Source organism: Streptomyces sp. Ag82_O1-12, from assembly GCF_900182715.1.
Classification (GTDB): Bacteria; Actinomycetota; Actinomycetes; order Streptomycetales; family Streptomycetaceae; genus Streptomyces; species Streptomyces massasporeus.
Genome location: NZ_FXUW01000001.1, coordinates 2,848,497 through 2,963,839 on the forward strand (window position 1 = coordinate 2,848,497; position 115,343 = coordinate 2,963,839).

The 115,343-nt window shown below is 71.1% G+C and carries 99 protein-coding genes, 2 tRNA genes and 1 pseudogene (2 of these 102 cut by a window edge); 54 read left to right on the forward strand and 48 right to left on the reverse strand.

Annotated features, from left to right (window positions below; translation table 11 throughout):
* Positions 1–84: the beginning of a helix-turn-helix domain-containing protein gene (locus tag QOL88_RS13070; RefSeq protein ID WP_097216589.1), read on the reverse strand. The gene continues 147 nt to the left of window position 1, outside the view; the window shows 84 of its 231 coding nt (coding positions 1–84); the start codon lies at positions 82–84; its stop codon lies off the left edge, out of view.
* Positions 84–581, reverse strand: coding sequence for a DUF2975 domain-containing protein (locus tag QOL88_RS13075; protein WP_097216590.1), 498 nt, complete (start codon positions 579–581; stop codon positions 84–86). Before QOL88_RS13075 ends, QOL88_RS13070 begins: the two co-directional genes overlap by 1 nt.
* Positions 582–764: 183 nt before the next feature.
* Between QOL88_RS13075 and QOL88_RS13080 the strand changes: the two genes are divergently transcribed.
* Positions 765–1,454, forward strand: coding sequence for a GAF and ANTAR domain-containing protein (locus tag QOL88_RS13080; RefSeq protein WP_257027742.1), 690 nt, complete (start codon positions 765–767; stop codon positions 1,452–1,454).
* 254 nt (positions 1,455–1,708) lie between these two features.
* Here the strand turns inward: QOL88_RS13080 and QOL88_RS13085 are convergent, their stop codons facing one another.
* The 12 genes from QOL88_RS13085 to QOL88_RS13140 all read right to left on the reverse strand — a co-directional run bounded on the left by QOL88_RS13085 (position 1,709) and on the right by QOL88_RS13140 (position 17,802).
* Positions 1,709–3,673, reverse strand: coding sequence for a TIGR03960 family B12-binding radical SAM protein (locus QOL88_RS13085; RefSeq protein WP_097216591.1), 1,965 nt, complete (start codon positions 3,671–3,673; stop codon positions 1,709–1,711).
* An 87-nt stretch (positions 3,674–3,760) separates the two neighbouring features.
* Positions 3,761–5,266, reverse strand: a complete 1,506-nt coding sequence (locus QOL88_RS13090; RefSeq protein ID WP_097216592.1) for a CYTH and CHAD domain-containing protein — start codon at positions 5,264–5,266, stop codon at positions 3,761–3,763.
* Positions 5,267–5,329: 63 nt separating this feature from the next.
* Entirely contained in the window at positions 5,330–5,938 is a 609-nt protein-coding gene (locus tag QOL88_RS13095; protein ID WP_097216593.1) for a hypothetical protein, read from the reverse strand.
* 21 nt (positions 5,939–5,959) lie between these two features.
* On the reverse strand, positions 5,960–7,162 hold the full coding sequence (gene rodA, locus QOL88_RS13100) for a rod shape-determining protein RodA (RefSeq protein WP_097216594.1): 1,203 nt from the start codon (positions 7,160–7,162) through the stop codon (positions 5,960–5,962).
* On the reverse strand, positions 7,159–9,405 hold the full coding sequence (gene mrdA, locus QOL88_RS13105; protein ID WP_097216595.1) for a penicillin-binding protein 2: 2,247 nt from the start codon (positions 9,403–9,405) through the stop codon (positions 7,159–7,161). The genes rodA and mrdA overlap by 4 nt, the downstream gene beginning before the upstream one ends.
* Before the next feature lie 148 nt (positions 9,406–9,553).
* Positions 9,554–10,228, reverse strand: a complete 675-nt coding sequence (gene mreD / locus QOL88_RS13110; protein WP_097216596.1) for a rod shape-determining protein MreD — start codon at positions 10,226–10,228, stop codon at positions 9,554–9,556.
* Between the two features lie 13 nt (positions 10,229–10,241).
* A complete protein-coding gene (mreC, locus tag QOL88_RS13115; RefSeq protein WP_097216597.1) occupies positions 10,242–11,189 on the reverse strand; it encodes a rod shape-determining protein MreC in 948 nt (315 codons plus the stop codon).
* Positions 11,190–11,333: 144 nt separating this feature from the next.
* Positions 11,334–12,353 (reverse strand): rod shape-determining protein, encoded by a 1,020-nt coding sequence (locus QOL88_RS13120; RefSeq protein ID WP_004001297.1) that lies wholly within the window; start codon positions 12,351–12,353, stop codon positions 11,334–11,336.
* A 275-nt stretch (positions 12,354–12,628) separates the two neighbouring features.
* Positions 12,629–13,042 (reverse strand): nucleoside-diphosphate kinase, encoded by a 414-nt coding sequence (ndk, locus tag QOL88_RS13125; protein WP_030836243.1) that lies wholly within the window; start codon positions 13,040–13,042, stop codon positions 12,629–12,631.
* 65 nt (positions 13,043–13,107) lie between these two features.
* The gene (locus tag QOL88_RS13130; protein WP_097216598.1) at positions 13,108–13,464 is read right to left on the reverse strand and encodes a DUF4233 domain-containing protein; all 357 of its coding nucleotides are present in this window, start codon (positions 13,462–13,464) and stop codon (positions 13,108–13,110) included.
* A 5-nt stretch (positions 13,465–13,469) separates the two neighbouring features.
* Complete coding sequence (gene folC, locus QOL88_RS13135; RefSeq protein ID WP_097216599.1) at positions 13,470–14,993, reverse strand: bifunctional tetrahydrofolate synthase/dihydrofolate synthase; 1,524 nt, start codon at positions 14,991–14,993, stop codon at positions 13,470–13,472.
* A 184-nt stretch (positions 14,994–15,177) separates the two neighbouring features.
* A complete protein-coding gene (locus tag QOL88_RS13140) occupies positions 15,178–17,802 on the reverse strand; it encodes a valine--tRNA ligase (RefSeq protein WP_097216600.1) in 2,625 nt (874 codons plus the stop codon).
* A 137-nt stretch (positions 17,803–17,939) separates the two neighbouring features.
* Here QOL88_RS13140 and QOL88_RS13145 point away from each other — a divergent pair, with 137 nt between their 5' ends.
* Complete coding sequence (locus tag QOL88_RS13145) at positions 17,940–18,899, forward strand: hypothetical protein (RefSeq protein WP_097216601.1); 960 nt, start codon at positions 17,940–17,942, stop codon at positions 18,897–18,899.
* Positions 18,900–18,967: 68 nt separating this feature from the next.
* On the opposite strand, the gene clpX is transcribed toward QOL88_RS13145, so the two are convergent.
* From clpX to QOL88_RS13170, 5 genes are all read right to left on the reverse strand, one after another.
* Positions 18,968–20,257 (reverse strand): ATP-dependent Clp protease ATP-binding subunit ClpX, encoded by a 1,290-nt coding sequence (gene clpX / locus QOL88_RS13150; RefSeq protein WP_097216602.1) that lies wholly within the window; start codon positions 20,255–20,257, stop codon positions 18,968–18,970.
* Between the two features lie 181 nt (positions 20,258–20,438).
* Positions 20,439–21,146, reverse strand: coding sequence for an ATP-dependent Clp protease proteolytic subunit (locus tag QOL88_RS13155; protein ID WP_097216603.1), 708 nt, complete (start codon positions 21,144–21,146; stop codon positions 20,439–20,441).
* Between the two features lie 109 nt (positions 21,147–21,255).
* Positions 21,256–21,861: an ATP-dependent Clp protease proteolytic subunit gene (locus tag QOL88_RS13160; RefSeq protein WP_179879105.1), complete on the reverse strand. Its 606-nt coding sequence runs from the start codon at positions 21,859–21,861 to the stop codon at positions 21,256–21,258.
* Positions 21,862–22,229: 368 nt separating this feature from the next.
* On the reverse strand, positions 22,230–23,615 hold the full coding sequence (gene tig, locus QOL88_RS13165; protein WP_097216605.1) for a trigger factor: 1,386 nt from the start codon (positions 23,613–23,615) through the stop codon (positions 22,230–22,232).
* 193 nt (positions 23,616–23,808) lie between these two features.
* Positions 23,809–23,885, reverse strand: a tRNA-Pro gene (locus QOL88_RS13170).
* 153 nt (positions 23,886–24,038) lie between these two features.
* Here QOL88_RS13170 and QOL88_RS13175 point away from each other — a divergent pair.
* Together QOL88_RS13175 and QOL88_RS13180 are read left to right on the forward strand one after the other, a co-directional pair.
* Positions 24,039–24,112 (forward strand) — tRNA-Gly (locus tag QOL88_RS13175).
* A 76-nt stretch (positions 24,113–24,188) separates the two neighbouring features.
* Positions 24,189–24,647, forward strand: a complete 459-nt coding sequence (locus QOL88_RS13180; RefSeq protein ID WP_097216606.1) for an ASCH domain-containing protein — start codon at positions 24,189–24,191, stop codon at positions 24,645–24,647.
* 65 nt (positions 24,648–24,712) lie between these two features.
* On the opposite strand, the gene QOL88_RS13185 is transcribed toward QOL88_RS13180, so the two are convergent.
* Positions 24,713–24,958, reverse strand: coding sequence for a hypothetical protein (locus QOL88_RS13185; RefSeq protein WP_097216607.1), 246 nt, complete (start codon positions 24,956–24,958; stop codon positions 24,713–24,715).
* Positions 24,959–25,347: 389 nt separating this feature from the next.
* The gene (locus QOL88_RS13190) at positions 25,348–25,542 is read right to left on the reverse strand and encodes a hypothetical protein (RefSeq protein ID WP_031107160.1); all 195 of its coding nucleotides are present in this window, start codon (positions 25,540–25,542) and stop codon (positions 25,348–25,350) included.
* 624 nt (positions 25,543–26,166) lie between these two features.
* Between QOL88_RS13190 and QOL88_RS13195 the strand changes: the two genes are divergently transcribed.
* Positions 26,167–27,351, forward strand: coding sequence for an acyltransferase family protein (locus QOL88_RS13195; RefSeq protein ID WP_097216608.1), 1,185 nt, complete (start codon positions 26,167–26,169; stop codon positions 27,349–27,351).
* Positions 27,352–27,366: 15 nt separating this feature from the next.
* On the opposite strand, the gene QOL88_RS13200 is transcribed toward QOL88_RS13195, so the two are convergent.
* The 3 genes and pseudogenes from QOL88_RS13200 to QOL88_RS13210 all read right to left on the reverse strand — a co-directional run bounded on the left by QOL88_RS13200 (position 27,367) and on the right by QOL88_RS13210 (position 29,470).
* A complete protein-coding gene (locus QOL88_RS13200; protein ID WP_097222976.1) occupies positions 27,367–27,804 on the reverse strand; it encodes an HD domain-containing protein in 438 nt (145 codons plus the stop codon).
* A gap of 14 nt (positions 27,805–27,818) precedes the next feature.
* Positions 27,819–28,118, reverse strand: a pseudogene (locus tag QOL88_RS13205) (FtsX-like permease family protein); the annotation flags it as partial.
* Positions 28,119–28,291: 173 nt separating this feature from the next.
* Positions 28,292–29,470: a PP2C family protein-serine/threonine phosphatase gene (locus tag QOL88_RS13210; protein ID WP_097216609.1), complete on the reverse strand. Its 1,179-nt coding sequence runs from the start codon at positions 29,468–29,470 to the stop codon at positions 28,292–28,294.
* Between the two features lie 162 nt (positions 29,471–29,632).
* Between QOL88_RS13210 and QOL88_RS13215 the strand changes: the two genes are divergently transcribed.
* Positions 29,633–30,883 carry a GNAT family N-acetyltransferase gene (locus tag QOL88_RS13215; protein WP_097216610.1) on the forward strand — a complete coding sequence of 417 codons (1,251 nt, stop codon included), beginning with the start codon at positions 29,633–29,635 and terminating at the stop codon, positions 30,881–30,883.
* A 58-nt stretch (positions 30,884–30,941) separates the two neighbouring features.
* Here the strand turns inward: QOL88_RS13215 and QOL88_RS13220 are convergent, their stop codons facing one another.
* Together QOL88_RS13220 and QOL88_RS13225 are read right to left on the reverse strand one after the other, a co-directional pair.
* Entirely contained in the window at positions 30,942–31,751 is an 810-nt protein-coding gene (locus QOL88_RS13220) for an Fpg/Nei family DNA glycosylase (protein WP_097216611.1), read from the reverse strand.
* Between the two features lie 569 nt (positions 31,752–32,320).
* A complete protein-coding gene (locus QOL88_RS13225; RefSeq protein WP_097216612.1) occupies positions 32,321–32,806 on the reverse strand; it encodes a ribose-5-phosphate isomerase in 486 nt (161 codons plus the stop codon).
* A gap of 278 nt (positions 32,807–33,084) precedes the next feature.
* Between QOL88_RS13225 and QOL88_RS13230 the strand changes: the two genes are divergently transcribed.
* A complete protein-coding gene (locus tag QOL88_RS13230) occupies positions 33,085–34,575 on the forward strand; it encodes an amino acid permease (RefSeq protein ID WP_097216613.1) in 1,491 nt (496 codons plus the stop codon).
* Between the two features lie 94 nt (positions 34,576–34,669).
* On the opposite strand, the gene QOL88_RS13235 is transcribed toward QOL88_RS13230, so the two are convergent.
* The gene (locus QOL88_RS13235; protein ID WP_097216614.1) at positions 34,670–36,580 is read right to left on the reverse strand and encodes a serine/threonine-protein kinase; all 1,911 of its coding nucleotides are present in this window, start codon (positions 36,578–36,580) and stop codon (positions 34,670–34,672) included.
* A 196-nt stretch (positions 36,581–36,776) separates the two neighbouring features.
* Between QOL88_RS13235 and QOL88_RS13240 the strand changes: the two genes are divergently transcribed.
* Complete coding sequence (locus QOL88_RS13240; RefSeq protein WP_097216615.1) at positions 36,777–37,502, forward strand: hypothetical protein; 726 nt, start codon at positions 36,777–36,779, stop codon at positions 37,500–37,502.
* A gap of 84 nt (positions 37,503–37,586) precedes the next feature.
* On the opposite strand, the gene QOL88_RS13245 is transcribed toward QOL88_RS13240, so the two are convergent.
* A complete protein-coding gene (locus QOL88_RS13245; RefSeq protein WP_097216616.1) occupies positions 37,587–38,168 on the reverse strand; it encodes a biotin transporter BioY in 582 nt (193 codons plus the stop codon).
* A gap of 450 nt (positions 38,169–38,618) precedes the next feature.
* Here QOL88_RS13245 and QOL88_RS13250 point away from each other — a divergent pair, with 450 nt between their 5' ends.
* The 8 genes from QOL88_RS13250 (at position 38,619) to QOL88_RS13285 (ending at position 47,264) form a co-directional block, all read left to right on the forward strand.
* Complete coding sequence (locus tag QOL88_RS13250; RefSeq protein ID WP_097216617.1) at positions 38,619–39,818, forward strand: ROK family protein; 1,200 nt, start codon at positions 38,619–38,621, stop codon at positions 39,816–39,818.
* A 232-nt stretch (positions 39,819–40,050) separates the two neighbouring features.
* Complete coding sequence (locus QOL88_RS13255) at positions 40,051–41,109, forward strand: ABC transporter substrate-binding protein (RefSeq protein WP_097216618.1); 1,059 nt, start codon at positions 40,051–40,053, stop codon at positions 41,107–41,109.
* Positions 41,106–42,002 (forward strand): ABC transporter permease, encoded by an 897-nt coding sequence (locus QOL88_RS13260; protein WP_097216619.1) that lies wholly within the window; start codon positions 41,106–41,108, stop codon positions 42,000–42,002. Before QOL88_RS13255 ends, QOL88_RS13260 begins: the two co-directional genes overlap by 4 nt.
* Positions 41,978–42,712, forward strand: a complete 735-nt coding sequence (locus QOL88_RS13265) for an ABC transporter ATP-binding protein (protein WP_097216620.1) — start codon at positions 41,978–41,980, stop codon at positions 42,710–42,712. Before QOL88_RS13260 ends, QOL88_RS13265 begins: the two co-directional genes overlap by 25 nt.
* The gene (locus QOL88_RS13270; RefSeq protein ID WP_097216621.1) at positions 42,709–44,052 is read left to right on the forward strand and encodes an LLM class flavin-dependent oxidoreductase; all 1,344 of its coding nucleotides are present in this window, start codon (positions 42,709–42,711) and stop codon (positions 44,050–44,052) included. Before QOL88_RS13265 ends, QOL88_RS13270 begins: the two co-directional genes overlap by 4 nt.
* 32 nt (positions 44,053–44,084) lie before the next feature.
* Positions 44,085–44,978, forward strand: a complete 894-nt coding sequence (locus QOL88_RS13275; RefSeq protein ID WP_097216622.1) for a TauD/TfdA dioxygenase family protein — start codon at positions 44,085–44,087, stop codon at positions 44,976–44,978.
* Between the two features lie 121 nt (positions 44,979–45,099).
* Positions 45,100–46,482, forward strand: coding sequence for an amino acid permease (locus QOL88_RS13280; protein WP_097216623.1), 1,383 nt, complete (start codon positions 45,100–45,102; stop codon positions 46,480–46,482).
* A 134-nt stretch (positions 46,483–46,616) separates the two neighbouring features.
* On the forward strand, positions 46,617–47,264 hold the full coding sequence (locus tag QOL88_RS13285; protein WP_097216624.1) for a superoxide dismutase: 648 nt from the start codon (positions 46,617–46,619) through the stop codon (positions 47,262–47,264).
* A gap of 136 nt (positions 47,265–47,400) precedes the next feature.
* Here QOL88_RS13285 and QOL88_RS13290 read toward each other — a convergent pair whose 3' ends face one another.
* Both QOL88_RS13290 and QOL88_RS13295 read right to left on the reverse strand, forming a co-directional pair.
* Positions 47,401–48,024, reverse strand: a complete 624-nt coding sequence (locus tag QOL88_RS13290) for a histidine phosphatase family protein (protein ID WP_097216625.1) — start codon at positions 48,022–48,024, stop codon at positions 47,401–47,403.
* Positions 48,021–49,493, reverse strand: coding sequence for an FGGY-family carbohydrate kinase (locus QOL88_RS13295; RefSeq protein ID WP_097216626.1), 1,473 nt, complete (start codon positions 49,491–49,493; stop codon positions 48,021–48,023). The genes QOL88_RS13290 and QOL88_RS13295 overlap by 4 nt, the downstream gene beginning before the upstream one ends.
* Positions 49,494–49,649: 156 nt before the next feature.
* On the opposite strand from QOL88_RS13295, the gene QOL88_RS13300 reads away from it, so the two are divergent.
* From QOL88_RS13300 to QOL88_RS13345, 10 genes are all read left to right on the forward strand, one after another.
* On the forward strand, positions 49,650–51,071 hold the full coding sequence (locus QOL88_RS13300) for an ABC transporter substrate-binding protein (RefSeq protein WP_097216627.1): 1,422 nt from the start codon (positions 49,650–49,652) through the stop codon (positions 51,069–51,071).
* A gap of 4 nt (positions 51,072–51,075) precedes the next feature.
* Positions 51,076–51,960 carry a carbohydrate ABC transporter permease gene (locus QOL88_RS13305; RefSeq protein WP_097216628.1) on the forward strand — a complete coding sequence of 295 codons (885 nt, stop codon included), beginning with the start codon at positions 51,076–51,078 and terminating at the stop codon, positions 51,958–51,960.
* Positions 51,957–52,781 carry a carbohydrate ABC transporter permease gene (locus QOL88_RS13310; protein ID WP_097216629.1) on the forward strand — a complete coding sequence of 275 codons (825 nt, stop codon included), beginning with the start codon at positions 51,957–51,959 and terminating at the stop codon, positions 52,779–52,781. Before QOL88_RS13305 ends, QOL88_RS13310 begins: the two co-directional genes overlap by 4 nt.
* A gap of 5 nt (positions 52,782–52,786) precedes the next feature.
* Entirely contained in the window at positions 52,787–53,869 is a 1,083-nt protein-coding gene (locus QOL88_RS13315; protein ID WP_257027757.1) for an ABC transporter ATP-binding protein, read from the forward strand.
* Entirely contained in the window at positions 53,866–54,675 is an 810-nt protein-coding gene (locus QOL88_RS13320) for a DeoR/GlpR family DNA-binding transcription regulator (protein ID WP_097216631.1), read from the forward strand. The genes QOL88_RS13315 and QOL88_RS13320 overlap by 4 nt, the downstream gene beginning before the upstream one ends.
* Positions 54,676–54,792: 117 nt before the next feature.
* Complete coding sequence (locus QOL88_RS13325) at positions 54,793–55,878, forward strand: ABC transporter ATP-binding protein (protein WP_097216632.1); 1,086 nt, start codon at positions 54,793–54,795, stop codon at positions 55,876–55,878.
* Positions 55,875–56,906 (forward strand): 2-hydroxyacid dehydrogenase, encoded by a 1,032-nt coding sequence (locus QOL88_RS13330; RefSeq protein ID WP_097216633.1) that lies wholly within the window; start codon positions 55,875–55,877, stop codon positions 56,904–56,906. Before QOL88_RS13325 ends, QOL88_RS13330 begins: the two co-directional genes overlap by 4 nt.
* A 19-nt stretch (positions 56,907–56,925) precedes the next feature.
* The gene (locus tag QOL88_RS13335) at positions 56,926–58,350 is read left to right on the forward strand and encodes an FGGY-family carbohydrate kinase (RefSeq protein ID WP_097216634.1); all 1,425 of its coding nucleotides are present in this window, start codon (positions 56,926–56,928) and stop codon (positions 58,348–58,350) included.
* Between the two features lie 26 nt (positions 58,351–58,376).
* On the forward strand, positions 58,377–59,414 hold the full coding sequence (locus QOL88_RS13340; RefSeq protein WP_097216635.1) for a glycerophosphodiester phosphodiesterase family protein: 1,038 nt from the start codon (positions 58,377–58,379) through the stop codon (positions 59,412–59,414).
* On the forward strand, positions 59,414–59,635 hold the full coding sequence (locus QOL88_RS13345) for a hypothetical protein (protein ID WP_097216636.1): 222 nt from the start codon (positions 59,414–59,416) through the stop codon (positions 59,633–59,635). Before QOL88_RS13340 ends, QOL88_RS13345 begins: the two co-directional genes overlap by 1 nt.
* 3 nt (positions 59,636–59,638) lie before the next feature.
* Here QOL88_RS13345 and QOL88_RS13350 read toward each other — a convergent pair whose 3' ends face one another.
* The gene (locus QOL88_RS13350; protein ID WP_097216637.1) at positions 59,639–60,277 is read right to left on the reverse strand and encodes a mycothiol-dependent nitroreductase Rv2466c family protein; all 639 of its coding nucleotides are present in this window, start codon (positions 60,275–60,277) and stop codon (positions 59,639–59,641) included.
* 137 nt (positions 60,278–60,414) lie between these two features.
* Here QOL88_RS13350 and pepN (QOL88_RS13355) point away from each other — a divergent pair, with 137 nt between their 5' ends.
* Together pepN (QOL88_RS13355) and QOL88_RS13360 are read left to right on the forward strand one after the other, a co-directional pair.
* Positions 60,415–62,994, forward strand: a complete 2,580-nt coding sequence (gene pepN, locus QOL88_RS13355) for an aminopeptidase N (RefSeq protein ID WP_097216638.1) — start codon at positions 60,415–60,417, stop codon at positions 62,992–62,994.
* A gap of 196 nt (positions 62,995–63,190) precedes the next feature.
* Complete coding sequence (locus QOL88_RS13360) at positions 63,191–64,231, forward strand: hypothetical protein (RefSeq protein WP_097216639.1); 1,041 nt, start codon at positions 63,191–63,193, stop codon at positions 64,229–64,231.
* An 81-nt stretch (positions 64,232–64,312) separates the two neighbouring features.
* On the opposite strand, the gene QOL88_RS13365 is transcribed toward QOL88_RS13360, so the two are convergent.
* The 3 genes from QOL88_RS13365 to QOL88_RS13375 all read right to left on the reverse strand — a co-directional run bounded on the left by QOL88_RS13365 (position 64,313) and on the right by QOL88_RS13375 (position 68,026).
* Positions 64,313–65,461, reverse strand: coding sequence for a serine hydrolase domain-containing protein (locus QOL88_RS13365; protein WP_097216640.1), 1,149 nt, complete (start codon positions 65,459–65,461; stop codon positions 64,313–64,315).
* Positions 65,462–65,555: 94 nt separating this feature from the next.
* Positions 65,556–67,313: a TIGR03767 family metallophosphoesterase gene (locus QOL88_RS13370; RefSeq protein WP_097216641.1), complete on the reverse strand. Its 1,758-nt coding sequence runs from the start codon at positions 67,311–67,313 to the stop codon at positions 65,556–65,558.
* A 254-nt stretch (positions 67,314–67,567) separates the two neighbouring features.
* Entirely contained in the window at positions 67,568–68,026 is a 459-nt protein-coding gene (locus tag QOL88_RS13375; protein WP_257027759.1) for an NUDIX hydrolase, read from the reverse strand.
* Between the two features lie 225 nt (positions 68,027–68,251).
* Between QOL88_RS13375 and QOL88_RS13380 the strand changes: the two genes are divergently transcribed.
* Complete coding sequence (locus QOL88_RS13380) at positions 68,252–71,563, forward strand: S8 family serine peptidase (protein WP_097216643.1); 3,312 nt, start codon at positions 68,252–68,254, stop codon at positions 71,561–71,563.
* A 56-nt stretch (positions 71,564–71,619) separates the two neighbouring features.
* On the opposite strand, the gene QOL88_RS13385 is transcribed toward QOL88_RS13380, so the two are convergent.
* Entirely contained in the window at positions 71,620–72,495 is an 876-nt protein-coding gene (locus QOL88_RS13385) for a hypothetical protein (RefSeq protein WP_257027760.1), read from the reverse strand.
* A 1-nt stretch (position 72,496) separates the two neighbouring features.
* On the reverse strand, positions 72,497–73,054 hold the full coding sequence (locus QOL88_RS13390) for a sigma-70 family RNA polymerase sigma factor (RefSeq protein WP_097222978.1): 558 nt from the start codon (positions 73,052–73,054) through the stop codon (positions 72,497–72,499).
* A gap of 347 nt (positions 73,055–73,401) precedes the next feature.
* On the opposite strand from QOL88_RS13390, the gene QOL88_RS13395 reads away from it, so the two are divergent.
* Positions 73,402–74,418, forward strand: a complete 1,017-nt coding sequence (locus QOL88_RS13395) for an aspartate-semialdehyde dehydrogenase (RefSeq protein ID WP_031106413.1) — start codon at positions 73,402–73,404, stop codon at positions 74,416–74,418.
* 13 nt (positions 74,419–74,431) lie between these two features.
* Here the strand turns inward: QOL88_RS13395 and QOL88_RS13400 are convergent, their stop codons facing one another.
* The gene (locus QOL88_RS13400) at positions 74,432–74,914 is read right to left on the reverse strand and encodes a DUF1203 domain-containing protein (protein WP_097216644.1); all 483 of its coding nucleotides are present in this window, start codon (positions 74,912–74,914) and stop codon (positions 74,432–74,434) included.
* A gap of 241 nt (positions 74,915–75,155) precedes the next feature.
* Between QOL88_RS13400 and pepN (QOL88_RS13405) the strand changes: the two genes are divergently transcribed.
* Positions 75,156–77,738: an aminopeptidase N gene (gene pepN / locus QOL88_RS13405; RefSeq protein ID WP_097216645.1), complete on the forward strand. Its 2,583-nt coding sequence runs from the start codon at positions 75,156–75,158 to the stop codon at positions 77,736–77,738.
* 91 nt (positions 77,739–77,829) lie between these two features.
* Here the strand turns inward: pepN (QOL88_RS13405) and QOL88_RS13410 are convergent, their stop codons facing one another.
* On the reverse strand, positions 77,830–78,765 hold the full coding sequence (locus QOL88_RS13410; RefSeq protein ID WP_257027761.1) for an EamA family transporter: 936 nt from the start codon (positions 78,763–78,765) through the stop codon (positions 77,830–77,832).
* A 106-nt stretch (positions 78,766–78,871) separates the two neighbouring features.
* Here QOL88_RS13410 and QOL88_RS13415 point away from each other — a divergent pair, with 106 nt between their 5' ends.
* On the forward strand, positions 78,872–79,384 hold the full coding sequence (locus QOL88_RS13415; RefSeq protein WP_097216646.1) for a MarR family winged helix-turn-helix transcriptional regulator: 513 nt from the start codon (positions 78,872–78,874) through the stop codon (positions 79,382–79,384).
* A gap of 115 nt (positions 79,385–79,499) precedes the next feature.
* Here the strand turns inward: QOL88_RS13415 and QOL88_RS13420 are convergent, their stop codons facing one another.
* The 3 genes from QOL88_RS13420 to QOL88_RS13430 form a co-directional block, all read right to left on the reverse strand.
* Positions 79,500–79,787 carry a hypothetical protein gene (locus QOL88_RS13420; protein ID WP_097216647.1) on the reverse strand — a complete coding sequence of 96 codons (288 nt, stop codon included), beginning with the start codon at positions 79,785–79,787 and terminating at the stop codon, positions 79,500–79,502.
* Between the two features lie 63 nt (positions 79,788–79,850).
* Complete coding sequence (malQ, locus tag QOL88_RS13425; RefSeq protein WP_097216648.1) at positions 79,851–81,935, reverse strand: 4-alpha-glucanotransferase; 2,085 nt, start codon at positions 81,933–81,935, stop codon at positions 79,851–79,853.
* Positions 81,936–82,193, reverse strand: a complete 258-nt coding sequence (locus QOL88_RS13430; protein WP_097216649.1) for a hypothetical protein — start codon at positions 82,191–82,193, stop codon at positions 81,936–81,938.
* A 222-nt stretch (positions 82,194–82,415) separates the two neighbouring features.
* On the opposite strand from QOL88_RS13430, the gene QOL88_RS13435 reads away from it, so the two are divergent.
* The 4 genes from QOL88_RS13435 to QOL88_RS13450 all read left to right on the forward strand — a co-directional run bounded on the left by QOL88_RS13435 (position 82,416) and on the right by QOL88_RS13450 (position 87,916).
* A complete protein-coding gene (locus QOL88_RS13435; protein ID WP_097216650.1) occupies positions 82,416–85,271 on the forward strand; it encodes a glycoside hydrolase family 84 protein in 2,856 nt (951 codons plus the stop codon).
* A gap of 79 nt (positions 85,272–85,350) precedes the next feature.
* On the forward strand, positions 85,351–85,884 hold the full coding sequence (locus QOL88_RS13440; protein WP_097216651.1) for a PadR family transcriptional regulator: 534 nt from the start codon (positions 85,351–85,353) through the stop codon (positions 85,882–85,884).
* Positions 85,881–86,567: an ABC transporter ATP-binding protein gene (locus tag QOL88_RS13445; protein WP_097216652.1), complete on the forward strand. Its 687-nt coding sequence runs from the start codon at positions 85,881–85,883 to the stop codon at positions 86,565–86,567. Before QOL88_RS13440 ends, QOL88_RS13445 begins: the two co-directional genes overlap by 4 nt.
* Positions 86,564–87,916: an FtsX-like permease family protein gene (locus QOL88_RS13450; protein ID WP_097216653.1), complete on the forward strand. Its 1,353-nt coding sequence runs from the start codon at positions 86,564–86,566 to the stop codon at positions 87,914–87,916. The genes QOL88_RS13445 and QOL88_RS13450 overlap by 4 nt, the downstream gene beginning before the upstream one ends.
* A 208-nt stretch (positions 87,917–88,124) precedes the next feature.
* On the opposite strand, the gene QOL88_RS13455 is transcribed toward QOL88_RS13450, so the two are convergent.
* Positions 88,125–88,661: an HNH endonuclease gene (locus QOL88_RS13455; RefSeq protein ID WP_031110731.1), complete on the reverse strand. Its 537-nt coding sequence runs from the start codon at positions 88,659–88,661 to the stop codon at positions 88,125–88,127.
* Positions 88,662–88,980: 319 nt separating this feature from the next.
* Between QOL88_RS13455 and QOL88_RS13460 the strand changes: the two genes are divergently transcribed.
* The 14 genes from QOL88_RS13460 (at position 88,981) to QOL88_RS13525 (ending at position 108,068) form a co-directional block, all read left to right on the forward strand.
* Positions 88,981–90,075 carry a mechanosensitive ion channel family protein gene (locus tag QOL88_RS13460; RefSeq protein ID WP_257028056.1) on the forward strand — a complete coding sequence of 365 codons (1,095 nt, stop codon included), beginning with the start codon at positions 88,981–88,983 and terminating at the stop codon, positions 90,073–90,075.
* A gap of 259 nt (positions 90,076–90,334) precedes the next feature.
* A complete protein-coding gene (locus QOL88_RS13465) occupies positions 90,335–91,546 on the forward strand; it encodes an ROK family transcriptional regulator (RefSeq protein ID WP_097216655.1) in 1,212 nt (403 codons plus the stop codon).
* Between the two features lie 100 nt (positions 91,547–91,646).
* Entirely contained in the window at positions 91,647–92,984 is a 1,338-nt protein-coding gene (locus tag QOL88_RS13470) for an ABC transporter substrate-binding protein (protein WP_097216656.1), read from the forward strand.
* A gap of 3 nt (positions 92,985–92,987) precedes the next feature.
* Complete coding sequence (locus QOL88_RS13475; RefSeq protein ID WP_097216657.1) at positions 92,988–93,932, forward strand: carbohydrate ABC transporter permease; 945 nt, start codon at positions 92,988–92,990, stop codon at positions 93,930–93,932.
* Positions 93,929–94,822, forward strand: a complete 894-nt coding sequence (locus tag QOL88_RS13480) for a carbohydrate ABC transporter permease (RefSeq protein ID WP_097216658.1) — start codon at positions 93,929–93,931, stop codon at positions 94,820–94,822. The genes QOL88_RS13475 and QOL88_RS13480 overlap by 4 nt, the downstream gene beginning before the upstream one ends.
* Before the next feature lie 6 nt (positions 94,823–94,828).
* Complete coding sequence (locus QOL88_RS13485) at positions 94,829–96,094, forward strand: family 4 glycosyl hydrolase (protein WP_097216659.1); 1,266 nt, start codon at positions 94,829–94,831, stop codon at positions 96,092–96,094.
* Positions 96,085–97,056 carry an N-acetylglucosamine kinase gene (locus QOL88_RS13490; RefSeq protein WP_097216660.1) on the forward strand — a complete coding sequence of 324 codons (972 nt, stop codon included), beginning with the start codon at positions 96,085–96,087 and terminating at the stop codon, positions 97,054–97,056. Before QOL88_RS13485 ends, QOL88_RS13490 begins: the two co-directional genes overlap by 10 nt.
* A 217-nt stretch (positions 97,057–97,273) precedes the next feature.
* Positions 97,274–98,728 carry a GlnX family signal transduction membrane protein gene (locus QOL88_RS13495; RefSeq protein WP_097216661.1) on the forward strand — a complete coding sequence of 485 codons (1,455 nt, stop codon included), beginning with the start codon at positions 97,274–97,276 and terminating at the stop codon, positions 98,726–98,728.
* Positions 98,725–99,771: a glutamate ABC transporter substrate-binding protein gene (locus QOL88_RS13500; RefSeq protein ID WP_179878852.1), complete on the forward strand. Its 1,047-nt coding sequence runs from the start codon at positions 98,725–98,727 to the stop codon at positions 99,769–99,771. Before QOL88_RS13495 ends, QOL88_RS13500 begins: the two co-directional genes overlap by 4 nt.
* Before the next feature lie 79 nt (positions 99,772–99,850).
* Positions 99,851–101,185, forward strand: a complete 1,335-nt coding sequence (locus QOL88_RS13505; RefSeq protein WP_097216663.1) for a coiled-coil domain-containing protein — start codon at positions 99,851–99,853, stop codon at positions 101,183–101,185.
* 17 nt (positions 101,186–101,202) lie between these two features.
* A complete protein-coding gene (locus tag QOL88_RS13510; RefSeq protein ID WP_097222979.1) occupies positions 101,203–103,746 on the forward strand; it encodes a serine/threonine-protein kinase in 2,544 nt (847 codons plus the stop codon).
* 3 nt (positions 103,747–103,749) lie between these two features.
* Entirely contained in the window at positions 103,750–105,165 is a 1,416-nt protein-coding gene (locus tag QOL88_RS13515) for a PP2C family protein-serine/threonine phosphatase (RefSeq protein ID WP_097222980.1), read from the forward strand.
* A gap of 99 nt (positions 105,166–105,264) precedes the next feature.
* Positions 105,265–106,611 (forward strand): vWA domain-containing protein, encoded by a 1,347-nt coding sequence (locus tag QOL88_RS13520; protein ID WP_097216664.1) that lies wholly within the window; start codon positions 105,265–105,267, stop codon positions 106,609–106,611.
* Between the two features lie 32 nt (positions 106,612–106,643).
* Entirely contained in the window at positions 106,644–108,068 is a 1,425-nt protein-coding gene (locus QOL88_RS13525) for an FHA domain-containing protein (protein WP_097216665.1), read from the forward strand.
* A 21-nt stretch (positions 108,069–108,089) separates the two neighbouring features.
* Here the strand turns inward: QOL88_RS13525 and QOL88_RS13530 are convergent, their stop codons facing one another.
* Positions 108,090–109,073 carry a methyltransferase domain-containing protein gene (locus tag QOL88_RS13530; protein WP_097216666.1) on the reverse strand — a complete coding sequence of 328 codons (984 nt, stop codon included), beginning with the start codon at positions 109,071–109,073 and terminating at the stop codon, positions 108,090–108,092.
* Positions 109,074–109,152: 79 nt separating this feature from the next.
* On the opposite strand from QOL88_RS13530, the gene QOL88_RS13535 reads away from it, so the two are divergent.
* Positions 109,153–109,566, forward strand: coding sequence for a globin (locus QOL88_RS13535; RefSeq protein ID WP_097216667.1), 414 nt, complete (start codon positions 109,153–109,155; stop codon positions 109,564–109,566).
* An 18-nt stretch (positions 109,567–109,584) separates the two neighbouring features.
* Here the strand turns inward: QOL88_RS13535 and QOL88_RS13540 are convergent, their stop codons facing one another.
* The 4 genes from QOL88_RS13540 to QOL88_RS13555 all read right to left on the reverse strand — a co-directional run bounded on the left by QOL88_RS13540 (position 109,585) and on the right by QOL88_RS13555 (position 113,313).
* The gene (locus QOL88_RS13540; protein WP_097216668.1) at positions 109,585–110,253 is read right to left on the reverse strand and encodes a DUF8010 domain-containing protein; all 669 of its coding nucleotides are present in this window, start codon (positions 110,251–110,253) and stop codon (positions 109,585–109,587) included.
* Positions 110,250–110,663: an acyl-CoA thioesterase gene (locus QOL88_RS13545; protein ID WP_097216669.1), complete on the reverse strand. Its 414-nt coding sequence runs from the start codon at positions 110,661–110,663 to the stop codon at positions 110,250–110,252. Before QOL88_RS13545 ends, QOL88_RS13540 begins: the two co-directional genes overlap by 4 nt.
* Before the next feature lie 6 nt (positions 110,664–110,669).
* Positions 110,670–112,334 (reverse strand): energy-dependent translational throttle protein EttA, encoded by a 1,665-nt coding sequence (gene ettA / locus QOL88_RS13550; RefSeq protein ID WP_097216670.1) that lies wholly within the window; start codon positions 112,332–112,334, stop codon positions 110,670–110,672.
* 223 nt (positions 112,335–112,557) lie between these two features.
* On the reverse strand, positions 112,558–113,313 hold the full coding sequence (locus tag QOL88_RS13555) for a GntR family transcriptional regulator (protein WP_097216671.1): 756 nt from the start codon (positions 113,311–113,313) through the stop codon (positions 112,558–112,560).
* Between the two features lie 333 nt (positions 113,314–113,646).
* Here QOL88_RS13555 and QOL88_RS38840 point away from each other — a divergent pair, with 333 nt between their 5' ends.
* The 3 genes from QOL88_RS38840 (at position 113,647) to QOL88_RS13565 (ending at position 114,930) form a co-directional block, all read left to right on the forward strand.
* Positions 113,647–113,964 carry a hypothetical protein gene (locus QOL88_RS38840; protein WP_101927780.1) on the forward strand — a complete coding sequence of 106 codons (318 nt, stop codon included), beginning with the start codon at positions 113,647–113,649 and terminating at the stop codon, positions 113,962–113,964.
* The gene (locus QOL88_RS13560; protein WP_143668855.1) at positions 113,921–114,316 is read left to right on the forward strand and encodes a hypothetical protein; all 396 of its coding nucleotides are present in this window, start codon (positions 113,921–113,923) and stop codon (positions 114,314–114,316) included. The genes QOL88_RS38840 and QOL88_RS13560 overlap by 44 nt, the downstream gene beginning before the upstream one ends.
* Positions 114,317–114,438: 122 nt before the next feature.
* Positions 114,439–114,930, forward strand: a complete 492-nt coding sequence (locus tag QOL88_RS13565; RefSeq protein ID WP_097216673.1) for a hypothetical protein — start codon at positions 114,439–114,441, stop codon at positions 114,928–114,930.
* Between the two features lie 242 nt (positions 114,931–115,172).
* On the opposite strand, the gene QOL88_RS13570 is transcribed toward QOL88_RS13565, so the two are convergent.
* On the reverse strand, positions 115,173–115,343 hold the 3' portion of the coding sequence (locus QOL88_RS13570; protein WP_097216674.1) for a hypothetical protein. The gene runs 300 nt beyond the window's last position; the window shows 171 of its 471 coding nt (coding positions 301–471); its start codon lies beyond the right edge, outside the window; the stop codon is at positions 115,173–115,175.

Below are 115,343 nucleotides of genomic sequence, written 5' to 3' on the forward strand. Positions count from 1 at the left end.
GGTGATGCCGACCCGTTCCGCCAGTTCGCCCACGGACATCTTGCGTTTGGCCAGCATCACGTCGATGTCGACGGCGATCGGCATCAGATGACCTCTTCCAGCTCGGCCCGCATTCGGGCCGCCTCGATGTCGCGTGCGACGGCCTGCGCGAGCAGCATCCGCAGCACGAGCACGACCAGCGCGACGCCCAGCACGGCCATCACGACCCCGCACAGCAGAAGGACCACCCCGGGAGCCACGGCCTCGCCCGGCGCGAGCACGACCGCGAGCGCGAAGACCAGCAGGGCGGCCGCAACGAACGCGCCGATCACGATGTGCACGTAGCGGAAGGCAGCGGTGGAGAACACCGTCCCGCGACGCACCATCGTCACCAGCCGCCACACGCAGACCACGACGACCTGGGCCGTCACGATACCCAGGATCGTGATCACGAGGATCGGGGTGCGCAGATACGCGTACTCGGGCCTGAGCCCGTTCATGTCGACGGCCAGCAGCGGCACCATCACCGCCTGCACGAACAGCGACCCGGCGAGCAACACCACGAGCACCCCGCGCAACGCCGCCACCGCCAGCTTCCCCATCACCACTCCCTCGATCGAGCCACGATGGAAATCTATCGAGATTCGATAGGCTACGCAAGGAGTCCACCCCCCTCACTGCCCCGTCTTCCACGACGAGCACGGTGAGCGGCCCACCGGGGTGTCCCACCCGTGACACCGTGGCAGGAGGTATGCATGCCCGGCACCCGACCGAGGAGGACGGCAGTGGACTGGCGCGTATTCGCACGGGAGATGGCCTCCATGGCGCGTGACCTGCTCGCCCAGGACTCCGTCGGCACCACGCTCGAACACATCACCGGAGCGGCCACGCAGCACGTGGCAGGGTGCGACGCGGCCGGCATCCTCCTCCTGCACGGCAAGCGCGTGGAGACGCTCGCACCCACCCACGACCTGGTCGTCGAGAGCGACCAGCTCCAGGAGCGCCTCGCGGAGGGTCCCTGCTTCGACGCGGCCCGCACCAGCACCAGGGAGCGCGTGTTCCGCGTCTCCGACTTCACCACCGAGCAGCCCCGCTGGCCCGCCTACGCCGCGCGCGCCCGCGACCTGGGCGTGGGCAGCATGATGGGCTTCTTGCTCTACACCGACGACGAGGATCTCGGCGCGCTCAATCTGTACTCCCACCGGGCCGGGGCCTTCACGGACGACAGCGAGACCGCCGGCTGGCTGCTGGCCTCGCACGCGGCCGTGGCCTTCTCCAGCGCCCGCAGCCACGCCCAGATGGAGCAGGCCATGGCCACACGCCACCTCATCGGCGAGGCCATGGGCATCCTCATGGGCAGCCACCGCCTCACCGAGGAGCAGGCCTTCGACGTGCTGCGCCGCTACTCGCAGGCGAAGAACATCAAGCTCCGCGAGGTCGCCCGGCGGGTCTGCGAGGAGGGCCGCCTGACCTGACGGCTCCCCCAGCACACATTCTGAACTGGGGGAACCTGACCGAGTCGGCCCCCCAGGGGAGCGTCACCAACCCGGCCTGCTGAGCGGGTCCCCCACAGGACGGACCTCTCACCTACCGGGGTCCGACGGGTGGGGTGGCACCGCGCGACGACGTCATCGAGCGCCGACGCCACTGAGCCCCCTCCGGGTCGAAGGGGGCTCAGTGGTCACCGGAATGCTTCGGTCAGGCTCCGAGAAGGAGCGCCTCACTCATCTCAGTGCGCATGCCCGCTCGGCGCCGGTGCCGCGTTCTTGACCGTCAGGGGCAGCAGCTTCTTGCCCGTCGGGCCGATCTGGATGCTGGTGTCCATCTGCGGACACACCCCGCAATCGAAGCACGGTGTCCAGCGGCAGTCCTCGACCTCGGTCTCGTCGAGGGAGTCCTGCCAGTCCTCCCAGAGCCAGTCCTTGTCCAGCCCGGAGTCGAGGTGGTCCCAGGGGAGGACCTCCTCGTAGGTGCGCTCTCGGGTGGTGTACCAGTCGACGTCGACCCCGAACGGGACGAGGGCCTTGTCCGCGCAGGCCATCCAGCGGTCGTAGGAGAAGTGCTCGCGCCAGCCGTCGAAGCGGCCGCCGTCGTCGTAGACCGCGCGGATGACCGCGCCGATCCGGCGGTCGCCGCGGGAGAGGAGGCCCTCGACGATGCCGGGCTTGCCGTCGTGGTAGCGGAAACCGATGGAGCGGCCGTACTTCTTGTCGCCGCGGATCTTGTCCCGCAGCTTCTGCAGTCGGGCGTCGGTCTCCTCGGCGGAGAGCTGCGGGGCCCACTGGAAGGGCGTGTGCGGCTTGGGGACGAAGCCGCCGATCGAGACCGTGCAGCGGATGTCGTTGGAGCGGGAGACCTCGCGGCCCTTGGCGATGACCTTCGTCGCCATGTCGGCGATCTGCAGGACGTCGTCGTCGGTCTCGGTCGGCAGGCCGCACATGAAGTACAGCTTCACCTGGCGCCAGCCGTTGCCGTACGCCGTCGAGACCGTGCGGATCAGGTCCTCTTCCGAGACCATCTTGTTGATGACCTTGCGGATGCGTTCCGAGCCGCCCTCGGGGGCGAAGGTCAGGCCGGAGCGGCGGCCGTTCCTGGTGAGCTCGTTCGCCAGGTCGATGTTGAAGGCGTCCACGCGGGTGGAGGGGAGCGACAGGCCGATCTTGTCGTCCTCGTAGCGGTCGGCGAGGCCCTTGGCGATGTCGCCGATCTCCGTGTGGTCGGCGGAGGACAGGGACAGCAGGCCGACCTCCTCGAAGCCCGTCGCCTTCAGGCCCTGCTCGACCATGTCACCGATGCCCGTGATGGAGCGCTCGCGCACCGGGCGCGTGATCATGCCGGCCTGACAGAAGCGGCAGCCGCGGGTGCAGCCGCGGAAGATCTCCACCGACATGCGCTCGTGGACCGTCTCGGCCAGCGGAACCAGCGGCTGCTTGGGGTACGGCCACTCGTCGAGGTCCATGACGGTGTGCTTGGAGACCCGCCACGGGACCCCGCTGCGCTTCGGCACGACACGGGCGATCCGGCCGTCCGGCAGGTACTCGACGTCGTAGAAGCCGGGGACGTACACCCCGCCCGTGCGCGCCAGGCGGAAGAGGAGTTCCTCGCGGCCGCCGGGGCGGCCCTCGGCCTTCCAGGCGCGGACGATCGCGGTGATCTCCAGGACCGCCTGCTCGCCGTCGCCGATCACGGCGCAGTCGATGAAGTCGGCGATCGGCTCGGGGTTGAACGCCGCGTGGCCGCCGGCCAGGACGATCGGGTCGTCCAGACCGCGGTCCTTGGATTCCAGCGGGATGCCGGCCAGATCGAGCGCGGCGAGCATGTTCGTGTAGCCCAGCTCCGTGGAGAAGGACAGGCCGAACACGTCGAAGGCCTTCACGGGCCGGTGGCTGTCGACCGTGAACTGCGGGACGTGGTGCTCCCGCATGAGCTCCTCGAGGTCCGGCCACACGCTGTAGGTGCGCTCGGCGAGGACGCCCTGCTGCTCGTTGAGCACCTCGTAGAGGATCATGACGCCCTGGTTGGGCAGACCGACCTCGTAGGCGTCCGGGTACATGAGCGCCCAGCGGACGTCACAGGAGTCCCAGTCCTTGACCGTGGAGTTGAGCTCTCCGCCGACGTACTGGATCGGCTTCTGCACATGCGGGAGCAGAGCTTCGAGCTGCGGGAAGACCGACGCAGCGACTTCGGCAGGCATGTCGCGCACCTTCGTGAGCTGGACTGAACTGACAGGGGTGACCATCCAGACTAACGCGATCGCGGGGAGCCTCTGTACGCCGGAAGGTCACAGGGCCGCCGCACCGTCCTTGATTCCGTCCCAGAAGCCGGGCAGCTCGGCCTCCGCGCGCACCGCCCGCTGCTCCTCGCGCTCATGGAGGAGGCCGTAGGTGAAGGCGCTCTCCCCGGCCGCGTGGGCGACCGCGGACAGTTCGCGCAGGGCCTGCCGGGCCATGACGCTGTCCTGGTGCTCGCCGAGCAGGTTCTGCAGCGCTTTCATGGACTTGACCATGGTCTTGGCGGGCTTGCCGAGGACGGGGTGGGCCGCCTCCGCCGCGTAGCGGGTGCGCTTGGCCTTCTTGCGTGCCTCGTGCAGTGCGACGTCCCGGTCGGTGCCGGGCTCCAGGTCCGCCGCCTGCGCGATCAGCCGGGACACCTTGCGGAAGTCCTTGCCCACGGCCTTGGCGATCGGTTTGCGGGGCTTCTTGCCGGCCGCCTTCAGCAGGGGCGGGTCGGCGATCAGTGCGTCCAGGGTGTCGAGGAGGGCCAGGTAGCGGCGGGAGTCCAGGACGCCGAGGAGACGGCCGCGGGCCCCGCCGTGCTCGGCGCTGGACCAGGAGTGCAGGCGCTCGGTGACCGGGCCGCGGACCAGGCCGGCGGGCACCTCGTCGACGGCCGCGGTCAGCCGCTCGGTCAGCACCTCGCGGTCCCGGTCCCGGCCCAACTCGCCGGCGAGCCACTTCAGCTCGTCGGCGACGGGGTCGGTGACGGCCCGGTCGAGGATCGCGCCGAACGACTTGAAGGTGCTGCGCATCCGGCGGGTGGCCACGCGCATGCTGTGCACGGAGTCCTCGGTGTCCCGGCGGACGGCGGGGTCGAGTTCGACGATCGCGTCCCGCTGGGTGCGCACGTAGGCCAGCACATGGTCTCCGGCTGTCACCGGCCGCCGGACGTGCGGGGACTTGCGCCGCTTGCCCGGCGCCGTCTCCTCCAGGGCGCGGGCCAGCTTCGACGACGACGCCGACGGCCGTACGCCCGCCTTGCGCAGCCGCTTGTCCACCTTGTCGAGCAGGGCCGGGTCTCCGCCGTCGGCGAGTTCCACCTCGACCTCGGTCCACTGTGCTTCGCCGCCGCGTCCCGTGAGCCGCTCGGCGTGGACGGTGTCCACGCTCACCTCGGCGAGCAGCCGGCCGTCGGCGTCGAGGAGGTGGCGTACGTCGCGGGCGGAGCGCAACCGGACCACCGGGAGCAGCTCGCTGTCGCGGACGCGGGAGCGGACCAGCGCTGCGAGGTCGTCGGGGAGGGTGTCGGAGAGCGGGGCGTGGATCTCGTCACGGATGTCCGGCGCGATCGGGAACTTCAGGTGCCAGCCGGCGTCGGAGCCGCCGGTGCGTCGGCGCAGGGTGACCGAGGACGCGGCGAGGCGCTCGTCTCCGGTGTCGTAGTAGGTGGCGTCGAGGTGGGCCACGCCCTTGTCGACCACGGCGGCGATCCCGCCGGCGCCGGTCAGGTCGGGGAGGCCGCTCTCGTCGGATTCGTACTTGCGCTCGATCTCGCGTTTCGTCTCCGCCATGAACCAAATCTAGTGGCTGACCGGCCGGGAGAGCAGTGGTTCGCGCCCCGGGGAGGGGCGCTTTCAGGTCGTCAGCAGGGCCCGCATCTCCTCGCCGTCCGGGAAGGGCGCGTCCTTCACCGTCCGGGACACGAGGTACACGTGGGCGTCCTCGAACTGGTGGTACGACAGCGGCTCCGGGCCCTGTCCGACGATCAGCACGTTGTGCTCCAGGCGCCAGCTGACGTACCGGGTCTGGAACCTGGGCTGCCGGATGTCGTGGTCCGGCAGGCCCAGCCGCTCGGTGAACTGCCGCACCACGGCGGCGAAGTGGGCGTCGAACTCCGGCCGCCAGGCGCCCTCCTCGCTGGTCCAGCCGGGTATCGGGCCCCAGCAGTCCTCGTCGAGCAGACCGCCGTCGACGGAGTAGAGGTAGGCGAACGGCAGGTGGAGCGAGCCGTCGCCGTCGCAGGTGACGAAGTGGCCCTGCGGGGTGATGTGGGTGGCGTCGGGGACGTCGGGTGCGTCCTCGTACGCCGGTTCCCGCACCGCCTGCGACCAGTCGGGCCAGCCGGCTTCCCGCATCCGCGCCTCGACGGCGTCGTCGTCGGTCAGGTCCAGCTCCGCCAGTGCGAGGAGATGGCTCACCAGTTCCTCGGTCACCGGGCACAGGGCGACGTGCTCCCCGGACATTCCGCTCCCCCGTTCGGGCCGCTAGGCCGACATCGGCCGCTGCACCCGGATCGACTGCAACAACCCCACCGCTATCCACACGGCGAACATCGATGATCCTCCGTAGGACACGAAGGGTAGCGGCAGGCCCGTGACGGGCATGATGCCGAGTGTCATGCCGACGTTCTCGAACGTCTGGAAGGCGAACCAGGCGACGATGCCCGCGGCCACGATCGTGCCGTACAGGTCTGAGGTCTCCCGGGCGATGCGGCAGGCCCGCCACAGGAGGATGCCGAGGAGCACGATGATCAGGCCGCCGCCGAGGAAGCCCAGCTCCTCTCCCGCCACGGTGAAGACGAAGTCCGTCTGCTGTTCGGGCACGAACTGGCCGGTGGTCTGCGAGCCGTGGAAGAGGCCGGAGCCGGTCAGCCCGCCCGAACCGATGGCGATGCGGGCCTGGTTGGTGTTGTAGCCGACGCCGGCCGGGTCGAGCTCGGGGTTGGCGAAGGCCGCGAAGCGGTTGATCTGGTACTTGTCGAGGATTCCGATCTGCCAGACGGTGACCGCGCCCAGGGTGCCCGCGCCGAGCAGGCCGAACACCCACCGGTTGGACGCCCCGGAGGCCAGCAGCACGCCGAGCACGATGATGACCATCACCATGACCGACCCGAGGTCGGGCATCAGCATGACGATCAGCATCGGCACGGTGGCCAGGCCGAGCGCCTGCACGACCGTGCGGTGGTCGGGGTACTGCTTGTCGCCCGCGTCGACCCGGGCCGCCAGCAGCATCGCCATGCCGAGGATGATCGTGACCTTGACGAACTCCGAGGGCTGGAGCGAGAAGCCGCCGGGCAGCTTGATCCAGGAGTGGGCGCCGTTGATCGTGGAGCCGAGCGGGGTGAGTACCAGCAGGATCAGCATCAGCGAGAAGCCGTACAGGACCGGGACGGCCGTGCGCAGGGCGCGGTGGCCGAGCCAGATCGTGCCGGCCATCAGGACGAGGCCGATGCCGGTGTTCAGCAGGTGCCGGACGAGGAAGTAGTACGGGTCGCCCTGGTTGAGCTCCGTGCGGTTGCGGGTCGCCGAGTAGACCAGGAGCGTGCCGAGCAGCGACAGGGCCACCGCCGACAGCAGGATGGGCCAGTCGAGCCGCCGCGCCACCGAGTCACGGGCGAGCAGTCGGGTCCAGCCGGAGCGCTCGGGCCCGTAGCCGGAGACCTGGAAGCTGTTCACTCCGCCGGTCATGCTGGGCACCTCCGGCTTCCCCGGCGGCGCCGCCGCCTTCGGGTGTCACGGTTCTCGGGTGACGGCGGGGCCGACGTGACCGGCTGGAGCGGGTCCATCGGGGCGTTCGGGTCCTTCTTGTCGGCCTTCTGGTCCTTGGCCGGGTCCTTCGGGACCTTCGGGGAGGCGATGGTGCCGTCCGTCTTGACCTTCGGCAGGGCCTTCTGCGGGGTGGGCAGCAGCGCCTTCTTCGAGTCGATGGCGCCGTCCTCGGAGACGCCGTACAGCGCGTTGTAGATGTTGCGGACGGCGGGGCCCGAGGCGCCGGAACCCGTACCACCCTGGGAGATCGTCATGACGATCGAGTAGTCCTTGGTGTACGTGGCGAACCAGGAGGTCGTCTGCTTGCCGTAGACCTCCGCCGTACCCGTCTTGGCGTGCATCGGGATCTTGTCCTGCGGCCAGCCGCCGAACCTCCAGGCGGCCGTACCGCGGGTGGCGACTCCCGCGAGGGCTTCGTCTATCTCGTCGCGCGTCTTCTGCGTCATCGGCAGCTTGCCGTGCGACTCGGGCTTGATCGGCGTGACCGTCTTGCCGTCGGCGCTGATGACGGCCTTGCCCACGGAGGGGTTGTAAAGGGTGCCGCCGTTGGAGATGGCCGAGTAGATGGTGGCCATCTGGATGGGCGTGACGAGCGTGTCGCCCTGGCCGATGGAGTAGTTGACGGAGTCACCGGCGCGCATGCGGTTGCCTTCGAGGCAGTTCTCGTAGGCGATCTTCTCGGCGTAGCTGCCGCCCCGCTTGCCGGTGCGGCACCAGGCGTCCTTGTTGGCCTTCCAGTAGTTCAGCTTCCACTGGCGGTCGGGGACGCGGCCGGTGACCTCGTTGGGGAGGTCGATGCCGGTCTCCTTGCCGAGGCCGAACTGGTGGGCGGTCTTGTAGAACCAGTCGTGGGGCTTCTTCTTCGGCTTGGTGCCCCCGTCGCGCTTCCACTCCTCGTGGGAGAGGGCGTAGAAGACGGTGTCGCAGGACACCTCCAGGGCGCGGCCGAGGCTGATGGGGCCGTGGCTCTGGGACTCGAAGTTCTTGAAGACCTGGCCGCCGATCGAGTACGAGCTGGAGCAGTTGTAGGGGCCGTCGAAGGAGTACCCGGCGTTGACCGCGGCGGCCGTCGGGATGACCTTGAAGATGGAGCCGGGGGCCGACTGGCCCTGGATGGCGCGGTTGAGCAGCGGGTAGTTCGAGCTCTTGCCGGTGAGGCGTGTGTAGTCCTTGGCGGAGATGCCGCCCACCCAGGCGTTCGGGTCGTAGGTGGGGTTCGAGGCCATGGCGACGACGCGGCCGGTCTTTGCCTCCATCACCACGACGGCGCCGGAGTCGGCCTTGTAGTTGGTGCCGGTGTTGCGGTCGTGCTGCTTGCGGGCTTCCTTCATCGCCTCGTTCAGCTGGTACTCGGCGATGCGCTGGACCCGGGAGTCGATGCTGGTGACGAGATTGTCGCCGGGGTGGGCCGGGTCGGCCTCGGCCTGGCCGATGACCCGGCCGAGGTTGTCGACCTCGTAGCGGGTCACGCCGGCCTTGCCGCGCAGCGCCTTGTCGTACTGGCGCTCCAGGCCCGAGCGGCCGACCTGGTCGGAGCGCAGATACGGCGAGTTGGTGTTCTGCGCCTTCTTGATCTCCTCGTCGGTGACCGGGGAGAGGTAGCCGAGGACCTGGGCGGTGTTGGCCTTGCCCGGGCTCGGGTAGCGGCGCACGGCCTCCGGCTCGGCGGTGATGCCGGGGAAGTCCTCGGCGCGCTCGCGGATCTGCAGGGCCTGCTTGGCGGTGGCCTCGTCGGTGATGGGGATGGGCTGGTACGGCGAGCCGTTCCAGCAGGGCTGCGGCGTCTTGGCGTCGCACAGCCGGACCTTCATCTGGACGTCCTCGGGCGTCATGCCCAGGACCCCGGCGAGCTTGGTGAGGACTTCCTTGCCGTCGTCCTTCATCTTCAGCAGGTCGGTGCGGGAGGCGGAGACCACCAGCCGCGTCTCGTTGTCCGCGATCGCCACGCCCCGCGCGTCCAGGATCGAGCCGCGGACGGCCGGCTGGACGACCTGCTGGACGTGGTTGCCCGAGGCCTCCTTGGCGTAGGCGGCGCCCTCACGGATCTGGAGATACCACAGACGGCCGCCGAGGGTGAGCAGGAGGGAGAGGACGAGGACCTGGATGACGACGAGCCGGATCTGGACCCGTGAGTTCCTGCCGGTCTCGGGAATGTTGGTCACTGCGGCTGCCTCCCCCTCTCGGTGCGCGTACGGGTGTGCGGGTGCGACCGTGCGTCCGGGCACGGATGTGCGGATACGAGTGATGAACGACGGGCCCATGACCAGGCGTTCCTACTGGACCGACCCGTTCGGGTGAACTTCCCTGCGGTCACAGCCGCTTGACCCCCTTGATGCGCCCGGCGCGTGCCATGCGCGCCCGGGCCGCCTTCACCCGCAGCCCGTTGCGCTGGCTGCCGATCTTCAGTCCGGTGCCGCCGGAGAGCCAGCCCGAGGAGATGTCCGTGGCCTTCGCGGCGGCCGAGGTCGACTCGGCGAGCGGATCGTTGTCGGCGCGCCGGGCCAGGGCCATGATCCCCGGCACCACGAACGGGGCGAGCAGCAGGTCGTACAGGGCGGCCGTGAACAGCAGGCTGCCGAGGCCGACGTGGCGGGCGGCGGTGTCGCCGACGAGGGCGCCGACCCCGGCGTACAGCAGGGTGGAGCCGACCGCGGCGGCGACCACTACGACCATGGGGCCCGTCGCGGACTTGAGCCGGCCCGTCTCGGGTTTCACCAGGCCCGCGAGGTAGCCGATGACGCACAGCACGAGGGCGTAGCGCCCGGCGGCGTGGTCGGCGGGCGGGGCCAGGTCGGCGAGCAGGCCCGCGCCGAACCCGACGAGGGCACCGCCCACGTGCCCGTAGACCAGCGCGAGGCCGAGCACGGTGAGCAGCAGCAGGTCGGGCACGGCGCCCGGCAGATGGAGGCGGGCGAGGACGCTCACCTGGATCACCAGGGCGACGACGACCAGGGCGGAGGAGAGCAGGATCCGGTTGACGCGCATGGGGTGACAGCTCCTACTGCTCTTGCTGGTTCTGGCCGTCCACGGGTGCCTCGGCCGACGGCGTCACGGTCACCGTCACCGTCGGCCTGGGGGTCGGCTTGGGCTTGGGCGGGAGGACCGTGTCACGCGGGTCCTTCTTCGGGGCCTCGACGACGACGCCGACGACGTCGAGCTTGGTGAAGCCGACGTACGGCGTGACGTAGAGCGTGCGGGTCAGGCCGCCGCCGGAGGGGTCGACGCGGGAGACCACGCCGACGGGCACGCCGGGCACGAACGGCCGGTCGGCCTGCGAGCCGAAGGTGACCAGGCGGTCGCCCTTCTTCACCTCGGCCTTGCCGTTGAGGAGTTCGACGCGCAGCGGGCGGTCGCCCTGCCCGGAGGCGAAGCCGAGCTCGTCGCCGGACTCCATCCGGGTGCCGACCGTGAAGTCGGGGTCGCTGGCGAGCAGGACCGTGGCGGTGTTGGGGCCGACGGTGGTGACCCGGCCGACGAGCCCCTCCCCGTTCAGGACGGTCATGTCGCGCTTGATGCCGTCGTTGGCGCCGACGTCGACGGTGATGGTCCAGGAGAAGCCCTGCGCGGCTCCGATGGCGATGACCTCGGCGCCCTTGATGCCGTACTGGCCCTGGCCGGCGATCTTCAGCATCTTGTCGAGCTGCTTGAGGCGGCTGCGGCTGCGGTCGTCGCTGCCGAGTCGCGCCTTCAGGGCCGCGTTCTCCTTCTCCAGCGCGGCGAGCCGGTCGTGCCGTTCACCGGAGTCACGGATGGCGGAGACCGCGTTGCCGACCGGGTCGACCGCGGCCGAGACGCCGCTCTCGATCGGGCCGAAGACCGTCGCCGCGCCCTGCCGGGCACCGTCGACCGGCGAGTCCTCCCCGCCACGGATGTCCACCGTGATCAACGCGAACGCGATGGCGATCAGCAGCACCAGGAGCAGCCGGCTCTCTCGTGTGTCCCTCACGTGCGGCGGCCGTGCCCTTCCTCATAGGAATTCGGGAAGCCCCAGGGAAACCCGAGGGGCTGCTTTGTGGGAGCTTATGCAGATGTATCAACGATCCGCCGTACGAGAGGAGATCGTCCCGTACGGCGGAATCGAAGAGTTATGTCATCTGCGCGGCTGGGCGTCCAGCACCTGCTGGAGCGCCTCGAACTCCTCGACGCACTTTCCGGATCCGAGCGCCACGCTGTCCAGCGGGTCCTCGGCGATGTGGATCGGCATGCCGGTCTCCCGGCGCAGCCGCTCGTCGAGACCGCGCAGCAGCGCTCCGCCGCCGGTCAGAACGATTCCTCGGTCCATGATGTCGCCGGACAGCTCCGGCGGACACTTGTCGAGGGTCGTCTTGACGGCGTCGACGATCGCGTTGACCGGCTCCTCGATCGCCTTGCGGACTTCGGCGGCGGAGATGACGACGGTCTTCGGCAGCCCGGAGACGAGGTCCCGGCCGCGGATTTCGGTGTGCTCGTCGGAGTCGAGGTCGTACGCCGAACCGATCGTGATCTTGATCTGCTCGGCCGTGCGCTCACCCAGCAGGAGGGAGTACTCCTTCTTGATGTGCTGGATGATCGCGTTGTCCAGTTCGTCGCCCGCGACACGGATGGACTGGGCGGTGACGATGCCGCCGAGGGAGATGACCGCGACCTCCGTGGTGCCGCCGCCGATGTCGACCACCATGTTGCCCGTGGCCTCGTGGACCGGCAGGCCGGAACCGATGGCCGCGGCCATGGGCTCCTCGATGATGTGCACCTGGCGGGCGCCGGCCTGGGACGACGCCTCGATGACGGCGCGGCGCTCGACGCCCGTGATGCCCGAGGGCACACAGACGACGACCCGCGGACGAGCCAGATACCGCCGCTTGTGGATCTTCAGGATGAAGTAGCGGAGCATCCGCTCGGTGATCTCGAAGTCGGCGATCACGCCGTCCTTCAGCGGACGAACGGCAACGATGTTGCCGGGCGTGCGCCCGATCATCTTCTTCGCTTCGGCGCCGACCGCGAGGATGCCACCGGTGTTGGTGTTGATCGCGACGACGGACGGCTCGTTGAGTACGATCCCGCGACCCCTGACGTACACCAGCGTGTTGGCGGTCCCGAGGTCGACAGCCATGTCACGGCCGATGAACGACATTGAGTTCCCCATCAGGATTCGTCTGGCCTTCCCACTAGCTTTTGAGGGCTTTTCAGGTAGGCAAAGGTGGGTGCTGTGACGTGAAGGCTTCCATCGTAGACGCGCCTTCGCGAACACTGCGGGAGGGTCTCCGCCATTGTCAGCAGATGCCGTCCGCATTCGCTTCTGGAGACGGGCGTTTGGGGACCATCGTTCCCTCGATCGCCACGCATATGCCGCAAAGTCCGAGGGCTACGGCCCCCGGACCTGCCGTATGTGCTGGTGAGGTGCGGACGCTACGCCCGGCCGGGGAAGAAAATCTTCACCTCGCGCTCGGCGGACTCCTCGGAGTCGGAGGCGTGGATCAGGTTCTCCCGGACGATGACGCCGTAGTCGCCGCGGATGGAGCCGGGCGCCGCCGCGATCGGGTCGGTCGGGCCGGCGAGCGCGCGCACGCCCTCGATGACCCGCTCACCCTCGACGATCAGCGCCACGACCGGACCGGAGGCCATGAAGTCCACCAGCGGCTCGTAGAAGGGCTTGCCCTTGTGCTCGCCGTAGTGCTGCTCCAGCGTGTCCTGGTCCAGGGTGCGCAGCTCCAGCGCGGTGATCGTCCAGCCCGCCTTGCGCTCGATGCGGCTGATGATCTCGCCGGTCAGGCCGCGACGGACGGCGTCGGGCTTGAGGAGGACGAGGGTGCGCTGGCTCACTACGGGCTCCTTGTACGTAAAGGTTTAGCGGTGGGACGAGGTTACCCGGCGTGTCGGGGCGACTGTCACGCAGCGTCAGGTGTGGAGGAACTCGCCTGGGCGGCGAATCTCGCCTTCGCCTCGTCCACCTTCCGGCCGTAGTGCACCGACGCCCACCACAGGGCCGCGAAGATCGCCCCCAGGAAGTACATGGTCGGCACGATGAGCCCCGACGCGATGAGCGCGATCTGCAGCGCCCAGCCGAGAGCCACCCCGCCCGGGCGCGTCACCAGGCCGCACAGCACCAGACACAGGAACATCGCGATGCCGCTGACCGTCCACACCGTCGTCATGGACAGGTCGGGGTCCTTCATGGCGACCAGACCGGCGAACCCGATGACGAAGAACTCGCCGATCAGGGTCGAAGAACAGAGCGTGCGCACGGGACTCAGCCCCTCCCCAGGAGCAGTCGGGCCTCGCCGACGGTGATGACGGAACCGGTGACGAGCACACCGCCGCCGGAGAACTCGCCCTCCTCCTCGGCCAGCGTGATGGCCGCCTCCAGGGCGTCGGGCAGCCGCGGCTCGACCTGGACGCGCTCCTCGCCGAACACCTCCACGGCGATACCGGCGAGCTCGTCGGCGTCCATCGCGCGGTGGCTGGAGTTCTGCGTGACCACGACCTCGGCGAACACCGGCTCGAAGGCCTCCAGCAGCCCCCGGACGTTCTTGTCGCCGCTCGCGCCGACCACACCGATGAGGCGGCTGAACTGGAACGCCTCCCCGATCGCCTCGGCCGCGGCCCGGGCACCGGCCGGGTTGTGGGCGGCGTCCAGCACGACCGTCGGCGACCGGCGCACGACCTCCAGCCGGCCCGGCGAGGCGACGGCCGCGAACGCCTTGCGGACCGTGTCCAGGTCCAGCGCGTCGGCCCGCTGCGCGCCGACGCCGAAGAACGCCTCGACGGCGGCGAGCGCGACGGCCGCGTTGTGCGCCTGGTGCGCGCCGTGCAGCGGCAGATAGACCTCGGGGTATTCGCCGCCCAGTCCTCGCAGGGTCACGAGCTGGCCGCCGACGGCCACCTGCCGCTCGACGACGCCGAACTCCAGCCCCTCCCGGGCCACGGTCGCGTCCACCTCGACGGCCTTCTTCAGCAACACCTGCGCCGCGTCGACCGGCTGCTGCGCCATGATGACCGTCGCACCCTGCTTGATGATGCCGGCCTTCTCCGTGGCGATCTCGGCGTGCGTGGAGCCCAGCCGGTCGGTGTGGTCGAGGTCTATGGGCGTGACGACGGCGACGTCCCCGTCGATCACGTTCGTCGCGTCCCAGGAACCGCCCATGCCGACCTCGACCACGGCCACGTCGGCGGGGGCGTCGGCGAACGCCGCGTACGCCATGCCGGTGAGCACCTCGAAGAAGGACAGCCGGTACTCCTGGGAGGCGTCGACCATCTCCACGTACGGCTTGATGTCCTGGTACGTCTCGATGAACCGCTCGGGCGCGATGGGGGCGCCGTCGAGGCTGATGCGCTCGGTGATCGACTGCACGTGCGGCGAGGTGTAACGGCCGGTACGCAGCTCGAAGGCGCCGAGCAGGGCCTCGATCATGCGGGCCGTGGAGGTCTTGCCGTTCGTCCCCGTGATGTGGATCGACGGGTACGACCGCTGCGGCTCTCCCAGCACGTCCATCAGCGCGGCGATACGGCTGACGGAGGGCTCCAGCTTGGTCTCGCCCCACCGGGTGGCGAGTTCGGTCTCGACCTCGCGCAGGGCCTTGTCGACCTCGGGGTCGGCGGGGCGCGTGGGGATGTCGGCGTCCGGGGGGCCGCCCTGGGTGCGCAGGGTTCGGCTGCCGGCTTCGATGACCGCGAGGTCGGGGTCGCGGTCGGTTTCCTCCGCGATGATCTCGTCGAAGGGGTCGAGGGGGTCGGGCTGGTCGTCGGCGTTGTGGTCTGGAGGGAGCTCGCTCACGGGGCCCAGTCTACGGAGACCGACTGACATTGTTCGCGGTGGCTTGTGTCCCTGGGCGGCTGCGGGTCCGTGGGAGTCGCTCGCGCAGTTCCCCTCGCCCCTGAACAGCGGGTACGTGCCCCTGAGGCAGTCGTGAGGCCCCCGGGGCCGACAGCTCCGGGGGCCTCACACTCCGTACGAACCCTTATCCCTGCGGCAGGCGCTCCAGCTGGGCCTGGATGCGGGCGATGTCCTCCTCCGCCTTGGCGAGGCGGGTGCGGATCTTGTCGACGACGTGGTCGGGGGCCTTCGCCAGGAACGCCTCGTTGCCGAGCTTGCCGTTGGCCTGGGACTTCTCCTTCTCCGCCGCTGCGAGGTCCTTCGCCAGGCGCTTGCGCTCCGCCGCCACGTCGATCGTGCCGGACAGGTCGAGGGCGACCTCGGCGCCGGCGACCGGGAGGGTCGCCGTGGCCGTGAAGGCGTCGCCCTCCGGCTGGAGGCGGAGCAGCTGGCGGATGGCGGCCTCGTGAGGGGCCAGGACGGTGCCGGTCAGGTCCAGGCGGGCCGGGACCTTCTGGCCGTCCTTCAGGCCCTGGTCCTTGCGGAATCGGCGGACCTCCGTGATGACCCGCTGGACCAGCTCGATCTCCTGCTCGGCGGCCTTGTCACGGAACCCGGAGTCCTTGGGCCAGTCGCCGATGACCAGGGACTCGCCGCCGGTCAGGGTGGTCCACAGGGCGTCCGTGACGAACGGGATGACCGGGTGGAGCAGACGCAGCATCACGTCCAGGACCTCTCCGAGGACCCGCCCGGAGACCCTGGCCGGCTCGCCGCCCGCGAAGAACGTGGTCTTGGACAGCTCGACGTACCAGTCGAAGACCTCGTCCCACGCGAAGTGGTAGAGCGCGTCGGCGAGCTTGGCGAACTGGTAGTCGTCGTAGTACGCGTCGACCTGGGCGACCGTGGTGTTCAGGCGCGAGAGGATCCAGCGGTCCGCCGCAGACATCTCGGAGGCGTCCGGCAGCGGGCCCTCGATCGTGGCGCCGTTCATGAGGGCGAAGCGGGTGGCGTTCCAGATCTTGTTGGTGAAGTTCCGGGACGCCTTGACCCAGTCCTCGCCGATCGGCACGTCCGCGCCCGGGTTGGCGCCGTTGGCGAGGGTGAAGCGGACGGCGTCGGAACCGTAGGCGTCCATCCAGACCAGCGGGTCCACGGCGTTCGGGTTCGACTTCGACATCTTCTTGCCGAACTCGTCGCGGACCAGGCCGGTCAGCGCGATGGTGTGGAAGGGGGCCTCGCCGTCCATGGCGTAGAGGCCGAACATCATCATCCGGGCGACCCAGAAGAAGATGATGTCGTGGCCGGTGAGCAGGACGTCGGTCGGGTAGAACTTTTTGAGGTCCGGGGTCTTCTCCGGCCAGCCGAGCGTGGAGAACGGCCACAGGCCGGAGGAGAACCAGGTGTCCAGGACGTCGGAGTCCTGGGTCCAGCCCTCACCGGTGGGCGGCTCGTCGTCCGGACCGACGCAGACGACCTCGCCGTCCGGGCCGTACCAGATCGGGATGCGGTGGCCCCACCACAGCTGGCGCGAGATGCACCAGTCGTGCATGTTGTCGACCCAGTCGAAGTAGCGCTTCGACATGTCCTCGGGGTGGATCTTGACGCGGCCGTCGCGGACCGCGTCACCGGCCGCCTTGGCGAGCGGGCCGACCTTGACCCACCACTGCATGGAGAGGCGCGGCTCGACCGTGGTCTTGCAGCGCGAGCAGTGACCGACGGAGTGCATGTACGGGCGCTTCTCGGCGACGATGCGGCCCTGCTCCTTGAGGGCGCCGACCACGGCCGAGCGGGCCTCGAAGCGGTCCAGGCCGATGAAGGGGCCGTGAACCGTGATCACGCCGTGCTCGTCCATGATCGTCAGGGACGGCAGGTCGTGACGGCGGCCGATCTCGAAGTCGTTCGGGTCGTGCGCCGGGGTCACCTTGACCGCACCGGTGCCGAACTCGGGGTCGACATGGGCGTCGGCGACGACCGGGATGGTGCGGTCGGTCAGCGGGAGCTTGATCTGCCTGCCGATGAGGTGCCGGTACCGCTCGTCGTCGGGGTGGACGGCAACGGCCGTGTCACCGAGCATCGTCTCGGCACGCGTGGTCGCGACGACGAGGCTGTCCTCGCCCTCGCCGTAGCGGATGGAGACCAGCTCACCCGCGTCCTCCTGGTACTCCACCTCGATGTCCGAGATGGCCGTCAGACAGCGTGGGCACCAGTTGATAATGCGCTCGGCGCGGTAGATCAGCTCGTCGTCGTAGAGCCGCTTGAAGATGGTGAGGACGGCCTTGGAGAGGCCGTCGTCCATCGTGAAACGTTCACGGCTCCAGTCGACGCCGTCACCGAGGCGACGCATCTGGCCGAGGATCCGACCGCCGTACTCCTCCTTCCACTGCCAGACGCGCTCGACGAACTCCTCGCGCCCCAGGTCGTGTCGGGACTTACCCTCCTCGGCGAGCTGCTGCTCGACCTTGTTCTGCGTCGCGATACCGGCGTGGTCCATGCCGGGCAGCCACAGCGCCTCGTACCCCTGCATGCGCTTGCGGCGCGTGAGGGCGTCCATGAGGGTGTGCTGGAAGGCGTGCCCGAGGTGCAGGCTGCCCGTGACGTTCGGCGGCGGGATGACGATGGTGTAGGGCGGCTTGTCGCTCTTCTCGTCCGCCTCGAAGTAACCCCGCTCTACCCAGCGCTCGTACAGCGGCCCCTCTACGTCGGCCGGCGCGTACTGGGTCGGCAGGTCGGTGCTGGGCGCTGGTGGCTGCTGCTGAGCGTTCTCGGTCACGGGGGTCAGTTTAGAGGTGTCACCGACCGGTCCCGAAACGCGTTTCGTTTGTAACGGTGGGAGCCCCGATGCCAGGCACACGGCGGGTCTGCGCCAGGATGTCTGAACACATAAGCATCTGGAGGGGAACCCAGAACATGAGTTACAACCAGCCGGGCCCGTACGGCGGGCAGCCCCAGCAGCCCGGTCCGTACGGCCAGCCGGGCCCGTACGGCCAGCCGCCGCAGGCGCCCCAGCCCGGCTACGGATATCCCCAGCAGGCCCCTCCGCCCCAGCCCGGCTACGGCTACCCGCAGCAGCCCCCGCAGGGCGTCCCGCCCCAGCAGGCTCCTTACGGCCAGCAGCCCCCGTACGGCCAGCAGCCGCCCTACGGCCAGGCCCCCTACGGCGTGCCCCAGCCGCCCGCGCCGGGCGGCGGCAAGAAGAAGACCGGGCTCGTCATCGGCGCGGTCGCCGTCGTGGCGGCGATCGGCGTGGGCGCGTACTTCGTGATCGGCGGGGGCGGCGGCGCGGGTGCCCTGGAGGACGACGGGCCGCACAAGCTGACGACGCCGGCGAAGGTGCTCGGCGACTACAAGCGCACCACGAAGGACGGAGCGACCGCCGGCAGCGACTCGACGTCGGAGCTGGAGAAGAGCGGCGTCAAGAACGCCAAGTCCACGGCGGGCCTCTACAACACGCTGGACATGAGCGACTACGACCCCGACGATCCGTCCTCCTCGGCGAAGCTGGCGACGGCCAAGACCCTTTCGGTGGCCGGTGCCTACGGCGAGATCTCCGACCCGGAGGCGACGCTGGACCTGTTCTTCGCCAACTTCAAGACGTCGGTCGAGAAGGAGTCCGCCACCGGGTCGGGCAAGCCCGAACTGGTGGGTGAGCCCGAGGCGGCCGACCTCGACGGCGCGGTCATGAAGTGCCAGTCGCTCAAGGGCCAGGACCGGCTGAGCAAGAAGGAGAAGATCAACTGGTTCTGCGCGTGGGCCGACTACAGCACCATCGCCCTCGTGTCGCCGGGTGAGGTGGCGCAGGGCGTCACCAAGGACGTGGCGATCGACCTGACGACCAAGGTCCGCAAGGAGATCCGCGTCGCAGCCTGACGCCATCAACGACTAAGGCGCCCAGCAACAGTGCTGGGCGCCTTCGCGTGCACGCGTGCGGGGGGGGGCTAGGCCGTCTTCTGCTCGCCCGGCCCGCGTCCGTTGCGCGCGTCCCTCGGAATCAGCGTCGGGTTGACGTTCGACTGGACGACGTCCGCCGTGATGACGACCCGGGCCACGTCCTTGCGGGACGGGACCTCGTACATCACGCCCTGGAGGACTTCCTCCATGATGGCGCGCAGGCCTCGCGCGCCGGTCTGGCGGAGGATGGCCTGGTCGGCGATGGCCTCGAGGGCCTCGCGCTCGAAGTCCAGCTCCACGCCGTCGAGTTCGAAGAGGCGCTCGTACTGCTTGACGAGCGCGTTGCGCGGCTCGATGAGGATCTGCAGCAGGGCCTCGCGGTCGAGGTTGTGGACCGAGGTGATGACCGGGAGGCGGCCGATGAACTCGGGGATCATGCCGAACTTGACCAGGTCCTCCGGCATGACCTCCTGGAACTGGTCCTTGGACTCCATCTCGCGCTTGGAGCGGATCTGCGCGCCGAAGCCGATGCCCTTGGCGCCCGCCCGGGACTCGATGATCTTCTCGAGACCGGCGAAGGCACCGCCCACGATGAACAGCACGTTCGTCGTGTCGATCTGGATGAACTCCTGGTGGGGGTGCTTACGGCCGCCCTGCGGCGGAACCGAGGCGGTGGTGCCCTCCAGGATCTTCAGCAGGGCCTGCTGGACACCCTCGCCCGAGACGTCGCGCGTGATCGAGGGGTTTTCACTCTTCCTTGCGACCTTGTCGATCTCATCGATGTAGATGATCCCGGTCTCGGCCTTCTTGACGTCGTAGTCGGCCGCCTGGATCAGCTTGAGCAGGATGTTCTCGACGTCCTCGCCGACGTAGCCGGCCTCCGTGAGCGCCGTGGCGTCGGCGATCGCGAAGGGGACGTTCAGCATGCGCGCGAGGGTCTGCGCGAGGAGGGTCTTGCCGGAGCCCGTGGGGCCGAGGAGCAGGATGTTGGACTTCGCCAACTCGATGGCGTCGTCACGGCCGTTCGCCCCGCCGTTCTCGCCGGCCTGGACTCGCTTGTAGTGGTTGTACACCGCTACGGAGAGGGCCTTCTTGGCGGCCTCCTGGCCGACCACGTAGCCCTCGAGGAACTCGTAGATCTCGCGGGGCTTCGGGAGTTCCTCCCAGCGGACCTCGCTGGTCTCCGCCAGCTCTTCCTCGATGATCTCGTTGCAGAGGTCGATGCACTCGTCGCAGATGTACACACCGGGCCCTGCGATGAGCTTCTTGACCTGCTTCTGGCTCTTGCCGCAGAACGAGCACTTGAGCAGATCGCCGCCGTCACCGATGCGTGCCACGGTGTGCTTCCCCTTCGCCTGGGAGACTCCTGGACGTCTCCGTCCAGCGGACTCCTGGTGCTGCCTTATGTCCGACGGTACCTTGCCGGGCCCCCCGTTCGGGCCCCCCTTGGCGCGGTTCGCTTTGACGTGAACCGAGCCAAACCGTGCCAAGGGGCGGCAGACGTTACAGCCTCTCGCCTCAACGCAGGCTCGAGTTGTCCATCTTCCGGGTGCTGATGACCTGATCGATCAGGCCGTAGCTCAGCGCGTCCTCGGCCGTGAGGATCTTGTCGCGCTCGATGTCCTCGCGGATCTTCTCGACCGGCGTGGTGGAGTGCTTGGCCAGCATCTCCTCCAGCTGCGAGCGCATCCGGAGGATCTCGTTCGCGGCGATCTCCAGGTCGGAGACCTGACCGCGGCCGGTCTCGCTGTACGGCTGGTGGATCAGCACGCGCGCGTTCGGCAGGGCCATGCGCTTGCCCGGCGTACCGGCGGCCAGCAGGACGGCGGCGGCGGAGGCGGCCTGGCCCATGCAGACCGTCTGGATGTCCGGCTTCACGTACTGCATCGTGTCGTAGATCGCCGTGAGCGCCGTGAAGGAGCCGCCGGGGCTGTTGATGTAGACCGAGATGTCACGGTCGGGGTCCATCGACTCCAGGCACAGCAGCTGCGCCATGACGTCGTTGGCGGAGGCGTCGTCGATCTGGACGCCGAGGAAGATCACGCGCTCCTCGAAGAGCTTCGCGTACGGGTCGTACTCGCGGATGCCCTGGGAGGTGCGCTCGACGAAGCGCGGAATGATGTAGCGGGACTCGGCCTGCGGGCCGGTGTAGCGGCCCTGCGAGGCGCTCATGTCCTGCACGGCGTGCATGCGGTCGTAGATCCCACTGCCGGGGAACTGGTTCACGGTGTCTCCTGAAAAGGGCTGAGGCGGTCGGCTGGGGCTGTCTGGGGTCGCTGGGGCCCGGGAGGGCTCCGTGGGCCTCACGGGGCGCCACAGGCCCCGTGGGGACCGCTCAGGCCCCGGTGCCGCCGCCGCCCGGCATACCGGCGGCCGTCGTCATCACGTCGTCGATGAGGCCGTACTCCTTGGCCTCGAAGGCGTCGAACCAGCGGTCGCGGTCCGAGTCGCGGGTGATCTGCTCGATCGTCTGGCCGGTGTGCTGTGAGGTCAGCTCGGCCATGCGCTTCTTGGTGTGCAGCAGCCGCTCGGCGTGGATCTTGATGTCCGAGGCCGAACCGGCCAGGCCGGCGGAGGGCTGGTGGATCAGGATCTCGGCGTTCGGCAGCGCGAAGCGCTTGCCGGGGGTGCCGGCGCTGAGCAGGAACTGGCCCATCGAGGCCGCGAGGCCCATGGCGATGGTCACCACGTCGTTCTTGATGTACTGCATGGTGTCGTAGATCGCCATGCCGGCCGTGATCGAACCGCCGGGGCTGTTGATGTACAGGTAGATGTCCTTCTCCGGGTCGGAGGCAAGGAGCAGCAGCTGCGCGGTGATCTTGTTCGCGATGTCGTCGTCGACCGGCTGGCCGAGGAAGATGATCCGCTCGTTGAGCAGCCGGTTGTAGACCTGGTCACCGAGGCCACCACCGATGGAAGGGTCGCCGGCGGCTGAGGGCATCAGATTCGTCACGTATCCACCTGCTCGTCTTACGACGGCGCCGGGCCGTCTCACGTTTCCCTAGGGGCTAGGAGCCGTTCGGGGACTCCACTGCCCTCGTATTCATGGACCCTAACGCGCGGGTCCCTTCGGGGAATCCCGGAGATGGGAGTGTTCGCCGGGGGCGTAGCGCGGTGGGCTTCGCCGGGGCGCCGCGCGGTCTCGTCGTGGGTGGTGCGGAAATCGCCGGGCCGCGGGCGAGTGGGGGGCTTGTCGCGCAGTTCCCCGCGCCCCTGGAGTGCCCCTGGAGTGCGCTGCCTCCTGGATGACGAGAAGGCCCTGGGGCGTGCCCCAGGGCCTTCTCGTCACGGACTCACCGCTGCCGGGGCTCAGCCCTCGGTCTTCTCCTCGGCGGACTCGGCCGGGGTCTCCTCGGCGGAGGCCTCGGTGGTGCCCTCGTCCTCTTCGTCGTCGAGGTCGACGATCTCGCCGTTGGTGTCCTTGACCGTGGCCTTCTCGACCACGACGGCCAGGGCCTTGCCGCGGGCGACCTCGCCGACCAGGAGCGGAACCTGGCCGCCCTCGACGACCGCCTGGGCGAACTGGTCGGGGGACATGCCGGAGGAGGCCGCACGGCGCATGAGGTGCTCGGTGAGCTCCTCCTGGTTGACGTTCAGCTTCTCCTGCTTGACGAGCTCGTCGAGGACGAACTGCGTCTTGATGCCCTTGACTGCGGCTTCCTTGGTCTCGGCGTCGAACTCCTCCTCGCTCTTGCCCTGGATCTCCAGGTACTTCGCGAGGTCGATGCCCATCTGGCCGAGCTGGTGGTGCTCGAGGTTGTGCTTGCGGGTGTTGACCTCGTCCTCGAGCAGCTTCTCGGGGACCGGGACCTCGACCAGCTCGAGCAGCTTCTCCAGGACGCGCTCCTGGGCCTGCGTGGCCTGGTCGTACTGCTTCATGTTCTCGAGGCGCTTGCGGCTGTCCGCGCGGAGCTCCTCGATGGTGTCGAACTCGGAGGCGAGCTGCGCGAACTCGTCGTCCAGCTCGGGCAGTTCACGCTTGGCGACCTGGGTGACCTTGACGGTGACCTCGGCCTCCTTGCCGGCGGCGGAGCCGCCCTTGAGCTCGGAGGTGAAGGTGGCCTCGCCACCGGCCTCCACGCCCTTCACGGCGTCGTCGATGCCGTCCAGCAGCTCGCCGGAGCCGATGGTGTAGGAGACGCCGTCGGCGACCCCGTCCTCCAGGACCTCGCCGTCGACCTTGGCCTGCAGGTCGATCGTGATGACGTCGCCGTCCTCGGCGGCACGCTCGACCGGGGCGGTGGAGGCGAAGCGCTCGCGCAGCTCCTCGACGGCCTTGTCGACGTCCTCGTCGGTGACCTCGACCGCGTCGACCTCGACCTCGATGCCGGAGAAGTCCGGGATCTCGATGGAGGGGCGGATGTCGACCTCGGCGGTGAAGTTCAGCGTCTCGCCGTCCTTCAGCTCCGTGATGTCGACCTCGGGCTGGCCCAGCACGCTGAGCTCGGCCTCGTTGACCGCGTCGGTGTAGAACTTCGGAAGCGCGTCGTTGACCGCCTCCTCCAGCACCGCACCGCGGCCGAACCGCTGGTCGATGACACGGGCAGGGATCTTGCCCTTGCGGAAGCCCTTCACCGTGACCTGCTGGTTGATCTTCTTGTACGCCGCGTCGAGGCTGTCCTTGAGCTCCTCGAAGGGCACCTCGACAGTCAGCCGAACCCGGGTCGGGTTCAGGGTCTCCACGGCGCTCTTCACGGTTCGGTCTCCTTGTGGCTGACTTCTTGGTTTCTGCCGGGGCCAGAACGGCCCGGCGGATTTCGCCGCCCGGAGACTTCAGACGCTGAGACACACGGGCGTGCAGCTTGCATAGTAACGGCAGCGCCTACGCCGCCCAAAAGGCGATCACGTGAGTGATCGGATGGGCGATCACGCGAGATGATCGGGTGGCTGGTCGGGGTGGCGGGATTTGAACCCACGGCCTTCCGCTCCCAAAGCGGACGCGCTACCAAGCTGCGCCACACCCCGTCTGGTGCGAGACGTAGGGTACATGCCGGCCGGCGGTGTGGCCGCCGCATTTCCACAGGGTCCGCTCCGGCGGGAATGCGGTGTGCGACGGAGGGGGCCGACCCGCTACGATGCCTTCAGTGCCGCGGTCACCCGACCTGCGGCGCGTGCTGTGCGGGCGTAGCTCAATGGTAGAGCCCTAGTCTTCCAAACTAGCTACGCGGGTTCGATTCCCGTCGCCCGCTCCATACGCATCAGGGCCGGGCCGGAGAAAAATTCTCCGGCCCGGCCCTGATCGGTTCCGGGGTCGTTACGGTCGTCGGCATGATCTTTCACTCCTTCACGCCCGAGGACATCGCGTCGATGCCCCGGACCGAGTTCGCATTCCCCGGCTCACTGCGCGACCGGCTCGTCACGGCGATCCTCGGAGGTGCGAAGACCGCCACGACGGGACTCGTCGTCGACTACGAGCACGAGGGGGATCCGTTACCGGAAACCGGGGACCGTTCCGTGGTCGTCGACTCGGACGGGCGGCCGGTCGCGGTCATCGAGGTGACCGACGTCCGCGTCGTCCCGCTGGCCCAGGTCGATCTCGCGCACGTGGTGGACGAGGGCGAGGGGCACACCAGCGTGGCCGAGTGGCGCGAGGACCACGAGCGGTTCTGGCACAGCGAGGACATGCGCGCCGCCCTGGAGGACCCCGGCTTCACCGTGGACGACACGACCCCGGCGGTTCTGGAGCGCTTCCGCCTCGTCGCCGATCTCCGCCTCGCCGATCGTTGACCGACCCGCACGGTGCCGATCATTGACCGACCCGCACGGTGCCGATCATTGACCGACCCGCACGGTCACGCGGCCCTCCCCCGCTCTCGGAGGTCGCGTACGTCGACGGTGCAGGCGGAGCGGACGCCGTAGGGGATGTCCAGGGCGTCGCCGCTGGTGCGCGAGAAAGTGAGGACGCCCTCGGGCACGGACGTGGCGGTGCCCTCGGGATCGTCGGGGACGACCGCCATCTCGCCGCTGCCGGTCGGGCTCCGCCAGAGCTCCTTGCCGGTTCCGGCGGCCGGGGCGTAGACCGTGCGGCCGGACCCCATGCCGCTCGCGCCTTCGCGTGCTCGGCCCCGTAGCCGTAGCGGCGTCCGCCGTTGGTGCCGATGAGCGCGCCCTCGTCGCCGGAGGCGCCGTCGGAGGTGGACCGGGGCCGGACGGTCGTTGTAGCGGATCAGGGTGGCGGTGGTGGTGACGATCGCCATGAGTGCGGCCGCCACGGCGGCCGAGGCCATCAGGAGTGCGATGCGGGTCTGCGGCGGCTTCGGGTGCGCTCGACCCCGCAGGGCGTCCCGGCCGGGTCGCGTGGCGGCCAGGACTGTTCCGTCGGGGTTCCGTGGGGGCAGGGGCGCCGTTCCTCGTTCTGCCCGGCGTCCGCTTAGCCGGGCAGCCCGTGCGCCGTGCGCGGGGCTCGGCAGGGGCGCTCCCGGACCGGTCAGAAGCTGATGGAGTTGATGGTGTCCGCTATCGAGTTGAGGAACCGGTTGATGGACGGGGCCATGCCGGTCGAGGCGAGGAAGAAGCCGAAGAGGATCGCCACGATCGCCGGTCCTGCCTTGATGGATCCCCCTCTCAGCAACACCACCAGGATGATCGCCAACAGCAGCACCACAGACAGTGAAATGGCCACAACTGATCACACCCTCGGTCGGTCCGCTCTCCCGGCCCGGGGACGCGACCCCGCGCACCCCCGCCAGAACCATCGTGCCACCAACACGCCCCGGCTATGCGGCCGGTGACGCATCGACCACACGCGTGTCGCCGCCACGCGTGTGCCCCGACCGCGCGCGGGGACCCAACAGCGTGGAGTCGCACGACAATTCGACGGGCCACCCGCACAGGGAATTCGCCCGCATCGTTTCCGTCCCCACACAACGCGTTCGCAGTTAATTCGAATTGCTGCCACAAGCCCGGCAACAGCCCCGCGAACCAGGGGTCGAAGAGTGCCGAAGCGGACATTCCGCTGGAGTCGCCTGCTGGTCTTATGCGTCACTTAGTCCGGAAGTATCACGACAAGCAACGCCCCGTCGGTGTACACAATCCGCCATCGGGCGATGTGTTGGCCATCACGCCGACAGCGCCGTCAACTACCCGTAATCCGGGGTACCCGCAGCGAATAGCCAGGAATCACTTCCGGCGTTTTACGAATAGCTGCAGGGAACGCTAGGGTGCCTCAGATGTTCCACGCTGCCTCGTCCCCCGTACGCGCAGCGAGGTCCCGGATCGTCTCCCCGAGCTCCTGGTGGGAGGGTCTGTGACGAACTCGCTGCGACCGAACGGCGACCGCAGGGCGCCACTTCCCCCGGCACAGCCGCCGACGGACGGAGTGCCGAGCCCGCGCTCGCCGCAGAGCACGCAGAAGAAGCAGAACGGCAAGCAGCGCGACGCGTTCTTCGACAACGCGAAGTACCTCGCGATCGTGCTGGTGGCCATGGGCCACGCCTGGGAGCCGCTCAAGGGCGACAGCCGGATACTCGAGGCGGCGTACCAGGTCGTCTACGCGTTCCACATGCCGGCGTTCATCATCATCTCCGGCTACTTCTCGCGCAGTTTCGACATGCGGCCCGACCGGCTGAAGCGCCTGATCACCGGCGTCGCCGTGCCGTACATCATCTTCGAGACGGCCTATCCCCTGTTCAAGCGCGTCATCGACAACGACCCGCACCAGGAGATCAGCCTCCTCGACCCCTGGTACCTGACCTGGTTCCTGGTCGCGCTGTTCGTCTGGCGGCTGACCACCCCCATCTGGAACCTGGTGCGCTGGCCGCTGCCGCTCGCGCTGGGTCTCGCCATGCTGGCGACCGTCACCCCGGAGATCGGCGACGACCTGGACCTCCAGCGCGTCCTGCAGTTCCTGCCGTTCTTCGTGCTGGGCCTGGTCATGAAGCCCGAGCACTTCCACATGGTGCGCACGCGTGCCGTGCGGATCGCCTCCGTGCCCGTGTTCGCCGTCGCCCTGGCCTTCAGCTGGTGGGCGGTGCCGCGGATGAACACCGCGTGGTTCTACCACCGGGACGCCGCGCAGGAACTGGGCGCGCCCTGGTGGGCCGGGCCGGTCATGGTGCTCGCCATGTTCGGCTGCTCCCTGGTGCTGACCGCCTGCTTCTTCGCCTGGGTGCCGCGCCGCCACATGTGGTTCACCGCCCTCGGCGCCGGCACGCTCTACGGCTACCTGCTGCACGGCTTCCTGGTGAAGGCCGGCGACTACCAGGGCTGGTTCGAGGCGTCCTGGCTGCACCACCCGGCCGGTGAGATCCTCGTGACCGCCCTCGCGGCCGCCGTCGTGACGGTCCTGTGCACCAAGCCGGTGCAGCGCCTCTTCCGGTTCGCGATGGAGCCGAAGATGGCCTGGGCCTTCAAGCGGGACGCGGCCGAGCTGGCCCGCGAACGCCAGAGCGCCGAACGGCGCGAGCGCGAACGCGAGAAGGTCAACGCCTGACCCTCCGAGCGGGATTCATCCGACGAGACCGAGAAGTGCGCGCATCCGTGCGTACTTCTCGGTCAGTCGTTTCCGGGTCGCCTCGTCGAGGACCGCCAGCCGGGCCGGGTCCGCGTTGTGCGCCAGGTCCGACTCCTTCACCAGCAGCGCCCCGGGCGTGGCGAGGATCCGCGCCGCGTACGCCTCCGGCGGCTCCCCTGTCCGTTTGGTGACCGCGAGCACGATGTCCTTCGTACGGTTGCTCAAGCCGGCCCCGCGCAGCCACTCCGCGGAGAGGGCGTCGTCCTCGACCGCGTCGTGCAGCCAGGCCGCCGCGATCTGCTCGTCGTCGCCGCCCCGCGCCCGTACGCCCGCCGCCACGGCCCGCAGGTGTTCGGCGTAGGGCCGTCCCGCCTTGTCGGTCTGGCCGGCGTGTGCGGCGCGGGCGGTGGCTTCGACCTGGGCCAGGGTCATCCGGGATGTCTCGGTCACCGATCCAGTGTCTCCCCGCGCAGCGCCGCCCGGACCGGCAGGGTGGCCGCGGCCGTGCCGACGATCAGGATCGCGGCGGCGACCAGCAGGGCTTCCCAGCGGACCATGCGCAGGACCTGGCGGCGGGTGGAGCCGAGCAGGCGGAGCGTGCCGAGTTCGCCGCGGCGGTCCAGGCCCGTCATCACCAGGGCGTTGACGGCGACGACGGCCGCGAAGCCGCCGAGGACGGCCGCCATGACCGTGTTCGCCCAGGCGTTGAGCTCACGGTCGAGGGACTGGGCAGTGGTGTGGTCGGCGCGGCCGTAGCGCTTGCGGACGCCGTGCAGTTCCACGGCCCAGTCGCATGACATGTGTGTCCTTCCGGATCCGAGTCGTTCGCACCGATGCGCCGGGGTGTCTCGACCGTACGGAGCCGGAAGGTGGCCGGGCCAGGAGGACGACCGCCGAACCCACCTGGGGAAACCCCACCTCAGCGGTTCGCTGCGGCCGTCGGGCCCTCTCGGCAGATCAGCAGCAGGGCCCGGTCGTCGTTGACGTCCTTGGCCACGGCCTCGATGAGGTGCCAGGCGGCGCCGTGGAAGCCGCCGGCCACATAGCGGTCGGCCTCGCCGGTGAGGCGGTCGATGCCCTCGACGATGTCTCGTTCGGCGGTCTCCACCAGGCCGTCCGTGAACAGCATCAGCACGTCACCGGGCCGCAGTGAGCCCTTCACCGGGTCGAACTGGGCGCCGTCGTACACCCCGAGCAGCGGACCCTCGGCCGTCTTCTCCTCCCAGCGGCCGCTGCCGGCGCTGAGCTGGAGGCCAGGCGGGTGGCCCGCGGAGTAGAGCTCGTAGTCGCCGGAGTCCAGGTCGAGGACCAGGTGGATGGAAGTGGCGAAGCCCTCGTCCCAGTCCTGGCGGAGCAGGTAGCCGTTGGCGGCGGGGAGGAAGGCGTGCGGCGGGAGGGAGCCGAGCAGGCCGCCGAACGCGCCGGACAGCAGCAGGGCGCGGGAGCCCGCGTCCATGCCCTTGCCGGAGACGTCGGTGAGGACGACCTCGAGCGTACGGCCGCCGTTGGTGCGCGCCGCGACGACGAAGTCGCCCGAGAAGGACTGGCCGCCCGCCGGGCGCAGGGCCATCTCCCGGTGCCAGCCGCCCGGCAGGTCGGGCAGCTTGCTCTGCACCCGGATGCGTTCGCGCAGGTCGAAGAGCATGGTGCCGCCGCGCCGCCAGGGCACACCGACCCGGCTGCGGAACTGGGCCAGGAGCAGTCCGAAGAAGCCGCAGGCCGCGACCACGAGCACGACGCCCGGGGTGACCCTCGACGGGCCCTCCGTGTACGGGCCGAGCCGCACCGACTCCACGATCAGTGCCGTGGCCGCCGCCGCGTACAGGCCGAGCAGGCTCGCCGGGCGCAGCAGCAGGCCGCCCACGACGACGGGCAGGACCAGTGCGGCCGGTGAGAACCACACCGAGTTCGCCAGTGTCGCCGACGCGATCACGGGAACCATCAGGAGCAGACCGGCCAGGGCGATCCAGTCCGAGCCGTTGCCGCGGAAGTAGTCCACGGCGGCGCGGCGCACGCCGACGCGGACCCGGTGCCACTGCTTCTTCAACCGGGCCGTGAACGTCTCGGCTTCCGCACGCCGCTCTCGTCCTGATGCCATTAGTTCGGGACCCTATCCATCGGACCAGCCGCTTGGCACGGGAGGTCCCACTTGTCCCCCGTCCGAGGGCCGACTTCACAGTGAACTTCACAGCGCGCGGCCCTGCCGCCGCCCGGGAGAAATTCCCTCGCTCGTCCCGCATTGCCCTGGTAGGCATGGCTCATGGGAACTGACGCGAACGGTCTTTCGTCCGACTTGCGGGTCCTCCGGAAGGACGATTGGGACAAGTGGTACGACACCCTGATCCGGGGCTTCGGAGGGGTGCCGGAATCCGCCGAGGAGCGGGAGTTGTGGAACTCGCTGACCGAGTTCGACCGTTCGCTCGGTGTCTGGGACGGGGACGAGTGTGTGGGGACGGCCGGGGCGTTCAGCTTCCGGCTGACCGTGCCCGGTGGCGCGTCCCTGCCGGTGGCGGGGGTCACGATGGTCAGCGTGGCCGCCACGCATCGGCGGCGCGGCCTGCTGACGTCGATGATGCGGCGGCAGCTGGACGATGTCCGTGCCTGGGGTGAGCCGCTGGCCGTGCTCTGTGCGTCCGAGCCGGCGATCTACGGGCGGTTCGGATACGGCAACGCGACCCTGTCGTTGGCCGCCGAGATCGACACGACCCGGGTGGGACTGTCGGTGCCGGACGGTACGGATGACGTACGGGTGCGGTACGCGGCGCCGGCCGATGTGCTCGACGTGTGTGAGGCGGTGTACGCCCGGCTGGTTCAGGCACGGCCCGGGATGCTGGCCCGGCAGCCCGGCTGGGAGCGGCTCGGGGTGCTCGATCCGGCGAGCGAGCGGGAGGGGGCGTCGCCCCTGCAGTGCGTGCTCGCCGAGCGGGACGGGGAGACGGTGGGGTACGCGCGGTACCGCGTCAAGCCCGAGTGGGAGCTGTCCGGATCCAACGGCACGGTGATCGTTGAGGAGTCGGAGGGCCTGGACCCCGCGGCGGACGCGGCGTTGTGGCGGTTCCTGTTCGGGATCGACCTGACGTCGAAGGTCACCGTGCGGGGGCGCCCGGTGGACGACGCGTGGCAGTACCTGGTGACCGACCCGCGGCGGTGCCATCCGCGGGTGCGGGACGCGCTGTACGTGCGGCTGGTGGAGGTGGGGGCCGCGCTGGCGGCACGGACGTATCAGACGCCGGTGGATGTGGTGTTCGAGGTGAAGGACGCGTTCTGCCCCTGGAACGCCGGGCGTTGGCGGTTGAGCGGGGACGCGAAGGGGGCGTCGTGCGAGCGTACGGCGGATGCGGCGGATGTCGCCCTGTCCGTACGGGAATTGGGGGCGGCGTATCTCGGGGGCGTGTCGCTGGGCGCGCTGGGGGCGGCCGGGCGGGTGCGGGAGCTTCGGCCGGGGGCGCTGGCGGAGGCGTCGCTCGGGTTCGGGGTGGGTGTGCCGCCGTGGCTGCCGCACGGGTTCTGAGGCCCGGGCCTCTTTCGCGGGCGCCCGGGCCTTTTCAGGGGCGCCGGCGCCCGGGACTTCAGGGGCGTTGGCAGGCCGGGCACCAGAAGAGGTTGCGGGCGGCGAGATCGGCGGTGCGGATCTCGCCGCCGCAGATGTGGCAGGGCAGGTTGGCCCTGCGGTAGACGTACACCTCGCCGCCGTGGTCGTCCACGCGGGGCGGGCGGCCCATCGCCTCCGGCGTGTGCTCCGGACGGACGGTGTCGATGCGGTTGTTGCGGACGCCCTCGTGCATGAGGTCGACGAGGTCGGTCCAGATCGCGTGCCACTCGGTGGGGGTGATGTCCTTGCCGGCGCGGAACGGGTCGATGCGGTGCCGGAAGAGGACCTCCGCGCGGTAGACGTTTCCGACGCCGGCGATGACCTTCTGGTCCATGAGGAGGGCGGCGATCGTCGTACGGCTGCGGGTGATGCGGCGGTATGCGGCGTCCGGGTCGGCGTCGTCGCGGAGGGGGTCGGGGCCGAGGCGGTCGTGTATCGCCTGCTTCTCCGGGGGTGTGATGAGGGCGCAGGTCGTGGGGCCCCGGAGGTCCACGTAGGTGGTGTCGTTCGCTACGCGGAGGCGGACGGTGTCGGTGGGGGGCGGTTCGGGGGCCGGGCCGAAGGTGACCTTGCCGAAGAGGCCGAGGTGGATGTGGATCCAGTCGGTGTCGCGGAAGCCGAGGAAGAGGTGCTTGCCGTGGGCTTCGGTGTGGGTGAGTTCCGTGCCGGTGAGGAGGGCGGCGGCGGGTGTGAACTTGCCCTGCGGGCTGGTGGTGCGGGGTTTCGTGCCGAGGAAGGCGGCGGCGTAGTCCTGGGCGAGGCGGTGGATGGTGTGGCCTTCCGGCACGGGTGCTCCTGTGATCGTTGCCTTTGCCCTCCGGGCCGACGGGGGCTTCATGAGGCTGAGGCCTCGGGGCTCCGCCTCGGGTCCGGGTTTTGCCCGCCCGCCCGCCCGACACGGTCACTCACGGGGCTGAGGCCGCGGGGCTCCGCCCCGGACCCCGGGTCTTGCCCACCCGCCCGCCCGACACGGTCTCTGGAGAGGCTTCGGTCGAAAAGCCTCGGGGCTTCGCCCCGGGCCCCCAGCGGGGACTGCGTCCCATGCACCCCTCCGGGGCTTCGGTCGCCCTCGGCGCTCCAGGGCTTCTGGTCGCCCTCGGCCCTCCGGGGCTCTCGCCCTCGGCCCTTCGGGGCTCGTCTCGCCCTCTCCGCTTCGCCCGGCCCCACCGGCTCAGCCCGGCTCAGCCCAACCAGCGCCGACCAGCCAGCCCAGCCCGGCCAGCGCGGCCCAGCCAGCCCCGAGCAGCCAGCTCGGCCAAGCCAAGTCAGCCCCGACCAGCCAGCCCACCCCACCCCAGCCCAGCCCAGCCCACTGAGGCTCCAGGGCCGGAGTCCCTCGGGGAGCTGGGGCGGGGGCTACTGCTGCGGGTGGTGCGGCGGGATGGGGGGCAGGTCGCCGGTCGTTTCGTAGGACGCCAGCATGTCGATGCGGCGGATGTGACGTTCGTCACCGGAGAAGGGCGTGGCGAGGAACGTCTCCACGAACTTCGTCGCCTCGTCCTGCGAGTGCATGCGCGCGCCCACCGCGACGACGTTGGCGTTGTTGTGCTGGCGACCCAGGGACGCCGTCTCCTCGCTCCACGCGAGGGCCGCACGAACGCCCTTGACCTTGTTCGCGGCGATCTGCTCGCCGTTGCCCGAGCCGCCGATGACGACACCGAGGGCGTCGGGGTCCGCCGCCGTGCGCTCCGCCGCCCGGAGACAGAAGGGCGGGTAGTCGTCCTGGGCGTCGTAGATGTGCGGGCCGCAGTCGACGGGGTCGTGACCCGCCTCCTTCAGCCACTCGACGAGGTGGTTCTTGAGTTCGTAGCCGGCATGGTCCGAGCCGAGGTACACGCGCATGGGACGAGTGTGACACGGGCGTTTCGGGGAAGGCGCGCGGGGTGGCGCTCAGGAAAACCCCAGGCGAATGTGAGCCGCATTACTGAAGCTCAGGAAAACCTCAAGTAACAATCTGGATTCAAAGGTTCTCCTAATCGTTCGCCTCCGATTCACTGGACCGGCTCGTACACCGCTCGTACGGGTCCCCCGTACACCGGCAGGCCGCGAAACACCCCTTTCGTGCGGCTCGCTCGGTCCCTACGGAAGTACAGCTCCCCGGCGCAAAGGAAATCCGTTCCATGACCTCGCAGCCGACCATGAACAAGACCGGAAACGACCCCACAGGGCCCGGAGAACCCGGAGCCGAGGGCTCCGGGCTGCAGGCCGGGCTCAAGAACCGGCATCTTTCGATGATCGCCATCGGCGGTGTCATCGGCGCCGGACTCTTCGTGGGGTCCAGCTCCGGTATCGCCACCGCCGGGCCCGGCATCCTGTTGTCGTACGCCCTCGTCGGCACGCTCGTGGTGCTGGTGATGCGGATGCTCGGTGAGATGTCGGCCGCCAACCCGACCTCGGGTTCCTTCTCCGCGCACGCCGACCGGGCGCTGGGGTCCTGGGCCGGTTTCTCCATCGGCTGGCTGTACTGGTTCTTCTGGGTCGTCGTGCTGGCCGTCGAGGCGACCGCCGGTGCGGTGATCCTGGAGGGCTGGATGCCGGCCGTGCCGCAGTGGGGCTGGGCCCTGATCGTCATGCTGGTGCTGACCGCCACCAACCTGGTCTCCGTCGGCTCCTACGGCGAGTTCGAGTTCTGGTTCGCGGGCATCAAGGTCGTCGCCATCGCCGCGTTCATCATCGTCGGCGGGCTGGCCGTGTTCGGGGTGCTGCCGGGTGTGGACAGCGAGCAGGCCGGGCTGAGCAACCTCACCGAGCACGGCGGCTTCCTGCCGAACGGGGCCGGCGCCATCCTCACCGGTGTGCTGCTCGTCGTCTTCTCCTTCATGGGCAGCGAGATCGCGACCCTGGCCGCCGGTGAGTCGGAGAACCCGCGGCAGGCCGTCACCAAGGCCACCAACAGCATCATCTGGCGTGTCGCCGTCTTCTACCTCGGCTCGATCGCCGTCGTCGTGTGCCTGCTCCCCTGGGACAGCAAGTCCATCACCAAGGACGGCTCCTACGTCGCCGCGCTCGACTCCCTCGGCATCGCGCACGCCGGTCAGATCATGAACTTCATCGTGCTGACCTCGGTGCTGTCCTGTCTCAACTCCGGTCTGTACACCGCCTCCCGCATGGCCTTCTCCCTCGGCCAGCGCGGCGACGCGCCGAAGGCCTTCGCCCGCACGACCTCCAACGGCGTGCCGCGCACGGCGATCCTGGCCTCCGTCGCCTTCGGCTTCGTCGCGGTCTTCTTCAACTACAAGTTCCCGGACTCCGTCTTCCTCTTCCTCGTGAACTCCAGTGGCGCGGTCGCCCTGTTCGTGTGGCTGGTGATCTGCTTCTCCCAGCTGCGCATGCGGAAGATCATCAAGGCCGAGGCGCCCGAGAAGCTCGTCGTGAAGATGTGGCTGTACCCGTACCTGACCTGGGCGACTGCCGCGCTGATCGTGTTCATCCTCGGCTACATGCTCACCGACACCGAGCACGACGGGCGCCAGACCATTCTGCTGTCGCTGCTCGTCGCGGCCGTGGTGCTCGTCATCGCCTTCGTGAAGAAGGGGTTCCGCGGTGGGCGTCCGGCCGCCGACGCCCCGCAGGTCCAGGGTGAGGAGCACAGCGAGGTGTCGGCCGGCTGATCCTCCGGCCGCTCGCCGTTCGTCGTGAACGGGGGCCTGTGGTGCGTGCATCGCCACGCGCCGCAGGCCCCTTTTCCTTTGCCTCCCGCGATGCCTACAGCACGGTGAAACCGTCCTTGGCCTTCTCGTAGGTGGCGAGCGCCTCCTGCTCGATCTCCTTCTGGTACCACGTGTTGACCTGGTACGACTTGCCGGTCACGTTGAAGCCGAGCAGGCGGGCGTGCCAGTGGACGCCCTTCATCGTGAACGTGTACTCCCAGACCACCGCCGGGTGGCCGCGGAACGTCGTCTCCTCCAGGCGGATCTTGCGGTAGTCCTCGCCCTGCTGGGCGTTGCGCTCCGAGGTCTGCCAGGTCTCCAGCAGGTCGCCGCGGGCCAGGGAGGACTTGCCGACCAGCTCCTGGGACCCGTCCGGGGAGGTGTAGTGCACCTCCGCCCCCGTCTTCACGTCCCGCCGCCAGCCGTCGGGCGTCGCCCAGGCGAACCCGCCGGCCTCCCGGTGCGTGCCGGGCGGCAGGGTCTGCGGCCTGGTGGTGCCCTCGACGGTGGGCGAGGGGGTGGTGGCCCCGGTGGTGGCTCCGGTGGTGGCCGGCGCGGATACCGAGGAGCCCGCGCGCGGAGTGTCGTCCCCGCTCGGTGAGCCGGATGACGTCGCCAGCAGGATTCCCACGACCGTTCCGGCCGTGGCGAGGGTGGCCGCCGCGGCGGTGAGCACCGTACGGCGACGGAGGCGGGAGCGGGGCGTTGCCGAGGCGGGCGGCCCGGGGAGCTCGCCGGGCGGCATCGGCAGCGGTGCGGGGTGGGGGCGGCGCTCGGTCTCCGCCTGGGCGCGGGTGAGGGAGACGGGGCTTGGGGGGTGGGTGGTGCCGCCGGTCCGGCCTCCGGAAGGGGCCGCCACCGGCTGGGCCTTCGCCGCGTCGGCCTCCTTCGCCTCGTCGGCCTCCTTCGCCTCGTCGCCCTGCTTCGCCTCGTCGCCCTCCTTGGCATCCGGGGCAGGGCCCTGGACGGGGAAGGGTTGGCGAGGGTCCTGGGATGCCGGGGTGCAGGCGGGGGCCGGTGCCTCCTGCGGGGGTGCGGGGAGAGAGTTCCGCGACTGCGGCCCGGGGGCCGGTGGTCGGCCTCCGAGGGTTTCCAGGTCGGCGGCGACCGTGGGTGTCGGTGCCGGATACGCCACCGGCTCCAGTGCCGTTTCCAACGTCTCCAGGTTCGGGCGGGCCGACGGTTCCTTCGCCAGCAGGGACGTCAGGATGTCCCGCAACGGGCCCGACGCGGCCGGGAGTTCGGGCTCCTCGTACAGGACCGCGTGCAGGGTCGCCAGCGTGGTGTCGCGGGAGAACGGGGAGCGGCCGCCGAGGGCCGCGCACAGGGTCGCGCCGAGGGACCAGATGTCGGACGGCGGGCCCTGAGGGCGGCCGGAGATGCGCTCGGGGGCCATGTAGTCGGGCGAGCCGACCAGCATGCCGACCATCGTGAGCGCCTTGGCGTCCTGGATCGCGGCGATGCCGAAGTCGGTGAGGACGACGCGCCGTCCGTGACCGGAACCGTTGCCGTTGCCGCGTACGGATCCGGCCACGCCGTCCGCGTGTTCCACGAGCACGTTTCCGGGCTTGATGTCGCGGTGCAGTACGCCGCGTTCATGCACCTGCCGTAGCGCCGCGACCAGACCGAGTCCGATGCGGGCCGTCTCGCCGGGGCTCAGCGGGCCCGACTCCGCGAGGATCCGTTCGAGGGAGCGGCCCGACACCAACTCCATGACGATCCACAGGCGTTCGCCTTCGTCGACCACGTCGTAGACCCGGACGACGTTGGGATGGTCGATCCGGGCCGTGGCCCTGGCCTCGCGCAGGGTCCGTTCGCGGCGGGTCCTGCTGTCCTCCGCGTCGAGACCGTCGATCCGCATCTCCTTGACGGCGACCTGCCGGTCGAGTATTTCGTCGGCGGCTCGCCACACCCGCCCCATTCCCCCCTGGCCGATACTTTCGACCAACCGATATCGCCCCGTCACCAATATCCCTGGAACACCGCCACGGTTCGTATTCCCCGGCAATCCGCTGCACCCCCTCCACGACGCCGCGACCGACTCCAGTGAAACACAATGGTCACACTTCGCGCCGCACCAGGATAGTGGGGTGAAATCTTGTGGTACCTCTTTCAGTGCTGCGAATTCAGGCGCAGTCCAGGGGGACGCAAGGGGGACGAACATGAGTTCTCGTCGCACGACAGCGGTCGCCGGATCGCTGGTCATGGCATCTTTCTCGGCGGTGTTGATCCTTTCCGGCACGGCCGGGGCTGAGGATGAAGGACCCGCAAGCGGCAAGGGGGGAAAGGCGGTTGACACGGCGCCGGCCGGGGTGAGGCTCACCACGACGCTGCCCGGGAAGATCTCGGTCGACAACGGTTCCGAAAAGGCGGCGATTACCGCCACGGTGAAGAACGAGGGGAGCAAGGACAGCGGGAAGATCCGGCTGTTGGTCGTCGGTTTCGACGGGCTGGCCGTCAAGGGGGTCGAGGGGTGTTCGGCGATACCCGAGAAGGGACTTCCGGAGGGTTCGAACAGCGGATTCGCATGCCCGATCGACAATCTCGCGGCGGGTAAGTCGAAGTCGTACGCCGTCGACGCGACGTTCGACCTCGGCACGACCGGGAAGATCTGTCTGCCCGTGCAGACGAGCGACGGGAAGAAGACCTTCTGGCAGCAGGGCCCGGTGCCGTTCGGCACGAGCAACCCGTCGCCGGACGCCCCGGCCACGCCCCTGCTGCTCGGCACCGACAACGAGCCGGCGGGCCCGGGCGGCAAGGAACTGCCGAAGACCGGTCCGGCCCGTGCTCTGCTGCCGCTGGGCGCGGCCGGCGCGTCGCTGCTCGCGGCGGGCGTGGCCGGAATGTGGTGGTCGCAGCGGCGGCGGCCGGGGGCTCAGGAGGGCTGAATCGGTCCCCTGCCGCGTCTCGTACGCAAAGAGGCCCGCCGGGGCGGTACGCCCCCGTCGGGCCTCTCGGCAACGCCTGTGGTGTCAGCGCTTGTTCGCGAACTTCCAGGCCGTCGGCAGGGCGCCCATGGCCAGCGCGGCCTTCAGCGCGTCGCCGATGAGGAACGGCGTGAGGCCGGCCGCGATCGCGGCGGTGGCGGACATGTTGGTGGCGAGGGCCAGGTAGGGCACGCCGACGGCGTAGATGATCGCCTCGCCCACCAGCATCGTGCCGGCCGTGCGCAGCACCGAGCGGTCGGCGCCGCGGCGGGCCAGGGCGCCGACGACGGTGGAGGCGACGATCATGCCGAGGATGTAGCCGAAGGAGGGGGCGACGCCCGAGGTGCCCTGCGCGAACCACGGCACGCCCGCGATGCCCGCCACGGCGTACAGCGCGAGCGCCAGGAAGCCGCGGCCGGCGCCGAGGGAGGTGCCCACGAGCAGCGCGGCGAAGGTCTGGCCGGTCACCGGCACCGGGGAGCCCGGCACGGGCACGGAGATCTGGGCGGCGAGGCCGGTGAGCGCGGCGCCGCCGAGCACGAGGGCCGCGTCCCGGACTCGGGAGGCGGGGAGCAGGTCGGCGAGGACCTGTCCGGTGTGGGACGGTGTGGCGGCAGCGGTGCTCATCGGGACTCCGCGAGGGTGAGGGCCGGTCGGGACACCGTGACGCTATCCCAGCGCCCTCGCCCCGATCACCGTCAGCCGTCCACAAAGGCCGGGACCGGCCGTTGGTCGGCTTCACACAAAGGATGCGGGTTACAGCGAGTCAGGGGTGATGCCGGTCACGGTGATGGGGTGCCGTGCGACACGGGAGCGGGAGATCGGGCCTCTGTAGGTTTCCCCCAAAGGCACCGGGGCGGCCGTCTCGCCCGTCGGTCGCCGTCTGGGCAGTGCGGGGCCGTTTTGCTAGCGTCGCGAACATGGTTGCCCAGGCCCGGTACTTCTCGTCGCGTCGCTATGTCGACCTGCGACGCCAGGGCACGGCCACCTGTCGCCGCCCTCGGTGAGGCGGGGCGGAGGGATCCGGCCCGCCGATCGAGACGGCGCAGTGTCGGACCGGCCTCCAGGAAGATTCCCATGCCCCGTACCGCGGCTCCCCTTCTGACGTCCCCCATCCCCCGTGTCGCCGACAGCGACCGGCGCCGCACCAGCGCGAGCGTCGTCCTGCGGTCCGTGCTGGAGCACGGACCGGTCGCGCGCAGCACCATCGCCCGGCTGACCGGCCTGTCGCCGGCGTCGGTGACCGACTACTGCGCCCGGTTCAGCGAGTTGGGGCTGATCCGCGAGTCCGCCGTGCTGCGGCGGTCCAGGGGTGTGGGTCGGCCGCATCTGCCGGTCGACCTGGACGACACCCGGTTCGTGGTGGGCGGGGTGCATGTGGCGGTGCCGTACACCACGGTCGCGCTGCTGGACCTGCGCGGACGGGTGGTGGCCCGGGGCGAGTTGAAGCACGAGGGCACCGACCCCGCCCGGGTGCTGGCCCGGGCGGCCGACGCGCTGGGGGCGCTGCTCGCCGGTGTTCCCGGCAGCAGGGCGCTGGGGGTCGGGTTCGCGGCCGGAGGCTGGGTGGACCGGGACTCGGGCAGCGTTGTGGAGCATCCGTTGCTGGGCTGGCGCGAGGTGCCGGTGCGGGAGCTGCTCGGGGCGCGCACCGGCCTGCCGGTCCATGTGGACGGGCACGCGCGGGCGTTGGTGAACGCGGAGCGGTTGTTCGGGCGCGCGCGGGGCAGCGGCAGTGTGCTGCATCTGTTCGCGGGCAATGTGGTCGACGCGGCGTTCACCACCCATGACGAGGTGCACCACGGGCCGCGCTCCCAGGCGGGCGCGATCGCCCATCTGCCGGTGCCGGGCGGCACGGAGCCCTGCGACTGCGGCCGGGTGGGCTGCCTCCAGGTCGAGCTGAGCGAGCGGACCCTGTGCCGGCGGGCCCGTGAGGCGGGCGTCGTCGACGGGGTGAACCCGATGCACGTGGTCGGTGCGGCGGCGGCCGGTGACCCGGTCGCGGTGCGGCTGCTGCGGGAGCGGTCGCGTCGGGTGGGCCGTGCGGTCGGGCTGCTGCTCGATGTGCTCAACCCGGAGCGGGTGGTCGTGACGGAGATCGGGGCCATGCACCGGGAGGACTGCCTGTCGGCGCTGCGGGAAGAGATCGGGGCGGATCGCGCCGCGACCGTCTCGCCGATCAGTTTCCCGGATTCCGTGCTGGCGGTGGCCGGTGGTTCGGTGGCTCTCGACGTCCTCTACCGGGATCCGCTGGCCGCGTCACCTGAGGCTATTTAATTCAGAAACTCGGAATGTTGACAGGCCGGGCCGCTGACCAGGAACATCCTGTTCATGAGCCCGCTCACGAGCTGTCGCACTCTCTGTTGCTGACCCGTTGACGCGCCCCCGGCGCCCCTTCACGGAGCGCCTTCTCCTTCCTTTGTGACATTCGCGTGAATTTCCCTTGGCAGGTCTTTTCCTGCCCGGAATTCCGCTCGCTGTGCCGTCTTCCATACCCAGGGAGCCCTCCATGTCCTCGTCCTCCGTTTCCGGTCCAGACCGGCGCCTGTTCCTGACCTCACTGCTCGGCGTGACGGCCGCGGCGGCCGGACTGAGCGGCTGCGCCGACAGCAGCGCGGCGGCCGACGAGACGGCCTCCGACGCTCCCCTGGCCTCCAAGGTCCCCGCGGGGACGAGCCTGAAGATCTCCTCGTACCAGAACGCGCAGCAACTCCAGTTCAAGCTGGCCGGGTTCCGCGATCTGCCGTTCAAGGTGTCCAACTGGCTGAACATCGGCGCGGGCCCCGATGTCATCAACGCCTTCCGCGCGAAGTCCCTGGAGGTGGCCAACAACGCCGGGATTCCGCCGATCCAGGCGCACTACCAGGGCTTCGACGCGAAGATCGTCGCGATCAACATCACCCGCAAGCCCAACTACCTCTTCGCCACCAAGCCCGGCAGTGACATCCGCCGGGTCTCCGACTTCCGGGGCAAGCGGCTCGCCTTCTCCCAGGGCCAGGCACAGGGCGTCGTCCTGCTGCGGGCGCTGAAGAAGGCGGGGCTGAAGTACGACGACGTGGAGCTGGTGCCGCTGACCAGCAACCAGTTCCTCACCGCCCTGCAGTCCGGGCAGGTGGACATCGCCCCGCTCGCCAACACCCAGGCGCCCGCGTATCTGACGCAGTACAAGTCCGCCCGGACCATCACCACGGACGTGGTGGACCTGCTCAGCCTGCTGTGGGCGCCGGTGTCGGTGCTGAACGACCGGGCGAAGGCCGCCGCGGTCGCCGCGTACGTCCCGTACTGGGCGAAGAGCCAGGTGTGGACGTACGAGCACCCCGACGAGTGGAACGAGCAGTTCTACGTCGGGACGCAGAACCTGACCCTCGCGCAGGCGAAGGCGGTCACCGCGCTGGCCAACAAGCCGCTGTTCCCGCCGCGCTGGGACGAGGCGATCGCCTGGGAGCAGGAGACCGCCGATCTGCTCGCGGAAGGCGGTTTCGTGAAGAAGTTCGACGTCTCGGAGCTGTTCGACCACCGCTTCGAGTCCCTCGCGGCCCAGGCCGTGCCCGCGGAGTACCGGAGGTGACCGCCGTGACCACGACCACGCACACGACGACGAGCACGAGCACCACGAGCACGAGCACGAACACCGGCGCACCGCTCGCTCCCCTCGCCGAGGAGGAGACCCGCCAGGTGCGCAGGCGCCGGCGGCTGGCTCCCGGCAAGCGGCTGCCCGCCACCCGGCTGCTCGGGCCTGCCGCCGTCCTCGCGCTGTGGAGCGCCGCCTCCGCCGCCGGGCTGCTCGACCCGGGCGCCATCCCGGCTCCCTGGACGGTGCTGGAGACGGGCAGCCGGTTGTGGACGGCCGGCACGCTGCCGGACGACATCCTGACCTCGTTGCAGCGCGCGGCCACCGGCTTCTCGATCGGCCTGGTCGTGGGGATCCTGCTCGCCCTGGCGTCCGGGCTGACCCGGACCGGGGAGGCTCTGATCGACGGGACGGTCAACCTCAACCGGGCGATCCCCACCCTGGGTCTGATCCCGCTGTTCATCCTCTGGCTGGGCATCGGCGAGACCTTCAAGATCGCCATCATCGCGATCGTCGTCTACATCCCGATCTACCTCAACACGCATGCCGCGCTGTCCGGCATCGACAGCCGCTTCGTCGAACTCGCCGAGGTGCAGGGCCTGTCGAAGTTCCAGTTCATCCGCCAGGTCGTCGTCCCCGGCGCCCTGCCCGGCTTCTTCGTCGGCCTGCGGCTCGGAGTCACCGGCTCCTGGCTCGGTCTGGTGGTGCTGGAGCAGATCAACGCCACCAGCGGTCTCGGCTACATGATGTTCCAGGCTCAGAACTACGGCCAGACGGACGTCATCCTCGTCGGCCTGGTCGTCTACGGCATCTTCGGCCTGATCTCCGACAGCGCGGTCCGTATCGTCGAACGGAGGGTGCTGTCATGGCGCCGCACACTGAGCAGCTGACCCGTCCCGCCGTCCAACTGCGCGGCCTGACACGGTCGTTCGAGGGGCGCACGGTCCTCGACGGCATCGACCTCGATCTGCCCGCCGGGCAGCTGACGGCCCTCCTCGGGCACAGCGGCTCCGGCAAGTCCACCCTGCTGCGGGCGATCGCCGGACTCGACCACGGCGTCGCGGGCAGCGGGCAGCTCACCGCGCCCGAGCGGGTGTCGGTGGTCTTCCAGGACTCCCGGCTGCTGCCCTGGCGGCGGGTCCTCGACAACGTGCTGCTCGGCGCGGAGGGCAAGGACGCCGGCCGCCGGGGCCGCGCGGCCCTGGAGGAGGTGGGGCTGAAGGGCCGCGAGCGGGCCTGGCCGGGCGAGCTGTCCGGCGGGGAGGCCCAGCGCGCCGCCCTGGCCCGGTCCCTGGTCCGTGAGCCGGAACTGCTGCTGGCCGACGAGCCGTTCGGGGCGCTGGACGCGCTCACCCGGATCCGGATGCACGGCCTGCTGAGGGAGCTGTGGGAGCGGCACCGGCCGTCGGTGCTGCTGGTCACCCACGACGTGGACGAGGCGATCGTGCTCGCCGACCGGGTGCTCGTCCTGGAGAAGGGCCGCATCGGCCTCGACCTCACCATCGACCGCGCGCACCCGCGGTCGTACCGCGACCCCCTGCTCGGCGAGTACCGGGAGCGGCTGCTGGCCGCGCTCGGTGTCACGGAGGACCATCGATGACCCGCAGACAGCTGCACCTCAACGCGTTCCTGATGAACACCGGCCACCACGAGGCGTCGTGGCGGCTGCCGGAGAGCGACCCGTACGCGCATGTGGACCTGGCCCACTACGTACGGCTCGCCCGGATCGCCGAGCGCGGCACGTTCGACTCGCTGTTCCTCGCCGACGGCCCACAGCTGTGGAACAACCTCGCGCAGCGGCCCGCCGGGGCGCTGGAGCCGATCACGCTGCTGACCGCGCTGGCGACGGCGACCGAGCACATCGGCCTGATCGCCACGGCCTCCACCTCGTACAACTCGCCGTACAACCTGGCCCGCAAGTTCGCCACGCTGGACCACCTCAGCGGCGGCCGGGCGGGCTGGAACATCGTCACCACCGCCGGTGCCGAGGCCGCCCGGAACTTCGGTCTGGACGCCGAACCGGCGCACGCCGAGCGGTACGCGCGGGCCGCCGAGTTCCTCGACGTGGCGCTGAAGCTGTGGGACAGCTGGGAGGACGACACGATCGTCGCCGACAAGGCGGCGGGCGTGTGGGGCGACGACGCGAAGATCCACCCGCCCCGGCACCAGGGCCGGTACTTCAGCGTCGAGGGGGCGCTCAACGTGCCCCGCTCCCCCCAGGGTTACCCCCTGCTCGTGCAGGCCGGCTCCTCCGAGGACGGCAAGCGGTTCGCCGCGCGGTACGCGGAGGCCGTCTTCACCGCCCAGCAGACCATCGAGGACGCGCGGGCCTTCTACGCCGACCTCAAGGCCCGGACGGTCGCGGCCGGCCGGGACGCCGACCACATCAAGGTGCTGCCGGGCATCGTTCCGGTGATCGGCTCCACGGAGGCCGAGGCGCTGGCGAACGAGCGGGTCCTGGAGGACCACATCGTGCACACGCACGGGGTGGACCGCCTGGAGCGGCTGCTGCAACTGGCCCCGGGCACCCTGGAGCTGGACGGTCCGCTCCCCTCCGACCTGCCGCCGGAGAGCGCCGTCGAGGGCGCCAAGAGCCGCTACACGCTGATCGTCGAGCTGGCCCGGCGCGACCGGCTCACCGTGCGGCAGCTGATCGGGCGGCTCGGCGGCGGGCGCGGGCACCTCACCTTCGCCGGTACGCCCGAGCAGGTCGCCGACACCATCGGGCTGTGGTTCGAGTCGGGCGCCGCGGACGGCTTCAACATCATGCCCGCCGTCCTGCCGTCCGGCCTGGAGACCTTCGTCGACCACGTCGTCCCGATCCTGCGCGCCCGCGGGCTGCTCCGCACCGAGTACGGCGACGCCCGCCGGACCCTGCGGGAGCGCTACGGCCTGCCCCGGCCCGCCAACCAGCACGTCATCGCCCCCGCTCTCGTCTGACCCCTCTTCCGGTTCGCTGAAAGGAACCCGTCATGACCATCGAGATCCACAAGGTCACCGCGCACATCGGCGCCCGCGTCGAGGGCGTCGACCTCACCCGGCCCCTCGACCAGGAGACCTCCACCGCCCTGCGCGAGGCGCTCAACGCCCACAAGGCCCTGGTCTTCGACGCTGAGGGCCTGGACGACGCGGGCCAGCAGGCCTTCGTCCGCCACTTCGGGGACATCACCACCGCCCATCCGACGGTGTCCGCCGTCGACGGCGCCCCGAACGTGCTGCCCGTCGACAGCGAGGGCGGCCGGGCCGCCAACCACTGGCACACCGACGTCACCTTCGTACTGAACCCGCCGCAGGCCACCAGCCTGCGCAGCATCACCGTTCCGCCCTACGGCGGCGAGACGCTGATCGCCAGCTCGGCCGCCGCCTACCGCAACCTGCCGGAGTCGCTGCGCAGCCTCGCCGACACCCTGTGGGCCGAGCACACCAACGACTACGACTACGCCGTCCCCGAGGAGGACGTCGACGAGGAGCAGGCCGCCCGGCGCGCCCAGTTCACCTCGATCAGGTACCGCACGGTCCACCCCGTGGTGCGCGTCCACCCGCTGACCGGCGAGCGCGGGCTGTTCATCGGCGGCTTCGCGCAGCGGATCGTGGGCCTCTCGCCCGGCGAGTCCCGCAAGATCCTCGACCTGCTCCAGGCGTACGTCACCCGGCCGGAGAACGTCCTGCGCCACCGCTGGTCGCCGAATCAGCTCGTCCTGTTCGACAACCGCATCACCCAGCACTACGCCGTCGACAACTACGACGGCCGGCCCCGGCGCCTGCACCGGGTGACCGTGGCCGGGGACATCCCCGTGGGGATCGAGGGCAAGGAGAGCTACGTCATCGAGGGCGACGCCTCGCACTACTCACCGGTCGCCGCCTAGCCACACAGAGCGACGCGACTGTCCGGATGGTGGGATGCCTCTTCGTGTGAGCGGAGAGGCATCCGAGACTGGCGGCGTTTTTGCCCTCGTACGCCTCTCACGCATAGGACGAGTCGCGCCCATGCCCAGCAGCACCACCACGGGGACCCCGTCCAGCACGGACGACACCTCCCTGTCTCATGGCCTGAAGCAGCGCCACCTGTCGATGATCGCCCTCGGCGGGGTGATCGGAGCCGGTCTGTTCGTCGGCTCCGGCGCCGGTATCGCCGCGGCCGGCCCGTCCATCGTGGTCGCCTACGCCCTCTCCGGTGTCCTCGTGATGCTGGTGATGCGGATGCTCGGCGAGATGTCGGCCGCGTATCCGTCGTCGGGGTCGTTCTCGGCGCACGCGGAGCGGGCGATCGGCCCCTGGGCCGGATTCACCGCCGGCTGGTCCTTCTGGGTGCTGCTGTGCACGGCCGTCGGCCTGGAGGGCATCGGCGCCGCGAAGATCGTCAGCGGCTGGCTGCCGGGCACGCCGGAGTGGGCGTGGGTGGCGCTGTTCATGGTCGTCTTCTGCGGCACGAACCTCGCGGCCGTGAAGAACTTCGGCGAGTTCGAGTTCTGGTTCGCGGCGCTGAAGGTCGGCGCGATCACCCTGTTCCTGGTGCTCGGTGTCCTGGCGATCCTCGGGATCCTGCCCGGCACGGACTCCCCCGGCGCGAGCCACCTCACGGACTTCCTGCCGAACGGCGGCGAGGGCCTGGTCATCGGCCTGCTCGCGTCGGTCTTCGCGTACGGCGGCCTGGAGACGGTCACCATCGCGGCGGCCGAGTCGGAGAACCCGGTCAAGGGCGTCGCGACCGCGGTCCGCACGGCGATGTGGCGCATCGCGCTGTTCTACATCGGCTCGATGGCCGTCATCGTCACGCTGGTGCCGTGGGACTCCAAGGAGGTCGTGGAGAAGGGCCCGTACGTCGCCGCCCTCGACGAGCTCGGCATTCCGGGCGCCGGCCAGCTGATGAACGTGGTCGTCCTGGTCGCCCTGCTGTCCGCGATGAACGCCAACATCTACGGCGCCTCCCGCATCGCCTACTCCCTCGTCGACCGCGGCCAGGGCCCCAAGGGGCTGGGCCGGGTCTCGGGCGGGGTGCCGCGGATCGCCGTGCTGGCGTCCTCCGTCTTCGGGTTCCTGTGCGTGCTGCTGAGCTACTGGCGGCCCGACGACGTCTTCGCCTGGCTGCTGAACATGATCGGCGCGGTCATCCTGGCCGTCTGGATCTTCATCGCCGTCTCCCAGCTGCGCCTGCGCCGCCGCCTGGAGCGCGAGGCACCCGAGAAGCTGGCCGTGCGCATGTGGGCGTTCCCCTGGCTGACCTGGGTCGCCCTGGCCGGCATGGCCGCGGTCTTCGTCCTGATGGCCCGGGAGCCGGACACGCGGGTTCAGCTGTACTCGACGGGCGGGATGATCCTGGTCCTGGCGGCCGTCGGGTACGGGTGGCAGAGGGCCCGCGCCAAGCAGTAGGAGATCCACCGCCGAAGGCCCCCGCGACACGCGCGGGGGCCTTTTGCGTGCCCGGGCCACCCGTCGACCCCTTCCTGCTGCTAGCGTGCAGTTGCAAGCCTATTGCAATAAGAGGTCCGGAGGGGATCCCGCCCATGCCCGTCTACACGCTGCCTGAACTGCCCTACGACTACTCCGCGCTCGCCCCCGTGATCAGCCCCGAGATCATCGAGCTGCATCACGACAAGCACCACGCCGCCTATGTGAAGGGCGCCAACGACACGCTGGAGCAGCTTGCCGAGGCGCGGGACAAGGAGACGTGGGGGGCGGTCAACGGGCTGGAGAAGAACCTGGCCTTCCACCTGTCCGGGCACATCCTGCACAGCATCTACTGGCAGAACATGACCGGTCCGAAGGACGGTGGCGGTGAGCCGCTGGCCGCCGACGGTGTGGGGGAGCTCGCCGACGCCATCGTCGAGTCGTTCGGGTCGTTTGCCGGCTTCAAGGCCCAGCTGACCAAGGCCTCCGCGACCACGCAGGGTTCGGGCTGGGGCGTGCTCGCCCACGAGCCGCTGAGCGGGCGGCTGATCGTGGAGCAGGTCTACGACCACCAGGGCAACGTCGGCCAGGGCGCCACCCCGATCCTGGTCTTCGACGCCTGGGAGCACGCCTTCTACCTGCAGTACAAGAACCAGAAGGTCGACTTCATCGAGGCGATGTGGCAGGTCGTCAACTGGCAGGACGTGGCGCGCCGTTACGAGGCAGCCAGGTCCCGGACGGACGTGCTGCTGCTGGCGCCGTGACGACGGCCCGCCGCTGAGTCGTCCTGCCTCGTGATCGTCTTCTCAACCTTCACGCACGGCAGGCGGTAAGAGGAAGCCCCCCGCGAGGACGTGACTCGCGGGGGGCTTCTGAGATCTGGGTCATGTGCCCATGGTGCTACGGCACTTCGGCCTCGCACGGCACATTGAGTGAGAGGAGCGCGGCGGAACCGTCGGGGTTCATGCGCAGTTCGCTGATCGCCGCGTTCCGGAGCCGTGGGAGCACTCTGCGGTACTCGCCGACCGGGATCGACAGCAGGGTACACAGCACCAGGCGCAGCAGGGTGTTGTGGGCGACGACCAGGACGCGTTCGCCGGGGTGGGCGGCGGCGATGTCCCGCAGGGCTTTCACACCGCGGGCCGCCGCCGCCAGCGGGTCCTCGGCGCCGGGGAAGGAGTGCTCCACCGGGTCGGACCGGTAGGCCGCCGCCCACTCCGGGTCCTCGGTCTCGAACTCGGCGAGCGTACGGCCTTCGAGCACACCGAAGTCGCATTCGCGCAGGTGGGGTTCGCTCTGGGAAGTGAGGCCGAGGGCACGGCAGGCGGGCTCGGCGGTGGCGACGGCGCGGGACAGCGGGGACGTCCAGATCGCGTCGACGGGATGGGCGCCGGCCCACCGGCCGAGGGCCTCGGCCTGGCTGCGGCCGGTGTCGGTCAGGTCGATGTCGCTGATGCCGGCGTAGCGGTTCTCCGCGTGCCAGACGGTCTGTCCATGGCGGACCAGCAGGAGGGTCGTACTCATGTTGCGGAAGTATCCCGGCTCAGTCGGCTGTGTGCGTGCGCGGCGACCGGCGCGGGCAGCCAGCCGCGGTCCCGCAGGGCGTCGACCAGACGCGCGTACGGCTCGGCGAAGGCTGCCGTGCGGCCGGGGCGGGGTTCGACGACGGTCCGGACGCGGACCATGCGCTCGGCGACGTCCGCGAGCGCACCGGCCCGCGTCGCCCCGTACGCGGCGAGCGCCGCCATGCCCAGGGCCGCTTCGGTCTGCTCGGGGACGCGGGCCGGGCGGCCCAGGATGTCGGCGCGCAGCTGGTTCCAGTAGGGGCTGCGGGCGCCGCCGCCCGTGAAGGTGAGCGGGCCGTCGAGGGACGCGCCGAGGTGGTGCAGGTAGTCCAGGCACAGGCGTTCGGCGAAGCCGACTCCCTGGAGGAGCGCGGCCCACCGGTCGGCGTCCTCCACGGGGTCGCCCAGGATCAGCGGGGTCGCCTCCGGTGCCCGGAAGGGGAACCGCTCCCCCGGTGACACCAGCGGGTAGGCGACCGCACCAGACGGCTCGTACGCGGCCGCCCGCGCGTCCATGCCGGCCGGGTCGGCGTCGGGGAAGCGCGCCGAGAGCGCCCCGGCGCCGACGCTGGAGGCCCCGCCGGGCAGCCAGGTGCCGTCCGGGGCACGGTGGTTGTAGACCACGCCGGCGGGGTCGCGGACCGGGTCGCGGGCGGCGCCCTTCAGCACGAGCGTGGTGCCGAGCACGGAGTTCCAGGAGCCGGGCCGCAGCGCGCCCGACGCGATCTGGGCCGCACAGCCGTCGGTCATCCCGGCGAACACCGGTGTGCCGGCGGGGATGCCGGTGGCGTCGGCGGCGGCCGGGCCGACCTCGCCGAGGCGCGTCCCGGGGCGGACGACGTCCGGCAACAGGCCGTCGGGCACGCCCAGTCCGTCCAGGGCGGCCTGCGGCCAGCGGTCGCCGTCGAGGTCGTAGCCCGTCTTCAGGGCGTGGCTGGAATCGGCCGGGGGCGGCTGGCCCGTGAGGCGGGAGACGATCAGGTCGGGCTGGTGCGCCAGGCGCAGTGAGCCGCCGCCGTACTCCCCGAGCAGCCACAGCGCCTTCGGCAGCGCCCAGGTGTCCTGGACGGCGAGTCCCGCCTGCCGGGCCCGCGCGGCCTCAGCCTTGGCCCGCCCGTCGTCGTACATCAGCGCGGGGCTCACCGGACGGCCGGAGCCGTCGGTCAGCAGGACCGTGCCGGAGGTGCCGCACACCGCGAGTCCGCCGACCCGCAGCTGCGGGGGCGCGGAGCCGAGGGCCGCCCGGGACGCCGTGCACAGCGCCGCCCACCACCGCAGCGGGTCCTGCTCGTGCCGCACCCCGTCCCGCCGGCCGGTCAGCGGGGCCGAGCCGCTGCCGAGCACCGTGCCGTCGGCGGTGACGAGCAGCACGCGGACGCTCTGCGTGCCGAGGTCGATACCCAGCCAGCCCGCATCCTCGTCCACCATCCGGAACCTCCCGTGCCGTCGCAGCCGGATCTGTGAACTTCTCACTGTGCCCCGATATTTTCCCGTGCGCGAGGGATTGACGCCCAACTTCAGCCGTTCCACCCTCTGTTAACGAGTCGACCCGACGTGTTAACCAGGCTCCCCGCGGAGGTACGGATGGACACGCACGTGCACGACCGCCGGCGCTTCCTCGCCCTCGCCGCCGGGGCGGCGGCGGCCCCGTTACTCACGGCCTGCGGCGCCGGTTTCGGCGGGAACGACGACAAGAGCGACGGGTCCGCGGCGGACGACGTCACCGGTTCCTTCGACTGGAAGCGGGAGAAGGGCACCACCGTCAAGGCCCTGCTCAACAAGCACCCGTACACGGACGCCCTGATAGCCGACCTGAAGTCGTTCACCGAGAGGACCGGTATCAGGGTCGAGTACGACGTGTTCCCCGAGGACAACTACTTCGACAAGCTCACCGTGGACCTGTCCAGCGGGCGTGCCTCCTACGACGTCTTCATGCTCGGCGCGTACATGGTGTGGCAGTACGGGCCGCCGAACTGGCTGGAGGACCTCGGGCCCTGGATGCGCAACTCCTCGGCGACGGGCGCCGAATGGGACCAGGCGGACTTCTTCCCGAACCTGCTCCAGGCCGACCAGTGGTCCCTGAAGGCGGGCGCGCCGCTCGGGCAGGGCGGGCAGTACGCGCTGCCGTGGGGCTGGGAGACCAACGTCGTCGCCTACAACACCGAACTGTTCAGGAAGCTCGGTGTGAAGCCGGCCGAGACGTTCGACGAGCTGACCGAACTCGCCGGCACCATCAAGCGCAAGGCGCCGGGCGCCGGGTACGACGGGATGTACGGGATCGCCGTACGCGGGTCCAGGAGCTGGGCCACCATCCACCCGGGCTTCATGACGATGTACGCCCGCAACGGGCTGAAGGACTTCACGGTCGACGGCGGCAAGCTCACCCCCGCCATGAACAGCCCCGAGGCCGTCGCCTTCACCGAGGACTGGGCCCGCATGGTCAAGCGGGGCGGGCCGCCGTCCTGGACGTCGTACACCTGGTACCAGTGCTCCAGCGACCTGGGCGCGAAGAAGGCCGGCATGCTGTTCGACGCCGACACGGCCGCCTACTTCCAGGCGGTCAAGGGCGCGAGCCCCGCCTCCGGGAAGATCGCCTTCCACCCGGGGCCGAAGGGGCCCGGCGGGTCGCTGGCGACCAACATGTGGATCTGGTCGCTCGGCATGAACGCCAAGAGCAAGAAGAAGAGCGCCAGTTGGCTGTTCCTGCAGTGGGCGACCGGCAAGGAGCACCTGCGCAGGAGCGCGATCACCCACAACCACATCGATCCGGTGCGCAAGTCCGTCGCCGACGACGCCGCCTACAAGGACAAGATGCGGCACCTGCCGGGCTTCCTGGAGACCTTCGAGACGGTCGTCGACCAGACGAAGATCCAGTTCACCCCGCAGGCGCAGTTCTTCGACGCGACGACCAGCTGGGCGGCGGCCCTCCAGGAGATCTACGGCGGCAAGGGCGCGAAGTCGGTCCTGGACGGGCTGGCGGACGACCTCGCCGGCAAGGTGGGCTAGCGCGATGGGGTGGCGGCTCACCCTGCGCCCGTACCTCCTGATCGTCCCGGCACTGCTGCTGACCTGCGGGATCCTCTACCCCTTCGGGCTCGGGCTGTACTACACGCTGTTCGACTTCTCGGCGAGCAAACCGCAGCCGGACATGGTGCGGCTCGAGAACTACAGCACCGTCTTCACCCAGGAGGCGTTCTGGAACTCGGCGTGGGTGACGGTGCTGTACGCGGTCGGGGCGGCCCTCACCGAGACCGTGCTCGGCGTGGCCGTCGCCCTGCTCCTGTACCGCTCGTCCCTGCTGGGCCGGATCCTGGAGAAGATCCTGATCCTGCCGCTGATGATCGCCCCGGTGATCGCGGCGATCATCTGGAAGCTGATGCTCCAGCCGTCGGTCGGGGTGGTCAACCACCTGCTGAGGCCCTTCGGCCTGGGCGGGGTGCAGTGGACCGACACCCCGACGGGCGCGCTGCTGTCATCGATCGCCGTGGACGTCTGGGTCTACACCCCGTTCGTGGCGATCCTCGCCCTCGCCGGTCTGCGGTCGCTGCCCACCTCCCCGTTCGAGGCGGCGGCCGTGGACGGCGCGGGGTGGTGGTACACCTTCCGGCGCCTGACCCTGCCGATGCTGTGGCCGTACGTCCTGGTCGCGGTGATCTTCCGGTTCATGGACTCGCTGAAGGTCTTCGACATCATCTACGCGCTCACGGAAGGGGGACCGGGCGACTCGACCGTCGTGCTCCAGATCCGGGCGTACCTGGAGGCCATCCGCTTCCAGCGCTACTCCTTCGGGATCTCCTACACGATCGTCCTGTGGGCCGTGGTGTACCTGGCCGCGATGGTGCTGGTGAAACACCTGGGGAAGATCCAGCGGAAGGCCGCGGAGGTCACCACATGAGGAAACGCCTGGTGGGGTGGCTGTGCGACGCCGCCCTCGTCCTCTACTTCGTCTTCGCGCTGTTCCCGATCGCCTGGATGGTGATCCTCTCGCTGAAGCCGACCGACCAGCTCTTCTCCACCTACTTCTCCTTCTCCCCCACCCTCGACGGCTACCGGACGGTCCTCGGCGACAGCGAGGGCATCCCGTTCGTGCGGTTCTTCGTCAACAGCCTGGTGGTGTCGGTCGGGGCGGTCGCGCTGTCGCTGGTGGTGGGGCTGCCGGCGGCGTACGCCTCGGCGCGGTGGCGGTTCAAGGGCTCCGAGAACCTGATGTTCACGCTGCTGTCGTTCCGCTTCGCCCCCGAACTCACCGTGATCATCCCGCTGTTCGTGCTCTACCAGAAGCTCGGCCTCTTCGACACGTACGTCGGCATGGTGTGGGTGCTGCAACTCGTCACGCTGCCGCTGATCGTGTGGATCATGCGGTCCTACTTCGCCGATCTGACACCGGAGCTGGAGCAGGCGGCCCTGCTGGACGGCTACACCCGCAAGCAGGCGTTCTTCAAGGTGGCGCTCCCGCTGGTCAAGCCGGGCATCGCGGCCGTGTCGCTGCTGGCGTTCATCTTCGCCTGGAACAACTTCGTCTTCCCGCTGATCCTCACCTCCAACGAGGCCCAGACGGTGACCGTGGGCGCCCTGTCGTTCCTCGGCGGGGACCGGCCCAAGTACAACCTCACGGCCGCCGCCGCGCTCGTGTCCGTCGTACCGCCCCTGCTGCTGGCACTGACGATCCAGCGGTACCTGGTGCGGGGCCTGTCGTTCGGGGCGGTGAAGTCTTGATCCGGTTGAGCGGGATACGCAAGGCGTACGGGAAGACGCTCGCACTCGACGAGCTCGAACTGGACGTGCGGGAGGGCGAGTTCTTCTGTCTGCTCGGCCCGTCGGGCGCGGGCAAGACCACGACCTTGAAAACCGTCGCCGGGCTCGAACAGCCCGACTCCGGCACGGTCGTGCTCGACGGCGAGGACATGCGGGGGGTCGAGCCGTACGACCGGGGCGTGGCGATGTGCTTCGAGAGCTACGCCCTCTATCCGCACCGCTCGGCCTACGACAACCTCGCCTCGCCGCTGCGCTCGCCCCGGCACCGGCTGCCCGCCGCCGAGGCCCGGCAGCGGATCGGCGCGATCGCCGAGCTGCTCGGCATCTCCGGGCTGCTGGACCGGCCGGTCGGCCAGTTGTCCAACGGCCAGCGGCAGCGGGTCGCCCTCGGCCGGGTGCTGGTCCGCCCCGCCCGGGCCTTCCTGCTCGACGAGCCGCTCTCCCACCTCGACGCCAAGCTCCGCCAGCAGATGCGGGCCGAGCTGAAGGCGATCGGGGCCGTGCAGCACACCACCACCCTCTACGTCACCCACGACTCGGTCGAGGCGCTCGCGCTCGGCGACAGGATCGGGGTCATCCGCCAGGGCCGGATCGTGCAGACGGGCACGCGGGAGGAGATCTGGTACCGGCCCCACGACACCGAGGTCGCGCGGGCCTTCGGCCGGCCCCGGATCAATCTGCTGCCGGGAGTGGTGACGGAGAGCGGCGTGCGCGCGGACGGCGGTGTGGAGCTGCCGGTCCGGGCCCGGGCCGCACCGGGCACCGACGTCCTGGTCGGTCTGCGCCCCCGGGACCTCGCCCTGCACGGCGGCGAGGGCCACGAGCTGACCGGGACGGTCTACGTCACCGAGGTGCTCGGCCGGTCCGTCGAGGTCACCGTGCGGCTCGGCACCGGGGAGCAGCGGGTGTCGCTGGTGGCCCCCAGAGCGGACGCGGCGCGCCTTCGTGCGGACGATCCGGTACGGCTCGTGGTCCGGCCTGAGAACCTGCTGCTGTTCGAGGCCGACCGGCCGGAGCGACCGGGACGACGGATAGAGACACGATCATGAGCAGCAGCAGTGGTGGACAGCACGGGCCCGCGGCGCGGCAGGCCGCCATGGCCGAGCAGGTGCTGGCCGACGGCTCGGCCACGGCGGCGGAGCTCGCCGAGCGGTTCGGGGTGAGTCTGATGACCATCCACCGGGACCTCGACGAGCTCGAACGGCAGGGCATCGTACGGAAGTTCCGGGGCGGGGTGACCGCGCAGCCGTCGGGGGTCTTCGAGTCGAACGTGCAGTACCGGCTGAAGAGCATGCGGGCCGAGAAGGCGGCCGTCGCCGAGCACGCGCTGCGGATGGTCGAGCCCGGGATGGCGATCCTGCTGGACGACTCCACGTCCACCCTGGAGATAGCCAGGCGGCTGCGCACGGCCGAGGTCACGCCGCTGACGGTCGTCACCAACTTCCTGGAGGCCATCAACCTCCTGTCCGACCAGCGCGGCATCCACCTGATGGCGCTGGGCGGCGACTACGACCCGCTGCACTCCTCGTTCCTCGGGGTGTCCTGCGTGGAGGCGGTGCAGCAGCTCCGGGTGGATGTGTGCTTCGCGTCGACGTCGGCCGTGCACGGGGGTTACGCCTACCACCAGGAACAGCACATCGTGTCGGTGAAGCGGGCGATGCTCGACGCGGCGGCACGCAACGTCCTGTTGGTCGACCACACCAAGCTCGGCCGGGTCGCCCTGCACCGGGTCGTCCCGCTGTCCCGCTTCGACACGCTCCTCGTGGACGACGGGGCGTCACCGGAGGCACTGCGGGATCTGGACGAGCACAAGGTCCGTTACGAGGTTTGCGCGATGACCGCTCGTGAGCCGTAAGGGCGCGCCGGTGTCGAGGGTGCGAGCGCGCGGAGGCCCGAAGGGTCGAGCACGGTCGCGGTCTCGACACCGGCTGAAAGCGCCCTGGAGGCGAACGAGCCATAAAAGGGGACGGCCATGACGGGACTGGAACTACGTGAGCTGAGGAAGACCTACCGGTCGCGGGGGCGGCCGGGGGTGGACGCCGTCCGCGGGATCGACCTGACCCTGCGGTCCGGGGAGCTGCTCGGGCTGCTCGGGCCGTCCGGATGCGGCAAGTCGACCACCTTACGGATGATCGCCGGGCTGGAGTCCGTGACCGGCGGGGACATCCTGGTCGGCGGGACGTCGGTCGTCGAACGGCCCGCCCAGCAGCGGAACATCGGGGTCGCGTTCGAGAACTACGCGCTGTATCCGCCGCTGTCGGTCGCGGAGAACCTGGCGTTCGGGCTGAAGGCCCGCCGCGGGGCCGCCCGCGGTTCCCGGGGGGACGTCGAGCGCAAGGTGAAGGACATCGCCGAGCGGGTCGGTCTGACGGACCTTCTCGGCGCCCGCCCGGCCGGCCTCTCCAGCGGCCAGAAGCAGCGCGTCTCCCTGGCCCGCGCCCTGATCCGCGAACCCGACGTCCTGCTCCTCGACGAACCCCTCTCCCACCTGGACGCGGCCCAGCGCGACTCCACCCGCCGGGAACTCAAGCGCATCCAGAAGGACTTGGGCCACACCACGATCCTGGTCACCCACGACCAGGAGGAGGCCCTCTCCCTCGCCGACCGGATCGCCGTGATGAAGGACGGCGTCATCCAGCAGCTCGGCACGCCCTACGAGATCTACGACAGTCCGGCCAACGTGTTCGTCGCGGACTTCGTCGGCGAACCGGCGATCACCCTGCTGCCCGGCATCGCCGGCGACGGCCACGCCCGGCTCTCCGACACGGTTCGGATCGCCCTGCCCGTGCCGGTGGACGAGGGCCGGCAGGTGGTGGTCGGGATCCGCCCCGAGGACGTCCGCCTCACCGCCGAGGGCGGTCTGCCCGCCCGGGTCGTCGCCCATGAGCCGCTCCTGGAGTCGGGCCTGGCGACCCTCGCCCTGGACGGTGTCGAACGGCATCTGGTCGTCCTCACCGACCCCGAGGTGCGGCTCGCGCACGACGAGCGGGTCCGGGTCGCCGCCGACCCCGGGCACACCCATGTCTTCGACGCCGAGACGGGAGCATCCCTGCGATGACTGACGGAAACAGCGTGCGTGTCGTGGCCGCCGGTGACCACTTCGTCCTGCCGTCGCTGATCGCGCGGGCGGTGGAGCACGAGGTGGCGCGGGCGGACGTCCGAGAGCTGAAACTGGGCTGGCCGCTGGAGCCGTTCGGGCCGGTCGCCGAGGTGCAGGAGGCCAGTGACGCCGAGGACGCGATGATCGAGGCGCTGGCCGGGGCGGAGGTCCTGGTCACCCAGATGGGCCCGGTCACCGGGAAGGTCCTCGCCGCCTGCCCGGATCTGAGGCTGGTCGTGGTCTGCCGGGGCGGGCCGGTCAACGTCAACCTGGACGCGGCCAAGGACCATGACGTGCGGGTGTGCTTCGCGCCGGGCCGCAACGCCGCCGCCACCGCCGAGTTCACCGTGGGGATGATGCTGGCCGCCCTGCGCCGCATCCCCCAGGCCCACGACCCGCTCGCCCGGCAGGGCAGCTGGGAGGGCGCGACGTACTACACCTACGAGCGGAGCGGACTGGAGCTGGAGGACCTGCCCGTCGGTCTGGTCGGGTACGGGGCCGTCGGCAGCCGGGTCGCGCGGGTGCTGTGCGCGTTCGGGGCCCGGGTGATGGTCCACGACCCGTATGTGCACGGCGAGATCCACGGCCTGCGCGTGACCTCGCTCGACGACCTCCTGCGCCGCTCCCAGGTGATCACCCTGCACGCCCGGCTCACGCCCGAGACGCGGGGGCTGATCGGCGCCCGGGAGCTGGGGCTGCTGCCGTCCGGCGCGGTGGTGGTGAACGTGGCCCGGGGCCCGCTGCTGGACGAGGGCGCGCTGTGCGACGCGCTGGAGAGCGGGCGGCTGTCGGCGGCGGCTCTGGACACCTATGAGCGGGAGCCGCTGCCGGCTCGGTCCCGGCTGCTGGGGCTGGCCGACCGGGTGGTCCTCACCCCCCACTTGGGCGGGGCGTCGCGGGCGGTCGCGGAGAAGGCCGCCCGGATCGCCGCCGAAGAGGTGGGCCGCTGGGTGCGCGGGGAGCCGCTCGCGCACTGTCTGACCTGAGGACCCGGAGGAGAGCGGCATGTACGTCGGTATCGATGTGGGCACGTCCATGGTCAAGGCGGCGGCCTTCGACGCCACGGGCCGTGAACTCGCCGTGGCATCCCGCCCGGTGGAACTCTCCCTGCACGGCGGGGTCGTCGAGCAGGACATGGAGGAGGTGTACGGGGCGGTCGTCGCCGTGCTCGGGGAGGTCACCGGGCGGGTCCCGGAGCCGGTCGAGCTGGCCGGACTCACCGGGCAGGGCGACGGGGTGTGGCTGGTCGACGACGAGGGCCGGCCGGTGCGGCCCGCCGCCTCCTGGATGGACGGGCGGGCGCACGAGCTGGTCGACCGGTGGCTGGCGGACGGCACCTTCGAGTCGGTGTTCCGGCGGACGGGCAGCGCGATGTTCCCGGGCTGCCCGGGCCCGCTGCTGGCGTGGCTGGACCGGCACGAGCCGAAGGCGCTGGACGCCGCGAAGGCGGCCCTGTACTGCAAGGACATGGTGTTCCAGCGGCTGACGGGGGCCGGTCCGGCGACGGATGTGTCGGACGCTTCGATGCCGTTCCTGGACCCGCGGACCCGGACGTACGACGACCGGGTCGTGGAGCTGCTGGGGCTGGCGCACCGCCGGGATCTGCTGGCCCCGGTCAGCGACCCGGTCGCGACCGCCGAGGCGCGGGGCGAGGGCCTGCCGTCCGGGACCCGGATCTCGAACGGCCCCTACGATCTGCCGGCCTGCGCGCTGGGCGCCGGGGTGACGTCCCCGGGGGACGGTCTGCTGATCGTCGGCACCTGTCTGGCCAGCCTGGTCGCCACCACCGAGCTCGATCTGGGCGGTGAACCGGCCGGCCTGTACATCTCCACCGACCGGCCCGGGCACTGGCTGCGCGCCATGCCCGCGATGGTCGGCACGGCGGCGCTGGACTGGGTGCTGTCGACGACCGGAGTGCGGCACGACGAGGTGGACGGCCTGCTGGCCGGGACGCCGCCGGGCGCGCACGGCGTCCGGGTGCTGCCGTACTTCGCGCCCTCCGGGGAGCGCGCGCCCTTCGTGGAACCCCGTCTGCGCGCCGAACTCACCGGTGTCTCCCTGGAGTCGACCCGGGGCGATCTGGTCCGCGCCACCTGTGAGGGCATCGGGTACGCGGCCCGCCACTGCCTGGAGGCGGCGGGCCTCACCGGGAGCCTGGCCGTGTGCGGCGGCGGCACCCGCAGCTCCGCCTGGATGCGGCTGCTGTCCGATGTGCTCGGGCGGCCCCTGCGGATCGTGGAGGGCGAGGTCGGCGCCCGGGGCGCGGTCCTGGCGGCGGCCGAGCGGTACGGGGTCGGGCTGGACGCGCGGGCGTGGACGAAACCGACGGCGGTCGTCGAGCCGGACCCGGACCGGGCCGCCTTCTACACGAGCGGCTACGCGGAGCACCTGGACCGGCTGGCGCGGGCCCGGGACCGGGCCCGCACGTGAACCTGTCTTCGACGAAGGGGAGTCGCATGCAGCTCGGACGCAGATCACTCCTGCTCGCGGCGGCCGCGGGAACCGCCACGGCCGGCACGGCCGCCCCGGCGGGAGCAGCACCCCGCAAGGGCGGCGGCCCGGTCGTCATCGGCCACCGCGGCGCGGCCGGCTGGCGCCCGGAACACACGGCGCCGTCGTACACGTACGCCGTGCAGACCGGGGCCGACTGGATCGAACCGGATCTGGTGCCGACGAAGGACCACGTGCTGGTGGTGCGGCACGAGAACGAGATCTCCCAGACGACCGACGTGGCCCGCCGGCCGGAGTTCGAGGGCCGCCGTACGACGAAGACGGTCGACGGGCGGGCCGTCACCGGCTGGTTCACGGAGGACTTCACGCTGGCCGAGCTGAAGACGCTGCGAGCGGTGGAGCGACTGCCGGCGGTCCGCAACCGCAACACCGTCTTCGACGGGCGGGAAGAGGTCATGACCTTCCAGGAGGTCGTGGACCTGGCGCGGCGGCTGTCGCGGGAGCACGGCCGGACCGTCGCGGTCTTCCCGGAGACCAAGCATCCGACGTACTTCCGCTCGATCGGCCTGCCGTTGGAGCCGAAGCTGGCGGCCGTGATCCGCCGCAACCGGCTCGGGCGGCGCGAGTGCGTCGTGCAGTCCTTCGAGCCGACGAGCCTGCGGCGCATGGCGGGCCTGGGTGTGCCGCTGTGGCAGGCGCTGGGGACGACGGGCGGCCCGTACGACCTGCCCGGAAGGACCTACACGGAGATGATGACGCCGACGGGCCTGGCGGAGATCGCCGCGTACGCGGACTGGATCGGGCCGGACAAGGCGTCGCTCGTCGGCACGTCGCTCGTCGCGGACGCGCACGCGGCGGGGCTGCGGATCGGGCCGTACACCTTCCGCGCCGAGAACCAGTTCCTGCCCGCGCAATTCCGACACGGGAGCGGACCGAACGATTTCGGGGACGCTTTCGCCGAATACGCGCTGTACTACCGCATGGGGGTCGATGCGGTCGTGACCGACTTCCCGGACCTGGCGGTGATCGCGAGGAGGAGCTGATGTTCTTCAAGGACAAGCACTGCCCGACCTGCAAGGGCAGCGGCACGCAGGTGTTCACGCCGCTCAAGCCCGAGGAGCGCAAGGCCCTCGGGACGAACCGCACGGACCTGTGGCGCTGCACCGCCGCGGGCTGCCGGTGGTATCAGCCCTGGGACCATCGGGCCGGCGGGGGCCGACTCCCGGAGGAGTTGCAGAACCCGGGAGCCGACGCCTCGCGGTGAGGCCTACAGGTTGGAGAAGTCCGGGCCCTTGGTGCGGGTGCGCTTGATCTCGTAGAAGCCGGGGACCGAGGCCACGGCGAGGGTGCCGTCCCACAGGCGGCCGGCCTCCTCGCCCTGCGGGGCCGGGGTGACGACCGGGCCGAAGAAGGCGATCTGTTCGCCGTCGGGGCCGGGCACGGCGATGACCGGGGTGCCGACGTCCTGGCCGACCTTGTCGATGCCCTCCTGGTGGGAGGCGCGCAGCTCCGGCTCGTACGGGGTGGAGTCCCAGTGCTCCAGGAGGGACTCGGGCAGGCCGACGTCCTTCAGGGCGGCGGCGACCGTCTCCTTGCCGGGGCCCTCGCCCTGGTTGTGGATGCGGGTGCCGAGCGCGGTGTAGAAGTCGCCGAGGACCTCGGGGCCCTTCTCCTGCTGGGCGGCTATGACGACCCGGACGGGGCCCCACGCCTTGGTGGCCAGCATGTCGCGGTATTCCTCGGGCAGCTCGTCCAGCCGGTTCTCGTTCAGGACAGCGAGGCTCATGACGTGCCAGCGCACCTCGATGTCCCTGACCTTCTCCACCTCCAGCACCCAGCGGGAGGTCATCCAGGCCCAGGGGCACAGCGGGTCGAACCAGAAGTCGACGGGGGTCTTGTCCGACATGTCTCTCCTCAGCAGGAAACCGTTTCCCGGGCAACGCCGGTACGCGTTCCCGTCATTCCCGGCTGCCCCGTGTCAGGTGCACGTGGCAGGATCGGCGCTGTTCAGCCCTGCCCCACGACATTCGAGGAGTGCCGCCCGTGCCCGGTGAGAATCTGTCCCGCGACGAGGCCCGGGAGCGGGCCGCCCTGCTGAGCGTCGACGGGTACGAGGTGTCCCTCGACCTGCGGTCCGCGGTCGGCGAGGACCCCGGGGACGGGCCCCGCACGTTCCGCTCCGTCACGACGGTCCGCTTCCGCTGCAACGAGCCCGGGGCGAGCAGCTTCGCGGACCTGATCGCCCCGAGTGTGACGGCCGTCTCACTCAACGGCCGTGATCTGGACCCCGGAGAGGTCTTCGACGGCTCCCGGATCACGCTGGAGGACCTGGCCGCGGACAACGAGCTGGTGGTCGACGCCCAGTGCGCCTACTCCCGCACCGGCGAGGGCATGCACCGCTTCGTCGACCCCGAGGACGGCGAGGTGTACCTGTACACGCAGTACGAGCCGGCCGACTCGCGCCGCGTCTTCGCGAACTTCGAGCAGCCCGATCTGAAGGCCCCGTACCGCTTCGAGGTACGGGCGCCCGAGGGCTGGACGGTGTGGAGCAACGGCGCCGGTGAGCAGACCGACGGGGTGTGGCGGTTCGCCGAGACCAAGCCGATCTCGACGTACATCACGTGTGTGGTGGCGGGCCCGTACCACTACGTGACGGACTCCTACACGCGCGCTTTCGAGGACGGCACGACGCTGGAGATTCCGCTCGGCGCCCTGTGCCGCAAGGGCCTCGCGCCCTACTTCGACGCCGACGACGTCTTCCTGGTCACCAAGCAGGGCCTGGACTTCTTCCACGACCACTTCGACTACCCGTACCCGTTCGGGAAGTACGACCAGGCGTTCGTGCCGGAGTACAACCTGGGCGCGATGGAGAACCCGGGCCTGGTGACGTTCCGGGAGGAGTTCATCTTCCGCGGGAAGGTGACGCAGGCGTCCTACGAGGGCCGGGCCAACGTCGTCCTGCACGAGATGGCGCACATGTGGTTCGGCGACCTGGTCACCATGGAGTGGTGGGACGACCTGTGGCTGAAGGAGTCCTTCGCGGACTTCATGGGCGCGTTCGCCCTGGTCGGCGCGACCCGTTTCGTCAACGGCTGGATCACCTTCGCCAACCGCCGCAAGGCCTGGGCCTACCGGGCCGACCAGCTGCCCTCCACACACCCGATCACGGCCGACATCCGCGACCTCCAGGACGCCAAGCTCAACTTCGACGGCATCACGTACGCCAAGGGCGCGTCGGTGCTGAAGCAGCTGGTGGCGTACGTCGGCGAGGAGGCGTTCCTGGAGGGCGCCCGGCGCTACTTCAAGCGGCACGCCTACGGCAACACGCGCCTCGGTGACCTGCTGTCGGTGCTGGAGGAGACCAGCGGCCGGGACATGAGCGCCTGGTCGCGGTCCTGGCTCCAGACGGCCGGGGTGAACTCGCTGACGCCGCAGGTGCTGCTGGACGCGGACGGCCGCGTCGAGGAGCTGGCGGTGGTGCAGGAGGCCGCCGAGTCCCACCCCGAACTGCGTCCGCACCGGGTGGCGGTGGGCCTGTACCGGGTGGCGGACAGCGGCGCGCTGGAGCGGTACGCCCGCGTGGAGACCGACGTCGACGGACCCCGCACGGTCGTCGCGGACCTGGCCGGCGCCGAGGCTCCCGACCTGGTCCTGGTCAACGACGACGACCTGACCTACTGCAAGATCCGCTTCGACGCGACGTCACGGGCGACCCTGCGCGAGCACCTGGGCGCGATCACCGACCCGCTGGCGCGTGCCCTGTGCTGGTCGGCGCTGTGGAACATGACGCGCGACGCGCTGCTCCCGGCCCGGGACTTCGTGGACCTGGTGCTACGCTTCGGCGGCCGCGAGTCGGAGATCGGCGTCGTGCAGATGCTGCACGCCTGGGCGGAGTCGGCGATCACCCACTACACGGCGCCCGCCCGGCGGGAGACGGCCGCGCGGCTGCTCGCCGAGGGCGCCCGGCGGGAGCTGTACGCGGCCGGGCCGGGCAGCGAGCACCAGCTCGCCTGGGCGCGCTTCTTCGCCCGGACGGCCGCCGCCGAGGCCGACTTCGGGCTGCTGCGGGACCTGCTCGCGGGCACGGCCGCCGTCGAGGGCCTCGACCTCGACCAGGAGCTGCGCTGGGTGTTCCTGGAGCCGCTGGCCGCGCACGGGGCCGTCGACGAGAAGGCGCTGGCCGAGGAGCTGACCCGGGACGACACGGCGTCCGGCAAGCGCCACCAGGTGCGCTGTCTGGCCGCCCGCCCGTCCGAGGCGGTCAAGGCGCAGGCGTGGGCGCAGGTCGTGGAGTCGGACGCGCTGTCCAACGCCATGGTGGAGGCGACCATCGCGGGCTTCTCCCAGGGCTCGCAGCGGGAGCTGATCGCGCCGTACGCCGGGAAGTACTTCGCGGCGATCGAGCGGGTGTGGGCCGAGCGGTCGATCCAGATCGGCATGCACGTGGTGCAGGGCTTGTTCCCGTCGCTCCAGCAGTCGAAGGAGACGCTGGACGCCACGGACGCCTGGCTGGACGCCCACAAGGAGGCGGCCCCGGCGCTGCGCCGGCTGGTACTGGAGTCCCGTGACGACCTGGCGCGGGCGTTGCGTGGACAGGCGTGCGACGAGGTCTCTGACCAGTAGCTTTGGCCTGAGATCTGGGCGTTCCGCCTTCGTTACGAGATGAGTGCCCCGTGAGCCGTAACCCCTGGTCCGCACCCGAACGGACCAGGGGCTTTCGGCATCCGAACACTCGTCCTTTAGCGCCGGGTTGTCCGTATTTGTCGACGGACCTGTAACAGCGGTTCAAGAAGGGGCAGAGCGCGGGAAATTGCGGGTCATGACCCACAACACCCCGCTCTCCCCCCGCCCCCTGCACGACCTGTCCGGCGGTGGCCGCCCCCGTGTGATGACGGCCGCCCAGCTCCGCTCGCACGGCGTCTCCACGGCCGAGACGAACGAGCAGTGCCGCGCGGGCGGCCCCTGGCAGCAGCTCCTCCCCGGCGTCGTCCTGCTCCACCCGGGCCCGCCGACCAGCGAGGAGCGGCTGCACGCGGTGCTCATGTACGCGGCGCGGGAGCGCGGCACCGGGGTGCCCGCCCAGCCCGGCGCGGGCCGGCCGCACACCCCCGCCTACCCCGAGGTGATGATCACGGGCCTGGCCGCGCTGACGCTGCACGGCTTCTCCTCCACTCCCCCGCTGCCGTCCCTGGACGCCATCGACGTCCTGGTCCCGCGGCTGCGGCGGCTGCGCTCCACGGGCTGCGTGCGCATCGTCCGCACGCCCGTCATGCCCGCCCCCGAGCAGGTCACGGGGGTGCCGGTGGCGCCGGTCGCCCGGGCGCTGGCCGACGCGGTGGCCGAACTCGCGGACGCCGGCATCGTCCGCCGGCTGCTCACGGAGGCGGTCCGCGGCGCCCACTGCGACCCGGCGGCGGTGGTCCGCGAGCTGAACCAGGCCCGGCTGCTGAGCCGCCCCCACGTGGTGGACGCGGTGGAGTCCCTGCTCGCCGAGGGCCGGGCGCGGGCGGAGGACCGCCTGTACCGGATGGTCCACGAGTACGGCCTGCCCGACCCGGTCTGGAACGTGGACCTGCGCCTGCCCGGCGGCCCCTACCTCGGCGGCCTCGACGCGTACTGGCCCGACCAGGCGGTGGCGGTGGAACTCGACACCCGGGCACCCCGGCAGGACGACGACGCCCTGTGGTCCGAGTACGCCCGCAAGCGCGAGCACCTGGAGCGGCTCGGCATCACGGTCGTCCACATCACGCCGCGCAAGCTCCGCGACGCCCCGGAACAGCAGGCGACGGTGCTCCGCACGGCCCTGATGGCCTCGGCCGACCGTGATCCGGCGGCATATGTGGCGGTGCTGCCCCGTTAGTGACGGACGCGGGGGCAGGACCAGGAGGGGAGAGGAGGGGCCGCCGGGACGCACCGGCGGCCCCTCCTCCTGTCGGGAGCGCTACTTGCCGCAGAACTCCGCCTCGATGATCGCGTCAGTGCTCCCCGACCAGTCGCCGTTGAGGTTGACGGCCAGGGAGTGCCGGCCGTTCTCGGTCGTCGCCACGTCCGAGTTGGAGCCGGTGATACCGCCGCCGTGGCCCCAGACGTGGACGCCGCAGCTGAGCTTGCGGTCCACGAGCCCCAGGCCGTAGCGGCTGGTCTCCCGGCTGGACTCGACCGTGGTCTTCATCTCCCTCAGCTGCTCGCGCGGGAGCAGCCTGCCGCCGAGCAGGGCCGAGTAGAAGCGGGTCAGGTCGGCGGAGCTGGAGACCATCTGGCCGGAGCCGTAGGCCAGGCGCGGGTTCAGTTCCGTGACGTCGTACGTCGGGCCCGTGTCCGTCTTGGCCAGTTTGGAGTAGGCGCGGCTGCCGGGCCGGGGCAGGGTGACGCGGGTGGTGGGGACCGAGGTGGAGGTCAGGTGCAGGGGGGCGATGATCCGGCGGTCGATCTCGTCGCCGTAGTCGTGGCCGGTGGCCTTCTCGATCACCCGCGCGGCCAGGAGGTAGTTGGTGTTGGAGTACGCGAAGGACGCGCCGGGCTCGAAGTACGGCCGGTTCTTCATCGCGATGGTGAGCATGTCCTCGGGGGCCGCCTCGTCGAAGCGGTGCTTCATGAAGCCGTCCGGGGTCATGTAGGTCTGCTGGAAGCCCGGGTCCTCCAGGTAGTCGAAGATGCCGCTGGTGTGGTTCAGGAGCTGGCGGATCGTGATGCGGCTGCCATCCTGGCCGTTGCCCCGGACCAGGCCCGGCAGCCACTTCTCCACCCTGTCGTCGAGCGACAGCCTTCCCTCCGCCTCCAGTTGCAGGACCACGGTCGCGACGAACGTCTTGGTGATGCTGGCGACCCGGTAGTGATCCCGGGCCGAACGCGGCTTGCCTGTCTCCAGGTTGCCGACGCCTGCGGCGTGCGCCCAGGTGCCGTGGCCCCGCCGTACCGTCACCGTGACGCCCGGGACGCCGTCGGCGACCGCGGCCCGTACCGCCTGCCGGGTCGCGTCATGGCCGCCGGGAGCCTTGCCTGGGACGGCTGCCAGCGCCGGGGCCGCCAGGGCCGCCGTCAGTGCCACCGCGGTCGCCGCCGTCAGGGTCGTACGCACGTGTCTCTTCATGTCCCCGTTTCCCCCTGCCACTTCGAACCGTGTCGGGGGGAGGGACCTCGGCAGCCCGGCCCGGGTTGACCGGGCCCGGGCAGTTGAGCCGGAATCAGCTCTTCTTGAGCACCAGTTCGGTGTTGCGGTCGTTCGGGTCGCCGCCGAGGGTCGTGCTCGCGCCGGGGGCGTTGAGGGACAGCTCGCGGTAGAGGGCCGCCAGGCCGGTCTGGGAGAGGTCGGAGAAGTCCGTGCGGTGCGGGGCCGAGGACTCCACCAGCGTGGTGAACAGGGAGATCGTGCCGTCCTTGTTGTCGGCCAGCTCGATGACCCGCGCGAGCTGCGGGAAGTCGACGTGGGAGGCGGTGGAGATCTCCCAGAAGGTGCCGCCGCCGGACATCGAGTGCGGGGTGATGACGTTCTTGTGGATGTGGCCGTTCACCCAGGCGAGCACCCTGGGGTGGCTGCCGAGCAGGGCGAGGACCTCCTGGCCGTTGTGGCGGCGCTCGTTCGGCCTCGCCGGGTCGCTGCGCAGGTTCGTCATCGTCTTGCTGGTGTGATGGCTGAAGATCACCGCGTAGGAGTCCTTGTTGTCGCGCAGTGTCTTGTCGAGCCACTTCAGCTGGGCGGTGCCGATGGACCCCTCGTAGTGGCCGCCGGAGTCGGTGGTGTCCAGGCTGATGCCGATGACGTCGTCGGAGATGCGGAAGGCGTAGTACTGGGTGCCCGTGTCCAGGTTGGCGGAGGAGTAGCCGTGGCCGGCCGGGCCGACGCCGCGGTGGGCCGGGTCCAGGTGCGCGCGGAGGTACTCGGCCTGTGTGAAGGGGGCTCGGCTCTCGTCGGGGGTGACCGAACGCATGGAGCGGGCGTGGGACTTGAGGAAGTCGTGGTAGCGGACGCCCTGGGGGTCGCGGGCCTTCTTGATCTGCGCCTGGAGCTGCTGCGCCTCGGCCGCGGTCACGTTCATCAGCTTCTTGCCGCCGACGGCCAGTTCGGTGAGGTACGAGTCGCCGTGCGAGGCGTAGCAGCCCATCGGCAGGGAGTCGTGGTTGCCGACCGTGGAGTACCAGGGCAGGTTGAGGCCGGGGCTGCGGACCTCCCGGATGGCGGCCTTCAGGAAGCCGTCCAGGTGCGGGAACCCGGCCTGCTTGTCGCTGTCGCGGACGGCGGCGTCGGGCTGCCAGTACTGCTTGAGGCCGCTGTTCTGGACGCCCTCGTACTGGCGCGGGTCACCGGAGTTGGGCGTGATGCGCCCGCCGCTCATGATCTTCAGGAACCAGTCCAGTTCGGACGTGGCGTTGTTGTCCGTGTTGTCGCCGGTGGTCATGGCGAAGTGCAGCGGGGCGCCGGTGACGGGGGCGCCGCGCAGCGCGTTGATCCGCTCCACGAGCGCGATCGCGCCCTGTACGGTCAGCGCCTCGTGCGGCCGCCAGGCGTGGATGTCGGCCGAGCGCAGATACTCCAGGCGCAGCGGGTGCTGGGCGTCGATGATGTGCAGGTCGGTGAGCTGCACGAACGCGGCGAGCGCGGTACGGCGCCCGGCGCGGCCGGACTTGGGCGCGGCCAGGTCGGAGCGGACGACCCGCTGCCAGCCGGGTCCGTCGCCCAGGCGCCGGTAGCCGGAGCTGCCGCGCGGGGCGGCGACGGAGGCGAGGGTGGTGCCCTTGGTGTAGGGGGCCAGCGGCGCGGCCGGTGCCTGGCGCGACGAGGCCGCCACGGCCTGGGTGGCCTCCTCGGCGGTGGCGGCCTGGCTTTCGCTGGGCCGCAGGGCGTAGCCGACGCCCGCGGAGAGGGCGACCGCGCCGGTGGCGGCGAGGACGGAACGACGGTGGATGCCCTGGCCGGAGCCGGCGGCTGAGCGTGTGCGCGACATGCGCTTCTCTCCCCGAGTGCGAACGCGTCGGCAGTGGTCGCGGGGGGTTCACGACCTGAACACCCCGCTCGTACTCGATCGTTGGCACCGGGGATGACCTGCGCGTGAACGAGGCGGCAACGCGCAGCGCCGATCACCGAACGTGGATCTTGGACTACCCTGCGCGTCGTCGCCCGCTCCGGATCCGGCCGGGAACCGGCCACGCGGCGTTCATCTTCCGGGGTTGCGCACCTGAACCGTCGTGCGGTCGGGCTCTACTCCAGAGCGTCGGCCAGTCGTCCGGTGGCCGGGCGTTCGCGCCACATCCGCAGCGCGATGTCGACCATCGAGATCCGCACCAGCCCGGACACGGCGTCCAGGTCCTGCCAGGCGGCGAGGTCCGTGGAGCCGTTCACCTCGTTGCGCAGTTCGCCGCCGATGATCCGGGCCTCGTAGACGAGCCGGACGCCGTGGTGGTCGACGGGAGGCCCGAAGCCGTTGCGGAAGACGCGGTGGGCGGAGTTCACGCCGAGCAGCCCGGTCACCTCGATGTGGTACCCGGTCTCCTCCTCCACCTCCCGCCGGACCGTGTCGTAGGGATCCTCGCCGTGCTCCATCCCGCCGCCCGGCAGCACCCACTCGGGCGTGCCGTCCTGGGCGGGCGAGCGGGCGAGGAGGATCTGTCCGTCCCGGACGCATATGGCGTAGGCCGCCACCCTCAACTTCTGTCTCACTTGGGGACGTTAACCGATTTCTTCCCCACCTTCGGGACTGATGCTCACAAATCGCATCGCGGGTTTTCCCCATACATCCATTTCGTTTCGGTCAACCCTCCCCAAAGAAGTTCCCCTTGCGTAAGGCTGTGCGATCGTCCGGGCTTGCCGTTCGGACCGTGTGCGACCAGGGCCGATCGGGCCCCGGCCGCTTCCCGCTCGTTCCTTTACCTCCAAGGGATGCCGATGACCCCTCCCACCCAGCGCGATCAGATATCGGGCCCGAGACGCGTGGCCCGCATCGCCGTGGCCGCCGGTCTCGTGGCCGCGCTCTCCGCGGCCGGGCCGATCCCGATGGCGTTCTCCGCCGACGGTCCGGGCACGGACGCCCCGGCCGACCCGAGCGTCAAGTCCGCGCACGCCAAGCTCGGTTCGGACGACGCGGACCTGCTCGCGGAGGCCAAGGCCGACGGCGACAAGTCCGTCACGATGATGATCGCCACCGCGCCCGGGAAGACCGAGCAGGTCGCCGGGCAGCTGGACGCGGTCAAGGGCGGCTCGGTGGGCCGGGCCGACGACAAGCTGGGCTACGTCCGCGCCACCGTCCCGACGGCCAAGGCGGACTCGGCGATCGCCGCCGCCGCCAAGCTGTCCTCCGTGCACGGCATCGACCTGCGCGAGGAGATCCCCCTCGACGACCCGACGCCGAGCGCGGACACCGCCAAGGGCGCCAAGGCCGCGAAGGGGACGTACCCCGCGCCGGGGAAGAAGACCCCGGCGGAGAACCCGTACAACCCGTCCTTCGAGACGGGCGCGGTCGACTTCGTCGAGGACCACCCGAAGGCGGACGGCCGCGGCGTCACCATCGGCATCCTCGACTCCGGCGTGGACCTCGGCCACCCGGCGCTGCAGAAGACGACGACCGGTGAGCGGAAGATCGTCGACTGGGTCACGGCGACCGACCCGATCATCGACAACGACAACACCTGGCGCCCGATGGTCACGGCCGTGTCCGGCCCGGCCTTCACCTACCAGGGCCAGTCGTTCAAGGCGCCGGCGGGCTCGTACGCCGTCAGCCTCTTCAAGGAGTCGTACACCGCCGCCGGCGACGCCAAGGGCGACGCCAACCGCGACGGCGACACCACCGATGTCTGGGGCGTGCTGTACGACGCCAAGACCGGCACGGTCCGGGTCGACCTGAACAACAACAACGACTTCGGCGACGACGCCCCGATGAAGCCGTACAAGGACGGCCAGCAGGTCGGGTACTTCGGCACCGACGACCCGGCCACCGACATCGCCGAGCGGCAGCCGTTCGTCGTGGAGATCCGCAAGGACGTCCCGATGGACCCGCTGGGCGGCTCCTGGGTCGGCAAGAAGTCCGACTTCGTGAACATCGGCGTCATCGAGTCCGAGCACGGCACGCACGTCGCCGGCATCACCGCCGCCAACGGCCTGTTCGGCGGCAGGATGAACGGCGCCGCCCCCGGCGCCAAGCTGGTCTCCTCGCGCGCCTGCACCTGGTCCGGCGGATGCACCAACGTCGCGCTGACCGAGGGCATGATCGACCTCGTCACCAAGCGCGGCGTCGACATCGTCAACATGTCGATCGGCGGCCTGCCGGCGCTGAACGACGGCAACAACGCGCGCAGCGAGCTGTACACGCGCCTCATCGACACCTACGGCGTCCAGCTGGTGATCTCCGCGGGCAACTCCGGCCCCGGCGCCAACACCATCGGCGACCCGGCCCTGGCCGACAAGGTCATCTCGGTCGGCGCGTCGGTCTCCAAGGAGACCTGGGCCGCCAACTACGGCTCGGTCGTGGAGAAGAAGTACGCGATGATGCCGTTCTCCTCGCGCGGCCCGCGTGAGGACGGCGGCTTCACGCCGACCCTGGTCGCCCCGGGTGCGGCGATCAACACCACGCAGACCTGGCTGCCGGGCGCCCCGGTCGCGGAGGCGGGCTACACCCTGCCGGCCGGCTACTCGATGCTCCAGGGCACCTCGATGGCCTCCCCGCAGGCCACCGGCGCCTCGGCGCTGCTCATCTCGGCCGCCAAGCAGAAGAAGATCGACCTCACGCCGGCGACCCTGCGCACGGCCCTCACCTCGACCGCCGACCACATCAAGGGTGTGCAGGCGTACGAGGAGGGCGCGGGCCTGATGAACATCCCCGACGCCTGGGACGCCATCCGCGACGACGCCACCGCCCACACGTACACGGTCAAGGCGCCGGTCGACACCGCGATCGACCAGCTCCTGAAGACCCCGGGCTTCGGCACGGGCCTCTACGACCGTGAGGGCGGCCTGAAGGCCGGCCAGAAGAAGACGTACGAGATCACCCTGACCCGTACGTCCGGCGCCGACAAGGCGATCCGGCACGAGCTGCACTTCGAGAACAACGCGGGCGGCACGTTCCGCGTCGTCGGCTCCGACGAGGTGAAGCTGCCGCTGAACCAGCCGGTGACCGTCAAGGTCCAGGCCGCGCCGAAGTCCGCGGGTCTCCAGAGCGCGATCCTGGAGGTCGACGACCCGAAGACCGAGGGCATCGACCGCCAGGTCCTCAGCACGGTCGTGGTCGCCGCGCCGCTGAAGTACACGTTCTCCGCGAAGAGCTCGGTGCAGCGCAACAGCACCCAGCACTACTTCGTCACCGTCCCCGAGGGCGCGAAGACCCTCGAGGTCGCGATGAGCGGGCTGAAGGACAAGAGCCAGACGCGGTTCATCTCGATCCACCCGTACGGTGTGCCGTCGGACCCGACGTCGACGATCAACTGCTACCCGAACTACGCCAGCCCGGACAACACCTGCCGTCCGGACCTGCGTTCCTACGCCGACCCGCAGGCCGGCGTCTGGGAGATCGAGGTCGAGTCGCGCCGCACGTCGCCGCTGCTGGACAACCCGTACAAGCTGGACGTCGCCGTGCTCGGCGCGGCCTTCGACCCGGAGACCGTGACCGTGCCCGAGGCGAAGGTCGGCACCCCGGCCGCCGCCTCCTGGAAGGTGACGAACGGCTTCGCCGCGCTCGACGGCAAGCTGGTCGGCGGCCCGCTCGGCTCGGCCAAGGTGGCCCGCCCCTCGATCAAGCAGGGCGAGACGCAGACCACGACGGTCGAGGTGCCCGCGGGCGCCAAGTCGCTGGACGTCGCCATCGGCGGTGTCTCGGACAACGCCGCGGACCTGGACCTCGCCGTGTACGACGCGTCGGGCACGCAGGTCGGCAGCTCCGCGGACGGCGACTCGGAGGAGTCGGTGTCCGTGCCGTCCCCGGCCGCCGGGACGTACACCGTCGAGGTCGCCGGGTACTCGGTGCCGGCCGGCACCACGGCGTACGACTACCAGGACGTGTTCTTCTCCCCCTCCCTCGGCAGCGTGACCGTCGACGGGTCGGGTCCGGTGAAGCTCGGCACGGGCGACTCCGCCACGGTCTCGGGCAGCGTCACCGCCGCGGCGGCCGCTCCCGAGGGGCGTGAGTTCTTCGGCCAGGTCCAGCTGGTCAACGCGCGCGGCACGGTCGCGGGCGTGGGCAGCGTGAAGATCGAGAAGGTGCTGCCGTAGCGGTACCGCGGCAACGGTGGGGCGGGCGTCCGTGAGGGCGCCCGCCCTTTCCGCTGTCACGGGCACGGGAAGGTGCGCGAGGCGGGCAGGGCCTCGGTGATCCACGCCCGGTCGCGGGCGATCTCCTTCTCCCCCGTGGTCCACATGTCCGGCTCGGCCTGCCCGCCGGGGATCCCGACGAGGACGTGGTCACCGGCCCGGAGCCGGGGCTCGACGCCGGTCTCCATGGGGAAGGTGATCCGCTTGCCGCCCTTGTCGGGCTTGTAATAGCGCGTGACGTCGAGGGTGATCCGGTCCTGGCCGGTGCCGGGGAGGGTCTCGACCCCGGCGACCGTGCCCTCGACGACGATCCGGGCGCAGGCGAGGTACCCGGCGTGACCGAGCTTGGCGCCCTCACCGGCCTGCGGGCGGCTCGCGGAACTGTCGGCGGCTGACGACCCGCCCTGATCGTCTCCGGCGCTCAGGCCGTCGCTCTGGACGACGAGCCAGCCCGTGCCGATCACGAGACCGGCACCGACGGCCGCGACGAGGCCCTTCAGCGCCACGGCCAGGGGCCGGCGGGAGCGGGAGCGGGCGCGGGAGCGGGTGCGGTGCGCGGCCGGCGGGGTCACGGAGGCGCCCGCGCCTCCTCCCGGCTCGGGCGCGGCGGCCCCCTCGGGATCGGCGCCCTGCTCCGGGACGGCGGCCTGCTCCGGGACGGCGGCCTGCTCCGGATCGGCGGCTAGCCCGGGCTCGGCGGTTCGCCCCGGCTCGGTGAGCGCCCGGCCGATGAGGCCCAGCTGCTCGCGCAGCAGTGCCACGTCGTCGGTCGCCGACCGGTACGCCGTCATGAAGGCGTCGTCCGCGAGGGCGTCGTCCCCGGGCGCCTCGCCGGTGATCACCGCCATCAGCGCTGCTTCGTCGTGCCCGTCCTTGTCGTACCCGGCGGTCACGTCACACCACCTCGTCCTCGTGCAGGCGGGCGCGCAGGGCCCGTACGGCCGTGTGCAGCCGGCTCTTGACCGTGCCCTCGGGGACGCCGAGCTGCTCGGCGATGGAGCGGACCGGCAGGTCGGCGTAGAAGCGCAGGACGACGACCTGCCGCTGGGCGTCGGGCAGCTCGTCCAGGCCCTGAGCGACGGCGACGGACAGCACACTGCTGTCCTCGCCGGAGGGCTGCTCCGTCGGCTGGCGCAGGGCGGCCAGCCGCTCCCCGAGCCGCTCCTGGCGGCGCTTGGCCCGGTGCCAGTCCATGGCGAGGTTGGAGGCGACGACCGCCGCCCACGCCGAGACGTCCCGCGGCGCCTCCCGGCCGCCGGCGGCCCGCTCCAGGAGCCGCAGGCGGACCTGCTGCACCCCGTCCGGCAGGTCCGCCTGCGGCACCCCGCCGAGCGCGAGCACCGCCCGCACCCGGCGCTCCTGCGCCGCGTCCAGCGGATCGGCCCCGCCCCCCGGGTCGTCGCCGGTCGCCGTGTGCGCCTCCCGGCCGCGCCGTGGCCTTCCGCGCAACAGCACAAGCCACCCCCCTCACGTCGTTTCTCCTACGACGCCGGCACGTCCCGGAACGTTCGCTCGCCGCGCGGCGAGTTCCGCCGGGGCGGCAGAGGCATACGTCACACTTCCGTGTGGCCGGGATCGGCATGGGCAGGCGAGCTTGCGGCGCACGACCCCGGCCGGACGAATTCCTCCAGCTCAGCGGGGTCGACACCGCAGGTCCGCAACCACGGAACGGGACAGGCCGTCCCACTCTCCGGGCAGACCGGGGAAAGAAGTGGACAGGCGGGCCGTGGTCGGCCGCATGATGGAAAAGCCTCGGCCAAGCAACGAGTACGTGAACAGACGCAGGAGAGGGAGTCACCGTGAGGGTCGGAATCGTCGGAGCCACCGGACAGGTGGGCACGGTCATGCGCAGGATCCTCAAGGAGCGGAACTTCCCGGTCACCGAGCTGCGTCTGTTCGCCTCGGCCCGCTCCGCCGGGTCGCAGCTGGACGGCGTGACGGTGGAGGACGCGGCGACCGCCGACTACACCGGCCTGGACATCGTCCTGTTCTCCGCGGGCGGTGCCACGTCCAAGGCGCTGGCCGAGAAGGTCGCCTCGCAGGGCGCCGTCGTGATCGACAACTCCTCCGCGTGGCGCAAGCACCCGGAGGTGCCCCTGGTCGTCTCCGAGGTCAACCCGCACGCGATCAAGGACCGCCCCAAGGGCATCATCGCGAACCCGAACTGCACGACCATGGCCGCGATGCCGGTCCTGCGTCCGCTGCACGACGAGGCAGGCCTTGAGGCCCTCGTCGTCGCCACGTACCAGGCGGTCTCCGGCTCCGGTCTCGCGGGCGTCGCCGAGCTGCACGGCCAGACGCAGAAGGTCGTCGCGGACGCCGAGAAGCTCACCCACGACGGTGAGGCGGTCGACTTCCCCGAGCCGGGCGTCTACAAGCGCCCCATCGCCTTCAACGTGCTGCCGCTCGCGGGCAACATCGTCGACGACGGCCTGAACGAGACCGACGAGGAGCAGAAGCTCCGCAACGAGTCCCGCAAGATCCTGGAGATCCCCGAGCTGAAGGTCTCCGGCACCTGCGTGCGCGTCCCGGTCTTCTCCGGCCACTCCCTCCAGGTCAACGCCCGTTTCGCCCGGCCGATCAGCCCCGAGCGCGCGACGGAGCTGCTGGCGGACGCCCCGGGCGTCGTCGTCACCGACATCCCCACGCCTCTCCAGGCCGCCGGCAAGGACCCGTCCTACGTCGGCCGCATCCGCCGCGACGAGACGGTGGACAACGGCCTGGCCCTCTTCGTCTCCAACGACAACCTCCGCAAGGGCGCGGCCCTGAACGCGATCCAGATCGCGGAGCTGGTGGCGGCGGAGCTGAAGGGCTAGTTTCCGCCCCCCCTCAGCCCCTGCGCACCTCGTAGAGGAAGCAGCCGTACTCGACGGCCCGGACGTGGACCAGTGCCACGGCCGGGTCGTCGAACGCTTCCCGGAGGGCCTGCCGGAACCCACCCGGTTCCCCGACCAGCCGGCCGCCCAGGATCCGTCCCTCGGCCGAGTAGCGGCGGACCGTGCGGTGGGAGCCGGTGAAGGGGAGGGTGTCGCCGGCCGGGCCCGCGCACGCGTCGGCGTGGATGAAGACCGGGCCCTGTTCGTCGTAGGCACCCGGCGTGGCGCCCGTTTCCGAGGCCCAGCGGCGCAGCGGGGCGTAGGACACCAGGGCGAGGCGTTCGCCCGGCTCGCTGTGGCGCAGGCAGCAGCGCAGTGGGCTGCCGCCCTCGGTGTCGGTGAAGCCGTCGGTCGGGCGGCCCGCGTCGTCCGTCGTGCGCAGTTCCTTCAGAGCGCGGGGGGTGATGGGGCGAGCGTCGTACGTGGTCGTCGTCATGGTCACCAGACTCGCTCGCGCGACCCGCGCTCACCGGCGGGATCCGGACGTCGCGTTCCCTCACTCGGCACGGCCGGAAGACAGGCCCGGCAACGCTCCTCGGGAGCGCTGGACACCGGTGCGCCGCCGCCCGCGAAGGGTCCCGCCCGAGGGGTATCCCTAGGAGTCGCCCAGGTCGTCGCATGACGCCGAGCCGCCGTGGAAAGATGGCGCAACCCACCCATACCGAGGAGATGACCGCGTGCCTGGCACAAACCTGACCCGCGAAGAGGCGCAGCAGCGGGCGCAGCTGCTCGCCGTTGAGTCGTACGAGATCGAACTCGATCTCTCCGGCGCGCAGGAGGGCGGCACCTACCGGTCCGTGACCACGGTGCGCTTCGACGTGACGGCCGAGAACGGCGCGGAGTCGTTCATCGATCTGGTGGCGCCGGCCGTGCACGAGGTGACCCTGAACGGGGACTCCCTCGACCCGGCCGAGGTCTTCGCGGACTCCCGGATCGCCCTGCCCGGCCTGCTCCGGGGCCGCAACATCCTCCGGGTCGTCGCCGACTGCGCGTACACCAACACCGGCGAGGGCCTGCACCGCTTCGTCGACCCGGTCGACGACCAGGCCTACCTCTACACCCAGTTCGAGGTCCCGGACGCCCGCCGGGTGTTCGCGAGCTTCGAGCAGCCGGACCTCAAGGCGACCTTCCAGTTCTCCGTGACGGCGCCCGAGGGCTGGACGGTCATCTCCAACTCCCCGACGCCCGAACCCCAGGACAACGTCTGGGTCTTCGAGCCGACGCCGCGCATCTCGACGTACATCACGGCGCTGATCGTCGGCCCGTACCACTCGGTGCACAGCGTGTACGAGAAGGACGGCCGGTCCGTCCCGCTCGGCATCTACTGCCGGCCCTCCCTCGCCGAGTACCTCGACTCGGACGCCATCTTCGAGGTGACCCGGCAGGGCTTCGAGTGGTTCCAGGAGAAGTTCGACTACGCGTACCCGTTCGAGAAGTACGACCAGCTGTTCGTGCCGGAGTTCAACGCGGGCGCGATGGAGAACGCGGGCGCGGTGACCATCCGTGACCAGTACGTGTTCCGCTCGAAGGTGACGGACGCGGCGTACGAGGTGCGCGCGGAGACCATCCTGCACGAGCTGGCCCACATGTGGTTCGGCGACCTCGTGACCATGGAGTGGTGGAACGACCTGTGGCTGAACGAGTCGTTCGCCACGTACACGTCCATCGCCTGCCAGGCGGCTCACCCCGAGTCGCGCTGGCCGCACTCCTGGACCACGTTCGCCAACTCCATGAAGACGTGGGCGTACCGCCAGGACCAGCTGCCGTCGACGCACCCGATCATGGCCGAGATCAACGACCTCGACGACGTGCTCGTCAACTTCGACGGCATCACGTACGCCAAGGGCGCGAGCGTGCTCAAGCAGCTCGTCGCGTACGTCGGCGAGGACGAGTTCTTCCGGGGCGTGCAGGCGTACTTCAAGGCGCACGCGTTCGGCAACACGCGCCTGTCGGACCTGCTGGGCGCCCTGGAGGAGACCTCGGGGCGTGATCTGAAGTCGTGGTCGAAGGCCTGGCTGGAGACGGCCGGCATCAACGTGCTGCGCCCGGAGATCGAGACGGACTCCGACGGCGTCGTCACGTCCTTCGCCATCCGCCAGGAGGCCCCGGCCCTGCCGGCCGGCGCCAAGGGCGAGCCGACGCTGCGCCCGCACCGGATCGCCGTCGGCCTGTACGACCTCGACGAGGCGAGCGGCAAGCTGGTCCGCCGGGAGCGCGTCGAGCTGGACGTGGACGGCGAGCTGACGGCCGTGCCGCAGCTCGTGGGGCAGCACCGCCCGGCCGTGGTCCTGCTCAACGACGACGACCTGTCGTACGCGAAGGTCCGCCTGGACGAGCAGTCGCTGGCCTTCGTCACGGAGCACCTCGGCGACTTCGAGTCCTCCCTGCCGCGCGCCCTGTGCTGGGCGTCGGCCTGGGACATGACGCGCGACGCCGAGCTGGCGGCCCGCGACTACCTGTCGCTGGTGCTGTCCGGCATCGGCAAGGAGTCGGACATCGGTGTGGTGCAGTCGCTCCAGCGGCAGGTGAAACTGGCGATCGACCTGTACGCCGACCCGGCCGCCCGCGAGGCGCTGCTGGCCCGCTGGACCGACGCGACGCTGGCGCACCTGCGGGCGGCGGCCCCGGGCAGCGACCACCAGCTGGCGTGGGCGCGCGCCTTCGCGGCGACGGCCCGCACGCCGGAGCAGCTCGATCTGCTGGACGCGCTGCTGGAGGGCTCGCAGACGATCGAGGGCCTGGCCGTCGACACGGAGCTGCGGTGGGTGTTCGTCCAGCGGCTCGCCGCGGTCGGCCGGTTCGACGAGGCGGAGATCGCGGGCGAGTACGAGCGTGACCGCACGGCCGCGGGTGAGCGGCACGCGACCACGGCCCGGGCGGCCCGTCCGACGGCGGAGGCCAAGGCGGAGGCGTGGGAGTCGGTCGTCGACTCCGACAAGCTGCCGAACGCCGTGCAGGAGGCGGTCATCGCCGGCTTCGTCCAGACCGACCAGCGCGAAGTGCTCGCCCCGTACGCGGAGCGGTACTTCGAGGTGGTCAAGGACATCTGGGAGTCCCGCTCCCACGAGATGGCCCAGCAGATCGCCGTCGGCCTCTACCCGGCCGTGCAGGTCTCCCAGGAGACCCTGGACCGGACGGACACCTGGCTGACCTCCGCCGAGCCGACCGCGGCCCTGCGGCGCCTGGTCTCGGAGTCCCGCGCGGGCGTGGAGCGCGCCCTGCGGGCCCAGCGGGCGGACGCGGCGGCCGCCGGGGAGTAATCCCGGCGGTCCGCAACACCCCCGAAGGGGCGTCCGGTCTGTGCCGGACGCCCCTTCGCCTGTCCCCCGCCGACCGCGGGCGCGGCCGCGCCTAGCGCCGTAGCGCCGCGTCCCGCACGTCCGTCGTCCCGGTGTGGAGGTTCCGCCCGGTGACGCCGACGGTGCGCGAGGGCCGGGTGACGAACTGCCCCGCCACCGTCGCCCCGAACGCCAGCCCCATGCCGACCAGTTGCACCGGCGTCAGCGCCTGCCCGAGTGCCGCCCAGCCGACGACGGCGGCGGTCAGCGGGGAGAGCGGTCCGAGGAAGGTGACCTGGGTGGCGGCCATCCGGCCGATGCCGCGGAACCACAGCCAGTACGCGACGGCCGTGTTCGCGACGGCGAGGTAGAGGTAGCCGCCGACCGCCCGGCCGTCCAGCGCCGGCGGCGCGCCCTCGATCAGGAAGGCGAGCGGCGCGATGAGCAGGCCGCCCGCGGTGAGCTGCCAGCCGGTCAGTGCCAGCGGCCCGACCCCCTCGGGGCGGCCCCAGCGCTGGGTGAGCACGGTGCCGGTCGACATCGAGGCCGTGGAGGCCACGGCCGCCAGCAGGCCGAGCGTGTCCAGCGCCCCGGCCGCCCGCAGGACCACGAGGCTGACGCCGAACGCGGCCACGGCCCCGGTCACCAGCGTGCGTGCCGACGGCCGCTGCCCGAGCAGCAGCGCCGAGAGGCCGGCCACGAACAGCGGACCGGCGGAGCCGACGACCGCCGCCAGACCGCCGGGCAGCCGGTACGCGGAGAGGAACAGCAGCGGGAAGAAGGCGCCGATGTTCAGCGCGCCGAGCACCGCCGCCTTCCACCACCAGGCACCGCGCGGCAGCACCCGGGCGAGGGCGAGCAGCAGCAGACCGGCGGGCAGGGCGCGCACCAGGGCGGTGAACAGGGGGCGGTCGGGCGGGAGGAACTCGGTGGTGACCGCGTAGGTCGTGCCCCAGGAGACGGGCGCGAGGGCGGTGAGGGTGATGAGGGCCGGGCGGGAGAGGGCCATGGGAGACACCCTTCTGAGTAGGTCAGCAGAAAGTAGCTTACCGCTAAGCAACTTTCAGTCAAGCTACTTTCTTGCGGGTGACCGAGCCTCGGCCGATACTCGTGACATGAGCGAACGCCCGCAGCAGCGCAAGGACCCCGTCGACGCGATCATCGACCAGTGGGCGACGGTCCGGCCCGACCTCGACACCGCCGCCATGGAGGTCTTCGGCCGGATCAACCGGCTCTCCCACGCGATCGGCGAACGAGTGGGGCAGGCGTACGCGACGTTCGGGATCTCCCGCGGGGAGTTCGACGTCCTGGCGACCCTGCGCCGCTCCGGCGAGCCCTACACGCTCTCGCCCCGGCAGCTCTCCGCGACGCTGATGCTCACCACCGGTGGCATGACGGGGCGCCTGGACAAGCTGGAGCGGGCGGGCCTGCTGCGCCGCTCCCCCGATCCGCACGACCGGCGCGGGCTGCACGTCACGCTCACCGACGAGGGCCGCGCACTGGTCGACGAGGCCGTCGGTGCGGGGCTGGCGGTGCAGACGGAGGCGCTCTCCGCCCTGGGCGCGCAGCGGGCCGGGCAGCTCGCCGAGCTGCTGCGGGACCTGCTGGCGGGGACGGACAGGTCCTGACACGACCGGCGGGGACGGGACAGGTCCTGACACGACCGGCGCCGACAGACAGGTCCTGACACGACGAGGGCGCCGCCGCGGTCATCGCGACGGCGCCCTCGACGAGGAACGCTGATCAGGCCTTGACTTCGCTCTTCGCCTCGGCCTTGGGGGTGATGTTGGAGCTGGTCGGGTCCTTCTTCTTGTGCGTCTTGTCCGCGATCGTCACCAGAGCGTGGATGACCAGGTAGAGCACGATGGGGGCCGCGACGAAGAGGCCCAGCGTCTCGATGACGCTCAGGCCCTGACCGGGGTCGTCACCGTCGTCGCGGGTGAGCGCGCTCGCGGGGGACGACATGAGCAGCATCATCAGCGTCGTACCGGCTGCCAGGGCGCCGGCGCGCAGGGCGTTCTTCTTGTCCACGGTGTCAAAATATCCAACGCCGACCGGGGACGCGCGCCCGGGGTGCCGTAAGGGACGCCCGCCTCACGCGCCGCCCTCCCGGAGCACCTCCATCAGGGCGTGCAGTCGCGGTGAGGCCGCCAGGTCCTCCAGGGTCACCGGCCGCCCCTGCGCGTCCGCGATCGGCAGGCGCCAGTTCGGGTACTGGTCCCACGTCCCCGGGAGGTTCTGCGGGCGGCGGTCGCCGACGCCGTCCGGCAGCCAGACACCGACCATGCGGGCCGGGGTGCGCAGCAGGAAGCGGTGGACGGCCTGGATCTGGGCCTCCTCCGACGACGTGTCACCGCCGCCGCCCGTGCCGTGCAGCAGGCCGAGCCGGGAGAGCAGGGACAGCCACTCCCCCGCGTCGGCGGCGGCCTCGGCGCGCTCCTCCTCCAGGGGCCGGGTCAGCAGGCCCAGGCCGGCGCGGAGCTCGACGTGCTCGCCGGTGAGACGGGCGGCGGTGGAGGGCAGGTCGTGGGTGGTGGCGGTGGCCAGGCAGTCGGCGCGCCAGCCGTCGGGGGGCAGGGGGCGCCCGTCGCCGTCCCAGTCGCGTTCGAACCACAGCACGGACGTGCCGAGCACCCCGCGCTCGCGCAGCGCCTCGCGCACGCCGGGCTCCACGGTGCCGAGGTCCTCGCCGATGACCAGCGCCCCGGCCCGGGAGGCCTCCAGGACGAGGACGGCGAGCATGGCCTCGGCGTCGTAGCGGACGTAGGTGCCCTCGGTGGGCGGGTGGCCCTGCGGGACCCACCAGAGGCGGAACAGGCCCATGACGTGGTCGATGCGCAGGGCGCCCGCGTAGCGGAACAGGGCGCGCAGCAGGTCGCGGAACGGGGCGTAGCCGGACTCGGCGAGGCGGTCGGGGCGCCAGGGCGGCAGGCCCCAGTCCTGGCCGCGGGCGTTGAAGGCGTCCGGCGGGGCGCCGACCGACATGCCGGCGGCGAAGTGCTCCTGCTGCGCCCAGGCGTCGGCGCCGCCGGGGTGCACGCCGACCGCGAGGTCGTGCACGATCCCGACGGGCATCCCGGCCTCGGTCCCGGCGCGCTGCGCGGCGGTCAGCTGGGTGTCGGTGAGCCAGGCGAGCCGGGACCAGAAGTCGACCCGGTCCATGAGGCCGTTGCGGGCCTGGGTCGTCTCGGCCGACCGGGGATCGCGCAGGCCGGTCGGCCAGCGGTGCCAGTCCGAGCCGTGCACCTCGGCGAGGGCGCACCAGGTGGCGTGGTCCTCCAGGGCCTGGCCCTGCTCGGCGAGGAAGTCGCAGTAGGCGGCGCGCCGGCCGGGGCCGAGGGGGACCTCGCCGAGCAGCTCCAGCGCCTCCCGCTTGAGCTCCCACACGGCGTCCCGGTCGATCAACGCGCCCTGGTGCAGCACCGCTTCACGCAGTCGGCCCGCTCTCTCCAGCAGGGCGCGCAGGCGTTCGGGGTCGTCGACGTACGCGGCCTCGGGGATGTCCTCGACGCGCAGGTGCACGGGGTCGGGGAAGCGGCGCGAGGAGGGGCGGTACGGGGAGGGGTCGGTGGGGGCTCCGGGCACGGCGGCGTGCAGCGGGTTGACCTGGACGAACCCGGCGCCGAGCGACCGCCCGGCCCAGCCGGCCAGCTCGGCGAGGTCACCGAGGTCGCCCATGCCCCAGGAGCGGCGGGACAGCAGGGAGTAGAGCTGGACGAGGAGTCCGTGGGAGCGTCCCGCGGGGGTGGGCAGGCGGGGCGGGGCGACGATCAGGTGGGCGGTGGCGGTGCGGCCGTCGGGGGTGGTGGCGGTCAGCCGGTGCACGCCGGGCGGCAGGCCGTCGGCCTCGGCGCGGCTCTCGCCCCGCTCGGTGTCGATCCGCAGCCGGGTTCCCTCGGGGAGCGCGGCCAGGGCGGCCGGGGGGCTGCCGCTCCAGCCGACGACGGTCGGGGGCAGCAGCCGTTCGCCCAGTTCCCGCTCGCGGGCCGCGAGCGCGGCGCGGATCGCGCCGGGCGTGCTCGCGTCCACGCCGAGGGCGGCCAGGGTCAGGGTGACCGCGGTGGCCGAGGCCGCGACCGAGCGGTCCGGGGACGGGCTGTAGGAAGTGGCGACGCCGTGCAGCACGGCGAGGCGGGACAGGTCCTCGGAGGGCGGGTCGGCCGGCCGGGGTGCGGTCATCTACATCCTCGAGTAGTCCGGGACGAAGGCCGGGGGCTCGCTGGTCAGGGGAGCGGCTTCGGCGAGCGGCGGCTCACTGGTGAGGGGCTCGGCGTCGGGCAGCGGGGGCTCGCTGGTCAGCGGCAGTTCGGTGTGGGTGCTCTCGGAGCTGAAGACGCAGTAGCGGGGGTCGGCGTAGTGCGGGTCGTCGAGGTCGGCGGACTGGTCCGCCACGGGTTTGGACGGGGCCGGGAGCGGAAGAAAAGTCATCGCAGCCACGGGGGCCTCCTTGTCGGTACGGCTTTCAAAGGGTCATCGCAGCCCTACCCAGTCGACGCGAAGGCAGACGCCCCAGGCCCAACATCGTGCTTCTGCTCACATTCCACTCCCCTCCACATACTCCAGATTCCGGCATTTCACCCACAACGGCCACTCTCGTTGACATGTTCACCAGGCGGGTGGTGGGCTCGTCGTGCCGGTCGGACACATCTGGAGGGGCCTGTGGGACTGCGGCGTGGGAAGCGGGCCGCGGCCCTCGCGGTCGCCGTCGTCGCCGGGAGCCTCGCGGCCCCGCCCGCCGCGCCGGCGGCTCCGTCTGAACCGGACACGACCGCGACGACCACGACCCCCGACAGCGCCAAAGCGGACCTCTCCGTCTGGCCACGCCCCCAGTCGCTGCGCGCGAACGGCGTCCCGGTCGCCGTGCCCGACGAGGTCGCCCTGGTCACCGACGCGCAGGCGGACCCCCATACCGTCGACGCCCTGCGCGAGTTGCTGCGGCAGGCCGGGGCCCGCCGGATCACGGACACGGCCGGACCGGGCGCCCTGGTCGTGCGCGCACGGACGGAGCCCGTCCGCCGGGACGACCGCCGCGCCCTGCCCGCCGGGGGATACGAGCTGTCGGTGGGCGCGGGCGGCGTCTTCCTCACCGGCACCGGCGAGGACGGCCTTTTCCACGCCGTGCAGACACTGCGGCAGCTCCTGCGTCCCGACCGCACGATCGCGTCGGCCGTCGTCCGCGACTGGCCCGGCACCGCCGTACGCGGCATCACCGAGGGCTTCTACGGCACCGCCTGGACGCACCGGCAGCGGCTGGCGCAGCTGGACTTCATGGGGCGTACCAAGCAGAACCGCTACCTGTACGCCCCCGGCGACGACCTCTACCGGCAGGCCCGCTGGCGTGAGCCCTACCCGGCGCAGGCCCGGGCCCGGTTCCGGGAGCTGGCCGAGCGGGCGCGGAGCAACCACGTCTCGCTCGGCTGGGCGGTGGCCCCGGGCCAGGCGATGTGCTTCGCGTCGGACGACGACGTGCGGGCGCTGACACGCAAGCTGGACGCCATGTGGGCGCTGGGCTTCCGGGCGTTCCAGCTCCAGTTCCAGGACGTCAGCTACAGCGAGTGGCACTGCGGGGCGGACGCCGACCGGTTCGGCTCCGGCCCCGAGGCGGCGGCGCGGGCCCAGGCCCGGGTCGCGAACGCGGTGGCCCGCCACCTGGCGGCGCGGCACCCCGGCGCCGCCGGGCTGTCCCTGATGCCGACCGAGTACTACGAGGACGGCACGACCGACTACCGGCGGGCGCTGGCGAGCGAGCTGGCCAGGGGTGTCGAGGTGGCCTGGACGGGCGTCGGGGTGGTGCCGCGCACCATCACGGGCGGCGAACTGGCCGACGCGCGCGAGGCGTTCGGGCATCCGCTGGTCACGATGGACAACTACCCGGTCAACGACTACGACCCCGGCCGCATCTTCCTCGGCCCGTACCAGGGCCGTGATCCGGCCGTCGCGACCGGCTCGGCCGCCCTGCTGGCCAACGCGATGCAGCAGCCGGAGGCGTCCCGCATCCCCCTGTTCACCGCCGCCGACTACGCCTGGAATCCGCGCGCCTACCGGCCCGGGGAGTCCTGGCGGGCCGCGATCACCGACCTCGCGGGCGGGGACCGGAGCCGCGAGCAGGCCCTGGCCGCGCTGGCCGGCAACGACGCCTCGTCGGTCCTGGACGACGAGGAGTCGGCGTATCTGCGCCCGCTGACCGAGGCGTACTGGGCATCCCGCACGGCGGGCGGCGCGGGCACCGACGGGGACGCCGAGCGGCGGCTGCGCGAGGCCTTCACCGTGCTGCGCGAGCTGCCCCGGCGCCTGTCCGGCACGGGCCTCGGCTCCGAGGTCGCCCCCTGGTCGGAACAGCTGGCGTCCTACGGCGAGGCGGGCACGGCCGCGCTCGGCATGCTGGACGCGCAGCACGCCGGGGACGCGGCGGCGGCCTGGACGGCGTACCGCAGGCTCGGCACGCTGCGGGCCCGGCTGGAGACGGCACCCGTGCAGGTCGGCACGGACGTGCTGGACCCTTTCCTGCGGCGGGCGCAGAAGTCGTACGCCGCCTGGTCGGGCATCCACCACGAGCCGCTCCGCAACCCCGGCGACGGCCGCACCCTGCGCCTCCCGCGGCCCCGGGCGCTCACCGCCGTGACGGCCCTGACCGAGCCGGGCACCGAGGGCGGCGTCGAGGTGCATGTGCCGGGGCAGGGCTGGCGTGAGGCGGGCCGGCTGGACCGGTCCGGGGCGACCGAGGTGCGGCTCGGGACCCGCGCCGACGCCCTGCGCGTCACCGGCCCCGCACCCTCCCGCGTGCACCACCTCATCCCCTGGTTCACCGACTCGCCCGCCGTCTCCCTCGGCCTGCCCCGCGACCGGGCGGACGTCGAGACCGGCCGCACCGAGCGGCTGACGGCCCGGCTCGGATCGCTGCGCCCCGCCGACGCCCGCGGCAGGCTGACCGTCGAGGCGCCCGAGGGCGTCCGCGTCCGGGTGCCGAGGGGCGAGCTGACCGTGCGGCGCGGCACGACGGTGGAGGTCCCGGTCGAGGTGACCGTGGAGCGCGGCGCCCCGATGCGGTCGTACGACGTCCAACTGGGGTTCGCGGGAGCGGACCGCACGCTCACCGTCCGGGCCGTCCCGCCCACCGGCGGCCCCGACCTGGCGCGCACCGGCACCGCCCGTTCCTCGGGCGACGAGACGCCCGACTTCCCCGCCTCGGCGGCGAACGACGGGGACCCGGAGACCCGCTGGTCGTCCCCGGTCGACGACGGCGCCTGGTGGCAGGTGGAGCTGGCCCGCCCGGCGCGGCTCGGCCGGGTCGCGCTGCACTGGCAGGACGCCCACCCCTCCTCCTACCGCGTCCAGGTCTCCCCGGACGGCCGCCGCTGGCGCACCGCCGCCGTCGTCCGGGACAGCCGGGGCGGACGGGAGAACGTCCCCCTGGACGAACGGGACGTGCGGTTTCTGCGCGTCCAGGGCGACAAGCGGGCGACCCCGTACGGCTATTCGCTGTGGTCGGCGGAGGCGTACGCCGTCTCCGACTGAACCACTCTCCAGGCAGGGCGAGAACTTCCCCACCGCTCACTATTCACTCAGTACATGTACTCAGTACATAATGATCCGCATGAGCACCCGCCACATCCTGCTGGGCCTGCTCGCGACGGGTCCGAGCCATGGCTACGACCTCAAGCGACGCCATGACGAACGCTTCCCGCAGGCCCGCCCGCTGGCCTACGGGCAGGTCTACACGACCCTGCAACGTCTCGTGCGGGACGGCCTCGCCGAGATCGACGGCACCGACTCGGACGGCGGCCCGGAGCGCACGACGTACCGGGCGACGGACGAGGGGACCCGCGAACTGGCCCGCTGGGCCGGGGAGATCGCCCCGCCCGCGCCGTTCGTGGCGAACGAGATCTTCGCCAAGGTCGTGGCCGCGATCCTCGCGGGGGGCGACCCGGACGGCTACCTGAGCGCCCAGCGCGCGGCGCACATGGCGCGGATGCGGGAGCTCACGGCGGTCAAGGCCGCCAAGGGAGCCGATCTCGCGACCGTGCTCTCGGCGGACTACGCCCTCAACCACCTCGACGCCGATCTCCGCTGGATGAACACCACGGCGGCCCGGCTCACCACCCTGACCGCGGAGGTCGACGCGACATGAGCAGACCCGTGCCCCTTCTCACGGCCGGCGGCCTCACCAAGACGCACGGCCGGACAACGGCCCTGCGCGGCGCGTCGGTCGAGCTGCGCGCCGGCGAGATCCTCGCCGTGACCGGCGCGAGCGGCAGCGGGAAGTCGACGCTGCTGCACTGCCTGGCCGGCATCGTCCGCCCGGACGCGGGCTCGGTGACGTACGACGGCCGGCGGCTGGAGGACCTGACCGAGAAGCAACTGAGCGAGCTGCGGCGCACCGAGTTCGGCGTGGTGTTCCAGTTCGGGCAGCTGATCCCCGAGCTCACAGTCCTGGACAACGTGGCCCTGCCCCTGCTGCTGGCCGGCACCGACCGGGCCGGTGCCCGGGCCCGGGCCGGTCAGTGGCTGGAGCGGTTCGGGGTGCGGGGCCAGGAGGACCTGCGGCCGGGCGAGCTGAGCGGCGGCCAGGCGCAACGGGCCGCGCTGGCCCGGGCGCTGGTCACCGGGCCCAGGGTGGTCTTCGCCGACGAGCCGACGGGCGCCCTGGACTCGCTGGCGGGTGAGCAGGTCATGACGGCCCTGGTCCACACGGCCCGCGAGTCGGGCACGGCCGTGCTGCTGATCACGCACGACGCCCAGGTGGCGGCGTACGCGGACCGCGAAGTCCGGCTGCGGGACGGGGCCGTGGCGGCGCTGGGGGTGACGGCGTGACGTCTCTCCGGGCCGATCTGCGCCTCGCCTGGGAACTCACCCGGGGGTCCGACCGCGGCGAGTGGTGGCGGGTGACCCTCACGGCGGTGGGCGCCGCGCTCGCGGCCGGCTTCGCCCTGGCCGCCGTCGCCCTGGCGTCCCTGCGCGGCAGCTCCTACGTGCCCGTCGCCTCGGGCCTGTTGAACGAGCCCGGCACGCGGTCCGGCGTGATCGCCGGCCTGCTGCTCCTGCTCGTGCCGGTGCTCGGGTTCCTCGGCCAGTGCGCCCGGATCGGGGCGGTGCACCGCGACCGGCGGCTGGCCGGGCTGCGGCTGGCCGGGGCGACCCCCTGGCAGGTGCGGCGGATCGCCGCGCTGGAGACCGGGCTCGCCTGTCTGCTGGGCTCGGCGGTGGCCACCGTCTTCTCCGTACTGCTCCTGCTGCGCCTGTGGGACCCCACGGCCCTTGCCTGGGCGGGGATCGCCCTGGTCGCCGTCGCCGTACCGCTGCTGGGCGCGGCGGCGGGCGCGCTGGCGCTGCGCCGGGTGGTGGCCTCACCCCTCGGCTGGGTCCGCCGGACCGCGCCGCGCACCGGACGGGGACCGGGTCTGCTGTTCCTGGCGGGCCTGCTGCTGGTCGGGGCGGCGGCGCTGTTCGCCCTGCTCGGCACGTCCTCGGCCGCTTCCAACCGGCCGAGCGCCGGGCTGCCGCTGACGATGGTGGGTGTGGTCCTCGCGGTCGGCGCGGGCTCGGTGTGGCTCTCCGGAGCCATGGCCAAGGTCACCGGGCGGATCCTGGCGGCCCGGGCCCGGTCGGCGGCGGTGCTGATCGCGGCGGAACGGTTGCGCGACGACCCCTGGGCGGCCGCCCGGTCGCACGCGGCGGTGCTGCTGGTGACGGTCGTCGGGACCGGGTTCATGGGCATCCGGGAGGTCTTCCTGGATGTGGTGCGCTCCAGGCAGAACAACACCGAGAGCCTCGGCTACTACACCCTGGGCATCAACCTCACCGGCGCAGCCGTCGCGATCGCCCTCGCGATCACGCTGTCCGGCCTCGCCGTCGGCACCGCCGAGTCCCTGGCCACCCGCCGCCGGGGCCTGGCCGCGCAGGCTGCCGCCGGGGTGCCGCGCGCGGTGCTCGGCCGGTCCCTGCTGCTGGAGACCGCGCTGCCGCTGGCACCGGCTGTGCTGCTCGCGGGCCTGGGCGGGACGGCCATCGGCACCTGGTACGCGCTGCTCGCCCATCGCCCGGTCCCCTGGGTGACGGCCCTGGTGCCCCTCGCGGTCTACGCCGCCTGCCTGCTCGCCGTGGCGACCTCGCTGCCGCTGCTGGGCCGCTCGGTGCGGCCCGGGGAGCTGCGCTACGCGTGACGTGGGGCCGGTGGGACCGTCCATGATCGGCCGGTCCCGGGGGAACGGGGGTTTCCCGGGGCCGGTGACTTCTGCGGGCGCAGGGGATTCCCGGGCCGGAGGCCCGTGCGGGGGTGCAGGGCATTCCCAGGCCGGAGGCCCGTGCGGGGTGCAGGGCGATACCGCCGCCGGGCGGCGGTATCGCGGCAATACGAAGGCCCGGATCGTCTCAGGCGGAAATGCCGTCGATCCGGGCCATGGCGTCCTCCGCGCCGAACGGCTGCAAGTACGGCAGCCAGCGCGGATCCCTATGGCCGGTCCCGATGATGCGCCAGGCCAGGCCGGACGGCGGGGCGGGTTTGTGGCGCAGCCGCCAGCCGATCTCGAAGAGGTGCCGATCCGCCTTCACGTGGTTGCAGCGGCGGCAGGACGCCACCACGTTGTCCCAGACGTGCTTGCCCCCGCGGCTGCGCGGGATGACGTGGTCGACGCTGGTTGCGACGCCACCGCAGTACATGCACCGGCCCCCGTCGCGGGCGAACAGCGCCCGGCGGGTCAGTGGAACGGGCCCCCGATAGGGAACCCGGACGAATCGCTTGAGCCGGACCACGCTGGGTGCGGGGACTGTGACGGTCGCGCTGTGCAGATAGGCGCCGGACTCCTCGAGGCAGACTGCCTTGTTCTCGAGGACGAGGACGAGCGCGCGGCGGAGCGGTACGACGCCTAGCGGCTCGTACGACGCGTTGAGGACCAGGACATGCGGCACGGATGCCTCCTTGGACGCCGGCGGCGCGTGGCTCGCGCCGGGACGATTCGTAGCCAGTCTCCCCTCATGCCTGGTGGAAGCGCCACCATGTCCCCGTAACGGGCTGGGAGTGTTTTCGACCACATCCCATTCATCCCCCGGATCATGGCCCGTTCAAGCCCAGGTGAGCACGGTCTCTCCTTCACACATCCGGCAAGCGCACACACAATGCCCCGTTAGTGTGGTGGTTCTGCCCCTTCGGTGACCCAGCCGTGACCTTGACCCCCCAGAACCACCGCGCCGGGGCAGACCGCTGCACCTGGAGGTACCTGCTGTGTTCCTGTCCCTCGCGGACTCCGTCCTGTCGGCCGTCGACCCGTCACCGTCGCCGACCCCCTCGGAGACCCAGTCCCCGAGAGTGCCTTCGCTCCAGGACGCCCACGAGAGCGCGACGAACGCCGCCGGCTGGGTCGAGCAGAACTGGTCGACATGGCTCGCGATCGGCCTCCAGGTCCTGCTGATCGTGGTGATAGCGACGGTGCTGCGCATCGCGGTACGCCGGGCGATCACCAAGCTCATCGACCGGATGAGCCGCACCGAGCAGTCGGCGGACGGCTCGGCCCTGGGCGGCCTGCTGGTCAACCTGGAACGCCGCCGTCAGCGCTCCCAGGCGATCGGCTCGGTGCTGCGCTCGGTCGCCAGCTTCCTGATCATGGGCACCGCGGCCCTGATGATCCTCTCCGCGTTCAACATCAACCTCGCCCCGCTGCTGGCCTCGGCCGGTGTCGCCGGTGTGGCGATCGGCTTCGGCGCCCGCAACCTCGTCACGGACTTCCTGTCCGGCGTCTTCATGATCCTGGAGGACCAGTACGGCGTGGGCGACACGATCGACGCGGGTGTCGCCTCCGGCGAGGTGATCGAGGTGGGCCTGCGCGTGACCAAGCTGCGCGGCGACGGCGGCGAGATCTGGTACGTCCGCAACGGCGAGGTCAAGCGCATCGGCAACCTGTCCCAGGGCTGGGCCACGGCCAACGTCGACGTCACCGTCCACGCCGGCGAGGACCTGGACAAGGTGAAGGCCACCCTGGACGAGGTCGCCGAGAAGATGAGCGCCGAGGAGCCCTGGAACGAGCTGCTGTGGGGCCCGATCGAGGTCCTCGGCCTGGACAGCGTGCTGCTGGACTCGATGGTCGTGCGCGTCACCGCCAAGACCATGCCCGGCAAGTCCCTGACCGTGGAGCGCGAACTGCGCTGGCGCGTGAAGCGGGCCTTCGACGCGGCGGACATCCGGATCGTCGGCGGCGCCACGGCCCCGCTGGAGGAGCAGCCCGCGGACCCGACGGCGGGGATGGCGGCACCGTCGGCGTACGCGAACGCCACGTCTCCGCAGTCTGCGGCCGCGTCCCCGCTCTCGCCGACGAGCACCACGAAGTAGGCCGGCACCTCGGAAAGAGGGCGGCACCCGGTCCTGCCGGGTGCCGCCCTCTTCGCCTGTCCGGCCGCACGCCGGCCGCGGGTCCCGATATCGGCAGCCGCCCCCCATTGACGCCCACCCCGCCCCGGGCCTACCTTCCTCCCATCAATAGGAAACTTTCCTAACAGTGATCAGGAGCACCCGGAGGAACGGTCGTCCGATGGACTTCCCCGTCTGATCACTGAGAAGCTGAGCAGCCGAAGGGCAGGTGTGGACACGCATGGCTGGAACCGCCGGCACGCCGGGCACCCCGCGCGTCCTGCGCGCCATGAACGACCGGGCCGCCCTGGACCTGCTGCTGGAGCACGGACCGCTGTCCCGCACCCGGATCGGCAAGCTCACCGGCCTGTCCAAGCCGACCGCCTCGCAGCTCCTGGCCCGTCTGGAGGCGGCGGGACTCGTCCTGGCCACCGGCACCACCGAAGGCCGCCCCGGCCCCAGCGCCCAGCTCTACGAGGTCAACCCGGCGGCCGGTCACGCCGCCGGACTCGACGTCACCCCCCAGCGGATCCTCGCCGCGGTCGCCGACATCACCGGCCGCACGGTCGGCCGCCACGAGTTGCCCACTCCCGGCAGGCGCACCGGCACCCCGGTCGTCCAACAGGTCACCGACGCGCTGGACGGCGCGGTGAAGGCTGCCGGTCTCGCCCGGGACGACATCCACCGCCTCGTCATCGGCACCCCCGGTGCCTTCGACCCCACCACGGGCCGGCTGCGCTACGCCTCTCACCTCCCGGGCTGGCACTCCCCCACCCTGCTGGACGAGCTCGCCGCCGCGCTGCCGATGCCGTTCGAGTACGAGAACGACGTCAACCTGGTCGCGCTCGCCGAGCAGCGTCTCGGCGCGGCCCGGGGCCACGCGGACTTCGTGCTGCTGTGGAACCAGGAGGGCCTGGGCGCCGCCCTGGTGCTCGGCGGCCGGCTGCACCGCGGCTGGACCGGCGGCGCCGGCGAGGTCGGCTTCCTGCCGGTGCCGGGCACGCCCCTGGTCCGTCAGGTCACCAAGGCCAACAGCGGCGGCTACCAGGAGCTGGCCGGCTCCCAGGCCGTCCCGCGCCTGGCCCGCGAGCTCGGCATCGAGGACGTCCCGCCGGGCCCGTACGCCGAGTCCGCCGCCGCACTGGTGGCCAGGGCGGCGCAGGCGGACGACGACACCCACCGGCAGCTCCTGCGGACCTACGCGACCCGGCTGGCCACCGGTCTGGCCTCCCTGGTGTCGGTCCTCGACCCCGAGCTCGTCGTGCTGAGCGGCGCGGCCCTCACCTCGGGCGGCGAGCCGCTGCGCGCCCTCGTCCAGGCCGAACTGGAAGAGCTGGCCGCGTCCCGCCCGCGCCTGGTCGTGGGCGACGTCCGTGAACACCCCGTGTTGCGCGGCGCGCTGGAGAGCGCGCTCGCGACCACACGCGACGAGGTCTTCGACACCTCCCGCTGAACCGACTCGGCCTGAACCGACTCGGGCCGAACCACTCACGCCGACCCCACCCCCCTCCCCGGTAATTCCCTTCTTCCCCCGTGCCTCAGGGAGCTCTGCCATGCCCGGAACATCCAGAAAAGCGACTTTCGCGCTCGCCGCCTCCGCCACCCTCGCCCTCCTCGCCACGGCCTGCACCGGCCAGTCGGACGCGGGCGCGAGCGACGACGCGTCCAAGGAGACGACCCTCAACTTCTGGCACGCCTGGAGCGCGCCGTCGGAGGTGAAGGCCGTCAAGGAGCTGGTCGCCGGATTCGAGAAGGCGCACCCCAACATCCACGTCGACGTCGTCGGCAACATGACGGACGACAAGATGAACCAGGCCCTGCGCACCGGCGGCGCCAAGGCCCCGGACGTGATCTCGTCGTTCACCACGAACAGCGTCGGGAAGTTCTGCTCGTCGGGCGCCCTGGTGGACCTCAACCCGTTCTTCGAGAAGTCGGGCATCGACCCGCAGCAGACCTTCCCGAAGGCGATGAACGAGTACACCCAGTTCGAAGGCAACCGCTGTGCCGTGCCCCTGCTCGGCGACGCCTACGGCCTCTACTACAACAAGACGGCGTTCAAGAAGGCCGGCATCGCCGCCCCGCCGAAGACCTGGTCGGAGTTCGAACGCGTCGCGAAGAAGCTGACGATCCCCCAGGGCGACTCGTACCAGCAGCTCGGCTTCATGCCGAACTACCACGGCTGGGAGACCACCACCGAGCACTACCTCGGCCAGTTCTCCCCCACGTACTTCGACAAGGACGGCACGTCGAACGTCGGCAAGGACCCGGCGTTCGCCCAGGCCTTCACGGTGCAGAAGAAGCTCGTCGACGCACTCGGCGGCTACCGCAAGCTGGAGACCTACCGCTCCAGGCTCGGCGACGAATGGGGCCCCAAGCACCCCTTCCACACCGGCCAGGTCGCCATGCAGCTCGACGGCGAGTGGCGCCTGGGCATGGCCCTGGACACCGAGCCGAAGTTCGACATCGGCGTGGCCCCGCTGCCCGTCCCCGACGAGCAGGCCGACCAGTACGGCAAGGGCTACATCACCGGCACCATCGCCGGCATCGCCGCGACGAGCGAGAAGCAGAACGCGGCCTGGGAGCTGGTGAAGTACATGACCACGGACACGGACGCGGTGGTGGACTTCTCCAACGCCATCCACAACGTGCCCTCGACGCTCGCGGCCCTGAAGTCCCCGAAGCTGACGTACGACCCGCGCTTCAAGACGTTCCTGGAGATCGCCGCGAACCCGGACTCCACCACCGCCCCCGCCTCCATCAACGGTGGTGTCTACCTCACGACGGTCCAGGAGTTCGGCTACGCCTACGAAAGCGGCAAGGCGACCGACCTCAAGGCCGGTCTGAAGAAGACGGCCGCGCAGATCGACACGGACATCGCGCAGGCGAAGTAGCCCATGAGCACCTACACACTGCGGGCGAAGCACCGCCGCTCGACGCTGCGCACCCTCGCCTTCCTCTCCCCCTGGCTGATCGGCTTCACGGTCTTCTTCGCCTACCCCCTGATCTCCACCGTCTACTTCTCCTTCATGCGCTACGACGGCTTCAAGCCGCCCGCGTGGAGCGGCACGAAGAACTGGGTGTACGTCTTCGAGCACTACCCCCTCTTCTGGCCCGCCCTGCGCAACACCCTGTGGCTGGTCGTCATCATGGTCACGCTCCGGGTCGCCTTCGGCCTGGGCGTGGGCCTGCTGATCACCAAGGTCAAGACGGCCACGGGTGTCTTCCGCACCCTCTTCTACCTGCCCTACCTGGCCCCGCCCGTGGCGGCCACGATGGCCTTCGCGTTCCTCCTCAACCCCGGCACCGGGCCGGTCGACTCCCTGCTGGAGAAGACCGGGCTCCCGACCCCCGGCTGGTTCAACGACCCGGCCTGGTCCAAGCCGGCCCTCACCCTGCTGGCCCTGTGGGGCATCGGCGACCTGATGGTCATCTTCATGGCCGCCCTGCTCGACGTGCCGAAGGAGCAGTACGAGGCGGCCGAACTGGACGGCGCGACGCCCTGGCAGCGCTTCCGCTACGTGACGCTGCCGAACATCTCGCCGATCGTCATGTTCGCGGTCGTCACGGGCGTGATCCAGACGATGCAGTACTACACACAGCCGCTGATCGCCGGGAAGGTCGCGTCGGGCGTGATCCAGGGCGCGGGAACGCAGTTCGAGCCCGGCTACCCGGACAAGTCGACCCTCACCCTCCCCCAACTCGTCTACAACCTGGGCTTCCAGCGCTTCGACTACGGCTCGGCCTGTGTGGTCGCCCTGGTCCTCTTCGCCCTCTCCATGGCCTTCACGGCCCTCCTGATGCGCCGCCGGGGCGGCCTGATCCAGGCAGGTGAACGATGACGCAGGTGCTCGACAAGCCCCTGGAGCTGAAGACACCCCCGTCGCCGGCGGAACGCACGGCCCACCGCAGGGCCCTGCTGGAGTGGATCGCGGTCCACTCCCTCGGCATCGCGGCGGCCCTCTTCTTCACGCTCCCGTTCGTCTTCGTCCTCCTCACCTCCCTCATGAGCGACAGCCAGGCGCTCAGCCGCGACCTGATCCCGCACACCTGGGAGTGGGGCAACTACGCCAAGGTGTTCGACACCCCCGGCTTCCTCACCTGGTGGAAGAACACCCTGGTCTACGCGGGCCTGGGCACGGTCCTCACGGTCGTCTCCTCGATCCCCGTGGCCTACGCCCTGGCCAAGTTCCGCTTCCGCGGCCGCAGTCTGGCCCTGATGCTGGTCATCTCGATGATGATGCTGCCGCCGCAGGTGATCATCATCCCGATGTACCTGTTCTGGGCGAAGCAGCTGGACCTGTCCGGCTCGCTCTGGCCGCTGATCATCCCCATGGCGTTCGGCGACGCGTTCTCGATCTTCCTGTTGCGCCAGTTCCTGACGACGATCCCCGACGAGTACGTGGACGCGGCCAAGGTGGACGGCTGCGGTGACCTGCGCACGCTGCTGAAGGTCGTTCTGCCGATGGCCAAGCCGGGCATAGCCGCAGTGGCCCTCTTCCAGTTCTTCTACGCGTGGAACGACTACTTCGGCCCCCAGATCTACGCCTCGGAGAACCCGGGCGCCTGGACGCTCTCCTACGGCCTGGATTCGTTCAAGGGTGCCCACCACACCGACTGGAACCTCACCATGGCCGCCACCGTGCTGGTCATGGCCCCCGTGATCCTCGTGTTCTTCTTCGCGCAGAAGGCGTTCGTGGAGGGTGTCACGCTCACCGGAGTAAAGGGTTAAGCAGACATGAAACTCACCGTGGTCGGCGGAGGCTCGACCTACACCCCCGAACTCGTGGACGGCTTCGCCCGCCTGAGGGGCACCCTGCCCATCGAGGAACTGGTCCTCATGGACCCCGACCAGGACCGTCTCGACCTCGTCGGCGGTCTGGCCCGCCGCATCCTCACCCGCCAGGAGCACGCGGGCCGCGTCACCACGACGACCGCCCTCGACGAGGCGGTGGACGGGGCGGACGCGGTCCTCCTCCAACTCCGCGTCGGCGGCCAGGCGGCCCGTCAGCAGGACGAGACGTGGCCCCTGGAATGCGGCTGCGTGGGCCAGGAGACCACCGGCGCCGGCGGCCTGGCGAAGGCCCTGCGCACGGTCCCGGTCGTCCTGGACATCGCGGACCGCGTCCGCCGCACCAACCCCCGGGCCTGGATCATCGACTTCACCAACCCGGTCGGCATCGTGACCCGCGCCCTGCTCCAGGCGGGACACAAGGCGGTGGGCCTGTGCAACGTGGCGATCGGCCTCCAGCGCAAGTTCGCCGCCCTGCTGGCCGTGGAGGCCTCCGCGATCCACCTGGACCACGTCGGCCTCAACCACCTCACCTGGGAGACGGCCATACGCCTCGGCGGCCCGGAGGGCGAGGACGTCCTGCCGAAACTGCTGAGCCAACACGGCGACACGATCGCGGCCGACCTCCGCCTGCCCCGCCCCCTGCTCGACACGCTGGGCGTGATCCCCTCCTACTACCTGCGCTACTACTACGCACACGACGAGGTCGTACGGGAACTGGGGACGAAGCCGTCCCGGGCGGCCGAAGTGGCGGAGATGGAACGCCGGTTGCTCGCGATGTACGCCGACCCGGCACTGGACGAGAAGCCGGAGCTGCTCGCCGAGCGGGGCGGTGCCTTCTACTCGGAGGCGGCGGTGGACCTGGCGGCGGCCCTGCTGGGCGGCGGCGGTTCGCCGTACCAGGTGGTGAACACGTACAACCGGGGCACGCTGCCGTTCCTCCCCGACGACGCGGTGATCGAGGTCCAGGCGGCCGTGGGGGCCAAGGGCGCGTCCCCGCTCCCCGTCCCGCCCGTGGACCCGCTCTACGCGGGCCTGATGGCCGGCGTCACGGCCTACGAGGAGCTGGCCCTCCAGGCCGCCCTGCACGGCGGCAGGGACCGCGTCTTCCGCGCCCTCCTCTCCCACCCCCTCGTCGGTCAGTACGCGTACGCCGAGACGCTCACCGACCGGCTGATCGCACACAACCGGGAGCACCTCGCGTGGGCGTGAGCGCACGTGTCCTCGCCATCGACGCGGGCAACAGCAAGACGGACGTCGCGATCGTGACGACGGACGGGGACGTCCTCGCCACGGCACGCGGGGGCGGCTTCCGTCCACCGGCCGTGGGCGTGGACACGGCCATGAACGGCCTCGCCGAGACGGTGGCGCAGGCCCTCGCCGCCGCGGGGCTCACCTCGGTCACCCACGTCTCGGCGTGCCTCGCCAACGCCGACTTCCCCGTCGAGGAGGAGCAACTGGCCGCGGCCTTGCGGGCGCGGGCCTGGGCCACGACGGTGACGGTCCGCAACGACACCTTCGCGATCCTGCGGGCCGGTGCCCGCGAACCCCGGGGGGTGGCGGTCGTCTGCGGCGCGGGCATCAACTGCGTGGGCATGCGCCCCGACGGCCGCACGGCCCGCTTCCCGGCCCTCGGCCGGGTCTCGGGCGACTGGGGCGGCGGCTGGGGCCTGTCCGAGGAGGCCCTGTGGCACGCGTCCCGGGCGGAGGACGGCCGCGGCGCCCGCACCGCCTTGTCCCGCACCCTCCCCGCCCACTTCGGCCTGCCCTCCATGTACGCCCTCGTCGAGGCGCTGCACCTGGAGCACGTCCCGACGCTCCGGCGCCACGAACTGACCCCGGTGCTCTTCGCCACGGCCGCCGACGGTGACCCGATCGCCCGGGCGATCGTGGAACGCCAGGCCGAGGAGGTGGTCTCCATGGCGGTCGTCGCCCTGACCCGCCTGGACCTCCTCGCCGAGGAGACACCTGTGCTCCTGGGCGGCGGCGTCCTGGCCGCCCGGCACCCCCAACTGAACGACCACATCACGCACTTGCTGGCGGACCGCGCGCCGAAGGCGGTACCGCGGGTGGTGACGTCCAGCCCGGTGCTGGGCGCCGCACTGCTGGGGCTGGACCACGTCGGAGCGGCGGAGGGGGCGCAGGAGACGCTGCGGACGTACTACGACGCCTAGGTCTGTCGTTTGGATCACGTCAGCGTCGCGGGGGCGCACCACTCGTCCGGGAACCGAACCAACTCCCCGTACGTGTTCCTGGACGAGGGGTGTTGCAAGGGTGGTGCGAGGGGGCGCGCTGCACGCTGCGATCCGATCAAGATCAGGGCAAGGCCGGTGCGGATGTCGGTCCTGGCAGCGATACTTGCGGCGACGGATGACCACGGGGGAGGTCACAGTGACGTACACGCCGAAGAGCAGCCCACCACCACCGGGCCCCAGCCTGCCCATCCTGCCTGCCGTACCGGCCCAACCGGCGCCACCCGCCGGTCCCCCCGGCACCGCCCCGGCCCCCGCCGCACCCCCCGCCACGGCCCCCCGCCGCACCGCCTTCGCCGAGGGCTTCGACCAGTTGCGCTCCGCGGCCACGACGGAACCCGGCCGCCTCCGCATCATCGGCGCGCTGCTGGCCCTCCTCGTCGTCGCTTTCGGCGCCGTCACCGCCTGGCAGATGACCGACCGCGCGGCCGCCGCCGACGACGTCCTCACCCGCAGCCAGCCCCTCAGCTCGGACGCCGCCGACATCTACCGCTCCCTCGCGGACGCCAACACCGCCGCCTCCAGCGGCTTCCTGGCCGGCGGCCAGGAGTCGGCCACCACCCGCGACCGCTACGAGCGGGACATCCGCACGGCCGCCGACAAGCTCGTCAACGCCGCCGCCAACGCCGAACCGGACTCCCCGTCCACGGCGACGATCGCCAAGCTCAACAAGCTCCTGCCGGAGTACAAGGGCCTGGTGGAGCGCGCCCGTACGTACAACCGCCAGGGCTTCCCCGTCGGCGGCGCGTACCTCCGCTACGCCAACGAGAAGATGCAGCACCAGATGCTTCCGGCGGCGGAGGACCTCTACACCAAGGAGAACCAGCGCCTCAGCGCGGACTACGCGGACGCCACGCCCTACCCCTGGGCGGCCATCGCCCTCGGCGTCGCCGCCCTGGCGGCCCTCGCCTGGGCCCAGCACCGCAACTACCGGCGGACGAACAGGGTCCTGAACCACGGCCTGGTGGCCGCGACCGCCACGGCGACGGTCGTCCTCCTCTGGCTGGTCGTCGGCCACACCCTCGCCCGCGCGGACCTGGACGACTCCTACGAGCACGGCGTCCGCTCCCTGAACGTCCTGCACGACGCGCGCATCGCCTCCCTCAAGGCCAGGGGCAACGAGAACCTCACCCTGGTGGCGCGCGGCGCGGAGACGAAGAAGGTCGGCGACAGGACCTACGACGCCTACGACTACGACTTCGGCAGGGACATCAAGGCCCTCGCCGTGAAGCTGGCGGCGGCACAGAAGCTCGCCGACGACACCTCCGGCGAACGCCCCGTCACCGCCGCCGTGGGCAACATGACGGAGTGGAAGAAGCGCCACACCGCGGCCCGCGAGCAGGACGAGAACGGCAACTACCAGCAGGCGCTGGACAGGGTCATCGGCGCGAAGGGCGCGACCGGCGAGTGCTTCGACAGCGTCGACGAGAACCTGCGCACGGCGCTCGCGCACGAGGAGACGGAGTTCGAACGCGCGGCGGGCGACGGCCGCGACGCGCTGACGGGCATGCCGGCGGGTGTGGCCGTACTCGCGGTGCTGGGCGCCGCGGGCGCGGTCGTGGGCATCGGCCGCAGACTGTCGGAGTACCGATGAACGGGGCAGGGGCGAAGGGAGGAACGACCGTGCGAGACGCGCTCAGGGGCTGGGGCGGAGTGACCGCGATGGCAGTCGTCTGCGCCCTGGTGGCGCTGGTGGCCCTCTGCCTGCCGCCGCTCACCACGACCGCCCAGCACACCACCGCGACCACCTACACCACCGGGACCAAGGCCGAAGAGGACTGCGAGGCCCCCGAGAAGCAGACGCTGTCGCCCTCCTCGGCCGACGGCGACACCATCCGCGCGATCAAGAACCGTACGGGCGAGAAGCGCAAGCTGGTCGTCGGCGTCGACCAGAACAGCTACCGCTGGGGCTACCGCAACCCCAACAGCGGCAAGACCGCGGAGCTCGAGGGCTTCGACATCGACCTGGTCCACCGCATCGCGAAGGACATACTCGGCGACGCGGACGCCGTCCAGTTCAAGGCGATCCCCACCAACCAGCGCATTCCGGCGATCGAGGACGGCCGTGTGGACATGGTCGTCCGCACGATGACGATCAACTGCGACCGCATCGGCGACGTCGCCTTCTCCGCGCCCTACTTCAAGACGGGCCAGCAGGTCCTGGCGCCGAAGTCCTCCCCCGTCGAGGGCTACGACGACACGCTCGCGGACCGCAGGGTCTGCACGGCGGCCGGTTCCACGGCGTTCGCCGCGCTGGAGGCGGACCAGAAGGACGGCAAGCTCCCCGCGAGCACGGACATCTCCACCACCGTCCCGAACCAACTCGACTGCCTGGTGCGGCTCCAGCTCGGCGAGGTCGACGCCGTGGTCACCGACGGCGCCCTCGCGGCGAGCCAGGCGGCACAGGACCCGACGGTCCAGCTCAAGGGCGACGCCTTCACTGCCGAGTACTACGGCGTGGCAATGAAGAAGGACGCGGACGATCTGGTACGCCGGGTCAACCAGATCCTGGTGGACTACCGCAAGGACACCGCGAACGGCTGGCAGGCGTCGTACGAGAAATGGCTGTCGGCAACCCTGGGCAAGGATGCGAAGAAGTCGGAACCACCGGCACCGCAGTACCTCCGCACCACCTGACACCCGGCTGAACCCGCGAACACCCGCATCAGAAGACGACAGACGACACGCGACACACGACCGCAGCGAGAGGTGATCGATGGGCGTCACGGGATCCACCGGGCCGGTGATGGACCGGGACGAGGTGGACCGTGCGCTGGCGCGGCTCGGCGCGGAGCACGAGGCGATCGAGACCTCGCTCCTCGCCCTGCAGGACCACGCGGGCCGCAGACTCCTGGAGGGCGCCGAGCTCACCGGCGTCACCCGGGAGCGCTGGACGTCCACGGAGGCGTCGATCACGCTGCTGTGGACGTACTTCGACGCGTACACCGACGCGCTGCGCTCCGCCCGCGACATCCGCTCGCGCCGCCGCTGGTCCAGCCGCGAGGACCTGGTGGAGCTGACGGAGCTGCTCAACGGCGACTCGGTGACCGTCGCCGGCAGCGCCTCGGCGACGGCCAACGCCCCCACTCTGCACGGCAGTCCGACGAAGCTCAGCGAGCGCTACTCGCTCAGCACCCTCGTCGACCGGATGAACGAGCTGTACGCGACGAGCCTGGACATGGTGGTCGCCGCGGACGCGGTCTGGTCGGCTCTGCCGGCCCGGATCGACCTGCTCGCGGCGGAACTCCAGCGCACCCGGCGGCTCGCGCACTCGGTGGGCGTGCGCCCGGGCGAGCACCCGGCGGGCGACGACCTGGAGCGCATCACGCGGATACTGACGAAACTGCGCGAGCAGGTGGTCTCGGACCCGCTGGCGTTCTGGCAGGCCGCGGAGGGCAGTTCGGCACCGGGCGGCGGCCGGCCGGACACGACGGTGTACGACCGCGAGGCGCGCGCTCTGGAGGAGGTGCGCCGGGAGATCGACGCCGTACTGACCGTGCGGCAGGACGCCGAGAAGCGGATCGTGAAGCTGCGGGACATCCTCAGCCGCGCGGACCGCACCCTCGCCGAGGCGCGCACGGCACGCGGCGAGGTCCTCGCGAAGATCGCGGCGACGGAGGTGCCGGTCGTCGGCGGACCGCCGACCGTGCTCCAGGAGCAGCTGGCGGCCGCGGCCGAGTACCGCAGGCAGGCACAGTGGCACCGGCTGTCCCCGCTGCTGGAGTCGCTGGAGCAGAAGGCCGAGGACGAACTGCTGCGCGCTCGCGAGTCGTTGACGGAGGTGACCGCCCCGCTGGCGGTCCGCGCCGAGCTGCGCGGCCGTCTCGACGCGTACAAGGCGAAGGTCGCCCGGCACGGCTTCGCCGAGGACGCGCTGCTGGTGGAGCGGTACGAGAAGGCGCGCCGCATGCTGTGGAGCGCGCCCTGCGACCTGCGCGCCGCCGAGCAGGCGGTGCTGCGCTACCAGCACGCGGCGGCGGAGCTGTTCGGCGGCCCCCGGGTGCCGGGGCAGGGTGTGCCCGAGGACGACCGGAGGGGGCCGGGCGCGTGAGCGACGAGGGGGAGTCCATGAGTCAGGCACCGCACGAGCCGACGGGCGCGCCTGAGCGCACCTGCCAGCGCCCCACCTGCGACGGCGCGTACGAGGACGTGGGCGGCGGCGAACTGTACTGCGACACCTGCGGTCTCGCCCCGGTCGTCGCCGCGAACGGCGAGGTCGGCTCCCCTCCCACCGGCATCACCGCCGGGGGCAGGGGCGGTTCCCGCGGGTCCGCCGGCAGCGGCAGTTCCCGCTCCAGCGTCCGCAGTTCGCGGACGTCGTCCCAGTCGTCGAAGTCCCGCCGTTCGGTGTCGGGGCGCCTGTCGCGGTCGCTGTCGGGCAAGTCGACGGGCCGCTCGGTCTCCGTGCGCAGCTCCGGCTCGGCCGCCGGTTCCGGGTCCCGGGGCCGGCTGGGCGCCGGTCTGGTGCAGGTGCCGCCGATCCCGCGGCCCGACCCGCGCGAGATGGTCCTGGACAACCCCGAGGTGCCGGAGCGGAAGCGGTTCTGCTCGCGCTCCGACTGCGGCGCCCAGGTGGGCCGGGCGCGCGGTGACCGGCCGGGCCGTACGGAGGGCTTCTGCACCAAGTGCGGCCATCCGTACTCCTTCGTGCCGAAGCTGAGGGCCGGGGACGTGGTGCACGGCCAGTACGAGGTGGTCGGCTGCCTGGCGCACGGCGGGCTGGGCTGGATCTACCTCGCCGTCGACCGGGCGGTCTCGGACCGCTGGGTGGTCCTCAAGGGCCTGCTGGACACGGGCGACCAGGACGCGATGGCGGCGGCGATCTCCGAGCGGCGCTTCCTCGCGGAGATCGAGCACGCCAACATCGTGCGGATCTACAACTTCGTGGAGCACCTGGACCAACGCACGGGTTCGCTCGACGGCTACATCGTCATGGAGTACGTCGGCGGCAAGTCCCTCAAGGAGATCGCCAACGCCCGCCGCACCGCCCAGGGCAGGCGCGACCCGCTGCCGGTGGAGCAGGCCTGCGCGTACGGCATCGAGGCGCTGGAGGCGCTCGGGCACCTGCACAGCCGGAACCTGCTGTACTGCGACTTCAAGGTCGACAACGCGATCCAGACCGAGGACCAGCTCAAGCTGATCGACATGGGCGCGGTGCGCAGGATGGACGACGAGGAGTCGGCCATCTACGGCACGGTCGGCTACCAGGCCCCGGAGGTGGCCGAGGTGGGCCCGTCGGTGGCGAGCGACCTCTACACCGTCGCCCGCACCCTCGCCGTCATGACCTTCGACTTCCAGGGCTACACGAACGTCTACGTGGACTCCCTGCCCGACCCGGACCACATCGAGGTGTTCCGGCAGTACGAGTCGTTCTACCGGCTCCTGGTCCGGGCCACGGATCCCGACCCGGCGCGCCGGTTCGCCTCCGCGCAGGAGATGACGGAGCAGCTGACGGGCGTCCTGCGGGAGGTCGTCTCCCTTCAGACGGGCCGTGCCCGCCCCGCCCTGTCCACACTGTTCGGACCGGAACTGCGGGTCACGGACACGGAGTTGTTCCCCCGCCTGGACGGCGAGGTGTCCCGCCTGGGGGCGCGGGTGGTGCGGCCCCGGGCCGGCACCGGCGCTCCCGCCGCCCTGCCGCAGCAGCGGCCCGAGACCCCGCACAGCCTCGTCAGGCCCGTCGACACCCCCGCCGCCGCCTTCGCCCTGCCCGTCCCGCGCGTCGACCCGACCGACCCCAACGCTGGTTTCCTGGCGGGCCTGATGACCTCCGCCCCCGCGGAACTGCTCGGCGCCCTGGCAGCCGCCCCCGCCCCGTCGATCGAGACGCGGCTGCGGCAGATCCGGGCCTGGCTGGAGACCGGTGAACCGGCCGCCGCTCTGCGGGCGCTGGTCGCGCTGGAGGGTGAGCGGCCCGACGACTGGCGGGTGGTCTGGTACCGGGGCGTGGCCGCGCTGGTGACCGGCGACGACGAGGGTGCCGCGCTCGCCTTCGACGCGATCTACGACGCCTTCCCGGGCGAGATCGCGCCCAAGCTGGCACTCGGCCTGTGCGCGGAGGTGCTGGGGCAGCTGGACAACGCCGCCGAGTACTACCGGCTGGTGTGGTCGACCGATCCGAGCTATGTGAGCGCCGCGTTCGGCCTGGCCCGTGTACAGCTGGCGACCGGGGACCGGCGCGGTGCCGTACGGACGCTGGAGTCGGTCCCGGAGTCCTCGATCCACTACACGGCCGCGCGGGTGGCGGCGGTCCGGGCGCGGCTGCGGCAGCGCACGGCGAGCGCCTCCGACGCGCCGTTCCTGGAGGATCTGACGGCCGCCGCGGCGCAGGTCGAGGCGCTGGAGGCGTACGGTCTGGATCCGGCGCGGCGGGAGCAGTTGTCGGCCGAAGTCCTCGGTTGCGCGCTGGACTGGGTACTCTCCGGGGGCCAGGGTTCCGCCCCTCCCGCCGCCGGGGGACGGACGCTGCTCGGCAGTGGCCTGGACGAGCGGGGCCTGCGTTTCGGTCTGGAACGCTCGTACCGCATGCTGGCCCGGCTGGCGCGGGGCGGCGAGGAGAGGATCGACCTGGTGGAACGTGCCAATCGTTACCGCCCCCGGACGTGGGTGTAGTTGATGTCGCAGATGCCCCAGTTGTCCGCCTGCCCGAGTTGCGAGGAACCCCTCGAGTCGGGTGACCGTTTCTGCGGCGCGTGCGGATACGACCTGTCCGCCGTGCCGGCACGGCCGGAGGACAACCCGACCATCACCATGAACGGCTCGGTGCCCGCCCAGGGCGCTCCGGCCGGTGCGTACCCCGAGCCCCCGCCGGCGCCACCCGCCGACGCGGCCTGGCCCGCTCCCGGGCCCGACGGCTCGGGCGCCCCGGACGCGGTGCACCTGCCGACGGACCTCCCGGGCACGGACTCGGGCGGTTCCGCCCTGCCACCGGAGACACCCCCGCCGTCGAGCGCCCCTCCGGCCGCGGCCGGAGGTGTGCGGTTCGACCGGCCGCCGCAGCCCGACGGGCCCGCCGCGTCGCCGGAGATCTACCAGACACAGCCCGACGAGTACCTCCTCCAGGCACCGGACCCACGGGTGTCCGCCGAGCAAGCGGCCCAGGCCGCTGGCGCCGGCGGCAAGGTCTGCGTCGCCTGCCGGGCCGGCCGCGTGGACGACGACGGCTACTGCGAGAACTGCGGCCACGCCCAGCCGCGCGAACGGGACCACATGGAGCAGGAGTCCGGCCCGGTGGCCGCGGTCAGCGACCGCGGCCTGCGCCACCACCGCAACGAGGACGCGTTCGCCATCGGCACCACCGCGCTGCCCGACGGCTCTCCCGCGTCCGTCGCGATCGTCTGCGACGGCGTCTCCTCGGCGACCCGCCCCGACGACGCCTCCGCGGCGGCGTCCAAGGCGGCGGGCGAGACGCTGCTGGCGGCCCTGCCGCGCGGCACGCACCCGCAGCAGGCGATGCACGACGCGATCCTCGCCGCCTCGCGCGCCGTCAACTCGCTCGCCGCGGAACCCGCCACGGCCCGCGAGCAGGCCCCCCACCAGAACGCCCCCGCGTGCACCATCGTCGGCGCCGTGGTGACGTCGGGCCTGCTGATCGTCGGCTGGGTCGGCGACAGCCGCGCCTACTGGGTCCCGGTCGACCGCGGCGCTCCCCCCGCCCGGCTCACCGAGGACGACTCGTGGGCCGCGCAGATGGTCGCGGCGGGTCTGATGAACGAGGCCGAGGCCTACGCCGACGAGCGCGCTCACGCGATCACCGGCTGGCTCGGCGCGGACGCCTACGAACTGGAGCCGCACACCGCCGCGTTCAAGCCGGACCGGCCCGGCGTGGTGGTCGTCTGCACCGACGGCCTGTGGAACTACGCGGAGGCGGCCGAGGAAATGGCCCGGGTCGTCCCCCTCGACGCAGCCGTGCACCCCCTGCACAGCGCCCGGGTGCTCCTCGGCCACGCGCTGGACGGCGGGGGCCACGACAACGTAACAGTGGCGCTCGTGCCGTTCCCGGCCGTGCCCCAGGGGGCAGGATCGGCCTGAGGCCACGTACGGGGACGCCTCGGCGGACCGGAGGGGACCGGTCCGCCTACCGTCATCACCCCGCCGCGGCGGGGGCTTTGGAGGGGGATCGAAGCAGGCATGGCCAATTTCTCGAAGTCGAACGTGCCCCAGTTCTCGGTGGACGTCTACCAGAACGAGTACCTGCCGGAGGGCGCCGGCGAGGTCAACGCCATCGTCACGGTGACGGCGACCGGCGGCGGCACGACCGGCGGCGCGGTCGCGGCGCCCCACCTCTACTCGCCCGGCCAGGGCCCGTCCGCGGCCGTGGCGATCATGGTCGACTGCTCGGGATCGATGGACTACCCGCCGACCAAGATGCGCAACGCCCGCGACGCGACGGCCGCGGCGATCGACACCCTGCGCGACGGCGTGCACTTCGCGGTGATCGGCGGGACGCACGTGGCGAAGGAGGTCTACCCGGGCGGCGGGCGCGTCGCGGTCGCCGACGCCACCACCCGCGAGCAGGCCAAGCAGGCACTGCGCTCCCTGAGCGCCGGCGGCGGCACGGCCATCGGCACCTGGCTGAAACTCGCCGACCGCCTGCTCTCCTCCGCGGACGTCGCGATCCGGCACGGCATCCTGCTCACCGACGGCCGCAACGAGCACGAGTCGCCCCAGGACCTGAAGGCCGCGCTCGACGCGTGCGCCGGGCGCTTCACCTGTGACGCGCGCGGCGTGGGCACCGACTGGGAAGTGAAAGAAGTCACAGGGATCGCCTCGGCCCTGCTCGGCACCGCCGACATCGTCGCCGATCCGGCCGCGCTCGCCGCCGACTTCACCCAGATGATGGAGACGGCGATGGGCAAGGAGGTCGCGGACGTCTCCCTGCGGCTGTGGACCCCGGTCGACACGACCGTGAAGTTCGTCAAGCAGGTCGCGCCGACGGTCGAGGAGCTGACCGGCCGGCGCACCGAGGCGGGTCCGCGCGCCGGCGACTATCCCCTTGGTTCCTGGGGAGACGAGTCCCGTGACTACCACGTCTGCGTCGAGGTCCCGGTGGCGCACATCGGGCAGGAGATGCTGGCGGCCCGGATCTCCCTGGTCATTCCGCAGCCCCACGGCAGCGCCCAGAACCTCGGCGCGCAGGGCCTGGTGCGGGCCGTTTGGACGGACGACATGGTCGCCTCGACGTCGATCAACCCTCAGGTCGCCCACTACACCGGGCAGGCCGAACTGGCACAAGTCATCCAACAGGGGCTGGATCTTCGCAAGTCGGGCGATATGGATGGAGCAACGGCCAAACTGGGCCGGGCCGTTCAGCTCGCGAGTGCCTCCGGCAACGCCGATACTGCGAAACTGCTTGCGAAGGTGGTGGACGTGGTCGACGCCGCGACCGGTACTGTGCGACTGAAGGCGAAGGTCGCGGAGGCTGACGAGATGACGCTCGAAACCCGCTCCACCAAGACCGTTCGCGTCAAGAAGTGACCTGGAAGAGATCGAAGGAGGGACGCGCCGACATGCCGACCTGCCCGAACGGACACCAGTCGGGTTCCGACGACTGGTGCGAGGTCTGCGGTCACCGCATGGCGGGTGCCGTGCCTCCGCCTCCTCCCCCGCCACCGCCCGGCGGCTACGGCTTCCCGCCCCCCGCCGGCGGCCCGGGCGGCCAGCCCGGCGGACGCCCGCCGCACCTGTCCGCCGTGCCGAACGCCGAGCCGGAGCTCTGCCCGCAGTGCCGTACGCCGCGTGAGGGCGGCGCCCCGTTCTGCGAGGAGTGCCGGTGGAACTTCCTGACGAACACGGCGACGTCGTACACCCCCGCGGCCCCGCCGCCCGGCCCCGGCGTGCGTTTCCAGCCACCGGGCCAGCAGGGCGGTCCGCCCCCCGGCCCGTCGTACGGCGGCGGTGACTCCTACGAGTACCAGGGGTCCCGTCCGTCCCAGATGAACCGCCCGGCCGAGCCGATCCCGCCGTTCGGCGGCGACCCGTCCGGCCGCCCCGGCCCGGGTGGCCCCGGTGGCCCCGGCCCTGGCGGTCCGCAGGGCGGCGGCTACGGCTACCCGCAGCCCGGCCCTGCCCCGACCTCGCCCGGCCCCGGCGGTCCTGGTGGCCCCGGCGGTCCTGGTGGCCCTGGCGGCTTTGGCGGCCCGCCCGGACCCGGTGGTCCCGGCGCCCCTGGCACCTTCGGTGCCGACCCTTCCCGGCCGGTCCCGCCCCCGCCCGGACCCGGTGGTCCCGGCGGGCCTGGTGGCCCCGGCGGCCCCGGTGCTCCGCAGGCCTTCCACCAGTCCGGCCCGCCGGCCCCGCCCGGGTTCCCACAGGAGACCCAGCGGCCCCCGCAGCAGGGCGGTCCGTCCTTCGGCGGCGGTGACGACGACTGGGTGATCTCCCCACCGACGTCGGGCCCGGGCGGCCACGGTGGCCCCGGCGGCCCCGGTCAGGGTCAGGGCGGCTACGGCTACCCGCAGCCCGGCGCGACCCAGGCCCCGCCCGGCCCCGGTGGCTTCCCCCAGCAGCCCCAGGCGCCGCAGGGACCCGCCACGTGGACCGCGACCATCGGCCCGGACCGCGACTACTTCATGGCGATGATGCACCGCTCCGGCCCCGAGGCCGCAGGCCTGAACCTGCCCGCGTACTCGCCCGAGCAGCAGCGCACGCTCACCGGCAACCAGCTCACCATCGGCCGTCGCCGGCACTCCACCGGCGACACCCCCGACATCGACCTGTCGACGCCGCCGGAGGACCCGGGCGTCTCGCACCAGCACGCGGTGCTGGTGCAGCAGCCGGACGGCAGCTGGGCGGTCGTCGACCAGAACTCGACGAACGGCACGACGGTCAACGGCTCGGAGGAACCGATCCAGCCGTTCGTCCCCGTACCGCTGCGGGACGGCGACCGGGTGCATGTGGGCGCCTGGACGACGATCACGATCCGCCGCGGCTGAGCCGCCGCGACGGAAGGCCGTTCACGACGGGAGGGGCCAGGCGTACGGCCCCTCCGGGTCGTCCAGCCAGGCCCATTCCCTCTCCTCGCTGACGGTGATGCCGTAGCGCTCGCGCTGCGGCCTGCCCTCCTGTTCCCAGAGCGCGTGCGCCTCCTGCGGGTCGAGGCTGCCGCGGGTCAGGGTCAGCAGGAACCGGAACAGCTCGTCCTCCCGGGCCCGGTGCGGCACCCCGCCCAGCTGGACCGGCTCGCCGCCGGGCCGGCCCGCGCCGCGCAGCGGCACGAAGTAGGCGGGCGTGTGCAGGAAACGCCCCTCGGCCTGTCCGGCGCCGGTCACCGTGAGCACGATCAGGCCGGTGGCGAGCGGCATGAGGATCCGGCCGCCCGGGCGGGTCTGGGCGACCCAGGAGCGCGGGACGCCGCCCAGCGCGCAGGTGGCGATGATCCGGTCGAACGGCGCGCGCTCCGGCACGCCCCGGGCACCGTCGCCCGTCACGACCACCGGGTGGTAGCCGGCCGAGGCAAGGTGCCGCCGGGCCGCCTCGGTGATCTCCGGGTCGAGATCGACGGTGGTGACCTTGTCGTCGCCCAGCCGGTGGGCCAGCAGCGCCGCGTTGTAGCCGGTGCCGGCGCCGATCTCCAGGACCGTGTGGCCGTCCGCGACGCCCAGCGCGGTCAGCATGTCCGCCATCAGCGACGGCTGGCTGCTGGAGGACAGCAGCTCGCCGTCGCGCAGCCGGGTGGCCAGCGGGGTGTCCTCGTAGGCGCCCCGCATCCACCGCTCCCGCGCCTCGGGAGCGGCACTCTCTCCCCAGCGGCGTTCGTAGCCGCCGGCGACACCGAGGTAGTAGTACGGCACGAAGAGGTGCCGCGGGACCGTCGCGAAGGCCTCCCGCCAGCCCGGGTCGGCTGCCCAGGCCCCGCTCGCCTCGATCCGGTCCACCAGCGCCGCCCGCCCGGCGGCGGCGAGAGCGTCGAGTTCACTGCCGGGTGTGTGGCCGCCCATGTCTCCACAGTAGGGGCAGGGTCCTCACAGGAGGGGCAGGGTCCTAGGTCTTGAGTCCTATGCCGGGGCGTCTGAGACCATGGATCGCGTGAATGAGATTCGGCGCGGCACGCTTCAGGAGCAGACCTTCTACGAGCAGGTCGGCGGGGAGGAGACCTTCCGTCGGCTCGTCCACCGTTTCTACGAGGGAGTCGCCGAGGACCCGCTGCTGCGGCCCATGTACCCCGAGGAGGACCTGGGCCCGGCCGAGGAGCGCTTCACGCTGTTCCTCATCCAGTACTGGGGCGGCCCCACGACGTACAGCGACAACCGCGGCCACCCGCGGCTGCGGATGCGGCACGCGCCCTTCGCGATCGACCGTGCGGCGCACGACGCGTGGCTGAAGCACATGCGGGTCGCCGTCGACGAACTCGGCCTGTCCGAGGAGCACGAGCACACGCTGTGGAAGTACCTGACGTACGCGGCGGCCTCCATGGTCAACACCGAGGGCTGACGGCCGTCGAGGGCCAGGTCAGCGGACGCTGACGTCCAGCGCCCCGAGCCCGGCACGTCGTACGGCGATTGACCCGTACGGCGTGCGCAGCCGCAGCCAGGCGCCCGACGAGAGCAGCCCCAGCGGCACCCGGGGCCGCAGGAAGCCCAGGGACTGCGCCGCGTGCACGGCCCGGACGGGCAGCCGGGTGTCCCCGACCGTGCGGGACCAGATGTCCGCCCCGATCCGGTCCAGCTCGGCGCGGGTCCGCAGCTCGGCGGGCAACTCCTGTGTACGGGACCGGAACTCCGCGACGACGGCCGCGACCAGGGACCGCAGGGCGTCCGGCGCGGGAAGCCCCGGCTCGGACCGCCAGTCCCCGCGGGGCGGCAGCACCCCCGCCCACGGCGGCCCGGTCACCGCGCTCGGCACGAGCGCCGTGCCGGCCTTCTCGTCCACCGCCTCCAGGAACTCACCGGCGGACACGGTCACGTCCAGCGTGACCTCCAGCCCCTTCTCGTACGGCTTCGCCAGCCGCACCGCCCGCACGGCGAGCACCTCGAAGGAGGGCGGCCGCCCGAAGACGGCAAGTGCGGTGCCGGCGGCCTGCAGACGCACGGCCGCCCCACGGTCGTAGTGGAGCAGCCGGGAGAGGAAGGCCGCGAGATCCGCCGCCTCCCCCTCGTCGGCGAGGTGGAGCACCGTCATGCGGCGACGGCCTCCTCCTCGTCGTCATCCGTGTACTCCTGGAGGAACTCCCGTTCCTCCGAGGTGATCCGGCGCGGGCGCTGTGCCTCGAAGTCGAACGGCACGACCACCGTCGAGGCCCGTACATAGACCACGTCGTCGTCCTTCACCTCGTAGGTGATGGTGAAGGACGCGGCCCTGATCTCGGTGATCCACAGCTCGATGTCCACCGGGTGGTGCCGGTGGACGAGCTGCCGCTTGTAGTCGATCTCATGGCGTGCCACCACGGACCCCTGCTGGAAATCCTTCTCCGGCCGGAAGAGGAAGTCGATGCGGGCTTCCTCCAGGTAGCGCACGAAGACCGCGTTGTTCACATGGCCGTACGCGTCCATGTCCGACCAACGCAGCGGGCAGCGGTAGATGTGCCGCAAGATCGATCAGCCCCGGGTCAGCTTCTTGTAGGTGGCGCGGTGCGGACGGGCGGCGTCCGGACCGAGCCGCTCGATCTTGTTCTTCTCGTACGACTCGAAGTTGCCCTCGAACCAGAACCACTTGGACTCGCCCTCGTAGGCGAGGATGTGCGTGGCCACCCGGTCCAGGAACCACCGGTCGTGGGAGACGACCACGGCCGCACCCGGGAACTCCAGCAGCGCGTTCTCCAGGCTGGAGAGGGTCTCGACATCGAGGTCGTTGGTCGGCTCGTCGAGGAGCAGCAGGTTGCCGCCCTGCTTGAGGGTGAGCGCGAGGTTCAGGCGGTTGCGCTCACCGCCGGAGAGCACACCGGCCGGCTTCTGCTGGTCCGGGCCCTTGAACCCGAAGGCCGACACGTAGGCCCGGGACGGCATCTCGACCTGGCCGACGTTGATGTAGTCGAGCTCATCGCTGACAACGGCCCACAGGGTCTTCTTGGGGTCGATGTTCTCGCGGCTCTGGTCGACGTACGAGATCTTGACGGTGTCGCCGACCTTGATGGCGCCGGAGTCCGGCTCCTCGATGCCCTGGATCATCTTGAACAGGGTGGTCTTGCCGGCGCCGTTCGGGCCGATGATGCCGACGATGCCGTTGCGCGGCAGCGTGAAGCTGAGGTCGTCGATGAGCAGCTTGTCGCCGAAGCCCTTGCTGAGGTTGCTGACCTCGACGACGACGTTGCCCAGGCGCGGGCCCGGCGGGATCTGGATCTCCTCGAAGTCCAGCTTCCGCATCTTGTCGGCCTCGGCGGCCATCTCCTCGTAGCGGGCCAGACGCGCCTTGGACTTGGCCTGCCGCCCCTTGGCGTTGGAGCGGACCCACTCGAGCTCTTCCTTGAGCCGCTTCGCTCGCTTGGCGTCCTTCTGGCCCTCGACCTTGAGGCGGGCGGCCTTGGTCTCGAGGTACTTGGAGTAGTTGCCCTCGTAGGGGTAGAGGCGACCGCGGTCGACCTCGCAGATCCACTGGGCGACGTTGTCGAGGAAGTACCGGTCGTGGGTGACCGCGACGACGGTGCCGGGGTACTTGGCGAGGTGCTGCTCCAGCCAGTTCACCGACTCGGCGTCGAGGTGGTTGGTGGGCTCGTCGAGCAGCAGCAGGTCGGGCTGCTCCAGCAGCAGCTTGCACAGCGCGACGCGGCGGCGCTCACCACCGGACAGGTTGGTGACGGGCCAGTCGCCGGGCGGGCAGCCCAGCGCGTCCATGGCCTGCTCCAGCTGGGCGTCCAGGTCCCACGCGTTGGCGTGGTCGAGGTCCTCCTGGAGCTTGCCCATCTCCTCCATGAGCTCGTCGGTGTAGTCGGTCGCCATCTGCTCGGCGATCTCGTTGAACCGGTCGAGCTTGCCCTTGATCCCGGAGACACCCTCCTGGACGTTCTCCAGGACGGTCTTGTCCTCGGTCAGCGGCGGCTCCTGCTGCAGGATGCCGACGGTGTAACCGGGCGTGAGGAAGGCGTCACCGTTGGACGGCTGCTCGATGCCGGCCATGATCTTCAGGATCGTCGACTTGCCGGCGCCGTTCGGGCCGACGACGCCGATCTTCGCCCCCGGCAGGAAGCTGGTCGTCACGTCGTCGAGGATCACCTTGTCGCCGTGCGCTTTGCGCGCCTTGCGCATGGTGTAAATGAACTCAGCCAAGAGAAACCGTCCGGCAGCTTGAAACTGGCAGTGGGCAGATACACCCCATCTTGCCGTACCGCCAGGCCTGGGCGGAAACGCGTATGACGCGGGGGCTGTGACCTGGGGCTTCGTGATGGGCGACTGAGACTCGCCTGTCACTGTCGGTCGCCAATGGTTGGCTTCGGGCACCGTCGCACGGCCCAGAGGCGGCCCAGGGATGCGCCCACGCGAAAGCCTGTGCCTACCGGTTGATCGGGATCTCGTAGACGATCTCGCAATGAGCGGCGGGCACGACGATGTCCGCTGTCTCGACGGGCCGCCCCTGGTCGCTGTAGTACGTCCGCCGGATGTGCGTGACGAGTGCGGCCTTCTGGATGCCCAGAAGAGAGGCCTCCTCGGCGGTCGCCTGTCGCGGCTCCGGCTGTTCCACGGCATGGCTGACCGTGACACCGATCGCGGCCATGCGGTTCACGACACCGGCCCCGGCGTACGGGCCTCCCTCGGGCAGGACGACGAGGGTGCCGGCGGTGAGGTCGTAGGGCTCCCAACTCGTCGACAGCTGCACCGGCCTGCCGTCAGCCAGGAACTCGTATGACGTCCTTACGCACAGATCACCCTCGGCGAGGCCCAGCCGCGCCGCGATGTCGGCCGGGGCGGGGGCCTTGGCGTCGGTCCGGCTCTCCCAATCTCCTTGCCTGCCCACGGCCTTCATGTCCGCCCGGAATGGCGACCCGCTGGGCTGCTCACGCGCAGACGACCGGACAACCCGCACCCGTTGCCGGGGCTCGGCGACGTAGGTCCCCGATCCGGCGCGGCCTTCCAGCACGCCCTGGGAGATCAGCAGCTCCTGAGCCCGGCGGACCACGTTCTCGCCCACGCCGCACTCCTGGCCGATCTGGGTACGGGAGGGCAGCCGGTCCCCCGGCTCCCACACGTGCTCCGCGATCCGCCGCCGGAGTTCGTCGGCGATACGGAGGTAGGGCGGCTGCTCAGGCATATGGAACTAGGGTCGTCCTCGCTCCCTATCTCCCGGCCGACGCCAGGTCGACCCTCCTGGGGGTCCGCTGATGGCATCACGGCGGCAAGCTCTTGGCCCGGACGACTCGGCCTCCTCGTACCGCTCGACTGCGTGCCAGATCGGCACGCACCACGCCTGCGCGGAGTCGCCGGAATCGGCGCCGGTCGACCTTCCCTTGATTTACGAGGCTTGCGCCTGCCTGTGCCACGCGGCACCCGGCCGGCCTCACCCCGAAGGTGACGCGGTGAGCGGCTCAGCATCGAGTGGCACGCTGGCGCTCAACGCCGAGATCACCGAGAGGGGCACACGGGGATGACGGCACATGACGAACTGAGACTTCTCCCGTGGGCAGGGCCGGACGGCAAACCGTGCTACTTGAGCACCGATGACCAAGGCGGCTACGTCTCACGCCTGGCGGACCACATCGAGGCGTTCCAACTCGGATTGGCGTCCCAACTTTCCAGATTCTTTTACCAGCTGTCGGGTGAGGTCTGCTTGGATCATGATCGTGAAGAAGATCATCACTCTCGCAGCCGCAGCGATCATCAGTGCCACCACACTCTTCGGAACTGCGTACGCCCGACCGATGCCTGCCCAGCCACACCCATGGGACCATCGGGTCAAGTGTGAAACCAAAGACCCCGATGACCGGAAGATCGTCGCCCGCTACGGGAACTCCGAGTTCGGCTGGAGGCACTTCACCGGACGCCACAACATCAAGAAGTGTTCAACTCTCTACGCTGCCCTGCACGGCAAGGTAGACCGTAAGTTCGAGCAGGGGCGAAAGCTCGAATACGATGCCGTCGTCTTCGAGACCGGTGTCCCTCGCCCTCGCCAGGTCAAGATCACCGTCGTAGTGTGGCAGGCCAGGAAGAGCCTGGATAACCGGTACGACGCCGGGAGGGGAAACACCATCGGCGTCATCACGGCGTACTGCCACAACCAGCAAGGAAACAAGTGTCCAGCATGGGCGAAGCTCTAACCGCATCTGAGCGGAGGCAGGAGCAGACGGCACTATGTCGTCTGCTCCTGCACTACACCGCATGTCCTTTCGCCCCGTATGCGTGGGTGCGGGGCTGCCCGCCTTGGCCGGAGGGGCTGCGGGTGGCCGTGCACTGCGGTGAAGAGACGGAAGGGATCGACTTCCTGTATGAGCTTCCGTTCGGGATGCTGCCTGCAGCGATCCCGGGTGCGCTCGCGCAGGTAGTGAGCGGCTTGCAGCTGTATTCCAGCTCCAAAGTGAAGGACGTCATGGGCATGAATCACGTGCGCCTGGACGTGGAGAAGATCCCGCCTGCGCCTCTGGCTGAGGGGGCGCAAGCGGTGGAGGTGCTGCGGCAGTTGGTTGAGGCGTATGAGGAAGGTGAGGACGGCGAGCCGTTCCTGCTCGGGTTCCTCATGCGTCCGGCGGGTAAGCTCCGCCTCTATGTGAACTCGCCTGAACAGAAAGTGTGGGGAGTGGATGTGCCGCTTCCACGTACGGGGCTCGGCTTGCTGGGGGCTATTCAGTCTCCGGGGTACCTGAACAATTCCCACCTTCATCGCCCGTCCGATGACCCGCACGCCGACGTTCTCATTGACCTAAGCGATTACTGAACATTTTCAGCGTGGCCACTGACCCGGGGCGGTGCGGGGTCGGGGTGCGCAACGGACAGGGCCCCCGTGCCGTTACGCCGACCGATCAGGCGCGCGCGTGCCTCGCTGCACCCCCCACCGGACTCAGCCACGCTTCCTGGGTGGAAACGCGTATGGGGTGGGGGCGCTGACCTGGGGGTTCTTGGTGGCGGCTGGGACCCGGCAGTCACAGTCGGTCGCCTGAGCCGCTGTACGGCGACCGGTCACGCCTCCAGGGCGGCCAGGTCCGCGCGGAGGACTACGCGTGCTGCCCGGGTCGCGTCACCGTGGATCTGCCGTGCGGCCTGGTACTCCTCGGACGCGATCGTGCACCCCGACGCGAGCGCCTCGCGAATGTCGCGCAGCGAGTGGTACGAGCCGTCTATCGCTTCCGT

Excerpts from the sequence above, each read along its gene's own strand:
- QOL88_RS13075 (WP_097216590.1), bottom strand. The coding sequence starts at position 581 with ATGGGGAAGCTGGCGGTGGCGGCGTTGCGCGGGGTGCTCGTGGTGTTG.
- QOL88_RS13085 (WP_097216591.1), bottom strand. The coding sequence starts at position 3,673 with ATGCCTGCCGAAGTCGCTGCGTCGGTCTTCCCGCAGCTCGAAGCTCTG.
- QOL88_RS13090 (WP_097216592.1), bottom strand. The coding sequence starts at position 5,266 with ATGGCGGAGACGAAACGCGAGATCGAGCGCAAGTACGAATCCGACGAG.
- QOL88_RS13095 (WP_097216593.1), bottom strand. The coding sequence starts at position 5,938 with ATGTCCGGGGAGCACGTCGCCCTGTGCCCGGTGACCGAGGAACTGGTG.
- rodA (WP_097216594.1), bottom strand. The coding sequence starts at position 7,162 with ATGACCGGCGGAGTGAACAGCTTCCAGGTCTCCGGCTACGGGCCCGAG.
- mreD (WP_097216596.1), bottom strand. The coding sequence starts at position 10,228 with ATGCGCGTCAACCGGATCCTGCTCTCCTCCGCCCTGGTCGTCGTCGCC.
- QOL88_RS13120 (WP_004001297.1), bottom strand. The coding sequence starts at position 12,353 with ATGTCGTTCATCGGCCGTGACATGGCTGTCGACCTCGGGACCGCCAAC.
- QOL88_RS13145 (WP_097216601.1), top strand. The coding sequence starts at position 17,940 with ATGAGTTACAACCAGCCGGGCCCGTACGGCGGGCAGCCCCAGCAGCCC.
- QOL88_RS13160 (WP_179879105.1), bottom strand. The coding sequence starts at position 21,861 with ATGCCCTCAGCCGCCGGCGACCCTTCCATCGGTGGTGGCCTCGGTGAC.
- QOL88_RS13180 (WP_097216606.1), top strand. The coding sequence starts at position 24,189 with ATGATCTTTCACTCCTTCACGCCCGAGGACATCGCGTCGATGCCCCGG.
- QOL88_RS13185 (WP_097216607.1), bottom strand. The coding sequence starts at position 24,958 with ATGGGGTCCGGCCGCACGGTCTACGCCCCGGCCGCCGGAACCGGCAAG.
- QOL88_RS13200 (WP_097222976.1), bottom strand. The coding sequence starts at position 27,804 with ATGACCCTGGCCCAGGTCGAAGCCACCGCCCGCGCCGCACACGCCGGC.
- QOL88_RS13210 (WP_097216609.1), bottom strand. The coding sequence starts at position 29,470 with ATGGCATCAGGACGAGAGCGGCGTGCGGAAGCCGAGACGTTCACGGCC.
- QOL88_RS13215 (WP_097216610.1), top strand. The coding sequence starts at position 29,633 with ATGGGAACTGACGCGAACGGTCTTTCGTCCGACTTGCGGGTCCTCCGG.
- QOL88_RS13225 (WP_097216612.1), bottom strand. The coding sequence starts at position 32,806 with ATGCGCGTGTACCTCGGCTCGGACCATGCCGGCTACGAACTCAAGAAC.
- QOL88_RS13230 (WP_097216613.1), top strand. The coding sequence starts at position 33,085 with ATGACCTCGCAGCCGACCATGAACAAGACCGGAAACGACCCCACAGGG.
- QOL88_RS13240 (WP_097216615.1), top strand. The coding sequence starts at position 36,777 with ATGAGTTCTCGTCGCACGACAGCGGTCGCCGGATCGCTGGTCATGGCA.
- QOL88_RS13245 (WP_097216616.1), bottom strand. The coding sequence starts at position 38,168 with ATGAGCACCGCTGCCGCCACACCGTCCCACACCGGACAGGTCCTCGCC.
- QOL88_RS13250 (WP_097216617.1), top strand. The coding sequence starts at position 38,619 with ATGCCCCGTACCGCGGCTCCCCTTCTGACGTCCCCCATCCCCCGTGTC.
- QOL88_RS13255 (WP_097216618.1), top strand. The coding sequence starts at position 40,051 with ATGTCCTCGTCCTCCGTTTCCGGTCCAGACCGGCGCCTGTTCCTGACC.
- QOL88_RS13265 (WP_097216620.1), top strand. The coding sequence starts at position 41,978 with ATGGCGCCGCACACTGAGCAGCTGACCCGTCCCGCCGTCCAACTGCGC.
- QOL88_RS13270 (WP_097216621.1), top strand. The coding sequence starts at position 42,709 with ATGACCCGCAGACAGCTGCACCTCAACGCGTTCCTGATGAACACCGGC.
- QOL88_RS13275 (WP_097216622.1), top strand. The coding sequence starts at position 44,085 with ATGACCATCGAGATCCACAAGGTCACCGCGCACATCGGCGCCCGCGTC.
- QOL88_RS13280 (WP_097216623.1), top strand. The coding sequence starts at position 45,100 with ATGCCCAGCAGCACCACCACGGGGACCCCGTCCAGCACGGACGACACC.
- QOL88_RS13285 (WP_097216624.1), top strand. The coding sequence starts at position 46,617 with ATGCCCGTCTACACGCTGCCTGAACTGCCCTACGACTACTCCGCGCTC.
- QOL88_RS13290 (WP_097216625.1), bottom strand. The coding sequence starts at position 48,024 with ATGAGTACGACCCTCCTGCTGGTCCGCCATGGACAGACCGTCTGGCAC.
- QOL88_RS13295 (WP_097216626.1), bottom strand. The coding sequence starts at position 49,493 with ATGGTGGACGAGGATGCGGGCTGGCTGGGTATCGACCTCGGCACGCAG.
- QOL88_RS13300 (WP_097216627.1), top strand. The coding sequence starts at position 49,650 with ATGGACACGCACGTGCACGACCGCCGGCGCTTCCTCGCCCTCGCCGCC.
- QOL88_RS13305 (WP_097216628.1), top strand. The coding sequence starts at position 51,076 with ATGGGGTGGCGGCTCACCCTGCGCCCGTACCTCCTGATCGTCCCGGCA.
- QOL88_RS13310 (WP_097216629.1), top strand. The coding sequence starts at position 51,957 with ATGAGGAAACGCCTGGTGGGGTGGCTGTGCGACGCCGCCCTCGTCCTC.
- QOL88_RS13320 (WP_097216631.1), top strand. The coding sequence starts at position 53,866 with ATGAGCAGCAGCAGTGGTGGACAGCACGGGCCCGCGGCGCGGCAGGCC.
- QOL88_RS13325 (WP_097216632.1), top strand. The coding sequence starts at position 54,793 with ATGACGGGACTGGAACTACGTGAGCTGAGGAAGACCTACCGGTCGCGG.
- QOL88_RS13330 (WP_097216633.1), top strand. The coding sequence starts at position 55,875 with ATGACTGACGGAAACAGCGTGCGTGTCGTGGCCGCCGGTGACCACTTC.
- QOL88_RS13335 (WP_097216634.1), top strand. The coding sequence starts at position 56,926 with ATGTACGTCGGTATCGATGTGGGCACGTCCATGGTCAAGGCGGCGGCC.
- QOL88_RS13340 (WP_097216635.1), top strand. The coding sequence starts at position 58,377 with ATGCAGCTCGGACGCAGATCACTCCTGCTCGCGGCGGCCGCGGGAACC.
- QOL88_RS13345 (WP_097216636.1), top strand. The coding sequence starts at position 59,414 with ATGTTCTTCAAGGACAAGCACTGCCCGACCTGCAAGGGCAGCGGCACG.
- QOL88_RS13350 (WP_097216637.1), bottom strand. The coding sequence starts at position 60,277 with ATGTCGGACAAGACCCCCGTCGACTTCTGGTTCGACCCGCTGTGCCCC.
- QOL88_RS13360 (WP_097216639.1), top strand. The coding sequence starts at position 63,191 with ATGACCCACAACACCCCGCTCTCCCCCCGCCCCCTGCACGACCTGTCC.
- QOL88_RS13365 (WP_097216640.1), bottom strand. The coding sequence starts at position 65,461 with ATGAAGAGACACGTGCGTACGACCCTGACGGCGGCGACCGCGGTGGCA.
- QOL88_RS13370 (WP_097216641.1), bottom strand. The coding sequence starts at position 67,313 with ATGTCGCGCACACGCTCAGCCGCCGGCTCCGGCCAGGGCATCCACCGT.
- QOL88_RS13380 (WP_097216643.1), top strand. The coding sequence starts at position 68,252 with ATGACCCCTCCCACCCAGCGCGATCAGATATCGGGCCCGAGACGCGTG.
- QOL88_RS13400 (WP_097216644.1), bottom strand. The coding sequence starts at position 74,914 with ATGACGACGACCACGTACGACGCTCGCCCCATCACCCCCCGCGCTCTG.
- QOL88_RS13410 (WP_257027761.1), bottom strand. The coding sequence starts at position 78,765 with ATGGCCCTCTCCCGCCCGGCCCTCATCACCCTCACCGCCCTCGCGCCC.
- QOL88_RS13415 (WP_097216646.1), top strand. The coding sequence starts at position 78,872 with ATGAGCGAACGCCCGCAGCAGCGCAAGGACCCCGTCGACGCGATCATC.
- malQ (WP_097216648.1), bottom strand. The coding sequence starts at position 81,935 with ATGACCGCACCCCGGCCGGCCGACCCGCCCTCCGAGGACCTGTCCCGC.
- QOL88_RS13440 (WP_097216651.1), top strand. The coding sequence starts at position 85,351 with ATGAGCACCCGCCACATCCTGCTGGGCCTGCTCGCGACGGGTCCGAGC.
- QOL88_RS13445 (WP_097216652.1), top strand. The coding sequence starts at position 85,881 with ATGAGCAGACCCGTGCCCCTTCTCACGGCCGGCGGCCTCACCAAGACG.
- QOL88_RS13465 (WP_097216655.1), top strand. The coding sequence starts at position 90,335 with ATGGCTGGAACCGCCGGCACGCCGGGCACCCCGCGCGTCCTGCGCGCC.
- QOL88_RS13470 (WP_097216656.1), top strand. The coding sequence starts at position 91,647 with ATGCCCGGAACATCCAGAAAAGCGACTTTCGCGCTCGCCGCCTCCGCC.
- QOL88_RS13475 (WP_097216657.1), top strand. The coding sequence starts at position 92,988 with ATGAGCACCTACACACTGCGGGCGAAGCACCGCCGCTCGACGCTGCGC.
- QOL88_RS13480 (WP_097216658.1), top strand. The coding sequence starts at position 93,929 with ATGACGCAGGTGCTCGACAAGCCCCTGGAGCTGAAGACACCCCCGTCG.
- QOL88_RS13485 (WP_097216659.1), top strand. The coding sequence starts at position 94,829 with ATGAAACTCACCGTGGTCGGCGGAGGCTCGACCTACACCCCCGAACTC.
- QOL88_RS13500 (WP_179878852.1), top strand. The coding sequence starts at position 98,725 with ATGAACGGGGCAGGGGCGAAGGGAGGAACGACCGTGCGAGACGCGCTC.
- QOL88_RS13505 (WP_097216663.1), top strand. The coding sequence starts at position 99,851 with ATGGGCGTCACGGGATCCACCGGGCCGGTGATGGACCGGGACGAGGTG.
- QOL88_RS13510 (WP_097222979.1), top strand. The coding sequence starts at position 101,203 with ATGAGTCAGGCACCGCACGAGCCGACGGGCGCGCCTGAGCGCACCTGC.
- QOL88_RS13515 (WP_097222980.1), top strand. The coding sequence starts at position 103,750 with ATGTCGCAGATGCCCCAGTTGTCCGCCTGCCCGAGTTGCGAGGAACCC.
- QOL88_RS13520 (WP_097216664.1), top strand. The coding sequence starts at position 105,265 with ATGGCCAATTTCTCGAAGTCGAACGTGCCCCAGTTCTCGGTGGACGTC.
- QOL88_RS13525 (WP_097216665.1), top strand. The coding sequence starts at position 106,644 with ATGCCGACCTGCCCGAACGGACACCAGTCGGGTTCCGACGACTGGTGC.
- QOL88_RS13530 (WP_097216666.1), bottom strand. The coding sequence starts at position 109,073 with ATGGGCGGCCACACACCCGGCAGTGAACTCGACGCTCTCGCCGCCGCC.
- QOL88_RS13535 (WP_097216667.1), top strand. The coding sequence starts at position 109,153 with ATGGATCGCGTGAATGAGATTCGGCGCGGCACGCTTCAGGAGCAGACC.
- QOL88_RS13540 (WP_097216668.1), bottom strand. The coding sequence starts at position 110,253 with ATGACGGTGCTCCACCTCGCCGACGAGGGGGAGGCGGCGGATCTCGCG.
- QOL88_RS13555 (WP_097216671.1), bottom strand. The coding sequence starts at position 113,313 with ATGCCTGAGCAGCCGCCCTACCTCCGTATCGCCGACGAACTCCGGCGG.
- QOL88_RS38840 (WP_101927780.1), top strand. The coding sequence starts at position 113,647 with ATGACGGCACATGACGAACTGAGACTTCTCCCGTGGGCAGGGCCGGAC.
- QOL88_RS13560 (WP_143668855.1), top strand. The coding sequence starts at position 113,921 with ATGCCTGCCCAGCCACACCCATGGGACCATCGGGTCAAGTGTGAAACC.